Annotated in this window: 87 protein-coding genes, 5 tRNA genes, 1 other RNA gene and 2 pseudogenes; 77 read left to right on the top strand and 18 right to left on the bottom strand. The window is 47.1% G+C overall.

What is annotated here, in order from left to right:
• A partial coding sequence (locus ACESON_RS04045) for a transposase (RefSeq protein ID WP_373108611.1) occupies positions 1-237 on the bottom strand: 237 nt, incomplete at its 3' end.
• A 72-nt stretch (positions 238-309) separates the two neighbouring features.
• Positions 310-615 (bottom strand): annotated as a pseudogene (locus tag ACESON_RS04040) (helix-turn-helix domain-containing protein); the annotation flags it as partial.
• Between the two features lie 483 nt (positions 616-1,098).
• On the opposite strand from ACESON_RS04040, the gene ACESON_RS04035 reads away from it, so the two are divergent.
• The 11 genes from ACESON_RS04035 to ACESON_RS03985 all read left to right on the top strand — a co-directional run bounded on the left by ACESON_RS04035 (position 1,099) and on the right by ACESON_RS03985 (position 9,325).
• Complete coding sequence (locus ACESON_RS04035; RefSeq protein WP_349173715.1) at positions 1,099-1,287, top strand: hypothetical protein; 189 nt, start codon at positions 1,099-1,101, stop codon at positions 1,285-1,287.
• Positions 1,284-1,625, top strand: a complete 342-nt coding sequence (locus ACESON_RS04030; RefSeq protein WP_373108609.1) for a DeoR family transcriptional regulator — start codon at positions 1,284-1,286, stop codon at positions 1,623-1,625. The genes ACESON_RS04035 and ACESON_RS04030 overlap by 4 nt, the downstream gene beginning before the upstream one ends.
• Entirely contained in the window at positions 1,618-1,914 is a 297-nt protein-coding gene (locus tag ACESON_RS04025; protein WP_009296086.1) for a DUF3847 domain-containing protein, read from the top strand. The genes ACESON_RS04030 and ACESON_RS04025 overlap by 8 nt, the downstream gene beginning before the upstream one ends.
• Before the next feature lie 294 nt (positions 1,915-2,208).
• Positions 2,209-2,529, top strand: a complete 321-nt coding sequence (locus tag ACESON_RS04020; RefSeq protein ID WP_016289930.1) for a TfoX/Sxy family protein — start codon at positions 2,209-2,211, stop codon at positions 2,527-2,529.
• A 31-nt stretch (positions 2,530-2,560) separates the two neighbouring features.
• Positions 2,561-3,079: a signal peptidase II gene (locus ACESON_RS04015; RefSeq protein WP_016218015.1), complete on the top strand. Its 519-nt coding sequence runs from the start codon at positions 2,561-2,563 to the stop codon at positions 3,077-3,079.
• Positions 3,080-3,263: 184 nt separating this feature from the next.
• On the top strand, positions 3,264-4,844 hold the full coding sequence (gene mobQ / locus ACESON_RS04010; protein WP_373108607.1) for a MobQ family relaxase: 1,581 nt from the start codon (positions 3,264-3,266) through the stop codon (positions 4,842-4,844).
• Between the two features lie 64 nt (positions 4,845-4,908).
• The gene (locus tag ACESON_RS04005; RefSeq protein ID WP_373108606.1) at positions 4,909-5,553 is read left to right on the top strand and encodes a CHC2 zinc finger domain-containing protein; all 645 of its coding nucleotides are present in this window, start codon (positions 4,909-4,911) and stop codon (positions 5,551-5,553) included.
• Entirely contained in the window at positions 5,522-6,859 is a 1,338-nt protein-coding gene (locus ACESON_RS04000) for a VapE domain-containing protein (RefSeq protein WP_373108605.1), read from the top strand. Before ACESON_RS04005 ends, ACESON_RS04000 begins: the two co-directional genes overlap by 32 nt.
• Before the next feature lie 229 nt (positions 6,860-7,088).
• Entirely contained in the window at positions 7,089-7,322 is a 234-nt protein-coding gene (locus tag ACESON_RS03995; RefSeq protein ID WP_008703749.1) for an excisionase, read from the top strand.
• A gap of 111 nt (positions 7,323-7,433) precedes the next feature.
• A complete protein-coding gene (locus ACESON_RS03990; RefSeq protein WP_373108604.1) occupies positions 7,434-8,633 on the top strand; it encodes a tyrosine-type recombinase/integrase in 1,200 nt (399 codons plus the stop codon).
• Positions 8,634-8,818: 185 nt separating this feature from the next.
• Entirely contained in the window at positions 8,819-9,325 is a 507-nt protein-coding gene (locus ACESON_RS03985) for a low molecular weight protein-tyrosine-phosphatase (protein WP_373108602.1), read from the top strand.
• Between the two features lie 192 nt (positions 9,326-9,517).
• On the opposite strand, the gene ACESON_RS03980 is transcribed toward ACESON_RS03985, so the two are convergent.
• Positions 9,518-9,961: an Hsp20 family protein gene (locus ACESON_RS03980; RefSeq protein ID WP_177959889.1), complete on the bottom strand. Its 444-nt coding sequence runs from the start codon at positions 9,959-9,961 to the stop codon at positions 9,518-9,520.
• Positions 9,962-10,671: 710 nt separating this feature from the next.
• On the opposite strand from ACESON_RS03980, the gene ACESON_RS03975 reads away from it, so the two are divergent.
• From ACESON_RS03975 to ACESON_RS03955, 5 genes are all read left to right on the top strand, one after another.
• Positions 10,672-11,352, top strand: coding sequence for a YkgJ family cysteine cluster protein (locus ACESON_RS03975; RefSeq protein WP_373108601.1), 681 nt, complete (start codon positions 10,672-10,674; stop codon positions 11,350-11,352).
• A 10-nt stretch (positions 11,353-11,362) separates the two neighbouring features.
• Positions 11,363-12,238, top strand: a complete 876-nt coding sequence (locus ACESON_RS03970) for a patatin family protein (protein ID WP_373108622.1) — start codon at positions 11,363-11,365, stop codon at positions 12,236-12,238.
• A 267-nt stretch (positions 12,239-12,505) separates the two neighbouring features.
• On the top strand, positions 12,506-13,819 hold the full coding sequence (locus ACESON_RS03965) for a 4Fe-4S dicluster domain-containing protein (protein WP_373108600.1): 1,314 nt from the start codon (positions 12,506-12,508) through the stop codon (positions 13,817-13,819).
• A 23-nt stretch (positions 13,820-13,842) separates the two neighbouring features.
• On the top strand, positions 13,843-15,180 hold the full coding sequence (locus tag ACESON_RS03960; RefSeq protein WP_373108599.1) for an MATE family efflux transporter: 1,338 nt from the start codon (positions 13,843-13,845) through the stop codon (positions 15,178-15,180).
• A 137-nt stretch (positions 15,181-15,317) separates the two neighbouring features.
• Positions 15,318-17,609, top strand: coding sequence for a hydratase (locus ACESON_RS03955; protein ID WP_373108597.1), 2,292 nt, complete (start codon positions 15,318-15,320; stop codon positions 17,607-17,609).
• 130 nt (positions 17,610-17,739) lie between these two features.
• Here ACESON_RS03955 and ACESON_RS03950 read toward each other — a convergent pair.
• The 3 genes and pseudogenes from ACESON_RS03950 to ACESON_RS03940 form a co-directional block, all read right to left on the bottom strand.
• Positions 17,740-18,420, bottom strand: a pseudogene (locus ACESON_RS03950) (isocitrate/isopropylmalate family dehydrogenase); the annotation flags it as partial.
• A 72-nt stretch (positions 18,421-18,492) separates the two neighbouring features.
• Positions 18,493-19,836: an MATE family efflux transporter gene (locus tag ACESON_RS03945; RefSeq protein ID WP_373108596.1), complete on the bottom strand. Its 1,344-nt coding sequence runs from the start codon at positions 19,834-19,836 to the stop codon at positions 18,493-18,495.
• A gap of 37 nt (positions 19,837-19,873) precedes the next feature.
• Complete coding sequence (locus ACESON_RS03940) at positions 19,874-20,812, bottom strand: LysR family transcriptional regulator (protein WP_373108595.1); 939 nt, start codon at positions 20,810-20,812, stop codon at positions 19,874-19,876.
• Positions 20,813-21,028: 216 nt separating this feature from the next.
• On the opposite strand from ACESON_RS03940, the gene ACESON_RS03935 reads away from it, so the two are divergent.
• The 5 genes from ACESON_RS03935 to ACESON_RS03915 all read left to right on the top strand — a co-directional run bounded on the left by ACESON_RS03935 (position 21,029) and on the right by ACESON_RS03915 (position 25,547).
• Positions 21,029-21,775, top strand: coding sequence for an AzlC family ABC transporter permease (locus ACESON_RS03935; RefSeq protein ID WP_373108594.1), 747 nt, complete (start codon positions 21,029-21,031; stop codon positions 21,773-21,775).
• Positions 21,765-22,070 carry an AzlD domain-containing protein gene (locus ACESON_RS03930; RefSeq protein ID WP_373108593.1) on the top strand — a complete coding sequence of 102 codons (306 nt, stop codon included), beginning with the start codon at positions 21,765-21,767 and terminating at the stop codon, positions 22,068-22,070. The genes ACESON_RS03935 and ACESON_RS03930 overlap by 11 nt, the downstream gene beginning before the upstream one ends.
• Positions 22,071-22,095: 25 nt before the next feature.
• A complete protein-coding gene (locus ACESON_RS03925) occupies positions 22,096-23,016 on the top strand; it encodes an AEC family transporter (protein ID WP_373108592.1) in 921 nt (306 codons plus the stop codon).
• A 173-nt stretch (positions 23,017-23,189) separates the two neighbouring features.
• Complete coding sequence (locus ACESON_RS03920) at positions 23,190-23,615, top strand: DUF6465 family protein (RefSeq protein WP_177959281.1); 426 nt, start codon at positions 23,190-23,192, stop codon at positions 23,613-23,615.
• A 285-nt stretch (positions 23,616-23,900) separates the two neighbouring features.
• Positions 23,901-25,547: an RsmB/NOP family class I SAM-dependent RNA methyltransferase gene (locus ACESON_RS03915; RefSeq protein WP_373108591.1), complete on the top strand. Its 1,647-nt coding sequence runs from the start codon at positions 23,901-23,903 to the stop codon at positions 25,545-25,547.
• On the opposite strand, the gene ACESON_RS03910 is transcribed toward ACESON_RS03915, so the two are convergent.
• Together ACESON_RS03910 and ACESON_RS03905 are read right to left on the bottom strand one after the other, a co-directional pair.
• A complete protein-coding gene (locus ACESON_RS03910) occupies positions 25,507-26,460 on the bottom strand; it encodes an RluA family pseudouridine synthase (RefSeq protein ID WP_373108621.1) in 954 nt (317 codons plus the stop codon). The two genes, ACESON_RS03915 and ACESON_RS03910, sit on opposite strands and share 41 nt — an antisense overlap.
• 50 nt (positions 26,461-26,510) lie before the next feature.
• Positions 26,511-27,776, bottom strand: a complete 1,266-nt coding sequence (locus tag ACESON_RS03905) for a DNA polymerase IV (protein WP_373108590.1) — start codon at positions 27,774-27,776, stop codon at positions 26,511-26,513.
• A gap of 123 nt (positions 27,777-27,899) precedes the next feature.
• Here ACESON_RS03905 and ACESON_RS03900 point away from each other — a divergent pair, with 123 nt between their 5' ends.
• The 19 genes from ACESON_RS03900 to ACESON_RS03810 all read left to right on the top strand — a co-directional run bounded on the left by ACESON_RS03900 (position 27,900) and on the right by ACESON_RS03810 (position 47,630).
• Positions 27,900-29,186: a D-alanyl-D-alanine carboxypeptidase family protein gene (locus tag ACESON_RS03900; protein ID WP_373108589.1), complete on the top strand. Its 1,287-nt coding sequence runs from the start codon at positions 27,900-27,902 to the stop codon at positions 29,184-29,186.
• 163 nt (positions 29,187-29,349) lie between these two features.
• Positions 29,350-30,804, top strand: a complete 1,455-nt coding sequence (locus ACESON_RS03895; protein ID WP_177959278.1) for a carboxyl transferase domain-containing protein — start codon at positions 29,350-29,352, stop codon at positions 30,802-30,804.
• Between the two features lie 17 nt (positions 30,805-30,821).
• Positions 30,822-31,598 carry an OadG family transporter subunit gene (locus ACESON_RS03890; RefSeq protein WP_177959277.1) on the top strand — a complete coding sequence of 259 codons (777 nt, stop codon included), beginning with the start codon at positions 30,822-30,824 and terminating at the stop codon, positions 31,596-31,598.
• 21 nt (positions 31,599-31,619) lie between these two features.
• A complete protein-coding gene (locus tag ACESON_RS03885) occupies positions 31,620-32,009 on the top strand; it encodes a biotin/lipoyl-containing protein (protein WP_373108588.1) in 390 nt (129 codons plus the stop codon).
• A gap of 41 nt (positions 32,010-32,050) precedes the next feature.
• On the top strand, positions 32,051-33,199 hold the full coding sequence (locus ACESON_RS03880) for a sodium ion-translocating decarboxylase subunit beta (RefSeq protein ID WP_177959275.1): 1,149 nt from the start codon (positions 32,051-32,053) through the stop codon (positions 33,197-33,199).
• A gap of 28 nt (positions 33,200-33,227) precedes the next feature.
• Complete coding sequence (locus tag ACESON_RS03875; RefSeq protein WP_373108587.1) at positions 33,228-34,640, top strand: oxaloacetate decarboxylase subunit alpha; 1,413 nt, start codon at positions 33,228-33,230, stop codon at positions 34,638-34,640.
• A gap of 332 nt (positions 34,641-34,972) precedes the next feature.
• A complete protein-coding gene (locus tag ACESON_RS03870) occupies positions 34,973-37,186 on the top strand; it encodes a cadherin-like beta sandwich domain-containing protein (RefSeq protein ID WP_373108586.1) in 2,214 nt (737 codons plus the stop codon).
• 110 nt (positions 37,187-37,296) lie between these two features.
• Positions 37,297-38,916, top strand: a complete 1,620-nt coding sequence (locus tag ACESON_RS03865) for a cadherin-like beta sandwich domain-containing protein (protein WP_373108585.1) — start codon at positions 37,297-37,299, stop codon at positions 38,914-38,916.
• A gap of 147 nt (positions 38,917-39,063) precedes the next feature.
• Positions 39,064-39,849, top strand: coding sequence for an aspartate dehydrogenase domain-containing protein (locus tag ACESON_RS03860; protein WP_373108584.1), 786 nt, complete (start codon positions 39,064-39,066; stop codon positions 39,847-39,849).
• Positions 39,850-39,897: 48 nt separating this feature from the next.
• Complete coding sequence (locus ACESON_RS03855; RefSeq protein WP_373108583.1) at positions 39,898-40,791, top strand: NAD(P)-dependent oxidoreductase; 894 nt, start codon at positions 39,898-39,900, stop codon at positions 40,789-40,791.
• 714 nt (positions 40,792-41,505) lie between these two features.
• Positions 41,506-43,443, top strand: a complete 1,938-nt coding sequence (gene thrS / locus ACESON_RS03850; protein WP_373108620.1) for a threonine--tRNA ligase — start codon at positions 41,506-41,508, stop codon at positions 43,441-43,443.
• Between the two features lie 102 nt (positions 43,444-43,545).
• Positions 43,546-43,860 (top strand): DUF1540 domain-containing protein, encoded by a 315-nt coding sequence (locus ACESON_RS03845; RefSeq protein WP_373108582.1) that lies wholly within the window; start codon positions 43,546-43,548, stop codon positions 43,858-43,860.
• A gap of 296 nt (positions 43,861-44,156) precedes the next feature.
• A complete protein-coding gene (locus ACESON_RS03840) occupies positions 44,157-45,506 on the top strand; it encodes an MATE family efflux transporter (RefSeq protein ID WP_373108581.1) in 1,350 nt (449 codons plus the stop codon).
• Positions 45,507-46,073: 567 nt separating this feature from the next.
• The gene (gene infC, locus ACESON_RS03835) at positions 46,074-46,568 is read left to right on the top strand and encodes a translation initiation factor IF-3 (protein WP_373108580.1); all 495 of its coding nucleotides are present in this window, start codon (positions 46,074-46,076) and stop codon (positions 46,566-46,568) included.
• 27 nt (positions 46,569-46,595) lie between these two features.
• The gene (gene rpmI, locus ACESON_RS03830; RefSeq protein WP_118543375.1) at positions 46,596-46,793 is read left to right on the top strand and encodes a 50S ribosomal protein L35; all 198 of its coding nucleotides are present in this window, start codon (positions 46,596-46,598) and stop codon (positions 46,791-46,793) included.
• 33 nt (positions 46,794-46,826) lie between these two features.
• Positions 46,827-47,183: a 50S ribosomal protein L20 gene (rplT, locus tag ACESON_RS03825; protein ID WP_177993927.1), complete on the top strand. Its 357-nt coding sequence runs from the start codon at positions 46,827-46,829 to the stop codon at positions 47,181-47,183.
• Positions 47,184-47,378: 195 nt separating this feature from the next.
• A tRNA-Leu gene (locus ACESON_RS03820) sits at positions 47,379-47,462 on the top strand.
• 7 nt (positions 47,463-47,469) lie between these two features.
• A tRNA-Asn gene (locus ACESON_RS03815) sits at positions 47,470-47,542 on the top strand.
• Between the two features lie 4 nt (positions 47,543-47,546).
• Positions 47,547-47,630, top strand: a tRNA-Leu gene (locus ACESON_RS03810).
• A gap of 230 nt (positions 47,631-47,860) precedes the next feature.
• On the opposite strand, the gene ACESON_RS03805 is transcribed toward ACESON_RS03810, so the two are convergent.
• Positions 47,861-48,751, bottom strand: a complete 891-nt coding sequence (locus tag ACESON_RS03805) for a LysR family transcriptional regulator (RefSeq protein ID WP_373108579.1) — start codon at positions 48,749-48,751, stop codon at positions 47,861-47,863.
• A gap of 172 nt (positions 48,752-48,923) precedes the next feature.
• Here ACESON_RS03805 and ACESON_RS03800 point away from each other — a divergent pair, with 172 nt between their 5' ends.
• The 14 genes from ACESON_RS03800 (at position 48,924) to ACESON_RS03735 (ending at position 63,145) form a co-directional block, all read left to right on the top strand.
• The gene (locus ACESON_RS03800; protein ID WP_177960135.1) at positions 48,924-50,285 is read left to right on the top strand and encodes an MATE family efflux transporter; all 1,362 of its coding nucleotides are present in this window, start codon (positions 48,924-48,926) and stop codon (positions 50,283-50,285) included.
• Between the two features lie 84 nt (positions 50,286-50,369).
• A tRNA-Leu gene (locus ACESON_RS03795) sits at positions 50,370-50,453 on the top strand.
• Positions 50,454-50,788: 335 nt separating this feature from the next.
• A tRNA-Leu gene (locus tag ACESON_RS03790) sits at positions 50,789-50,872 on the top strand.
• Between the two features lie 87 nt (positions 50,873-50,959).
• Complete coding sequence (gene add, locus ACESON_RS03785) at positions 50,960-51,973, top strand: adenosine deaminase (RefSeq protein WP_373108578.1); 1,014 nt, start codon at positions 50,960-50,962, stop codon at positions 51,971-51,973.
• Positions 51,974-52,310: 337 nt separating this feature from the next.
• A complete protein-coding gene (locus ACESON_RS03780; RefSeq protein ID WP_177958247.1) occupies positions 52,311-53,054 on the top strand; it encodes an ATP-binding cassette domain-containing protein in 744 nt (247 codons plus the stop codon).
• Positions 53,051-53,971 carry a SufD family Fe-S cluster assembly protein gene (locus ACESON_RS03775; protein ID WP_373108577.1) on the top strand — a complete coding sequence of 307 codons (921 nt, stop codon included), beginning with the start codon at positions 53,051-53,053 and terminating at the stop codon, positions 53,969-53,971. Before ACESON_RS03780 ends, ACESON_RS03775 begins: the two co-directional genes overlap by 4 nt.
• Before the next feature lie 240 nt (positions 53,972-54,211).
• Complete coding sequence (locus tag ACESON_RS03770; protein WP_373108576.1) at positions 54,212-55,222, top strand: deoxyguanosinetriphosphate triphosphohydrolase; 1,011 nt, start codon at positions 54,212-54,214, stop codon at positions 55,220-55,222.
• Positions 55,223-55,240: 18 nt separating this feature from the next.
• On the top strand, positions 55,241-57,025 hold the full coding sequence (dnaG, locus tag ACESON_RS03765; RefSeq protein ID WP_373108575.1) for a DNA primase: 1,785 nt from the start codon (positions 55,241-55,243) through the stop codon (positions 57,023-57,025).
• Between the two features lie 31 nt (positions 57,026-57,056).
• Positions 57,057-58,175: an RNA polymerase sigma factor RpoD gene (gene rpoD, locus ACESON_RS03760; RefSeq protein ID WP_177959491.1), complete on the top strand. Its 1,119-nt coding sequence runs from the start codon at positions 57,057-57,059 to the stop codon at positions 58,173-58,175.
• A 17-nt stretch (positions 58,176-58,192) separates the two neighbouring features.
• Positions 58,193-58,903, top strand: coding sequence for a tRNA (adenine(22)-N(1))-methyltransferase TrmK (locus ACESON_RS03755; protein WP_177959490.1), 711 nt, complete (start codon positions 58,193-58,195; stop codon positions 58,901-58,903).
• A complete protein-coding gene (locus ACESON_RS03750; RefSeq protein WP_177959489.1) occupies positions 58,881-59,678 on the top strand; it encodes a Nif3-like dinuclear metal center hexameric protein in 798 nt (265 codons plus the stop codon). Before ACESON_RS03755 ends, ACESON_RS03750 begins: the two co-directional genes overlap by 23 nt.
• A 70-nt stretch (positions 59,679-59,748) precedes the next feature.
• Positions 59,749-61,404 (top strand): nucleoside kinase, encoded by a 1,656-nt coding sequence (locus ACESON_RS03745; RefSeq protein ID WP_177959488.1) that lies wholly within the window; start codon positions 59,749-59,751, stop codon positions 61,402-61,404.
• Positions 61,405-61,455: 51 nt separating this feature from the next.
• An RNA gene (rnpB, locus tag ACESON_RS03740) (RNase P RNA component class A) lies at positions 61,456-61,804 on the top strand.
• A 321-nt stretch (positions 61,805-62,125) separates the two neighbouring features.
• Positions 62,126-63,145 (top strand): hypothetical protein, encoded by a 1,020-nt coding sequence (locus ACESON_RS03735; RefSeq protein ID WP_373108574.1) that lies wholly within the window; start codon positions 62,126-62,128, stop codon positions 63,143-63,145.
• On the opposite strand, the gene ACESON_RS03730 is transcribed toward ACESON_RS03735, so the two are convergent.
• A complete protein-coding gene (locus ACESON_RS03730) occupies positions 63,142-65,139 on the bottom strand; it encodes an ABC-F family ATP-binding cassette domain-containing protein (protein WP_373108573.1) in 1,998 nt (665 codons plus the stop codon). The two genes, ACESON_RS03735 and ACESON_RS03730, sit on opposite strands and share 4 nt — an antisense overlap.
• A gap of 494 nt (positions 65,140-65,633) precedes the next feature.
• Here ACESON_RS03730 and ACESON_RS03725 point away from each other — a divergent pair, with 494 nt between their 5' ends.
• Positions 65,634-66,827, top strand: a complete 1,194-nt coding sequence (locus ACESON_RS03725) for a coenzyme F420-0:L-glutamate ligase (protein ID WP_177959024.1) — start codon at positions 65,634-65,636, stop codon at positions 66,825-66,827.
• A 392-nt stretch (positions 66,828-67,219) separates the two neighbouring features.
• Positions 67,220-68,509 carry an adenylosuccinate synthase gene (locus ACESON_RS03720; protein WP_373108572.1) on the top strand — a complete coding sequence of 430 codons (1,290 nt, stop codon included), beginning with the start codon at positions 67,220-67,222 and terminating at the stop codon, positions 68,507-68,509.
• Between the two features lie 79 nt (positions 68,510-68,588).
• Here ACESON_RS03720 and ACESON_RS03715 read toward each other — a convergent pair whose 3' ends face one another.
• A complete protein-coding gene (locus ACESON_RS03715; RefSeq protein ID WP_177958107.1) occupies positions 68,589-69,854 on the bottom strand; it encodes an SLC13 family permease in 1,266 nt (421 codons plus the stop codon).
• Between the two features lie 31 nt (positions 69,855-69,885).
• A complete protein-coding gene (locus ACESON_RS03710) occupies positions 69,886-70,854 on the bottom strand; it encodes a mannonate dehydratase (RefSeq protein WP_177958106.1) in 969 nt (322 codons plus the stop codon).
• Positions 70,855-71,008: 154 nt separating this feature from the next.
• Between ACESON_RS03710 and ACESON_RS03705 the strand changes: the two genes are divergently transcribed.
• On the top strand, positions 71,009-71,929 hold the full coding sequence (locus tag ACESON_RS03705) for a LysR family transcriptional regulator (RefSeq protein WP_177958105.1): 921 nt from the start codon (positions 71,009-71,011) through the stop codon (positions 71,927-71,929).
• Positions 71,930-72,028: 99 nt separating this feature from the next.
• Here ACESON_RS03705 and ACESON_RS03700 read toward each other — a convergent pair whose 3' ends face one another.
• Positions 72,029-73,069, bottom strand: coding sequence for a substrate-binding domain-containing protein (locus ACESON_RS03700; protein WP_177958104.1), 1,041 nt, complete (start codon positions 73,067-73,069; stop codon positions 72,029-72,031).
• Positions 73,070-73,224: 155 nt separating this feature from the next.
• On the bottom strand, positions 73,225-74,616 hold the full coding sequence (locus tag ACESON_RS03695) for an MATE family efflux transporter (RefSeq protein WP_373108571.1): 1,392 nt from the start codon (positions 74,614-74,616) through the stop codon (positions 73,225-73,227).
• 193 nt (positions 74,617-74,809) lie between these two features.
• Between ACESON_RS03695 and ACESON_RS03690 the strand changes: the two genes are divergently transcribed.
• Positions 74,810-75,775: an AraC family transcriptional regulator gene (locus tag ACESON_RS03690; RefSeq protein ID WP_373108570.1), complete on the top strand. Its 966-nt coding sequence runs from the start codon at positions 74,810-74,812 to the stop codon at positions 75,773-75,775.
• Here the strand turns inward: ACESON_RS03690 and ACESON_RS03685 are convergent.
• Complete coding sequence (locus ACESON_RS03685) at positions 75,768-76,865, bottom strand: ribonuclease H-like domain-containing protein (RefSeq protein WP_373108569.1); 1,098 nt, start codon at positions 76,863-76,865, stop codon at positions 75,768-75,770. The genes ACESON_RS03690 and ACESON_RS03685 overlap by 8 nt on opposite strands.
• Positions 76,866-77,048: 183 nt before the next feature.
• Here ACESON_RS03685 and ruvA point away from each other — a divergent pair, with 183 nt between their 5' ends.
• The 15 genes from ruvA (at position 77,049) to ACESON_RS03610 (ending at position 96,465) form a co-directional block, all read left to right on the top strand.
• Positions 77,049-77,666: a Holliday junction branch migration protein RuvA gene (gene ruvA / locus ACESON_RS03680; RefSeq protein ID WP_373108568.1), complete on the top strand. Its 618-nt coding sequence runs from the start codon at positions 77,049-77,051 to the stop codon at positions 77,664-77,666.
• Between the two features lie 34 nt (positions 77,667-77,700).
• Complete coding sequence (gene ruvB, locus ACESON_RS03675; protein WP_177993948.1) at positions 77,701-78,699, top strand: Holliday junction branch migration DNA helicase RuvB; 999 nt, start codon at positions 77,701-77,703, stop codon at positions 78,697-78,699.
• A gap of 163 nt (positions 78,700-78,862) precedes the next feature.
• Positions 78,863-79,276, top strand: coding sequence for a cell division protein ZapA (locus ACESON_RS03670; RefSeq protein ID WP_177960169.1), 414 nt, complete (start codon positions 78,863-78,865; stop codon positions 79,274-79,276).
• A gap of 133 nt (positions 79,277-79,409) precedes the next feature.
• A complete protein-coding gene (locus tag ACESON_RS03665; RefSeq protein ID WP_373108619.1) occupies positions 79,410-81,686 on the top strand; it encodes a DUF3656 domain-containing protein in 2,277 nt (758 codons plus the stop codon).
• A gap of 7 nt (positions 81,687-81,693) precedes the next feature.
• Positions 81,694-83,010 carry an FtsW/RodA/SpoVE family cell cycle protein gene (locus ACESON_RS03660; RefSeq protein ID WP_373108567.1) on the top strand — a complete coding sequence of 439 codons (1,317 nt, stop codon included), beginning with the start codon at positions 81,694-81,696 and terminating at the stop codon, positions 83,008-83,010.
• Positions 83,003-84,430, top strand: a complete 1,428-nt coding sequence (locus ACESON_RS03655; protein WP_373108566.1) for a peptidoglycan D,D-transpeptidase FtsI family protein — start codon at positions 83,003-83,005, stop codon at positions 84,428-84,430. The genes ACESON_RS03660 and ACESON_RS03655 overlap by 8 nt, the downstream gene beginning before the upstream one ends.
• Positions 84,431-84,535: 105 nt before the next feature.
• Positions 84,536-85,312 (top strand): FAD binding domain-containing protein, encoded by a 777-nt coding sequence (locus ACESON_RS03650; protein WP_177960174.1) that lies wholly within the window; start codon positions 84,536-84,538, stop codon positions 85,310-85,312.
• A gap of 13 nt (positions 85,313-85,325) precedes the next feature.
• Positions 85,326-85,790, top strand: coding sequence for a 2Fe-2S iron-sulfur cluster-binding protein (locus ACESON_RS03645; protein ID WP_177960183.1), 465 nt, complete (start codon positions 85,326-85,328; stop codon positions 85,788-85,790).
• Position 85,791: 1 nt separating this feature from the next.
• Positions 85,792-88,095 (top strand): xanthine dehydrogenase family protein molybdopterin-binding subunit, encoded by a 2,304-nt coding sequence (locus ACESON_RS03640; protein WP_373108565.1) that lies wholly within the window; start codon positions 85,792-85,794, stop codon positions 88,093-88,095.
• Between the two features lie 167 nt (positions 88,096-88,262).
• Entirely contained in the window at positions 88,263-88,715 is a 453-nt protein-coding gene (locus tag ACESON_RS03635; RefSeq protein WP_177960179.1) for an NUDIX domain-containing protein, read from the top strand.
• Positions 88,716-88,808: 93 nt separating this feature from the next.
• Positions 88,809-90,575 carry an ABC-ATPase domain-containing protein gene (locus tag ACESON_RS03630; protein ID WP_373108564.1) on the top strand — a complete coding sequence of 589 codons (1,767 nt, stop codon included), beginning with the start codon at positions 88,809-88,811 and terminating at the stop codon, positions 90,573-90,575.
• A gap of 84 nt (positions 90,576-90,659) precedes the next feature.
• Entirely contained in the window at positions 90,660-92,225 is a 1,566-nt protein-coding gene (locus ACESON_RS03625; RefSeq protein ID WP_373108563.1) for a carboxypeptidase M32, read from the top strand.
• Positions 92,226-92,266: 41 nt separating this feature from the next.
• Positions 92,267-94,006 carry a S8 family peptidase gene (locus ACESON_RS03620; protein ID WP_373108562.1) on the top strand — a complete coding sequence of 580 codons (1,740 nt, stop codon included), beginning with the start codon at positions 92,267-92,269 and terminating at the stop codon, positions 94,004-94,006.
• An 87-nt stretch (positions 94,007-94,093) separates the two neighbouring features.
• The gene (locus ACESON_RS03615) at positions 94,094-95,437 is read left to right on the top strand and encodes an MATE family efflux transporter (RefSeq protein WP_373108561.1); all 1,344 of its coding nucleotides are present in this window, start codon (positions 94,094-94,096) and stop codon (positions 95,435-95,437) included.
• Positions 95,434-96,465, top strand: a complete 1,032-nt coding sequence (locus ACESON_RS03610) for an NUDIX domain-containing protein (protein WP_373108560.1) — start codon at positions 95,434-95,436, stop codon at positions 96,463-96,465. Before ACESON_RS03615 ends, ACESON_RS03610 begins: the two co-directional genes overlap by 4 nt.
• Here the strand turns inward: ACESON_RS03610 and ACESON_RS03605 are convergent.
• Complete coding sequence (locus ACESON_RS03605) at positions 96,462-97,310, bottom strand: YihY/virulence factor BrkB family protein (protein WP_373108618.1); 849 nt, start codon at positions 97,308-97,310, stop codon at positions 96,462-96,464. The two genes, ACESON_RS03610 and ACESON_RS03605, sit on opposite strands and share 4 nt — an antisense overlap.
• A 294-nt stretch (positions 97,311-97,604) precedes the next feature.
• Here ACESON_RS03605 and ACESON_RS03600 point away from each other — a divergent pair, with 294 nt between their 5' ends.
• Positions 97,605-99,392 (top strand): ABC transporter ATP-binding protein, encoded by a 1,788-nt coding sequence (locus tag ACESON_RS03600; RefSeq protein WP_373108558.1) that lies wholly within the window; start codon positions 97,605-97,607, stop codon positions 99,390-99,392.
• Between the two features lies 1 nt (position 99,393).
• On the top strand, positions 99,394-101,148 hold the full coding sequence (locus ACESON_RS03595) for an ABC transporter transmembrane domain-containing protein (RefSeq protein WP_177960082.1): 1,755 nt from the start codon (positions 99,394-99,396) through the stop codon (positions 101,146-101,148).
• Positions 101,149-101,192: 44 nt separating this feature from the next.
• Here ACESON_RS03595 and ACESON_RS03590 read toward each other — a convergent pair whose 3' ends face one another.
• Entirely contained in the window at positions 101,193-101,630 is a 438-nt protein-coding gene (locus tag ACESON_RS03590) for a DUF6773 family protein (RefSeq protein WP_177960083.1), read from the bottom strand.
• A 2-nt stretch (positions 101,631-101,632) separates the two neighbouring features.
• On the bottom strand, positions 101,633-101,827 hold the full coding sequence (locus ACESON_RS03585) for a helix-turn-helix domain-containing protein (RefSeq protein ID WP_177960084.1): 195 nt from the start codon (positions 101,825-101,827) through the stop codon (positions 101,633-101,635).
• A gap of 224 nt (positions 101,828-102,051) precedes the next feature.
• Here ACESON_RS03585 and nrdG point away from each other — a divergent pair, with 224 nt between their 5' ends.
• Positions 102,052-102,579, top strand: coding sequence for an anaerobic ribonucleoside-triphosphate reductase activating protein (nrdG, locus tag ACESON_RS03580; protein ID WP_177960085.1), 528 nt, complete (start codon positions 102,052-102,054; stop codon positions 102,577-102,579).
• Between the two features lie 266 nt (positions 102,580-102,845).
• The coding region (locus ACESON_RS03575) for an FMN-binding protein (protein WP_373108554.1) at positions 102,846-103,471 on the top strand (626 nt) is incomplete at its 3' end.

Raw genomic sequence — 103,471 nt, 5'->3', positions numbered from 1 at the left:
CTGGGAATGGCCATTTCTGGAATTATCTGTTTCCTTGTTCCGATAATCATACTTGGAATATCCCAGTTCCTCATCCATTTCCTGCTCCAGGGCACCTTCCAAAATGATGGACATCATATCCCGCATAATGGAATTGACATCCGTTCCATCCTTGACCTTTACATTGTTCTCTTTCAGATAGTTGCCCATCATTTCCCGAAGGGCTGCTTTTTGTGGTGTATCCTTTTTCCTTGCCATAAAATAAACCTCCAAACTGGTAAGTCTATCTTACATCAATTTGAAGGTTTACACAAACTTTGGGATACTCCCCAGACGGTTGTTAATCCGACCGCTTTTCAGAAGTGCGACCATCTCATCATTCAAATGCAGCTCCGTCAATGGCGTGTTGATCTGCTCCCTGTGCTCTGTCCGGCACAGCAGATAATCAACGGAAACTCCATAGAAGTCTGCCAGCGTGATAAGGTTGCCATGATTGATTTCCTTATAATCCTCTTTTTCATAACTTCCAAGAGCTGATTTGGAAATACCCGTCAACTCTGATAATTCTTCCAGATTTAAGCCTTTGTCCTTGCGGAGTTCCCAAAGGCGTTCCTGTATGCTTGTCGCTCCTTTCATGGGCACACGCTCCTTTCCGGCGGTTGCATTGCTACCGCTTAACTGGATTATATCATACTTTCCGCAATCGTGGAAATTTCTGATTTTTACCCCTAATTCCTACTTTGTGGACATACGGCACAGGGTACAAAAATGTTCTATGATACAGGTAGTTCATCGATGGATTATTCCAATCGAATGACCAGCCTGTGTGGGATATGCTTCCCCGGCGATGTAGTGCCATGACTTTTGGCAGGGATGTGGAGGAACCCTGACCAAAACGAGCGTACCAACGGGAGCGATACGCCGCTGTGAGATTCAGGGGAGGAACGACACCGGGGAGAACTGGCGAACTGACACCGAAATGATACCGAAACACGACAATCTGATAGGGAGACAGTCTACCCTATCGCTGATACTTCGGGAGATTTTAAGCGGCTCTATGGCTGTAATTTTGCCGAAAATCGCCCCGAAACCATACACTAAAACGGGAGGAAACACAATATGCCGAGAATGAGTAAAAAGAGGAAGCATGAGCTTTCCTTTTACCTCAATGACCGGGGGCGTGTCACTTACAACGAATTGTGCCGGAAATGCCAGCATGGGTGCAAGCAGAGCTTCCGGGCGATTGTGGTTGACTGCCCCCGTTACTTATCCAAACGAGCAAAGAAAAAGGAGGAACACACAGAATGAATTTTGAATTTATGACGATAGACACACCATTGCCGCCCTGTATGCCCTTTCCCAGAGCGTTGACAGGATTTCCAGTCAGCAGCACCGCAAAGGTTATGTACTGCCGGATGTTGGACGCTATGCTCTCCAAAGGGCGGGAGGACGAGAACGGAATCCTGTTTGTCTGCTTCCCTGTCACAGCCATTGCCGCAGTCCTGTCCCGCAGCCCCATGACGGTCAAGCGTTCTTTGAATGAACTGGAAACCGCCGGACTTATCATGCGGGTGCGTCAGGGCGTGGGAGAACCGAATAGGATTTATGTGCTGATACCGGGAAAGGAGGACGCTGCTCTTGCCTGATACCTCAAAGCTGGAAAAGCTCAACCGGGAGCTGGAGAAAAGCGAAAAGAAACTGCGGAAAGCTATCAATGATGAAAAGGCATTGCAGCACCAGTTAAAGCAGCTTACCCGAAAGGAACGGACGCACCGGCTCTGTACCCGTGGCGGTATGCTGGAAAGTTTTCTGCAAGAGCCGGAACGCCTGACAGATGATGATGTCATGCTGTTGTTGAAACTCATTTTTCACAGACAGGACACGCAGGAATTATTGAAAAAAATGCTGGAACGGGAGAAGCCGGAAACCCCTTAGTTTACTAAGAGCGCAATTATACACCACCCAGAGGTTGGTGCATTACGTTCTCCGAAGGCTCCTCGCCGGAGGGCTGTGATTTTCCGCAGTCATGGTCTGCTCCAAATCATACAGGGGACGCTACGCTTCCCCTGCGCTGGCTGCCGCCAGCTACCCTTTTGTGGACTTGCCATCTGGGGACACCTTGCAATGCAAGCTGTTCCCAGCCGACAAGTTTCATAAAATATGCTATCTTTTCGATAAGCAATAAAGTATAATGAAGTCAGTAATAAATTTAGAAATTGAGGTAAAGTTATGGCATCCAGCAAAGAATATTTAGAATTTATTTTAGGTCAGTTATCTGGCTTGAATGAAATTACCTATCGAGCTATGATGGGCGAATTTGTCATTTATTATCGTGGTAAGATTGTAGGCGGTATCTATGATGATAGATTACTTGTTAAACCAGTAAAATCAGCAATAAGTTATATGCCAACGGTTTCGTATGAGTTACCTTACGAGGGAGCAAAAGAAATGTTGTTGGTAGATGAAGTTGATAATAAAGAGTTTTTGACAGGATTGTTTAATGCTATGTATGAGGAATTGCCTACCCCTAAATCGAAAAAGAAGAAATAATAAAATAATAATTTGAGAGGAAGTGTTACTGATGGAAAAGTTTAAGCCGTTTATTATACCTGTGGCATTATTGGTTTTAATTGACCAGACGGTTAAAATAGTAATTTCAAAAGTATTTATGAAATGCGAATTTGATATAATAGCCAAAGTTTTAAGATTTAATCCAGAACTAAATACTCGTTTATCTTATGCTGGAAATTTCTTCGAATTATTATCAAGTCCGTTTGTTACCATTTTATTGAATGTGTTTGTTTTGTTCCTCTTTTTTTCAGGATATATGCTATATCAGGCAAAAAGAGCACATATAAGTTTTTGGGTAAAAATAATAATGATTTGTGGCATATCGGGATGTTTATGTAGCTTGATTGATAAGCTGTTTTGGGGTGGAAGTTTAGATTTTTTGCAGATACCTACCCTTTTTATTTTTGATTTGAAAGACTGCTATCTTACAGTTGCAGAAGTTATATTTGTTGCTATTGGAATTTTGAATAGCAAAGAAATATCGGTTAAAGAGTATTTACATTTTTGTTGTAACAAATTTAGCTTGTAAACTTCTGGTTTATTATTTCTTATACATCGGGTCAACTTGCCCCGAACTTTTATAACTAAATACCCGCCGCCCACACAGCGGCACACCGAGCGGGAAATCTGAAAAGGTCTCCTGCTTTTTTCTGCCCCAAATGAGGTGGTAAAACGCCACCCCATCCACCAATTACCGAAAGGAGGGACACGAAATGCCCTGTCCACACAACGAAATCACGATTGTTCAGCGCAGCCAGCGGCAGTCTGCGGTTGCCGCCGCTGCTTACCAGAGTGGCGAAAAGCTGTTCTGTGAATACGACCAGCAAGTGAAGCACTACCAAGAAAAGCGTGGTATCGTCCACAATGAAATCCTGCTCCCGGCAAATGCCCCACAGGAATATGCAGACCGCAATACCTTATGGAACGCCGCCGAAGCGGTGGAGAAGCAATGGAACTCTCAGCTTGCAAGGCGGTGGGTGCTTACCATCCCCAGAGAAATACCGCCCGACCAGTACGCTGTCCTTGTCCGGGAGTTTTGCCAGAAGCAGTTTGTTTCCAAAGGCATGATTGCTGATTTTGCTATCCATGACCCCCATCCGCCGGGACATAATCCCCACGCCCATGTCCTGCTGACCATGCGGGCAATGGACGAACATGGGAAATGGCTTCCCAAGAGCCGCAAAGTTTATGACCTTGACGAAAACGGGGAACGGATCAAACTTCCGTCTGGCAGGTGGAAAAGCCACAAGGAGGATACGGTGGACTGGAACGACCAGAAGTATTGTGAAATCTGGCGGCATGAATGGGAGGTCATCCAGAACCGCTATCTGGAAGCCAATGACCGCCCGGAGCGTGTGGACTTGCGTTCCTATGCCAGACAGGGGCTTGATATTATCCCCACTGTCCATGAAGGGGCTACTGTCTGGCAGATGGAAAAGCGTGGTATCCAGACGAATATCGGCAACCTGAACCGGGAAATCAGAGCCGCCAACCGCCTGATGAAGTCCATCCGGCAACTTATCCAAAATCTCAAAGGCTGGATTACCGAGCTGGGGGAAAAACGGAAAGAACTGCTTGCACAAAAAGCGGCGGAGGAAGCGACACTTCTTCCAAATCTGCTGATGAAGTACATGGAGATACGAAAGGAAGAACGGAAGGACTGGACGAGGGCTGGACAGAACCGGGGGACTTCACAGGACTTAAAGGCAGTCAGCGAAGCCCTGTCCTATTTCCGGCAAAAGGGGCTTTCCACTGTGGAGGACTTAGAAGCCTTTCTGGAATCTTCCGGGAAATCAGCCGCAGATTACCGCAATCAGATGAAGCCAAAGGAAGCCCGCAGCAAAGTGATTGATGGGATTCTTGCCAGCCGGACAGACTGCAAGGAATGTAAGCCTGTCTATGAGAAGTACCAGAAGATATTTTTCAAGAAAACAAAGGAGAAATTCAAACAGGAACACCCGGAGGTTGCCCGATATGCGAAAGCCGCCGCCTATCTTGCCAAGCACCCGGACGATAAGGATAAAACGAAAAATGAGCTGCAACAGGAGCAGGAAACGCTTCTTAGCGAAATCGCAGAGCTGAAAGTACCGCTGACCGAGGTACAGGAGGATTTGAAGAAGCTGCGGGACATCCGCTACTGGGTACGGAAAGCCACACCCGGCACAGAGGAAAGCAAAGAGCCGCCCAAGAAGCAGCCCATCAAAGAAGTCTTGCAGGATAAGGCAGACGAGAAAAAAGCACAAAGAACTGCCCCGGAACAGACGAAACACAGACAACAGGATATGGAACTTTAACAGGCACTTGCCATTTTCAATCAGAGAATGTCAGGTGCTTTTTGGTTTTCAAGGAGGGATAGATTTGAATGTATTTGAAGCTGTGAAGCAGTCCGTCACAACAAGACAGGCTGCGGAGCATTATGGAATCCATGTAGGTCGGAACGGGATGGCTTGCTGCCCGTTTCATCACGATAAAACCCCAAGCATGAAGCTGGATCGGCGTTACCACTGCTTCGGCTGCGGTGCGGATGGGGATGTGATTGATTTTGCCGCCGCTCTGTATGGGCTGGGAAAGAAAGAAGCCGCCGTACAACTGGCACAGGACTTCGGGCTTTCCTATGAGGACTGGAAGCCGCCGGGAAAGGCAAAAAAGCCCAAGTCCCGGCAGAAATCCCCGGAGGAACAGTTTCAGGAAGCAAAGAACCGCTGCTTCCGTATTCTTGCCGATTATCTCCATCTGCTGATGGAATGGAGAACGGACTACGCCCCGCACTCCCCGGAGGAAGCCTTTCATCCCCGGTTTGTGGAAGCCTTACAGAAGCAAGACCAAGTGGAATATCTGCTGGATGTGCTGCTGTTCGGGGAAACAGAGGAAAAAGCGGCTTTGATTACGGACTACGGAAAGGATGTGATACAGCTTGAACAGCGAATGGCAGAGCTTGCAGCCGCAGACGCAGCAAGAACTAAAAAACACCATGAACGCCATGCAGCCGCCCCAGAGCGTTGAGGAAATCAAGGCGGGGCTGGAAACTACCGAGAAAGGCGGTGTCCGTCAGAGCATACGGAACTGCCTGACCGTATTCCAGCGTGACCCGCTGCTTTCCGGGGCTATCGCATACAACATCCTGACTGACCGCAAGGACATCATAAAGCCCATCGGTTTTCACAGGGAAAGCACCGCCCTGAACGATACGGACATGAAGTATCTGCTTCTCTATCTGGAAGAAACCTATGGGCTTACCAATGAGAAAAAGATTGATAACGCCATCGGGATTGTGGCAAATGAAAACAAGTACCATCCCATCCGGGACTATCTCAATACCCGTGTGTGGGACGGGACAGAACGAATCCGTTTCTGCCTGCGGCACTTTCTGGGGGCTGACGCAGACGATTACACCTATGAAGCGTTGAAGCTGTTCCTGCTGGGTGCAATCTCACGAGCCTTTCAGCCGGGGTGCAAGTTTGAAATCATGCTCTGTCTGGTCGGCGGTCAGGGGGCTGACAAGTCCACTTTCTTCCGTCTGTTGGCAATCCGGGACGAGTGGTTCTCCGATGATTTGCGGAAGCTGGACGATGACAATGTGTACCGCAAGCTGCAAGGTCACTGGATTATCGAAATGTCGGAAATGATGGCAACCGCCAACGCCAAGAGCATTGAGGAAATCAAGTCGTTTTTAAGCCGGCAGAAAGAGGTTTACAAGATACCCTATGAAACCCACCCGGCAGACCGCCCCCGTCAGTGCGTGTTTGGCGGCACTTCCAATGCCCTTGACTTCCTGCCCCTTGACCGTTCCGGCAACCGTCGCTTTATCCCGGTCATGGTGTACCCGGAGCAAGCCGAGGTTCACATTTTGGAGGACGAAGCTACTTCCAGAGCCTATATCGAGCAGATGTGGGCGGAAGCGATGGAGATTTACCGAAGCGGCAGGTTCAAGCTGGCTTTCAGCCCCGTCATGCAGCGGTATCTCAAAGAACACCAGCGGGATTTTATGCCGGAGGACACCAAAGCCGGAATGATACAGGCGTATCTTGATAAGTACACCGGGAGTATGGTCTGTTCCAAGCAGCTCTACAAGGAAGCCTTAAACCATGCCTTTGACGAACCGAAGCAATGGGAAATCCGGGAAATCAACGAGATTATGAACCAGTGCATTGACCGCTGGCGGTACTTCCCGAACCCAAGAATGTTTTCCGAATATGGCAGACAAAAGGGCTGGGAGCGTGAAAACCCGGCAACGGACTCCGGCAACCCGTCTGAAAAAACAATGGATGGTTTTGTGGAAGTCACAGAACAGATTGAGCTTCCATTCTGAAAATGACAGCCCGTTGCACGACCTGTTGCTATCCCGTTGCCGGGGAAAACCCCTTATTTCCGGGCTTTTCTCCCTTATAACAACCAAAACAACAGAAAAATAAAAGAAAAGTATAAATAGTAACCATCGCCAGATTGAGATTGTTTGCAAGGTCTTTTGAAGCCCGTTGCCGGACTTCGTTGCCGACACCCTCTGTCTGGCTATTTTCATGCATGGAGGATAACTGCCTATGGCGAATAATAAGCTGAATATTGAAGGAAAAAATTACTCGGATATTCCGGTGTGGCGTAGATATACGCTTACCATTGAGGAAGCAGCCAGATATTATCATATCGGCGAAGGAAAATTGAGAACGCTTATTGACACACATCCCAATGAGGATTTTTATGTGATGAACGGCAATCGTGCCCTCATTAAGCGTGAGAAATTTGAGAGGTATCTGGATCAGGCTACTGCTGTGTAAACAGAGCTGACAGATTTACCGATTTCATATGATATAACTATGCGGAGAGCTGGATTTGTGCTATGATAAGAGTGCAAGTCTGGCTCTCTTTTTTTGAAAGGAGAGTTCACGATGAGTGAGAAAAGGCGAGATAACCGTAATCGGATTTTGCGAGAGGGAGAGTACCAGCGTAAAGATGGGAGGTATCGGTTCCGCTATCTTGATGAGGACGGAAAAGAGAAAAATGTATACAGTTGGCGTTTGGACAAGAATGACCCAATGCCAAAGGGGAAGAAGCGGGAGCCTTCCCTGCGTGAGAAAGAAAAACAGATTGAAGCGGATTTGTTTGACCGTATCGTAACCAACGGTGGCAACTATACTGTTTTGGAACTGGTAGAAAAGTACATTTCATTGAAAACAGGAGTTCGTCACAATACGGTTGCCGGATATAAAACGGTCATCAATATGCTGAAAAAAGAGAGTTTTGGGAATCTGCGAATTGATAAGGTGCGTTTGTCAGATGCAAAGGCATGGTTAATTAAGCTCCAGCAGATTGATGGACGGGGATACAGTTCGATTCATTCTATCAGGGGAGTTCTCAGACCGGCATTTCAGATGGCAGTAGATGATGACCTGCTCCGTAAAAATCCATTTGAATTTGAACTTGCATCCGTCATTGTCAATGATTCTGTTACCAGAGAAGCGATTACCCGAAAGCAGCAGAGAGATTTACTGAAGTTTATTCAGGAAGATAAACATTTCAGCAGATACTATGATGCAATCTATATTCTTTTTCACACAGGGCTTCGTATCTCAGAGTTCTGTGGACTGACGGTTTCAGAAATTGAGTTTGGAGAAATGCGTATCAAGGTAGACCATCAGTTACAGCGTACTGCACAGATGCAGTATGTAATTGAAGAACCAAAAACTGACAAAGGCATCCGCTATGTGCCGATGACGGAAGCTGTCGCAGCGTGTTTTCGCAGAATCATTGCCAATCGCAAGACACCAAAAGTTGAACCGATGGTGGAAGGATATGCAGGATTTTTGTTTCTGGATAAAAACGATATGCCGATGGTTGCCCTTCACTGGGAAAAGTATCTGGAGCATATCATTCAGAAATACAACAGGATTTACCGTATCCAGATGCCGAAAGTTACCCCTCATGTATGCAGGCACACCTTTTGCTCTAATATGGCAAAATCCGGGATGAATCCGAAAACCTTGCAGTATATCATGGGTCACGCAGACATCAGTGTAACCTTGAACACTTACACCCATGTGAATTTTGATGATGCAAAGGAAGAAGTATATCGGATAGCGAATAGTTAAAAAAGCCCGTTGGTAAGGACGCTTGCTTTACCAACGGATTTACCAAGATTGCAGGGAAAAACATAAGAAAATACGAGAAGATTTGAGAAGATACCTTGAAAATAAAGGAAAACTCAAAAGTCGGAAAACCCTGAAATATCAAGCGTTTGAGAAGAAATACTGGACTTAAATGGAGATATAAAAAGATGATTAAAGTACTATTTATTTGCCATGGCAATATCTGCCGTTCTCCTCTTGCCCACCTGTACTTCCAGGATTTTGTGAAGAAGCAGGGGCTTGCGGATAAATTTTATGTGGATTCAGCAGCTACATCCTATGAAGAAATCGGCAATCCGGTTCATCCGGGTTCCAGAAGGAAGCTGGCAGAGGCCGGAATTTCCTGTGCCGGGAAGTATGCCCGTCATATGGAAAAACAAGATTATACAGAGTTTGATTATTTAATCGGGATGGATCGTGCCAATATTCGCAACATGACAAGGATTGCAGGCGGAGATCCTGATAGGAAAATTTATAAAATGATGGAGTTTTCAGAAAGTGGCTGGAAACAGGCGGCAGCGGGGATTCGAAATTCAGAACAGGCGCGGGATGTGGCAGACCCTTGGTATACGGGAAATTTTGATGAGACCTGGAATGATGTGGTAGAGGGATGTGCTGGATTTTTAGAGTTTTTGAAGGCGAGAGGAGAAGTGTAAGAGGGATTAGCGCAGAGTAGGAAAATTGAATGAGTTTTTTGCCATGCTGCAAAAGTGAAAGCCCCGGCGGGAAAGGAATAAAGGAAACTGTAATATCTTTCCTTTGTTCTTTTCTGCCGAGGCTTTTCGTGTACAGGCATTTTTTGCCGAAGGTTAGTTTTTTAGAAAATGGTATTATCCGCAACGAATGAATCAGCCGTCAATCTGAATATATTTCGGAACTTCTTCCACAGGCTTCGGTGCCTCTTTGGGGAATTGGAGTTTCAGGATGCCATTCTCAAAGGAAGCTTTGATATCCTCGTGTTTTAAATCCTCGCCGACATAAAAGCTTCTTTTGCAGGATCCGGTATAGCGTTCCTGACGGATTAGCTTGCCATTGGCATCTTTTTGTTCTTTGTTATCGTTGTGGGTAGCGCAGATAGTTAAATAACCATCTTTCAGCTCAGCCTGAATCTCTTCTTTCTTAAATCCTGGAAGTTCCATTTCCATAAGATAGTTGGTTCCGTCATCTTTGACATCTGTGCGCATCAAATCGCTGGTGGTGCGGGCTGCAGGAGCCGTAAAGAAAGAATCATTGAAAAAGTCATCAAATAAATCGTATCCGTAATTTTTTCTGGTTGATGGTGTAAATAACATAATTTTTTCCTCCTTTATTATGAGCGCCGCTTCGAACCGGTGTATCGGTGGAAGTTTTGTTTGATTTGTTTTATTTGTTATGTATGCAATATAACACAATTATTAGCACTCGTCAATATAGAGTGCTAATAATTCACGGATTTTTCACATTTTTATTAGAAATTTAGATTTTTATAAAACCAAAATGGGAAATATCTGTTATAATTTTTAGGATAACGAAGGGAATTTTTTGGAAGGCTTTTTAAGAATTAAAAACTAGGAGCAGTCGGTCTGATTGTTGTGAGGTGGGGAAATAAAAATCAGGTCGGAGTCAGACTGAGAACGAAGGGAAAAACAGATAAGGAGAAAATCAGATCGGGATAAAACCAGAAAGATACAAAAGCCACAAAAAATTAAGAATCAGAAAGGTGTGAAAGCTGATTTAAGGGAGAAGCCAGATCAAAAGCAAAACCAGAAAGATATGAAATCTGGCTCAGGACAAAGGATAAAAATATAAAAGCCAGAAAAAAGACAAGGGCCAGAGAGATGCAAAAGCTGGATAAGGGAAAAATGCTGGAAAGAATGGCAAAATTAGAAAGATGTAAAAGACGCAAAAGCCGGAAAAAGGGTAAGAACCAGAAAAACTGTGAAATCTGGCTCAGGACAAACCAAAATCAGATTCGATGAGATAAATGAGAATATTTGACAGAACAGGGAGTGAGACAGGAAATATGATAAGAAATGTAACTTTGGAAGAGATTTCTGACGGCAGGCTGTATGGTCTGAATGATATGGTTAAGGCAGGCTGTGATGACTGCCAGGGGTGCTTTGCCTGCTGCTGCGGTATGGGAAGCTCGATTGTGCTGGATCCGTATGATATGCACCGCCTGACACGTGGTCTGGGACAAACAGCAGCACAACTTCTGGTGGATAAGCTGGAGCTGAATGTGGTGGATGGAATTGTGCAGCCGAATATCAGGATGGGCGGAGAATATGATGGACGTTGCGGGTTTTTAAATGCAGGAGGACGGTGCAGCATTCATCCTTACCGCCCTGGAATTTGCCGTTTGTTTCCTCTGGGACGTTATTATGATGAGGATGGTTCCTTTCAGTATTTTTTGCAGACTCATGAGTGCCGGAAGGAAAAACGCACCAAGGTGAAGGTGCGTCGCTGGATCGATACTCCTGATGCAGCAAGATATGATGCATTTGTGAAGGACTGGCATGGATTTTTAAAGATTCTTCAGGGTAAACTGACGGATAAGAATGCGAAATCCATTAGTATGATGGTATTGCAGCAGTTTTATTTGACACCGTATGGGGAAGAGATGGAACCGGAGGATGGTTTTTATCCGGTATTTTATGAGCGCCTGAAGCAGGCGAAAAGTTTGGTGGAGGAAGGATGTGTGTAACATGGAGCATATAAAAACAGGACTCGTTCTGGAAGGCGGCGGAATGCGAGGCATTTATACAGCAGGTGTGCTGGATGTGTTTCTGGATCAGAATATGATGTTTGACGGTGTGATTGGCGTTTCTGCAGGTGCGATTCATGGCTGTTCCTTTGTTTCCAGGCAGAAGGGCCGCAGCATTCGTTATTACAAGAAGTATTGTCAGGATAAACGTTTTATGAGCTTTCGAAATTTGTTTCTGACTGGTGATATTGCCGGAGAACAGTTCTGCTATCACGATTTGCCTGAGAAGCTGGATCCGTATGATTATAAGACTTTCAATGAAAGTAAAACGGAGTTCTATGTGACCTGCAGCAATTTGGAGACAGGAAAGGCAGAGTATTTGCGCATTACGGATATGAAAAAGCAGATTGACTTCATGCGTGCCTCGGCATCTCTTCCTTATGTGTCAAGAATTGTAGAGAAGGATGGAATGAAGCTGTTAGATGGCGGATGCTGTGACAGTATTCCAGTAGAGGCATTTCGAAAAATGGGCTTTTTGAAGTCTGTGGTGGTTCTGACCCGTCACAAAGGATATGTGAAGGAACCGGAGCAGATGGCGATGGCAAAGGTGTATTATCACAAATACCCGGAGTTTGTGAGGGCTCTGGAAAACAGACATCTTGTGTATAATGAAACTGTTCGGGAGATTGAAAAGCTGGAAGCAGAGGGAGAGATTTTTGTGGTGCGCCCCAGCAGGGAACTGACTATTGGGCGGACAGAATCGGATCCGGCCAAGCTTCAGGAGGTTTATGATATTGGGCGGCGTGATGCTCTGTGCCGGATGAGAGATTTGAAGCTTTGGCTTGAAAAAAATGATTCTGCGCATATGGAGAAAAAATCGGAGTAGCAGAAGACAGCCCAGAGCGCCAAAATGAAAAACCAGAGCATCAGAGGCAGCGGTCCAGAGCGCTAAAAGAAAAAACCAGAACACGAGAAGCAGCAATTTAGTGTGCCAGAGGCAAACGTAAGAGTACCAGAAGCAAACCTCCAAATCACCAGAAATAGTAACCCAGAATACCAGAGGTGAAAAAGAAACTGTACAAAAGTAAAAAGCATCAAAAGAAAGACAAGCAGATTTTTTTGCGTAAGCAGATATCAGGAAGGAGAAACAGGGATGGGACATCTTACATCAAGAGATGCATATCGGAATTTAAGTGATCGGATTAACTGGTTCACGCAAGGGGCTCCGGAATCGGAGACGCTTTATAAGATTCTTCAGGTACTGTATACAGAAAAAGAAGCAAAGTGGGTGGCGCTTTTGCCGGTCCGCCCGTTTACTCTGAAGAAAGCGGCAAGAGTGTGGGGGACAACGGAGGCGAAAGCGGAGAAGCTTCTGGATCACCTTTGCAATAAGGCTCTTCTGGTTGATTCCTGGCATAATGGGAAGCGTAAATTTGTAATGCCGCCGCCTATGGCCGGTTTTATTGAATTTGCTCTGATGAGAACCCGAGGAGACATTGATCAGAAATATCTGGCAGAGCTGTATTACCAGTATATGAATGTGGAGGAGGACTTTATAAAGGATCTGTTTTATGCCACGGAAACGAAGCTGGGCCGGGTTTTTGTTCAGGAACCGGTGCTTCTGAATGACAAGGCAAACCATATTTTGGATTATGAGCGGGCAACGCATATTGTCAGAGAGGCAGAATATATCGGGCTGGGGCTTTGCTATTGCCGTCATAAAATGTTTCATGCCGGTCATCCCTGTGAGATTGACGCGCCCTGGGATGTGTGCCTGACCTTCGATAATGTGGCCCGGTCTCTGGCGGAGCATGGAGATTATGCCCGTTTGATTTCCAAGGAAGAAGCCCTGGATGCCCTGGAACGATCTTATGCCAGCAATCTGGTTCAGATTGGTGAAAATGTGCGGGAGCATCCTTCCTTTATCTGCAATTGCTGCGGATGCTGCTGTGAGGCTCTGCAGGCAGCCAGACATTTCAGCCCTATGCAGCCGGTTGCAACGACGGGATTTATTCCAGAATTTTCTGAGGAAAAATGTGTGGGCTGCGGAAAGTGCGCCAGGGTTTGTCCTGTGCTGGCTGTTTCTATGAAAGAAGGGGAGAATGGAAAGAAAAAGGCAGTTCTGGATCCGGACATCTGCCTGGGCTGCGGAGTCTGTGCCCGCAACTGCAGTGTGAAGGCAATCACGATGAAGCGGCGCATCCAACAGGTAATAACGCCGGTAAACAGCACGCATCGGTTTGTGCTTCAGGCGATTGAAAAGGGAACTCTGGCAAATCTGATTTTTGATAATCAGGCCTTTGCAAATCACAGAGCGCTGGCAGCAGCCTTAAGCGCGATTTTGGAGCTTTCTCCGGTAAAGCAGGCATTGGCCAGCAAGCAGCTGAAATCGGTATATCTGGATCGGCTGCTGTCCATGCAGGAGGAGAGAAAGCAGAAGAAGCGGGATGCGCAAAGAATTAAATAAAGAATAAGGCAGGAATACAAAGGATGGAACAGGAACATGATTTAACACAGGGGAGCCTGGTGAGAACTGTAGTGGTTTTTGCCATTCCGTTTCTGCTTGCAAATCTGATTCAGGCATTTTATGGAGCAGCAGATTTGATGGTGGTTGGCTGGTACTGCGGAAGGGATGCGGTGGCAGCTGTTTCTACGGGTACACAGGTGACACAGATTATTACCAGTATGATTACGGGCCTGACTCTCGGCAGTACGGTTCTGGTAGGAAATTATACTGGGCAGAAACGGCCGGAGGAGGTAAAGAAAATCATTGGAACCAGCTTTTGTCTCTTTGCCGGAGCAGGGGTGGTGTTTTCGGTTTTGCTGTTTTTGTTTTGTCCGTGGATCCTCACAGCGCTTCAAACGCCAGAAGAGGCTTATGAGCTGGCCGGACAGTATGTACAGGTCTGCGCCTGCGGAGTGGTTTTTATTTGCGGATACAATGCCATCAGCGCTGTGCTGCGGGGCTGTGGAGATTCAAAAAGTCCGCTTTTGTTTGTGGCAGTTGCAGGGTGCATGAATGTTGTGGGGGATATTGTCCTGGTAAAATATTTTCATATGGGTGTTCGGGGAACTGCTTTTGCTACTATTTTTTCTCAGGGCTTTAGCATGGTCTGCGCGGCTTTGTATCTGAATAAGCGGAATTTTATTTTTCAGTTTCGTTTGAAGAATTTTCGGATGGATCGGGGAAAGGCTGGAGAACTGATAAAAGTAGGAATACCGATTTCTTTTCAGGAATGCATGGTGCGCCTCTCCTTCCTCTATCTGACCTCAGTGACCAATGCGCTGGGAGTGGCAGCCTCTTCAGCAGTTGGAATTGCAGGAAAATACGATGTGTTTGCCATGCTTCCGGCTACATCGGCGGCCAGTGCTCTGGCTTCGATTGTGGCACAGAATTATGGAGCCAGGAAATATGATCGGATGAACCGGGCGCTGTGGATTGCTATTTTGGCGGCTGCGCCGTTTTCTCTGGCATTTTTCCTGTGGGCGCAGATTTCCACAGAAACCATGATTGGGGTCTTTTCAAAGGATACGTCGATTCTTGAAGCAGGAATTCCATTTTTCAGAACTTGCAGCTTTGATTATCTGGCTGTGCTGTTTGTTTTTTCTATGAATGGATATTTAAACGGACGGGGAAAAACAATTTTTACCATGATTAGCTGTTGCTTTGGAGCCCTGGCTCTTCGCATTCCTCTGCTGGTTCTGGCATGCCGTCTTATGCCGGACAGTTTGGGAATCATCGGTGCAGTAGCGCCGACGGTGTCTGCTGTGATGGCTGTTTATACCTGCATTTATGTACTGCGGTGCAGAAATGTGACCAGAGTGTGATCAATCGTTCAGATAATAAGACCTATAGTATTTTGCTATAGGTTTTATTATTAATATAGTATTTGACTAATAAATGAAAATGATGCATACTGAGGTCAGAACAAAGAGAACAGTTCCTGGAAAAAGGAGAGATAGAAATGGTAAAACTGTATGAAGGCGGCGCTTATCTGGTTCATGGAACTCATTTGGTTCCAGAGAAGGAGGCAGAAAAGGTTGCGGCTCTGACTGGAAAAAAGGCAGATAAAGAGGAAGCAAGAAAAGGGACAATGGCATACTCAATTCTGGAGGCTCATAACACTTCCGGAAATATGGAAAACCTGAAGGTAAAATTTGATGCAATGACATCCCATGATATTACCTTTGTGGGAATTATTCAGACGGCAAAGGCATCCGGCATGGAAAAGTTTCCCCTGCCCTATGTTTTGACCAACTGTCACAATTCTCTGTGCGCAGTTGGCGGAACCATCAATGAGGATGATCATGTATTTGGACTTTCTGCATGTAAGAAGTATGGCGGTATTTTTGTTCCTCCACATATTGCCGTTATTCATCAGTACATGCGTGAGATGATGGCCGGATGCGGAAAAATGATTCTTGGTTCCGACAGTCATACCCGTTACGGGGCTCTGGGAACAATGGCAATCGGGGAAGGAGGCGGCGAACTGGTAAAGCAGCTGCTTTGTGATACCTATGATATTAAATATCCAGGTGTGGTTGCTGTTTATCTGGAGGGAGCGCCAAATCCGGGCGTGGGACCTCAGGATATTGCGCTGGCTATTATTGGAGCTGTTTACAAATGTGGCTATGTGAAAAATAAGGTGATGGAATTTGTGGGACCAGGCGTTGCTTCTATGACCACGGATTTCAGAAACGGCGTGGATGTGATGACAACGGAAACCACCTGTCTGTCTTCTATCTGGAGAACGGATGAGGATACAAAGGCATTTCTTACCATGCATGGAAGAGGAGAGGATTACAGGGAACTGAATCCGGCGGATGTGGCATATTATGACGGTGTGGTGTATGTGGATTTAAGCACAGTGAAGCCTATGATCGCCATGCCCTTCCATCCCAGCAATACCTATGAGATTGAAGAACTGAATGCAAATCTGGGCGATATTTTGAGAAGCATTGAGAAAGAGGCGGCAAAGCTGACTGGAGATGCAGATCTTGATTTCAGCCTGACTGATAAAATAGAGAATGGCAGGCTGCGGGCAACGCAGGGAATTATTGCAGGCTGCGCAGGCGGAAACTATACAAATGTAATGGAGGCAGCCCATATTTTACAGGGAAAAAGCTGTGGGGCAGATGAGTTTACTCTTTCTGTATATCCCTCCTCTCAGCCAGTATATATTGATTTGGTGAGAAAGGGCGCGATTGCAGATTTGATGGCAGCAGGCACAGTCTTGAAGACAGCTTTCTGCGGCCCCTGCTTCGGTGCAGGAGATACGCCGGCCAACAATGGCTTTTCTATTCGCCATACCACCAGAAACTTCCCCAACAGAGAAGGTTCTAAGCCTGGTGCAGGACAGATGGCGGCAGTAGCCCTGATGGATGCCCGTTCGATTGCGGCAACGGCAGCTAACGGAGGGATTCTGACACCTGCAACAGCAGTTGTGGATGATTATCAGGTGCCGGAGTATCGTTTTGATGACAGCGTGTACCGTGCAAGAGTTTATCAGGGCTACCAGAAGGAGGATGAAAATGCCAGCCTGGTTTACGGCCCTAATATCAAGGACTGGCCGGAAATGAGTCCCCTGGCAGATAATATTTTACTGAAGGTCTGCTCAAAAATCATGGATCCGGTAACAACAACCGATGAACTGATTCCTTCTGGTGAGACCTCCTCCTACCGCTCCAATCCTCTGGGCCTGGCTGAATTTGCCCTGTCCAGAAGGGATCCGGAGTATGTGGGAAGAAGCAAGGAAGCAGACAGGATTGAAAAAGCCAGAAGAGCAGGTCAGTGTCCTTGTGAAGCAGAGCCTAAACTGCAGCAGGTATTTGATAAAATCCGCACCATTGCAGGCCAGGAAAATGTGAAGGCCAGTGAGACAGAGGTGGGCAGTATGATTTACGCAGTTCGTCCGGGAGACGGCTCTGCCCGGGAGCAGGCAGCCAGCTGTCAGCGTGTACTGGGCGGTCTTGCAAATATCTGCGAAGAATATGCAACGAAGCGTTATCGCTCCAATGTGATGAACTGGGGCATGATTCCTTTCCAGATGAAGGAAAAACCGGATGCCTTTGAAGTGGGCAGTTATATCTACGTGCCTGGTATTCGGGATGCTTTAAGCGGTGACGGAAAGAATATTACAGCTTATGTGATTGGTGAAGAGATAAAAGAGCTTCAACTTTATCTCTCCGATATGACACCGGAGGAAAAAGAAATTGTTAAAGCCGGATGTCTGATTAATTACAATAGAAACAGATAGGCTTCCCCAAATTCAGCCTTTCTGTTACTATAGATAAACTCCATATATTAGTTTTATCTGAAAAAAGACAGCCGAAAAATCTTTGCAGCGCTTATTTATGCTGACATAGATTTTCGGCTGTCTTGCTTGATTAAATTCCATATTTTTCCCATAGCTTTTTCTGAACAGTCTCAATAAACTGCAGACCCGTTACCACATGGGGCTCCGGCAGAGTTGTTACTTTTTTCAGATCCTTTGTCATAATTCCGCTTTCTACCGTTTGAATGGTAATTTTTTGCAGACAGGCGCCGAATTCCTGCAGGGGCTGGTTTCTGTCCAGCTCACCTCGTTTTTCCAAGGCATTTGCCCAGGCCATGATAATAGCCAGCGGGTTGGTGGAAGCTACGCCGCCTTCCAGATACTGGTAATAGTGGCGTCGAACAGTGCCATGAGCAGCTTCGTATTCATAGCAGCCGTCAGGAGAAACGAGAACTGACGTCATCATGGCGGCAGAGCCGTAGGCTGTTGCCAGCATATCGCTCATAACATCTCCGTCATAGTTTTGGCATGCCCATACATAGCCGCCAGGGCTTTTGACTGCCCGAGATACGGCATCGTCAATTAGACAATAGGAATAGCTAATGCCGGGAGCTTCGAATTTTTCCATAAACTCTTCCATAAAAATCTGCTTGAATATTTCCCGAAAATTTCGGTCATATACCTTGGAAATGGTATCCTTGGCGGAAAAAATAAGATCCTGCTTTTGTTCCAGGGCATAAGACATGCAGCAGCGGGCAAAGCTTCGGATGGATTGATCCAGGTTGTGGACTCCCAGATCAAAATACTCTTCTTTTAAATCAACAAAGGGCAGAATCAGCTTCTCCTTTGTTTCCGTCCTGAATCGTTATACCAGATTTTTCTTTTCCCAGTGGCCGGTGCGGTACCAGAGATAGGAAATGATGTAGTTCATTCCCCAGCCGAGCGGTACAGCATACCACACAAATTCAATTCCCCAGACAGGAGAGCAAAGCTGTGCGACAGCAACCCGGATGGAGAGATTGACAAGATTTGCAGCCATATAAACGCCCACATCTCCTGCACCCCGCAGAACGCCATCGGTTGAGGCCTTAAAGCCCAGAAAGCAGAAGAAAAAGCCGATAAAGCGAAGGTAACTGGCTCCGGTGGAATAGGCTAAAGGGGACGATTCCACATTAAGAAAGGCAGAGAGGATGGGACGGTAAAACAGCTGGGTGGCGATTAAAAGGATGGCACTGAAGGAAAGAATGATGAGGTACGAGGTCCGATACCCCTGACGGACTCGTTTCTTCTGGCCTGCACCCAGATTCTGGGCTGTAAAGGTGGAGACAGCGTTTCCAGTGGCTATCATTGGCACAATTGCCAGGGATTCCAGGCGCATACCGGCAGAGTATCCGGCCAGTGCGGAGGAGCCAAAACGGTTTACTGCAGACTGGGTCAGCAGGATACCGATGCTGACAATAGACTGCTGAACGATGGAGGGGATGGCAATTTTTGTTCCATTCGTCAGCATAGAGCAATCAAAGAGCGGGATTCTGCCTTCTGTATGAAAGGTGCCAAGAAAACGCAGCAGGATCAGGAAAGAAAGCAGAGAGGAAATTCCCTGGGCAAGGACAGTAGCAATTGCCACGCCTTCCACTCCCATTCCCAGTTTTAAAACCATAAACAGATCCAGAAATACATTTAATACAGAGGAAAAGATCAGAAGAGCCAGAGGAATAACAGATTTTCCCAGTGCATTAAAATTGGCGGAAAGCACATTGTACATAAACATAAAGGGCAGTCCGCAAAAATAGATCTGCAGATAAAGGACAGCATCGCTGAAAATATCTTCCGGTGTTTTTAACAGCCGCATGACAGTTGGATTAAACAGAAAACCAAAGCAGGCAAGGAGGGAACTGAGAACCAGAAAGGTAATCAAAAAGGTGGCAATGGAGGTTTTCATTTCCCGGAGTTTTCCTGCGCCCAGATACTGGCTGGTCAGCACGGAGGCACCGATTCCGCCACCAATAGCAATCATGATAAATACATTGGTAAAGGAATAGGAGGCTCCCACGGCTGCCAGGGCATTTTCTCCCACAAAACGTCCGACAATGATAGAGTCAGCCATATTATAGAATTGCTGAAACAAGTTTCCAATAATCATAGGAAGAGCAAAGACAATAAGAGCCCGTCCCGGGGTGTCTGTAAGCAGAGGCTGCTTTTTATTCATAAGTTTCAATCTCCTTTTAAAATTTGATGGAGAGGGCTTAAGCCTCAGCCGTGGGAAACTGTTCCTTCAGAATCCGGATGAACAGTTGATCTGCTTTGGACAGAAAGCCGTCGCCAAGGGTGGCAATGCACATATCCCATCCGGCCCCGTATGCCTGATCGATACAGAGACGTGCTGGCTGAAGCTGACCGGAATGAATTCGGGAATACTGTTCTGGTACAAGCATGACTCCCATTCCGCGGGCCGCAAGAAGCTGGGCAGTTTCAAAGCTTCTCAGAGTGAGAACAGTTTGGGGGCGGGAAATTCCTGCACGCAGAAGAACCTCATCTGTAATCTGACGAATGCGCTGAGTCTGGTGAAGCATCAGGAAAGGCTCTCTGGCGAGAAGCTTCAGATCCAGAACAGGATAGGGGTAGCCTTCCTGAAAAACGGCTTTTTGGAGCAGTGGATGATCCGGTGACAGAACGAGGATAAAAGGATCTCTGCTCAGAAGCTCATAGCGAAGCGCGGATAAAGAGCTCCTTTCCGGCGGCGCATGCATAACGGCAAAATCAAGTTTTCCTGCCAGAAGCTGCTGCTCCAGAGCAGCGGTGTTTTCTTCGTGGAGGGTAATCTCTACATGAGGGCAGATATTTTTGTAGGCAGGAAGAACCCGGGGAAGTACAAGGGTGCCCAGGTGGTTGGTAATGCCGATGTGGATATGTCCTGTTTTCAGATTATTGATATCGCTGATTTCCAGCTGAAAATCCTCATACATTTTTAAAACCTGGACAGCCATATGGTAATAGCGCTCACCGGCAAAGGTAAGGGTAAGTCCTGTTGTTGTTCTGTGAAACAAGGGCATACCAATACTCTCTTCAATTCGCTGAATAGACTGGCTTAAAGATGGCTGAGCCATAAATAATTTTTTTGCGGCTTTGGATATATTGTGCTCATCGGCCACTGTTTTTACATACAGTAAATCTTTCGTTGTCATGGGAATTCTCCTTCTTGGTGTAATTATAATACGAAATACGAAAAAAGTCATCTTCATACGAAACTGGACATTGACTTGTGGAGACACTCTGGGTATGATAATAAAAGTCTGCTGGATTTATTTGAGGGTTTATCCGCTGATTGGAAAAAAGCGATAACCTGAACGGTAAAAAAGCTGAGAGAATCCAGAACACGGGAAGAGGGAGGAATGAGGAAAATGAACAGCATGAAATCAGAAAAGAATGGGAAAATCTGGTTTCTGAAAGGAATGAAGCACGGAATTCCCATTGGCTTGGGGTATTTTGCAGTATCCTTTACCCTGGGAATTGCTTCAAAAAAGGCAGGGCTGTCTGCATTTCAGGCAGCAGTGATGTCAGCGGCTATGATGGCTTCAGCCGGTCAGTTTGCAGGAATTGGTATGATTGCGGCGGGAGCCGGTTATTTGGAAATGGCAGTAACAACTCTGGTGGTAAATATGCGGTATCTGCTAATGTCCAGTGCCCTTTCTCAGAAGGTGCGGCGGGATGTGCCCTTTTATCACAGATTTTTGATGGCTTATGAGGTGACGGATGAGATTTTCGGCATTGCCGTGTCGGTTCCTGAAAAGCTGCATCCTGCTTATATGTACGGAGCTGTAGCTGTAGCAGGACCGGGATGGGTATTGGGAACCTTTCTGGGAGCCGTTATTGGTATGATTCTTCCGGAAAGAGTCATGAGCGCCCTGAATGTAGCTCTTTATGGGATGTTCATGGCAGTTGTGATTCCGCCCTCCAGGAAAAACAGGGTAATTGCAGGAGTAGTAGCTGTTTCTATGATTTGTAGTACAATGTTTTCTATCATACCGGGAATTCGAGAAATATCGTCCGGCTTTCAGATGATTCTTTTAACAGTACTGCTGGCCGGAGGAGCAGCGGTGCTGTTTCCAGTAAAAGAGGAGAAGGAGGATACAGACTATGAGCGCTAATATTCCTGTAAGCATTCTTGTAATGTTTCTGACGATTTATGGGGTGCGGGTACTACCTCTTACTCTCTTGAAAAAAGAAATAAAAAATCCGTTTATCCGTTCTTTTTTATATTATGTGCCCTATGTTAGTCTGTCTGTCATGACTTTTCCAGCCATTTTATCAGCCACAGCTGATGTGCGGTCTGGTCTTGCAGGTTTTGCTGCAGCTGTGATTCTTGCGTGGGTGGATGGCAATCTGTTTCGAGTATCTCTTGGAGCCTGTGCTGCAGTTTATCTGGCAGAGCTATTTTTGTAAAATACCCAAAAGGAGGTAAAGAAGCGTGAGTGGAATTCTGGCTGTACTGACTAAGGCAGCTGCGTTTATCCTGATTATCGTTATGGGATATGTACTGAAGCGAAAGGGCTTTTTTCATCCGGATGATTTTTATCTGATTTCTAAAATTGTGATCCGGATTACCCTGCCCTGTGCAATTATTTCTAACTTCAGCAATATTACCATGGATCGTTCCCTGTTGTTTTTGTGTCTGCTGGGAATTATTTGCAATATTGTTATGGTAAGCATCGGATACGTAACGAATCTGCACCGGGACGGGGAGAGAAAGGCTTTTGATATGATTAACCTGTCCGGATACAATATTGGAAATTTTACTCTTCCCTTTGTCCAGAGTTTTCTGGGCCCGGTGGGGTTTGCAGCAACCAGTCTGTTTGATGCTGGAAATGCGGTCATGTGTACGGGGGTAACCTATACGTTGGCTTCGATGGTCAAGGGAACCGGTGAAAAAGCTTCGGTAAGAAATATTGTAAAGAGCTTGCTGTCCTCCCTGCCCTTTGATGCCTATGTGATTATGACAATGCTTGCCATGCTGGAGCTTTCTCTTCCGGATGTGATTGTTTCTTTCGCTGCTACGGTGGGAGCCTCCAATGCCTTTCTGGCCCTTTTGATGATTGGAATCGGATTTGAAATTCGTCTGGGACGTGACAAGCTTTTTTTGATTTTCCGTCTGATGGCTCTGCGGTACGGAGTTGCCCTTGCGTTTTCTTTGGCAGGATTTTATCTGCTGCCCTTTGAACTGGAGGTTCGTCAGGCTATGGCTATTGCAGCCTTTGGCCCGGTTTCCTCTGTGGCAACAGCCTTTACCGGAAGGCTGGGCGGAGATGTGGAAATGTCCAGTGCAGTCAACTCCATGTCGATTGTTTTGAGTATGGCGGCTATTACAGTAACTTTAATTCTGGTGCTGTAATGTCCGCTGTAAGCGGGCAAGAAGATACATGGCTGAACGATGGCGTAATATCTTGATATTCAAAGGATTTCATTGACAAAAAAGGAAAAGGAATATATAATGCACTCAGCACAGGGGGAAAAACTGTGCGGGAAATCAATAGGTTCCAGAGTCAAATGAGGAGGAAAAGAATTATGGCAGCAGTAAAGAAAGTAGCTGACAAAGCAGTAGAGGGAAATGCAGTTGCTGAGAAGGAAACTGAGAAGACAACAGTAGCTTCCAAGACAGTAAAGAAACCGGCAGAGAAGAAAGCAGCAGCGCCGAAAAAGACGACTGCAGCAAAGACTCCGGCAGCAGAAAAGACCCAGGCTGCAGAAAAAGCTCCGGCTGCAAAGAAAACTCCAGCAAAAAAAGCTGAGCCGAAGGCAACGGTTGTTATTGAGTATGGCGAGAATCAGATTGTTGCAAAGGAAGTACTGGATGCAGCAACCAAGGCATACAAGGCCAACCACAGAGGCGTTACCATCAAGACCATTGAAGTTTATATCCAACCTGAAAATAATGTGGCTTACTATGTCGTAAACGGAGAAGGTTCCGACGATTTCAAGGTTTCCCTGTAATCGAACGGATTTGATAAAAGTGTAATGACGAAAAAGGCTGTGCGTCTGCTGAGACAGATGCGCGGCTTTTTTTCTGCATGAAAAATACTCTTATAAAAGTTTTTCGCCTGCAGAGAGTTGATTCTGTTGCAGATAGGGTATTTACAGGAAATGACCGGACCGATATAATGAAAAAATGGAACCGTCCAGCCATGCATTTTCCTGCCTGCTTAAAGTGGATAAGAAGCGCCGGGCTGAAGGGTTACGAAAAAAGCAAGAAAAATAAGAGAAACCTGGGAGATAGTGATGGCTGGAAAGAAGAATCGGGACAGAACCGAGAAAACGGTATGCAGGGAAAATGGAAAAGCCATGGAGATGGTTATAGAGACAGAATTGGCACAGGAAGAAAAGCAGCAGATTCCTGGGAACGAGCCGGCCAATGCTGATAAAAAAAAGCAGGAGGAAAGAGAAGCAGAATTGCCGGAGGCTTTTTTGAAACGGATGAAGGAGCTTCTGGGAGAGGAGTTTCCGGCATTTCTTGAAAGTTATGAGGCAGAGCGGGTACAGGGGCTGAGGTGGAATCCCTTGAAGGGGGAACCATCCAGTCTGTCCCTTCGCTATGGAAAGCGGTTTGGTCTTTCTCCTGTGAGCTGGTGTGCGGAGGGGAATTACTATGACCAGAAAACCAGACCGGGAAAGCATGTTCTCCATGAAGCAGGAATTTATTATATTCAGGAGCCCAGCGCTATGGCAGTTACGGTGCTTCTGGATCCGCAGCCAGGAGAACGGATTTTGGATCTGTGCGCGGCGCCAGGGGGAAAGACCACCCACATTGCCGGACGTATGAGAAATCAAGGTCTTCTGGTGAGCAATGAGATTCATCCGGCACGGGCAAAAATTTTATCAAGAAATGTGGAGCGGATGGGAATTGGAAACTGTGTAGTCACCAATGAGGATTCGGGACGTCTGCGTCTTTACTTTCCAGAGTTTTTTGATCGAATTGTCGTGGATGCTCCCTGTTCCGGAGAGGGAATGTTCCGCAAGGATGAGTTGGCCCGCAGCCAGTGGAGTCCGGAAAATGTACTTCACTGTGCCAAACGCCAGCAGGAAATTTTGGACAATGCGGCTGCTATGTTAAAGCCTGGCGGACGTCTGGTTTATTCAACCTGTACCTTCGCCCCTGAGGAGGACGAACAGGCAGTTGAAAGATTTTTGCAGGAGCACAGAGATTTTTCTATAGAAAAGCCGGAATGTGCCGCTGCTTTGGAGGGGCTTTCTCACGGAAGGCCAGAATGGAGTCAGACAAATATGACTGGTCTGGCGGATACTTTCCGAATCTGGCCGCATAAATGTGAGGGAGAAGGTCATTATCTGGCCTGTCTGAAAAAGGCAGGGGCTAATTTCGGGGAAGCCTGTCAGGAGCTGACAGAGGCGGATAGTCGGAAAAAAGAAAAGAAGAAAGATCGTGGCAGTCAGAATGGAAAAAAGAAAGGTTCAGGGGAAAAAGCAAGAGAAAATCAGGCTTTACTGCAGGTGATGTTTCAGGAGCTGTTTACCCGGCAGGAGGCACAAACCTGGAGGGAATCCTGCAGTGCAGAACGGCTGGTTTCCTATGGGGATCAGATATATCTGCTTCCGGCGGGAATTCCAGATTTGTCAGGGCTTAGGGTTTTAAGACCAGGGCTTCATCTTGCCACAGGCAAGAAAAACAGGCTGGAACCCTCCCATGCTTTGGCTCTTTTCCTGGATCCAGACACAGTGAACCAAAGCGTAGAATTGGATGCGGAATCTGCAGAAATTCGGACTTATCTTTCTGGAGGTACCCTTTCTGCAGAGGGGATGGAGAATGGATGGGCTTTAGTCTGTGCAGACGGATGGCCTGCCGGATGGGCAAAGGCCTCTTCGGGAATTCTTAAAAATCACTACCCAAAGGGGCTTCGCCAGGATTTATAAAAGAATGTCTGGCTTCTCCCTCTGGAAGAAAGCACTGCATATCATCAGGAACCGCAGCCGTAAAGGCCAGCGGTTCTTTTGTTATGGGATGAGAAAATTCCAGTTTCCAGGAATGGAGACTTTGTCTCTGAATTAGGCTAAAGTCCGGGTAATAGAGAAAATCACCCAGAAGCGGAAAGCCAAGGTACTTCATGTGAACGCGGATCTGATGTGTACGGCCTGTTTCCAGATGAAGCTTTACCAGGGAGGTATTGGAGGACGGATTGCTGTAGAGAACCTGGTAGTGGGTGACTGCCTGCTCTCCATGGATAAAGTCCACACACCGCTCAATGGTGGAGCCGTTTACTCTGGAAATCGGTGCGTTGATTACGCCGGATTCCGGTTCCGGTTTTCCCTGAACAGCAGCCAGATAGGTGCGCCGGATTTCTCTTCTTTTCATCATATCAGAAAGAAGGCAGGCGCTGAGACTGTGCTTGGCCAGAATCAAAAGACCAGTAGTATCCCGATCCAGGCGGTTTACAACGCGGAAGGTAAATGGAAGTCCATTCTGGTTAAAATACCAGGCCGCGCTGTTGGCGAGGGAGTTGTCATGGTTTCCCTGGGACGGATGGATTGGCATTCCTGCCGGCTTATTCAGGATCATCAGGTGTTCATCCTCATAAACAATAGGAAATGGAAGACATACTGGTTCAATATGAGGAGAATTCTTTTCCGGCGGAAGGGTAACGGTGAGCACCTGTCCTGGAGTTAGGATATAGGGAGTGCAGACCCGATATCCATCAACGGTAAGACCATCCGGAAGCGCTTTTAAGTCAATGATCAGCCGCCGGGAATATCCTTGAGAGAGAAGCAGATCCTGTACGGTAATTCCTTCTTTCGGGAAGTCACTTTCCGTTTGTTTTTTCGAGTTCAGAAGAAACTCTGATTGGGATTTTGGGGATGCAGTGTAAGTAAATACCTGTCTCACGGCTGGTAAGGTTCTCCTTTCTGTTTCAGATGTTTTTTCTTGCTGACCGTATGATCCACGACCCGGTCCTTTTCCAGAAAGCTGGCACGCTTGATACTGTCTACACCGTATTTATCGCGTATAGAGTCTACGGCCTTTTCCAGAGCGTTCATCCGGCGGGATTGTTCTGTTTCAAACAGATTCATCTGATGAAAATCCGTTTCATCAATACGGCTGGTCCGAAGGCCAATCAGCCGGACTGGAGTAAAATCCCAGAATTCCTTCAGAAGCTGGCATGCCTTCTGGTAAATCATGGTAGTAGAATCCGTAGCATAGGGAAGCGTTGCCTGATGGGAATGGCTGTGGAATTGCCAGTCCTTTAGCTCTACACAGACGCAGCTGCAGCGCACATGGTTTTCTCTCAGTCTTGCCCCTACCGTTTCGCTCAGGGCCAGAAGCACCTGACAGGCAGTGGGATAATCAGAAATATCCTGGGGCAGAGTAATACTGTTGCCATAGCCTTTGTTCAGTGGTTCTCGTTCTTCTACGGGAGAGTCATCTATTCCGTTAGCATATCGGTGGATCAGGGAGCCGTATTTATCCCCCAGATGGGCTTTTAAAATCGAGCAGTCGCAGGAAGCAATATCTCCGATCGTATGAAGACCGATTTTTTCCATGCGCATGGCAGCTGAGCTTCCTACAAAAAACAGATTGCGCAGAGGAAGCGGCCACATTTTATCTGGTATTTCCGAGGAGAAAAGGGTGTGGGTTTTATCAGGCTTTTCAAAGTCAGAGGCCATTTTTGCCAGAAGCTTGTTGGGGGCAATGCCTACATTGACAGTAAAGCCAAGCTCCCTGTGTATCCGTTCCCGTATGCGATTGGCAGTCTCTGTAGGAGAGCCAAAAAGATGAATGGTTTCTGTCATATCGAGAAAGGCCTCGTCAATGCTGAATTTCTCAATGTCCGGGGTGTATTCCTCAAGAAGCTTTATCAGTTTTTCGGAGTATTCCAGGTAAAGGTCAAAGCGGGAAGGAACAATGGTCAGCTCTGGACATTTTTTCAGAGCTGACACCAGGGGCTCTGCTGTAGAAATTCCGTACTGTTTGGCAGGAACTGATTTTGCCAGGACAATTCCATGGCGGGATTTGGCGTCTCCGCCAACTGCAGAGGGAATGGTTCGCAGATCAATCGCATGGGGATCCTTTGATAAACGATAGACAGACTCCCAGCTAAGAAAGGCGGAATTTACATCAATATGAAAAATAAGTCGCTGTCGTTCCATGAACAGGCCTCCTTTCGGCGTTTGAACCCTGGGGAATATCCCGCAGTTTCTTTGTCTATCATACCAGAATAATTAAAAAATTACCAGAATAGGATCAGGTAATGATAGGTTCTGGGTGAGACCATGGGAAAACGAAGCCGTGCTTATGGCTTAATGATAGGAATTACGGCCGGATTTGCCGTGTGGGGAAGTGTTGCTGTGCAGCCCTGCGCCATGTCCGGGGAAAATACGGAAAGAGAGGGGATAAAATGGGAGCGGAGTATAGAAACAGTCCAGGGCCAGGGGAAAGAGAAGCTTCGTCTTCATGCAGTGAGTGCGGTTTTGATGGACGGAGTCAGCGGCCGTATTCTCTATGGAAAAGAGGAGCAGAGTTTTCGCCCTATGGCCAGCACTACAAAAATTATGACCTGCATTCTGGCTCTGGAAAATGGAAATCCTGAGGATATCTGCCGGTTTTCTTCAAAGGCAGCCGCTCAGCCAAAGGTTCATTTGGGGGCGCCGGCAGGTACGCAGTTTAGGCTTCAGGAGCTTTTGTATTCTCTGATGCTGGAGTCTCACAACGATTCTGCTGTGGCGATTGCAGAGCATATAGGCGGAAGTGTGGAGGGGTTTGCGTCTATGATGAATCAGAAGGCAAGAGATATTGGATGTAAAAACACCTGGTTTATTACACCGAATGGGTTGGATGCGGTCTGTGCAATGCCAGATGGAGGTGAGAAAAGCCACGGGACAACGGCAGCGGAGCTGGCAGCGATTCTCAGGTACTGTATTCGGGATTCTCCCAAAAAGGATGCGTTTCTGGAAATTACCAGAACATCCGGAAGAACCATTACAGACTGTTCTGGCCAATATTCTCGTTACTGCGGAAACCATAATGCGCTTCTGACTATGATGGAGGGGGCGTTGACCGGAAAAACAGGGTTTACGGGGGGAGCTGGATATTCTTATGTGGGAGCCTTGGAAAGTCAGGGAAGAACCTTTATTATAGCCCTTTTGGGAAGCGGATGGCCGCCCCATAAAGCTTACAAATGGGAAGATGCAAAAGCACTTTTGGAGTACGGAAAAGAGCATTACCATTACCGGGACGTATTTGAGCCGGAGGAGCCACGGACTGTGCTGGTAGAAGGGGGAAAAGAGCCAGAGCGCGTTCCTGTCAGCAGCCGTCTGAAGGAGGAACAGCGCCATTTAAAGCTTTTGGTGTCAGACTGGGATCAGGTGGAATGTGTCACAAGGCTTCCGGATATGCGAAAGGCTCCAGTCCGGTCCGGTGATGTGGCAGGATATCAGATATACCGGCTGAATGGAGAGGTGGTAGCGGTGTATCCTCTCTATATGGAAGCGTCAGTGGATGAATGGAAATTTTCTTCCTGTGTTCAAATGGTGTTAGAGTTTTTTGCCAAAAAACGATGAAAAAAATCAAAAGTTAAAAAAATAACTTGAAATTTAGTGCAGAACATTATACAATTAAAATCGGCAGAAATTGGATTTACTAAGCGACCAGACGAGACTTTCCTGCTGTTTTTGGCAGGATTTCGTCAAGTCGTGAAAATATTTCAAAATGGAGGATTGCAAAATGAGTAATTCAGCACAAACATCAGCAAGTAACAGAATTAATGCATTGCTTGATGAGAACAGTTTTGTTGAAGTCGGCGCTTATGTAACAGCAAGAAGCACAGACTTTAACATGACTGACAGGGAAACTCCCGCAGATGGTGTAGTAACCGGTTACGGTACCATTGAGGGATGCCTGGTGTATGTGTACAGCCAGGATGCGTCTGTACTGGGCGGTTCTATGGGTGAGATGCATGCAAAGAAGATTTCCAACATTTATTCCATGGCAGTGAAGATGGGAGCTCCGGTTATCGGACTGATTGACTGCGCCGGTTTAAGACTGCAGGAGGCAACCGATGCATTAAACGGCTTTGGCCAGATGTATTTAAGTCAGGCTATGGCTTCTGGCGTTGTTCCGCAGATTTCCGCAGTTTTTGGTACCTGCGGCGGCGGTATGGCAGTATCCTCTGCAATGGCAGATTTTGTGTTTATGGAGAGCAAAAAGGCAAAACTGTTTGTAAATTCTCCCAATGCAATTGATGGTAATCGAATTGAAAAATGTGACACCTCCTGTGCTGCTTTCCAGAGCGAAGAGGCAGGTCTGGCAGATTTTACCGGCAGTGAGGACGAGATCCTTTCTCAGATTCGTGAACTGGTTTCTATTCTGCCTGCAAACAATGAGGATGATATGTCCTACAGTGAGTGTGAGGATGATCTGAATCGTATTTGTTCTGATATTGAAAACTGTGTAGGTGCTACGGATTTGGCGCTTGCCCAGATTTCTGATGATAATTTCTTTATGGAAGTAAAGAAGGATTATGATCCGTCTATGGTTACTGGCTTTATCCGTTTGAACGGCATGACCGTAGGCTGTGTGGCAAATAGAACAGAGGTATACGGCGAAAATGGCGTGAAAGAAGGCGAGTATGACGCAGTTCTTTCTTATCGCGGCTGCGAGAAGGCAGAGAAGTTTGTTTCCTTCTGTGATGCTTTTAACATTCCGCTGCTGACTCTTGTAAATGTAAAGGGTTATAAGGCAAGCAAATGCACAGAGCGCCGGATTGCAAAGGCAGCAGGCCGTCTGACCTACGCATTTGCAGATGCAAGTGTTCCGAAGGTGACTGTAGTTGTAGGCGAAGCATACGGCAGCGCATATCTGACGATGAACAGCAAATCCATTGGCGCAGACCTGGTTTATGCATGGCCGAACGCTTCTATTGGAATGATGGATGCAGAGGCAGCTGCAAAGATTATGTATGCAGATGAGATTGCAAAGGCAGATGACAGCCTGGCTCTGATTGCAGAGAAGGCAGAAGCATACCGCCAGCTTCAGTCCAGTGCTGTGGCAGCTGCAAAGAGAGGTTATGTGGATGACATCATCGATGCGTGCGATACCAGAAAACGTGTGATTGCAGCCTTTGAGATGCTGTTTACCAAGAGAGAGGATCGTCCTGACAGAAAACATGGAACGGTTTAGAACGAGGTGACTGATATATGAAACAGTATATAAAGCGAGTATTGTTAGTGTTATGCATGACAGTCAGCCTCTTTTCCCTGTCCGCCTGCTCTGCCGGTACGGAAACCAAGGGGAAAGAGCTTGACCCCATGACAGCTATGGGCGTTTCTCAGAGTGCGGAAGGACTTCTGCAGAATATCGTAGCGCTTGACGAGGCTCAGGCACAGGAACTGGAAGCAACGCTTTTGGAAGACAAAGAGTACGGTCTTGCAGGCGGCGTTACCTCCTGGATGAGTGTAATGAAAGATACCGGCGCATTCGTAGGAGTGATTTCTTCCGACACTGTACTTTCCGAGGATGACGAATACGTCAGCACGGTTATGGCACAGTTTGAGAACCGCAACGCAGAATTCAAGATGTTTATGACTGAGGGTGATCAGGGACTGATGCCGACTTCTATCGCATTTACTCCAGAATATACTTTTGGAGAAAAGATGGAAAAGGCAGCAATGAATACCCTGCTGGGTATGGGAACTGTATTTATGGTTCTGATTTTTATCAGCCTGATTATTGCCGGAATGAAGTTTGTCAATATCTTCGAGGCAAAGATGAAGGCAAAACAGGAGGCAGCAGCACCGGCGGCTCCTGCACCGGTTGTGGAAGCGGTAGAGGCAGAAGAAGGGGAACTGGTTGACGATCTGGAACTGGTAGCAGTAATTACTGCAGCAATTGCAGCTGCTTCCAATTCTTCAACGGATGGCCTGGTAGTACGTTCCATCAAACGTGCGCCTGGCGCAAAATGGAAAAGAGCATAAGCATATTAGGAGGAATTTATCATGAAAAATTATACAATTACAGTTAATGGTAATGTTTATGAAGTAACCGTAGAGGAAGGCGTTTCCACCGGCGCAGCAGCAGCTCCCAAGGCAGCACCGAAAGCAGCTCCCAAGGCAGCACCGAAAGCAGCTCCTAAGGCAGCACCGAAGGCAGCAGCACCGGCTGGAGCAGCTGGCGCTGTAAAAGTAAATGCCCCCATGCCGGGCAAGATCCTTGCAGTAAAGGCAACTGTAGGACAGGCAGTGAAGAAGGGTGATGCAATCATGGTTCTGGAAGCCATGAAGATGGAGAATGATATCGTAGCTCCTCAGGACGGCACCGTTGCAAGTCTGAATGCAGCAGTTGGCGATTCCGTAGAAGCCGGCGCAGTTCTTGCTACATTAAACTAACAGCTTGCAATTAACGGCAAGTTCCTTATGGAGGGATTAAAATGGATTATATTGGAACAACATTGGTTAATCTTCTTCAGCAGACAGCCTTTTGCAATCTTACGTATGGCAATTTCCTGATGATCGGCGTAGCGCTGGTATTTTTGTACCTGGCTATCCGAAAGGGATTTGAGCCGCTGCTTTTGGTGCCGATTGCATTTGGTATGCTGCTGGTGAATATCTATCCGGATATTATGGCAAAACCGGAGGATATGTCCAACGGTGTCGGCGGACTGCTTCATTATTTCTTCCTTCTGGACGAGTGGAGTATTCTTCCGTCTCTGATTTTCATGGGTGTTGGCGCAATGACGGACTTTGGTCCACTGATTGCGAACCCCAAGAGCTTCCTTCTGGGAGCTGCTGCACAGTTCGGTATTTATGCAGCGTATTTTATGGCAATTGCATTTGGATTTAACGATAAGGCTGCAGCCGCTATTTCCATTATCGGCGGAGCAGACGGCCCGACCTCTATTTTCCTGGCAGGTAAGCTTGGACAGACTGAGTTTATGGGACCTATCGCAGTAGCTGCTTATTCTTACATGGCTCTGGTGCCCATTATCCAGCCGCCGATTATGAAGCTGCTTACTACAGAGCAGGAGCGTAAGATCCGTATGGATCAGCTTCGTCCTGTATCCAAACTGGAGAAGATCCTGTTCCCGATTATTGTTACCATTGTTGTATGTCTGATTCTGCCGACCACAGCTCCCCTTGTTGGTATGCTGATGCTGGGTAACCTGTTCCGTGAGAGCGGTGTTGTAAAGCAGCTGACAGAGACAGCAAGCAACGCACTGATGTACATCGTAGTTATCCTGCTGGGTACTTCTGTAGGCGCTTCCACCAGCGCAGAGGCATTCTTAAAGCCCACCACACTGCTGATCGTAGTTCTGGGTCTGATTGCATTTGCATTCGGTACAGCAGCCGGTGTAGTGTTCGGTAAGATTATGTGCAAGGTAACCGGCGGTAAGGTAAATCCGCTGATTGGTTCAGCCGGTGTATCTGCAGTGCCTATGGCAGCCCGTGTATCTCAGAAGGTGGGAGCGGAGGCAGATCCTACCAACTTCCTGCTGATGCATGCCATGGGACCCAACGTAGCCGGTGTTATCGGTACGGCAGTAGCAGCTGGTACCTTCATGGCGATCTTTGGAATTTAACGATAGAATATTCAGGAGGTAAATTAAAATGGCAGAGATTCAGAAAAAGCCGGTTAAGATTGTAGAGACTGTTCTGCGTGATGCGCATCAGTCTTTAATCGCAACCAGAATGAGTACGGAACAGATGCTTCCTATCATTGATAAGATGGATCAGGTTGGTTATTATGCAGTAGAGTGCTGGGGCGGCGCTACCTTTGATGCTTCCCTTCGTTTCCTGAAAGAGGATCCGTGGGAGAGATTGAGAAAGCTGAGAGCTGGCTTTAAGAACACCAAGCTGCAGATGCTGTTCCGTGGACAGAACATTCTGGGATACAACCATTATGCGGATGATGTGGTAGAGTACTTTGTACAGAAATCCGTAGCAAACGGTATTGATATTATTCGTATTTTTGACTGCTTAAACGATCTGCGCAACCTGCAGACCGCTGTAAAAGCAGCAAAGAAGGAGAAAGCTCACGCTCAGATCGCTCTGTGCTATACCCTGGGTGAGGCTTATACCCTGGATTACTGGAAAGATATTGCAAAGAGAATCGAGAACATGGGCGCAGATTCTATCTGTATCAAGGATATGGCTGGTCTGCTGACTCCTTATGCAGCGCAGGAACTGGTTGGCGCACTGAAAGAGTCTACAGAGCTTCCGATTGATCTGCATACCCACTATACTTCCGGTGTTGCTTCCATGACATACTTAAAGGCAGTGGAGAACGGCTGTGATATTATTGACACCGCAATGTCTCCTCTGGCATTGGGCACCAGCCAGCCAGCAACTGAGGTTATGGTTGAGACCTTCAAAGGAACTCCCTATGATACTGGTCTGTCTCAGGACAAACTGGCAGAGATTGCCGAGTACTTTGCACCGATTCGGGAGGAATCCTTAAAGAGCGGTCTGCTGAATCCGAAGGTACTGGGGGTTAATATTAAGACTCTGCGGTATCAGGTACCGGGCGGTATGCTCTCTAACCTGGTAAACCAGCTGAAGGAAGCTGGCAAGGAGGATAAGTTCCAGGAGGTTCTGGAGGAGATCCCGAGAGTAAGAAAAGACTTCGGTGAGCCGCCGTTAGTTACTCCGTCCTCTCAGATTGTAGGTACACAGGCTGTTATGAACGTAATTTCTGGTGAGCGCTACAAGCTGGTTCCCAAGGAGTCCAAGAAGATCATGATGGGCGAATTCGGTCAGACTGTAACACCGGTAAATAAAGAAGTGCAGAAGAAGATCATTGGAGACGAGACTCCGATTACCTGCCGTCCGGCAGATCTGATTCCGCCGCAGCTTCCGCAGTTTGAAAAAGAATGTGCACAGTGGAAGCAGCAGGAAGAGGATGTTCTGTCCTATGCTCTGTTCCCGAAGGTAGCAGAGGAATTCTTTAAGTACAGAGAGGCACAGCAGACCAAGGTAGATGCTGCTGTTGCAGATACTGCAAATAAGGCTTATCCTGTATAAGCTGTCTTGAAAATAATGGAATTATTCCGCGCGCCGGAGCTTCTGTCATTGATTTGGCAGAAGCTCCGGCGTGTTTGTGCATCTTCTGCCGTTTGCATGTGGCGGCTGTCTGCGATGGGGCATCATCTTGGCCGGCTTTGCCGGACAAGATGCATCGGAGGAATCGTTATACCATATTAAAAGTTTCTTACAAATTTCGCAGGATATCTGAACTTTGGTTTGATTTGGTTGACTATCCCAGTATTTGTCATTATAATAAGAAACATGTAAAATTCCGGATTTCTGCTCTTGGGCAGATGCGGAGCAGAATCTACCTTTTGAGGAGAATATACATGAAAAAACGATCATGGAAAAGAGGGCTGGCTGTAGCTATGGGAGTAATGCTGGGGGTTTCTCAGCCTGCTGGTACCGCTCTCAGAGCTTACCAGGCCTATGCCTATACAGAACGTTCGGCAAAGATCAGCGCGACTACGCTGAATGTCAGAAGCGGGCCAGGAACCTCCAATGCATCTGTAGCCAGGCTGAGTAAAAATGCAGCTGTTACAGTCATTGGTGAGACAACGGGGAGCGACGGAAAACTATGGTATCAGATCCGCTTTACAGGCGCAGGCGGTCAGACGACGACAGGATATGTGCTGGGAATCTATGTGAGCTTCCCCACGGCCTACAGTCACGATGGAGATTTTGAAGCCAGTCTGAATGCTCAGGGATTTCCAGAGTCCTACAAAAACAGTCTGAGACAGCTTCATGCAAAATATCCTCAGTGGAGATTTGAGGCACAGCAGACAGGTCTGGACTGGAACACAGTGATTCAGAATGAGTCGGTTCTGGGACGGAATCTGGTACATACCGGCAGTATTTCTTCCTATAAGTCACTGGCAGAGGGGGCTTACAACTGGGACAATGGAGTGTGGACCGGTTTTGATGGAAGCACGTGGGTAGCCGCTTCAGAGGATATTCTGCGTTTTTATATGGATCCGCGGAATTTCCTGGATGAGGCTTATATTTTTCAGTTTATGTCACAAAAATACGATCCGGCGGTTCACACAAGAGAAGGCCTGGAGTCTATGCTGAAGGGCAGTTTTATGGAAAACGGCCAGATTGGAGCAGGAAACTCCGGCAGCAGTTCCGCTGGCCCTGGAGGCAGCAGCTCTGGGGGAAGCAATACCGGCGGAAGTCCGGTAGTAGGTCCTGGTGTTTCCGGCGGCAGTTCTTCTGTACCGGGCGGACAGAGCGCAGTGATCGTAGGACCGGGAGCGGGGAACGGTTCTTCCGGAACCTCTTCCCAGCCGTCAGGCAATGCCGGTTCTCAGGCGCCATCAGGTACATCGGATTCAGAGGTGCGGTTTGAGGGACCTCACGCATCTGTCAGCAGGCATAATGCTGCTTTTGTAGCAGCCAATGTTATTACAGCGGGAGGCCCTGGCGGTTCTTCTGGGGGAAGTTCCTCTCCAGGTGCAGCTGCTCCCGGCGGAGTTACCGCTGGAGGAGGAAACAGCTCAGGCGCTACGGTCAGCTATGTAGATGCTATTATGAATGCTGCATCTGCATCTGGTGTGAATCCCTATGTGATTGCAGCTATGATTATTCAGGAACAGGGACGTGATGGCCGCGGAAATTCGATTTCCGGAAATTATGCAGGATATACGGGTGTGTACAATTATTTTAATGTAGGAGCCTATGCATCTGACGGAATGGGAGCAGTGGAGCGCGGACTCTGGTACGCCTCTCAGTCCGGAACCTACGGCCGGCCGTGGAATTCTCCGGAAAGCTCGATTATAGGCGGTGCCCAGTTTTACGGAACAAACTATGTCAATGCAGGACAGGATACCCTTTATCTGAAAAAGTATAATGTTCAGGGAAGCAATATGTACAAGCATCAGTATATGACCAATGTAGATGGTGCAGCATCTGAAGGGTCTATTTTTGCTGAAGGATTTTCGGAACAGCTGAAAAATACAGCATTGACCTTTAAGATTCCTGTGTACACCAATATGCCGGAGTCACCTTGTGTGAAGCCGACGGTAGACGGAAGTCCCAACAACAAGCTGAAGGGTCTGGGAGCAGAGGGCTTTATACTGACGCCTACTTTTGATAAGGATACCCTTTCTTACGATCTGATTGTAGATCACTCGGTATCCAGTGTGAATTTAAGTGCAGTAACCATTGATTCCAAGGCGGTTGTCAGCGGAGCGGGAACCATTCAGCTGCAGAGCGGAAATAATGAGATTTCTGTTGTTGTGCGTGCAGAGAATGGCACAGAGCGGACTTATACTATTCATGTAGTACGTCAAACCAACGGCCCAACCTATAATGCTGGACTGGGAAGCGGGGTTACCGTTACGCCAGGAAACGGCAGTACAGGCAGCTCGGTTCAGACTGGCGGTTCAGCCAGCGGCCCGGGAATTTCTAATTCAGGTCCTGGAATTTCAAACGGCGGTTCTGGCAGTATGGGCGGAAGCCAGCCTGGATTTTCTGCTCCGGGAAGCACAGCGGGCGCAGCACCGGGTGGACAGAGCGCAGTGATTGTTGCTCCGGGAAATTGACGGCGAATCAGCCCTCAGATGCCCCGTCCTGAACAGTTATAATAAAAACAGAAGCAGCCAGGGGACAGCAGAAAGTTCCGGCTGCTTCAGAAAAGAATACGGGAGGAAGTATGTACAACAAAATGAAACAGTTTTGTCTGCGGACGGCAGCCGTAATGATGCTGGTTTTTGCACTGTCATTCCAAAGCTTTGCAGCCAGTGCGAAAATTGCATTTTCGGATCCGTCAACTCAGGCAGGCAGTGAATTTGATGTAAGAATGAAGTTTACATCTACCAGTGGAGATACCCTGGGGAATACCGATGTGATGCTGGCTTATGATGCCACAGCCCTGGAATTTCTGGGAGGTTCAGACAATGCCAGTGGCGGTTCTGGAGCAATCCGTGTAACCAGCGGTATGGAAGGAAAAACGGAAATTGTAACAAATCTGAAATTCCGTGCATTAAAAGCTGGAACCACACAGATTACCGTATCCTCCTGGGAAGGCTACGATGCAGATGGACAGACTCTGACTATGGATAAGCAGGGCAGCTCCACCATTCAGATTGCAGCTGGTGAGCAGACCTATTCCAGTGATGCGGCTCTGCAGTCTCTGCAGATTTCACCAGGAACTCTGGAGCCGGCATTCAGCCCGGAGGTGGAAAATTACACAGCAACCGTTGGTCTGGATACAGAGAGACTGACAGTGGGAGCGATTGCAAACAGCGATAAGGCAGTGGTTTCTGTAGAAGGTGCAGAGGGTCTGCAGCCTGGAGAGAACACCGTGATCTGTCGGGTAACTGCAGAGGACGGCACTACCGTCAGAACCTATACGGTTGTTGTCAACAAGGCAGAGGGCGGAGAAAATATGGAAACCAACGCCGGCGACACAGAACAGACGGTAACACCGGCAGATGTTCTGGTACACTTAGAGGCAGGAAGAACACCGGCAAGTATTGGAATCACTGCAATTCCATATGATGCCAAGATTCCGGCCGGTATGGTAGAGCGTGATCTGATCATCGGTGAGGCTACGGTAAAGGGCTGGATTCCCAGTGTGGAAGGAAAAGAACAGGATCCGGATTACTGCATTTTCTATGGTATTGATGCAGATGGAGAAGCTGGCTTCTATCGTTATGATACAAAGAATAAGACCATTCAGAAGTATTTCGAATATGAAAACAGCGGAGAGATGGATCCGGAATACATTGAACTGGCAACCAGATACAATGAGCTGACAGATGATTACAGCACTATGCTGTACATTGCTATTGGCGCTTCGGCAGCGGCAGCAGTTCTTCTGCTCATCTTGATTGTGGTTCTTGTAAAGCGCTCCCGTTCCGGTCATGGCGGCATGGATCAGGAAAAGGAAACCCCGGATAGGTCTGGTTCTTCCAGAAACAGCCGTGGTTCTGAGAAACAGCTGTCTGACGAAGAACGGTATATGATGGGCGAAGAGGATCATGAGGAAGAGGATTTCCGGGCTTCTTCATCGGAAGCAGCAGCCTCCAGAGAGGAGGATAGATACCTTCCCGACGAAAGTGAACTGGAAATGGTAGATCTGGAGTTTGACGATCCCCTTGACGATGCTGTAGGCGATGTAGAAAAGGCGATATCCAGAAATCTGGCCCGCGAAGCAGCAGAAGAAGAAAGCTCTTCTGTAAAAGCCTACAAACAGCCAATGCATCCTTCTGAAATGGAAGAACAGGAAAATGAAGATGATTTTGAGGAATTTGATTTAGACAAGGATTGATAAGGGCGATGTCAGGCTCCCGAAAAAGGGAGTCTGGCATTTCCTATTTCCAAAATAAGTAACGATTCGGGATATCTAGTCCGTTAGAAAGAAATAATCGACAGATCCTGAACGATTACGAAAAAAATAAGAATTGGGGGAACAACAATGAACAAAAAAAGACTGGGTATTTTGGGAAGCGGATATTTATCCGGTATTGTAGTGGATGCCTGGAAGCAGGGGCTTCTGGAAGACTACGAAATCGTAGGTGTTATGGGAAGAACTCCTGAGACAGTTTCTGAAATGGCAAAAAAAGCCGGATGTGTGGCTTGTCTCACTCTGGACGAGCTTCTGGCTCAGAAGCCGGACTATATTGCAGAGGCGGCTTCCGTACAGATGGTAAAGGATTCGGCAGAAAAGATTCTCTCTTCTGGAAGCAGTATGATTGTGCTTTCCATTGGGGCTTTTGCTGATCAGGAATTTTATGAGAAAGCCCAGAAGACTGCAAAGGAAAACGGCACAAGAATCTATATTGCATCCGGAGCAGTCGGCGGTTTTGATGTACTGCGCACAGTATCCCTGATGGGACAGGCTACGGCAGGAATTGAGACCAGAAAGGGGCCGGCTTCTCTGAAAAATACACCGCTGTTTGAGGAACATCTGATGACAGACACAGAGGAGACCCATGTATTTTCTGGAAATGCCCGGGAAGCAATCGGACTTCTGCCCACGAAGGTCAATGTAGCGGTAGCTTCTTCTCTGGCTACAGTAGGCCCTGAGAACACCAGTGTTAATATTACCAGTGTACCTGGCTTTGTGGGTGATGATCATAAGATTACGGCAGAAATTGATGGTGTAAAGGCTGTGGTAGATATTTATTCCAGTACCAGTGCCATTGCTGGATGGAGCGTAGTTGCAGTTCTGAGAAATATCGTCTCTCCGGTTGTATTTTAGGAATAGCAGCTGAAGAAGAGCGTAAGAAAAGCGGGTAAGGAGGAAAATATGTTTCAAAAGCTGGTAGCAATCGAACCGGTCAGCCTGGTGGAAGAGGCTGAGAAAAAACTGTATGATTATGCAAAGGAGGTTGTCCTGTTTACAGATATTCCAGGTGATGACGAAGAGATTATCCGTCGTATTGGTGATGCAGATGCAGTGCTGGTAAGTTATACCTCCAGAATTAACAGCTATGTGATGGAGCGCTGTCCCAATATCAAATATGTAGGAATGTGCTGCAGTCTGTACTCTGAGGAAAGTGCCAATGTAGATATTGCTTATGCGAGAGCACATGGAATTCAGGTTCTGGGAATTCGCGACTACGGAGATCGCGGTGTTGTAGAGTTTGTGCTTTGTGAACTGGTTCGTCTGCTGCATGGATACGATCGTCCCATGTGGAAGGAACTGCCGGAGGAAATTACCGGATTGAAGGTAGGAATTGTAGGAATCGGCGTTTCTGGTGGAATGATCGCAGATGCCATGCAGTTTATGGGAGCAGAGGTATCTTATTACTCCCGGACCCGCAAGCCGGAGAGAGAGAATCAGGGAATGACCTACCGTCCACTGAACGAGCTTCTGGAATATTGCGATGTGGTTTTCACTTGTCTGAACAAGAATGTAATTCTTCTTGGAGAAGAGCAGTTTGCAGCCCTGGGCAGCCATAAAATTCTTTTCAATACCTCCATTGGACCTTCCCACGAGATTGAGTCTCTGAAGAAGTGGCTGGAGAAGGGAGAGAATTATTTTATCTGCGATACAGCAGGCGCTTTGGGAGATCCATCAGGGGAGCTTTTATCATCGCCTCAGGTTATCTGCCCCAATGCATCAGCAGGCCGCACCCGTCAGGCATTTATTCTTTTGAGTGAAAAGGTACTGGCAAATCTGGAGACGGCTGTAGGCTGAATCTAAGAAATAGGCAGAGTTGATGGTCATTCTGCATCGTTTAAGATGGATATGGAGTGAGCGGTGAAAGGAAATTCTGCAAAATTAAGTGCTTGACATATTTTCGGAGCGTGTTATAATCAAAATCAAGTATGAAGTTATTTCCATAATCAACGCGCAGATGAGACCAGTAACCTGAAAAAAGCGCACAGAGAGGGATGCAGATGGTGGAAGCATCCTGCAGAGATTTCAGGAGAAGACCAGCTCGGAGCGGTCCTTAATCGGATCCGGTGATTCCGTTATCGTCAGAATGAGAGGCTGAATTGCTTTTTCAGTAAAGCTGCAGACAGATTTGCAGTTAGAAAATGAGATTCAGCAAGCAGGGTGGAACCGCGAAGCATGAATAGAATGATCGTCCCTTGCCAGATGTCAAAAAACGTCTGGCAGGGGATTTTTTTATTTCATAGGAAATTGCATCCTATGAAATAAAAACGCTCCGCGAGGATCGCCATGCGTCGGAAGAGAATTTTGTCGCAGAAGCGACCCGCCGCAGGCGGAGAAGCTCGCGAGCGAGCTTCTTTTTCATTTCATAGGAAAGAGTGTCCTATGACAAAGATGCTTCGTGTTGGATGTGCACTGCGCGCCAGAGGAAAAAGGCTGTTGATGCAGACTCACTTTGGAGTAGGAATCTGTTATGGAAAATTCATCACATCAAAGGAAAAAAGGAGCAAAGCCATGAGGATTACATTAAAAGACGGAAGTGTAAAAGAGTATGCACAGCCAATGTCAGTGCTGGATGTGGCAAAGGATTTAAGCGAAGGTCTGGCACGGGTGGCATGTGCCGGTGAAGTAGATGGAGAGGCAGTAGATCTGCGTACCGTTCTGGAAGAGGATTGTTCTCTTAATATTCTGACTGCAAAGGACGAGAAGGGTCTGGCTGCTCTGCGTCATTCTGCCAGCCACGTAATGGCACAGGCAATTAAGCGCCTGTATCCCAGCGCCAAGCTGGCAATCGGTCCCTCTATTGCAGATGGATTTTATTATGATATGGATTTTGAGAATCCGATTACAGCAGAGGATCTGGAAAAGATCGAAGCGGAGATGAAGAAGATTGTAAAGGAAGCTCTTCCGATTGAGCGCTTTACTCTGCCCAGAGAGGAAGCCATTGCTTTCATGAAGGAAAAAGAGGAGCCGTACAAGGTGGAGCTGATTGAGGATCTTCCGGAAGGCGAGGAAATCAGCTTCTATAAGCAGGGTGAGTTTACAGATCTGTGTGCAGGCCCGCACCTGATGAGCACCAAGGATATTGGCAAGGCATACAAGCTGATGAGCATTGCAGGCGCTTACTGGAGAGGCGATGAGCACAACAAAATGCTGACTCGTATTTATGCGACTGCATTTGCAAAGAAAGAAGAGCTGGAAGCTTACATTACTATGATGGAAGAAGCAAAGAAGCGTGATCACCGGAAGCTGGGCAAAGAGCTGGGACTGTTTATGATGCACGAAGCTGGTCCGGGATTCCCCTTCTTCCTGCCAAAGGGAATGGTGCTGAAGAATACTCTTTTGGATTACTGGAGAGAAATTCATAAAAAAGCCGGTTATGTAGAGATTTCCACTCCGGTTATTTTAAACAGAAGCCTGTGGGAGACCTCTGGTCACTGGGATCACTATAAGGACAACATGTATACCACGGTTATTGATGAGCAGGATTATGCGGTAAAACCCATGAACTGCCCGGGCGGTGTTCTGGTATATGCCTCCGAGCCTCGTTCCTATCGCGATCTGCCTCTTCGTCTGGGCGAGCTGGGTCTGGTTCATCGTCATGAAAAATCTGGCCAGCTTCACGGTCTGATGCGTGTGCGCTGCTTTACACAGGATGATGCCCACATTTTTATGACTCCGGAACAGATTAAGGAGGAAATTAAGGGTGTTGCACAGCTGATTGACAGCGTATACAGCCTGTTTGGCTTCCAGTATCATGTAGAACTGTCTACCAGACCGGAAGATAGCATGGGAAGTGATGAAGACTGGGAGATGGCTACCGATGGTCTGCGCAGTGCCCTGGACGAGATGGGCCTGGATTATGTAGTCAATGAAGGCGACGGTGCATTCTATGGCCCAAAGATTGACTTCCATCTTGTTGATGCGATCGGAAGAACCTGGCAGTGCGGTACCATTCAGTTAGATTTCCAGCTGCCTCAGCGGTTTGAGCTGGAGTACATTGGTGCAGATGGCGAAAAACACAGACCGATTATGATTCACCGTGTGGCATTTGGTTCCATTGAGCGGTTTATCGGTATTCTGATTGAGCACTTTGCAGGTGCATTCCCCACCTGGCTGGCTCCGGTACAGGTTAAGGTTCTGCCGATTTCTGATAAATACCTGGACTACGCAGGCAAGGTAAAGGCTGCCCTGGATGAGGCAGGAATCCGTGCAGAGCTGGATGTTCGCTCTGAAAAAATTGGCTACAAGATTCGCGAGGCCCAGAAGAACAAGATTCCGTATATGCTGGTTGTAGGACAGAAAGAAGAGGAAGAGGGCGTAGTGGCAGTCCGCAGCCGCTTCAAAGGCGATGAAGGCCAGAGATCTCTGGATGCATTTATTGAAGGTTTGAAAAAAGAAATTGCTTCCAGAGAGGCTCGTGCTGTAGAAGTAAAGCAGGAGCAGAAATAATCAGATTTCCAGAAATAAAATAGAATAGAATGAAAAGATAAATGCATACTATCCCTGATAGACAAAGCTATCGATGATTAATCAAGGAGGTATGCATTTATTATGACCAAATTAGCATGTACCGTAACCAACTGTCTTCACAACTGTGACAGCCGCTGCTGCAAGCAGACCATTATAGTGGATGGGCAGGATGCCTGCCAGTGCAGTGAAACCTGCTGCGGAAGCTTCGATGAAAACAGAGACGGAGCATTCCAGAATGTATTCAAAACTCCGGAAAACCGTCTGGAGGTTGACTGTGAGGCAGTGAAATGTATTTACAATGAAAATCATCACTGTATGGCAAAGAATATTGACATTAGTGGTGACGGAGCAAGCAGATCTGAGCATACACAGTGTGCAACCTTTCAGATGAAATAAAGCAAAAAGATACAGCAGAGCATGGGTCCCCCGGCGCTGCTGTATCTTTCTGTTACGGTAAAATATATAGTTGTGAAAAAAACCACGAAGAGATCCAGATGGTAAAAGAAAATTTTGCAGCAGAAATGGCCTTCCTCGGACAGAGAAACACACATGCGCTCTTCTTTCTTTGCTGTGGAGGAGATGGGCAAGATGGAAATGCGGCATCTGTTTGACAATTAGTTTCTCTGTGATAAAATAGAAAAAGAAGAGTGCAGAGCACAGAGAGATTTTACGGAAGGAATGGACACAGAACGATGATACAGAAGAAAAATCCGGCCAATTTAACAGAAGGTTCTATTGTGCGAGGACTTTTGGGCTTTGCAGTTCCCCTGTTTCTGGGGCAGCTGCTGCAGCAGCTTTACAATATGGCAGATGCGTGGGTCGTGGGAAATTTTGCAGAGAATGAAGCTTTTGCGGCAGTCAGCATGGCGTCTCACATTAGTTTTTTAATTATTGGTTTTTTTAATGGCATAGCGATTGGCGGAGGAGTCGTGATTTCCCGTTATTTCGGGGCGAAAAATGAGAAAGAAACAGAGCGGGCTATTCATACAAATTTCCTGTTCGGAATAGGGGCTTCTGTTCTTTCGACAATTGTAGGCGTGCTTCTGGTGCCACGTCTGCTGGTATGGATGCATACGCCAGAAAGTGTTATGCCTCATGCGCTTGTTTATTTCCGAATTTATTTTGGCGGTGTTTCTACTATAATTATGTATAATATCTGCATGGCAATTATGCGGGCGCTGGGAGACAGTCTTCATCCTCTGTATTATTTAATTGTGTCTTCCTGTATGAATGTAGCTCTGGATTTGCTTTTTGTGGCAGGCTTTCATTGGGGCGTTGGCGGAGCAGCAGTGGCAACAGTGCTTTCTCAGGGGCTGAGCGCGGTGCTTTGCATTGTCCGTATGTGTAAAATTAAGGATTATACCGGACTGGATTTCAGAAAGCTGAAGATCTATCGTGATGTGCTTAGTCAGGTGATTCATCAGGGGCTTCCCTCCGGACTTCAAAACTCAGTAATCAGTATTGGGAATCTGGTAGTACAGGCCAATATTAACAGTTTTGGAGCATATGCCATATCGGGACATGGGGCTTACAGCAAAATTGAGGGACTTGTATTTCTGCCGATTATGAGTATGTCTATGGCTCTTCCTACTTTTATCAGTCAGAACCTGGGAGCAGGAGAATATAGACGGGCGAAAAAAGGCGCTTTTTTTGGAATAATGTCTGGTATGGTTATGGCGGAACTGGTAGGGCTGGTTCTTTATGCCGGCTGTGGGCAGGCCCTTCAGCTTTTTGTAGATACGCCGGAGGCAATTCGATTTGGCATGATTCATGGGCATACAGTAGCTCTGTTTTTCTTTCTTCTGGCCTTCTCGCACTGCGCGGCAGGTGTGATGCGGGGGTGTGGAAAAGCAATGATTCCGATGGCTGTCATGCTTGCAAGCTGGTGTGGGATCCGTATTGTTTATGTAACAGCAGCCTTGAAGGTAGTAAATGAATTTCAGATGATTTCCTGGGCTTATCCTTTGACCTGGACCATCAGCTCAGGGGCGTTTCTTTATTATATGAAGAAAATTGACTGGACCAGAGGCTTTGAATCCTGACTTATCTAATTGTTTTGGCGCAATGAATCCGGCATGGGAGCTTTGACAGGAATTCGTGCCGGATCTTTTATGTCATAGGAAAGTGCGTCCTATGACATAAAAACGCTCCGCGAGGATCGCCATGCGTCGGAAGAGAATTTTGTCGCAGAAGCGACCCGCCGCAGGCGGAGAAGCTCGCGAGCGAGCTTCTTTTTTGTTCTGGGAAGGTTTTTTTATGGTAAAAATATCCTGCATGGTCTTACTGTGCGTTTAAGAAAATGAACGCTGATGCAGGCGGGCTTTTTGCGCGAGTCCGGAGGGCATTCTTTTTTTGAAAAACTCTTGACATTTATAAAGAACCATAGTATAGTAATAAAAGTTGTGAGAACAACGCACAAGAAAGTAGGTATCCACCTCACCTCGGCACGATGCAGTGACCCTGGTTCATATTAAGAAACACGGATAGCGGCGGCGACGCCTGCGTGATTACTTAGAGGGTGGATAGAGTTGTATTCTATCTACTTTTTTTATGCAGGGAAACAAGCATGCAGAATTTTATGATGGAGGTGTACGACAATTAGCGAGTTAATGATTAACGAACAGATCAGAGACAAGGAAGTTCGACTGATTGGAGAGGACGGAGAGCAGCTGGGCATCATGTCCGCAAAGGAGGCTTACCGCATGGCTCAGGAGGCTGAGCTGGATCTGGTAAAGATTGCACCAACAGCGAAACCGCCGGTATGCAAGATTATCGACTACGGTAAATACCGTTATGAACTGGCTAGAAAAGAAAAGGAAGCCAAGAAGAAGCAGAAGGTAATCGAAGTGAAGGAAGTGCGGTTATCCCCGAACATCGACACCAATGATTTAAACACCAAGATGGGAGCGGCACGGAAGTTCCTGGAAAAGGGAGACAAAGTAAAGGTTACCCTGCGTTTCAGAGGACGTGAAATGGCACATATGTCCAAGTCCAAGTACATTCTGGATGATTTTGCAGAGAATTTAAAGGATATCGCAGTCATCGACAAGCCTTCCAAAGTAGAAGGAAGAAGCATGGTCATGTTTTTAACTGCTAAAAAGTAAAAGCGAACGATTAAGGAGGAAACAATAATGCCTAAATTAAAAACAAGCAGAGCAGCTGCAAAACGTTTCAAAAAGACCGGTACTGGTAAACTGGTAAGAAATAAAGCATACAAGTCTCACATCTTAACTAAGAAGTCTACCAAGAGAAAGAGAAATCTTAGAAAAGATATCGTTACTGACAGCACCAATGCAAAAGTAATGAAGAAGATTTTACCGTATCTGTAATAGACTGATTCGTTTAAGAAGGAGGAAAAACCGATGGCAAGAATTAAAGGCGGCATGAACGCAAAGAAGAAACATAACAGAGTGCTGAAGATGGCAAAAGGCTACAGAGGCGCACGTTCCAAACAGTACAGAATCGCAAAGCAGTCCGTAATGAGAGCTCTGACCAGCTCCTATGCTGGACGTAAAGAGAGAAAGAGACAGTTCCGTCAGCTGTGGATCGCTCGTATTAACGCAGCAGCAAGAATCAATGGTCTGTCCTACTCTAAGTTTATGTACGGTCTGAAGCTGGCTGGTGTTGAGATGAACCGTAAGGTCCTGTCCGACATGGCTATCAACGATGCTGAAGGCTTTGCAAAGCTGGCTGAGCTGGCTAAGTCCAAACTGGCTTAATTCAGGTTTTGGTTGATTTTACGTCTTTTCTCCGTCGGACAGCTTGCTGTCAATACGGGGAAAAAGACGTATTTATTTAGAAAACAGGAGGATTTTTGCCTTTTCTGGGAACAATGCAAATTGTTTAAAAAAAACAGGAAAAATCGAAAAAACCTCTTGCATTATTTGGAAAGATATGCTATACTTAAGAAGTTGGCGGGAGTGCTGGAATTGGCAGACAGGCTAGACTAAGGATCTAGTGGCAGTTATGTCGTGTGGGTTCAAGTCCCATCTCCCGCATACATATTCCTCGATAGCTCAGTCGGTAGAGCACGCGGCTGTTAACCGCGCTGTCGTAGGTTCAAGTCCTACTCGGGGAGCTATGCAGAAGTGGCGGAATTGGCAGACGCGCACGGTTCAGGTCCGTGTGGTAGCAATACCTTGTGGGTTCAACTCCCATCTTCTGCATCACAGAGAGTTCGGTAAATGCCGGACTCTTTTTTTGTTTCATAGGAAATTACGTCCTATGACATAAAAACGCTCCGCGAGGATCACCATGGGTTGGAAGAGAGTTGGGCTGATGAGACGACCCGCCGCAGGCGGAGAAGCTCGCTCGCTAGGATGCGCGCCAGAGGAAAAAGGCTGCTGACGCAGCCGTGCTTCGGCATGAGAATGTGCCGCCGCGCATATTTTCCTGTTTATGGAAGCTCCCGGTATTTTATAATGAGGTGTTCCAGTTCCCTGGCAGCAATGCTCAGCGGATGGCCTTTCCGTTTCAGCATACATATTTTTCTTTCCGGAAGAGGTTTTTCCAGGGTAAGAAGATGAATGTGTTCTGCTCCTTTCAGGAAAGGCTCAGGGACAAAGCCAATGCCAAGATCGTATGCTGCCATGGGAACAATCTGGTCGGCGGCAGCAACTTCAACGCTGGGAGAGAAGGGAACTCCAGCGTCGGCAAACAGCTCGCTGTACAGACGATAGGACATGGTGGTTTTTTCCAGAGAGATCACCGGATAGTGAGCCAAATCCTGCAAAGAAAGTGTTCTGCCGCACAGAAAGGCGAAGGCATCTCCGCAGATGGCTGCATCACGGAAGGTTTTGATAATTGTTTCCTTCAGGCCTGAAATACTGGGCATGGGCGTGCTGACAAGAGAAAGATCTGCCAGCCCGTTTTTCAGAGCGCAAATTGCGTCGGGAGTGGAATCTGTTACCACCTGAATATGAACGCCGGGATATTGCTGCCGGTAGTTCCGCAAAATAGGAAGAAGAAAGCAGTGAAGAGCAGATTCACTGGCGCTGACCGTGACAATGCCGCTTTGAAGAGAACGATCCAGGGCGATTTCTTTTTCTGCCGCTTCCAGGTGTTCAAAGGCCACAGACACGTGGGCAAAGAGCTTTTCTCCCTCTGGCGTCAGCTCTGCTCTCCGATTGGAGCGGGAAAAAAGCGTGCATCCCAGAGTATGCTCCAGATTTTTGATGGTTCGTGTAATGTTAGGCTGGTTGCCGCCCAGGGCAAGGGCAGCTTTGGTAAAGCTCTGAAGCTTTGCCACATAATAAAAGGTTCTGTAATAATCGTAGCTGATCTGCATAAATCCTCCCTGAAAAAAGATAAACTTTGACAATATAATGAAGACAGGAACTATTATATCAAATTGATATGAATACAATATCAAATTAACATTTGAAATATAATGGTTTGTATTATAAGATAAAACCATTGCTTCGTCAACGAAGATAAGAAAATGGAAGGAGTTTTGTTGTATGAATAAAGATCTGACTGTGGGAAAAGCGGATCAGGTATTGTGGAGATTCTGTCTTCCGCTGTTTGGCAGTATTGTTTTTCAGCAGCTTTACAATATCGCTGACAGTCTGGTGGCTGGAAAGCTGGTGGGAGAAAATGCATTGGCTGCTGTGGGAAACAGCTATGAAATTACGCTGATTTTGATTGCCTTTTCTTTTGGATGCAATATGGGATGCTCAGTCTTGGTTTCCCAGCTTTTCGGAGCAAAAAGATATGGTGAACTAAAGAGCGCCGTTTCTACCGCCTGTATCTTTAGCGGGATTCTGTGTCTGGGACTGATGGCGTTTACGATTTTTGGCGGTGAGATGCTGCTGCATTTAATCAAAACACCAGAAGACATTTTTGCAGATTCTACGATATACCTGGATATTTATGTATATGGACTGCCGTTTGTCTTTTTCTATAATATTGCAACCGGTATATTTTCAGGGCTGGGAGATTCCAGAACGCCGTTTTTGTTTCTGGCAGCTTCCTCAGTATCCAACATTTTCATGGATATTGTATTTGTCCTCTGGTTCCTTCATATGGGGATTTCCGGAGTGGCAGGAGTGGCCTGGGCAACCTTTCTTTGTCAGGGGGTCAGCTGTATCCTGGCAATGACAGTGGTATTTCGGCGTCTGTCAAAAATTGGAAACGGTATCAAGGCGCCGCTGTTTGATCGAAGCCTGCTGAAGAAATTTCTGATTATTGCAGTTCCCAGTATTTGCCAGCAGAGCTTTATCTCTGTGGGAAATATTGTGATTCAGGGTGTGATCAACGGATTTGGAACAGCGGTTATTGCTGGCTACGCGGCAGCTGTAAAGCTGAACAATCTGGTGATTACGGCGTTTACAACCCTGGCCAATGGTATTTCCAATTATACGGCTCAGAATATGGGAGCCGGAAAGTATACGCGGGTAAAGGAAGGAATGCGGGCAGGGGTAAAGATTGTGTGGATTTTGTCTCTTCCTCTGTTTCTTCTGTATTTTTTTGCAGGAGAATATGCAATCCGTTTCTTTATGAATGAGCCTACAGCAGAAGCTGTCCACACCGGTGTTACATATCTTCGGATTCTATCTCCGTTCTATTTTGTAATTTCCGTTAAACTGGTGCTGGATGGAATTCTGAGAGGGGCTTCTATGATGAAAGCCTTTATGGTAGCAACATTTACAGATCTTCTGCTGAGAGTTGTGCTGGCTGCAGTTCTTTCCAGGACAGCGTTGGGTTCTGCGGGAATCTGGTGCGCATGGCCGGTAGGCTGGTGTGCAGCTACTGCCATATCGGGAATGTTTTATCGAAAAGGCGTGTGGCATCAGGAAGATGAGAAAATCAGAAAAAAATAAAAAAGGGATTGACAAAAGAAGACAGTTCCGCTATAATAGCCATTGTTGACCGGTTGAGTTGAAAAACTCACAGGACAATGGTTCGCAGAAGTGGCGGAATTGGCAGACGCGCACGGTTCAGGTCCGTGTGGTAGCAATACCTTGTGGGTTCGACTCCCATCTTCTGCATGAAAGGAGCTCAGTATTTACTGGGCTCTTATTTTTGATGTAATAGGAAAGTGCGTCCTATGACATCAAAATGCTCCGCGGGGATCGCCGTGGGGTGGAAGAGAATATTTTGTCGCAGAAGCGACCTGCCGCAGGCGGAGAAGCTCGCGAGCGTTCTTCTTTCTTGTTTTAGCAGAAGTGGTTCTGCCGGTTCTGTATCTAAATGATGATTTTGTTTATATTTTTTGATTAAAATATATTTTTAAAAAATTTGAATAAACTGTTGACAAATCCTGAATGATTCGATATAATATGGTTGTTGGTTCGGTGAGAAAAACTTATCGGGCAAACGGTTCGCAGAAGTGGCGGAATTGGCAGACGCGCACGGTTCAGGTCCGTGTGGTAGCAATACCTTGTGGGTTCGACTCCCATCTTCTGCATCACAGGAGCTCAGCGTTTGCTGGGCTCTTCTTTCGTTTCTGGAAAATTTGGAGAATATGATCCGGCTATGGAAAAGGAGGAGGGCTATGATCGATTTGCATTTGCATCTGGATGGCTCGCTGAATGCGGAGCAGGTAAGAATCTTGGCGAAAATGTCGAAAACGGAGCTTCCGGTGCGGGATTTGCCGGGCCTAGAGAAGCTGCTGACAGTTTCTCCAGGCTGTACCAGTCTGGCAGAATACCTGGAAAAATTTGAACTTCCCTTGTCTGTTCTGCAGACGGAGGAGACGATTTCGGAGGCTGTTGCCATGTTGACGGAGACTCTTGCCGAGGAGGGTCTGTGCTACGGAGAAATTCGTTTTGCCCCCCAGCTGCATATGCAAAGAGGGCTGACCCAGAGACAGATCGTGGAATCTGCGGCTGAGGGACTTCAGAGAGGCAGCAGAAAAACACAGATGCCGGCTCAGCTGATTTTGTGCTGTATGCGGGGGGAGGATAATGACCGGGAAAACCGGGATACAGTTCAGGCTGCTGCAGAGTATCTGGGAAAAGGGATCTGTGGTCTGGATCTGGCTGGAAATGAAGGGGCTTATCCTACTTCTGGATATAAAGCTCTTTTTGCTATGGCATCAGAGGCAAACATTCCCTTTGTGATTCATGCAGGAGAGGCAGCGGGAGCAGAGAGTGTGAAATGGGCTGTGGAGTTTGGCGCAAGACGGATCGGCCATGGGCTGAGAGCGCTGGAATGTGAGCGGACGACAGCATTGCTTCGTGACAGGAAAATTCCTCTGGAGCTGTGCTATACCAGCAATCTTCAGACGAAAGCAGCTAATTCTCCGGAGACCTACCCGCTTCGCCGTTTTATGGAGAAGGGAGTCCGGGTGACGGTGAATACAGATAATATGACTGTGTCAGGAACGACTTTAAAACAGGAGTATCGCCTGCTTGGAATCCAGCAGGGGCTTGACCGGGGAATCCTGAAGGGACTGGCTCTTTCAGCAGCGGAGGCAGCTTTTTTACCTGAAGAAGAAAAAGAGAAGCTGAAAGCTGTGATTGAGAGGGAATTTTACAGCTGGCTCGAGGATAAATGGGAAAAATAATGGCAGATTTCTTGTATTTTCCACAATTCATTCTCAAAAAGGCTTGTTAAAATATAGCAAAATAGTATATAATAGCAACTGCGGGCCAAGATCTGGAAGGGTTTTGGAAATTGAGGAAATGTAACTGTTCAGGACGGGGCATCTTCTTGTCCGGTAAAGCCGAACAAGAAGCATCGGAGATTCCTCCGATGTGAGAACTGGAAGAAAGACCCGCTTACAAACAAGCTTGATACGGATTTTTCTTCCAGTTCTCCCGCTGTTCTGAATAGTTACGAGAAAATAAAGAAAACTGCGGCCAGAGAAACCAGACTGCAGAAATAAGATATTGGAGGACGTCATGCTGACATTAGAGAATGTTTCTTTTGAGGTACAGGCGGAGAAGGGCCAGAAAGAAATTATCAGAAACATGAATCTGACGATCGATGATCGGAAGTTTGTTGTTATTACAGGCCCCAACGGAGGCGGAAAGTCTACCCTGGCCAAGCTGATTGCAGGTATTGAGAAGCCGACTGCGGGGAAGATTTATTTTAACGGAACAGATATTACGGAGATGTCCATTACCGAGCGGGCTAACATGGGAATCAGCTTTGCATTTCAGCAGCCTGTCCGGTTTAAAGGGATTCAGGTGCTGGATTTGATTCGTCTGGCAGCAAAGAAAAATCTGTCTGCAGCAGATGCCTGTCAGTATTTGTCTGAGGTAGGCTTATGTGCCAGGGATTATATCAATCGTGAGGTAAACGGCAGCCTTTCCGGCGGTGAGCTGAAGCGAATTGAGATTGCTACGGTTCTGGCAAGAGGTACAAAAATGTCCGTATTTGATGAGCCGGAAGCAGGAATCGATCTGTGGAGTTTCCAGAATCTGATTCAGGTGTTTGAGCGGATGCGGGAGAAAACAGATGGTTCTATTTTGATTATTTCCCATCAGGAGCGAATTCTCAATATTGCAGATGAGATTGTGGTGATTGCTGATGGTTCTATTACCAGTCAGGGGCCGAAGGACGAGATTCTTCCGAAGCTTCTTGGAACGGCTTCCGCAGTGGATGCCTGTGAAAGATTTTACCAGGGAGGAATGCAGAAATGATAGATCAGATTCAGAAGAGGATCCTGGAAGAGGTTGCTGACTTGCACACAGTTCCAGAGGGGGCTTACAACATCCGCGCCAACGGCGCGTCGGCAGGACGCAATACAACGGCAAATATTGACATTGTTTCCAAGACAGATGTAAGCGGAATTGATATCCGCATTAAGCCGGGCACCAAGCATGAAAGCGTTCATATCCCTGTCGTATTGAGCGAGAGTGGTATTAAGGAAACGGTTTACAATGATTTTTATATTGGAGAGGACAGCGATATTGTGATTGTGGCAGGCTGCGGCATTCACAACTGCGGCAATCAGGATTCTGAGCATGACGGTATCCATCGGTTTTATGTAGGGAAAAATGCCAAGGTCAAATATGTAGAAAAGCATTACGGCGAGGGAGATGGAAACGGAAAGAGGATCTTAAACCCTGGCACAGAGGTTTACATGGAAGAAGGCAGCTCCATGGAGATGGAGATGGTTCAGATCAAAGGTGTGGATTCCACGATCCGTACTACTGTTGCAGAGCTGGCAGCAGGAGCCAGATTGGTGGTTCGGGAACGTCTTCTGACTCATGGAAGCCAGCAGGCAGTCAGTGATTATGTGGTTCGTTTAAATGGCGCTGATGCAAGTGCAGATGTGGTTTCCCGGTCTGTGGCAAAGGATGATTCCTATCAGAAGTTTGATTCTCAGATTGTGGGAAATGCAAAATGCAGCGGCCATACAGAGTGTGATGCTATTATTATGGGAAATGCAAAAATTGTTGCAGTTCCCCAGCTGGAAGCAAACAATATTGATGCAGCTCTGATTCATGAGGCGGCGATTGGAAAGATTGCCGGTGAGCAGATTATCAAGCTGATGACTTTGGGACTGACAGAGGAAGAGGCAGAAGCACAGATTGTAAACGGATTTTTAAAGTAAGACAGATACAAATGAGGGAGGATCAAGAGAGATCTTCCCTTTCTTCATTTCTTCGAGGCAATTTGTCTTTAGTTTTCAAAAAGCGCGAAAAACAGTGTTAAAAATTCAGAATTTATGATATACTATTACATAACTGTGGATAATTTGCATTGTATATTTTGCGCTGCAGGAAAGCAGATTCTGTGTCAGAGCAGATTTCTTATTTGTTTGAAAGAGCAGACGGAGAAAGGGAGTGGTAGGATGAACATCAGAGAAACTCGGGAAGCGTGGGAAGAAACATACCTGAGCCCTTATGCTGCTCTGTCCGGCCGAACACAGGGCAGAGACCGCAAAGAGGAACCCTGTGACATCCGGACGGAATATCAGCGGGATCGGGATCGGATTCTTCACTGTAAGGCTTTTCGGCGGCTGAAGCACAAAACCCAGGTATTTTTGGCTCCGGAGGGAGATCACTACCGAACCCGTCTGACGCACACGCTTGAAGTAGCTCAGATTGCCAGAACGATCTCCCGTTCTCTTCGTTTAAATGAGGATTTGACAGAGGCGATTGCCCTGGGTCATGATCTGGGCCATACGCCCTTTGGACATTCCGGAGAGCAGATTTTGAATGAGCTTTGTCCTTATGGGTTTGCTCACTACCAGCAGAGCGTGCGAGTGGTAGAGGTTCTGGAAAAGGATGGAAAGGGTCTGAACCTGACGAAGGAGGTTCGGGATGGGATTTTGAATCACAGAACCAGCGGCCACCCCTCTACTCTGGAGGGCGGCGTTGTGCGCTTGTCTGACAAGATTGCGTACATAAATCATGATATCGACGATGCCATTCGGGCGAGGATTTTTACAGAGGAAGAGATTCCATCTGAATACACGAAGGTTTTAGGACATAGTGTTCGGGAACGTCTGAATACCATGATTCACGATATTATTTATCAGAGCATGGATCAGCCGAAGATTTTGATGTCTCCCGGTATGGAAGAGGCTATGCAGGGGCTTCGTTCATGGCTGTTTCAGCATGTATATAAGAACGAAGTTCCCAAAGCGGAGGAGGGACGGGCACAGCAGCTGATAGTATCTCTTTACCGATATTATATGGAGCATGTTATCGAACTGCCGGAGGAGTATCTGCTGATGATGGTGCAGCAAAACGAATCAAAGGAACGAGTGGTCTGCGACTATATTGCGGGTATGAGCGACAGCTATGCCATTGACCGGTTTGAGCAGCTGTTTGTGCCAAAGGCGTGGAAGGTGTACTAGGAAAGAGGAGGAAGCAAGATGTATTATCCGGAAGAAATTGTGGAAGAGGTGCGTTCCAGAAATGACATTGTTGATGTGATTTCCGGATATGTAAAGCTTCAGAAGAAGGGAAGCAATTATTTTGGTCTCTGTCCGTTCCATAACGAAAAATCTCCGTCTTTTTCCGTATCCCCTCAGAAGCAGATGTATTACTGTTTTGGCTGCGGAGCCGGAGGCAATGTGATTACCTTTTTGATGGAATATGAAAGCTATACGTTTCCTGAGGCCTTAAAGATTCTGGCGGACAGGGCGGGAGTCAAGCTTCCCGAGGTGGAGTATTCCAAAGAGGAGCGGATAAAAGCGGACAGGCGTTCTATCCTTTTGGAAATCAACAAGCTGGCGGCTAATTATTTTTATTATCAGCTTCATCAGCCCCAGGGGAAAATGGGGTATGAGTATTTTCGAAATCGCCAGCTGTCTGACGATACCATCAGAAGATTTGGGCTGGGTTTTGCAAATAAAACCAGCAGTGATCTCTATCAGTATCTTCGGGCAAAGGGATATGGGGACGATATTTTAAAGGATACTGGTCTGGTTGCAGTCGAAGAGAGAGGAACTCATGACAAGTTCTGGAATCGGGTCATGTTCCCTATTATGGATGTAAATAACCGGGTGATTGGCTTTGGAGGCCGGGTAATGGGAGATGGCACACCCAAGTATCTGAATTCGCCGGAGACCCTGATTTTTGATAAAAGCAGGAATCTGTATGGATTGAATTATGCCAGAACCAGCAGAGAAAAATACATTCTGGCCTGTGAGGGATATATGGATGTAATCGCCATGCACCAGGCCGGTTTTACCAATGCAGTGGCGTCCCTGGGTACTGCGTTTACTTCCCAGCAGGCGGCTTTGCTGAAGCGTTATACGGATACAGTGATTCTGACCTATGACAGCGACGGGGCAGGTGTCCGGGCGGCTCTGAGAGCCATTCCGATTTTAAAGGAAGTGGGAATTTCCACCCGTGTGCTCAGCCTGAAGCCATATAAGGATCCAGATGAATTTATTAAAAATATGGGGGCAGATGCGTTCCGGGAAAGAATCCAGGCGGCTCAGAACAGCTTTCTGTTTGAAATTGATGTACTGAAGCGGGATTTTCAGCTGGAGGACCCGGAGGAGAAAACCAGGTTTCACAATGCAGTAGCCAGAAAGCTTCTGGAATTTTCTGAGGCGCTGGAGCGGGACAACTATATCCGGGCAGTAGCCCAGGCTCAGTTTATCCCCTATGAGGATTTAAAGCGACTGGTGAACCATATGGGAATGCAGGAGGGAATACAGCCGGCCCGGACGTCTAAGACTTCCGGAGATGGCTATGGCAGAGATACGGACAGCAGGAAGAAAAAGGAAAAGGATGATGGAATCCGCCGTTCCCAGAGGCTTTTGCTGACCTGGCTGATTGAACGGCCAGAGCTGTTTGAGAAAATCAAGGGCATTGTGGATGCGGAGGATTTTAAGGAGCCGCTTTATCATCAGGTGGCGCAGATGGTGTTTGAGGACCATGAAAAGGGGAATTTAAATCCAGCGGCTATTTTGAGTCATTTTATTAACGATGAAGAACAATACAAAGAGGCAGCAGCGCTTTTTAATGCCAGTCTTCAGGAGTCTCTAAACAATGAGGAGCAGAAAAAGGCATTTCTGGAAACTGTTTTAAAGGTGAAGAAAAACAGTCTGGATGAGGCAAGCCGGAGAGCAACAGACATCGGACAGCTTCAGCAGATTATCCGGGAACAGGCGGCATTAAAAACCCTGAAAATAACCATTGACTGAGAACATGCATGGAAAGGGCAGGCGGATGGATATGGAACAACAGGTACAGATGACCTTTGAGGAAAAGCTTCAGAAGCTGGCAGAGCTGGCGAAAATCAAAAAAAATGTGCTGGAAAACAGGGAGATCCTGGATTTTTTCCGAGGAGAAATTCTGGATCCGGAAAAGCTGGATCGGATCTATGATTTTCTGGACAGTCAGCATGTGGATGTACTGCGTCTGGATGAGGAGGAGATAGAGCCGGATCTGTTTCTGGAAGAGGAGATGGAGGAGGAAGAGGAGGTTACCGCTGATCCAATGGATTTATCCGTGCCGGATGGAATTTCTCTTGCTGATCCTATCCGTATGTATTTGAAAGAAATCGGGAAAATCCCTCTGCTGTCAACAGAGGAGGAAATTGAACTGGCAAAGCGGATGGAGAAGGGTGATGAGGAGGCTAGAAAAAAGCTGGCAGAAGCCAATCTCCGGCTGGTGGTCAGCATTGCCAAGCGGTATGCAGGGAGAGGGATGCAGTTCCTTGATTTGATTCAGGAGGGAAACCTGGGGCTGATTAAGGCTGTGGAAAAATTTGATTACCGGAAGGGCTACAAATTCAGCACCTATGCAACCTGGTGGATCCGGCAGGCTATTACCAGAGCAATTGCAGACCAGGCCAGAACCATTCGGATTCCGGTTCATATGGTAGAAACGATCAACCGTTTGATCCGAACTTCCCGACAGATGGTTCAGGAGCTGGGACGGGAGCCAACGCCGGAGGAGCTGGCAAAAAAGCTGGACATGCCGGTAGAACGGGTGCGGGAAATTAAAAAGATTTCCCAGGATCCTGTTTCCTTGGAAACGCCCATTGGAGAAGAGGAGGACAGTCATCTGGGGGATTTTATCCAGGATGATAATGTAATGGTTCCTGCGGACCAGGCGACATTTACGCTGCTTCATGAACAGCTGATGGAAAGCCTGGAGACATTGACGGAGCGGGAGCAGCAGGTGCTGCGTCTCCGATTTGGCCTGGATGACGGACGGCCCAGAACTCTGGAGGAGGTGGGACGGGTATTTCACGTCACCAGAGAGAGAATTCGCCAGATTGAGGCAAAGGCCCTCAGAAAACTCCGGCATCCCAGCCGGAGCAAAAAATTAAAAGATTATCTTGATTAAAGGAGCTACAGCGGCAGATGAGATTGTCAAAGCGACTGGAGACGATTGTAAAGCAGGCCGCCCTTGTATGCGGGGGAGAAGCGGCTGCAGATGTAGGAACCGATCACGGGTTTGTTCCGATCCGCCTGATTGAAGAGGGGGCGGCTGACCGGGTGATTGCCATGGATGTGCGAAAGGGGCCTCTGGAGAGGGCAAAGGAGCATGTAATACAGTTTGGTATGGAAGCACAGATTGAAACCCGTTTAAGCGACGGGCTGGAAAAGCTGATGCCGGGAGAGGCCAAAACGGTGATTATTGCGGGGATGGGCGGAGAACTGATGCTTCGGATTCTCCGGGAAGGAAGCCATGTGAGAAAGGAAATCCGCCACTGGATTTTGTCTCCCCAGTCGGAGCTGTCTTTGTTCCGGCATGGTCTGGAGGAGCTGGGCCTTACGATTATCCGTGAGGAGATGGTTGAGGAGGACGGCAAATACTATACGATCCTCACAGCAGAGCCGGGACAGATGCATTATGAAAAGGAAGCAGATTACCGATACGGAGCCCTTCTGATTGAGGCGAAATCTCCGGTTCTGGCAGAGCTTTTGGAGCGGGAGCTGATTCAGTACCGCCAGATTTTGGAGCATTTGGAAAGGCAGGAGAAGGAAGGCGCGCGGCTTCGGGCAGCACAGATTCAGGAAGAAATCAGACAGGTGGAGGAAGCAAGGAATGCAATGCAGACAGTGGATTGAAGAATTAAATAAGCTGGCGCCGGAGGCCTATGCCTGCGAATGGGACAATCCTGGTTTTCAGGCAGGGCGCAGTGAAAAGGAGATTCGCAGGGTTTTGGTTGCCCTGGATGCTACGGATCAGGTTGTGGAACAGGCGGTTTCGGAGCAGGTGGATCTTCTGGTAACTCATCACCCGTTGATCTTTAAGCCGTTAAAGAGAGTCAATGATCAGAATTTTATCAGCAATAGGATCGTAAAATTGATCCAGGCGGATATCTGTTATTTTGCTATGCATACGAATTTTGACGCAGCTCCGGGATGTATGGCAGATCTAGCAGCAGAACGTCTGGGAATGAATCCTGAGGCTCCTCTGGAAATAACGGGAGAGGCAGAGGGAAAGCCCATTGGAATTGGAAAGCTGGGAACTCTTTCGGAGCCGCTGGGGTTAGAGGCCCTGACAGAGCGCGTAAAGCAGGCCTTTTCCCTTCCCTTTGCGGCAGTCTACGGCAGCAGGCAGGTGACAGAGCCTGTCAGCAGAATTGCAGTATCGCCGGGGGCAGGAGGCAGCATGATCGAGGCCGCTTTGTCAGCAGGAGCCCAGGTTCTGGTAACTGGTGATATTGGCCATCACGCAGGCATTGATGCAGTCGCCAGAGGGATGGCTGTTATTGATGCAGGCCATTATGGACTGGAACATATATTTATTCCTTTTGTGGCAGATTATATCCGTCGTCAGTCCGGAGGAAGCGTTCAGGTACTTACGGCAGAGCCGGATTTCCCGGTTCAGATTTATTAAAAGAAGGAATCAAGACGGAAAATGACAGAATGTGCGCAAATGCATGAAAAACGAACAGGAGGACTCAAATATGGTTCATGTGACAATCGGGGGAATTACGAGAGAGTATGAGGAAGGCACACAGCTGAAAACAGCTGCAGAGGAATTCCAGGGACAGTATGAAAATAATATTCTTCTGGCAACGGTCAATGGAAAGCTGCAGGAGCTGCATAAGGCGGTTCCCGACGATGCAGAGATTGGATTTTTGACAGCCGCTGATAAGCCTGGTATGCTGACCTACCGCAGAAGCGCTCTGCTGATGCTGTTAAAGGCATTTTATGATGTAGCAGGAAGAGACAGGGTACGGAAGCTGTCTGTGGAGTTTACTGTGGGAAATGGACTTTACATTGATACAGAGGGAGATTTTGAGCTGAATGAGGAACTGCTTTCTCAGGTAAAGGCGCGGATGCAGGAGTACTGTGAAGCCAGGATTCCCATTAAGAAGCGCAGCGTCAATACAGACGAGGCTATTGAGCTGTTTCATCGCCATAAAATGTACGATAAGGAGCGATTGTTTTATTACCGGCGGGTATCCCGGGTCAATATTTACAGCATCGGCGGTTTTGAGGATTATTATTATGGCTATATGGTTCCGGATACGGGATACATCCGGTATTTTGATTTGAAGCTGTATCAGGGGGGCATTATGCTGATGCTTCCGGATTCCTCTGATCCGAAAACAGTGCAGGAATTTGAACCTAAGGATAAGCTGTTCCAGGTTATGAAGGAGGCAGATGTCTGGGGGAGAAAGCTGCAGGTTCCCAATGTAGGCGCCTTAAATCAGTGTATTAGCTCCGGCGGTATGAATGAACTGATTCTGGTGCAGGAAGCGCTGATGGAAAAGAAGATAGGAGATATTGCCGAGATGATTGCTTCCAGGCCGGACAAAAAATTTGTTATGATTGCAGGCCCCTCCTCTTCGGGAAAAACTACATTTTCCCATCGCCTGTCCATTCAGTTGAGAGCCAAGGGACTGACGCCCCATCCCATAGCAGTAGATAATTATTTTGTAAACCGTGTAGACAGTCCCAGAGATGAAAATGGCAACTACAATTATGAGGCTCTGGAATGTCTGGATATTAAGCTGTTTAACGAGAATATGTCTGATCTTCTGGCAGGGAAACGGGTTCAGCTGCCTGTGTACAATTTTATTTCCGGTGAGAGGGAATACCGGGGCGATTATCTGCAGCTGGGACCGGAGGATATTCTGGTGATTGAGGGCATCCATTGTCTCAATGAGAAGCTGTCCTACAGCCTTCCCAGAGAAAATAAATTCAAGATTTACATCAGCGCTTTGACACAGCTGAATATTGATGAGCATAACAGGATTCCTACAACAGACGGGCGCTTGATTCGCCGCATGGTGCGGGATGCAAGAACACGGGGGGCTTCCGCGCAGGATACGATTCGGATGTGGCCTTCTGTGCGCAGAGGAGAGAAGGAAAATATTTTTCCTTATCAGGAGGATGCAGACGTCATGTTTAACTCTGCTCTTGTTTATGAGCTTTCTGTTCTGAAGCAGTATGCAGAGCCGATACTGTTTTCTGTTCCACGGGACAGTGAAGAGTATGTGGAGGCAAAACGTCTGTTGAAATTCCTGGATTATTTCCTTGGAGTCAGCAGCGAGGACATTCCCAGAAATTCCATTGTGCGGGAGTTTATTGGAGGAAGCTGCTTTAATGTGTGACGGGGAAATTCGTAAGTTGACACACCGGCAGAAGAATGGTATAGTAAATACCGAGTAAGACAGATGGTCGCTGCCGCAGAGCCGAAAGGCTGCGGGAGAGGAAAGTCCGGGCTTCACAGGGCAGGGTGCCAGATAACGTCTGGCGGAGGCGACTCCAGGGACAGTGCAACAGAAATATACCGCCGGTCCTTGACCGGTAAGGGTGGAAGGGCAGTGTAAGAGACTACCGCCCGGCTGGTAACAGGCGGGGCATATGTAAACCCCATTCGAAGCAAGACCGAACAGAAAGCATAAGGCGGCCCGTCTGCTTTCGGGTAGGTCGCTTGAGCCAGGTGGTGACATCTGGCCTAGATAGATGACCATCCAACGACATAACCCGGCTTATCGTCTTGCTCCTTTACAGAAGAGAAAGCCCTTCGCCTGAACGCGGAGGGCTGTTTTCATTATGTCATAGGAAAGTGCGTCCTATGACATAAAAACGCTCCGCGAGGATCGCCATGGGTTGGAAGAGAATTGGGCTGATGAAGCGACCCGCCGCAGGCGGAGAAGCTCGCGAGCGAGCTTCTTTCTTATACAGGAAGTTTTGTTCTTTGAAATGAAAGCGCACCGCAGAGATGAGTACTGCGTGAGAGGAAGAAGGATGCTGATGCAGCCGCACTCCGGCGCGGGAATGTGCCCTGCGAAGGAAGAAAGACTGCGCAGCAGAGAGGAAAATTCAGCAATGAATAAAATAGAAAAGACAAAGGGTGTTCTGGCAGCGGCAGCTCTGGCTGTTTTCTCTCTGGCAGGAGGAAGTCAGGCTCTTGCTATGGATGCTCCAGGAAGCGGAGATCCCCGCTGGGAGTACAGGGCAGATCACCACTGGTATTATCAGAGAGAGGATGGCTCTGTTCATACAGGCTGGCTTTCCTTTGAGGATGAATGGTACTGGTTTGATTCAGAGGGAAGAATGACAGAGGGCGGATTTCATGGAATTGATGGAAAGCGGTATTATTTTTTCAGCAATGGACACATGGCATGGAATCAGTATCTGGATTTGTCCTATTTGAATGAAGATGGGCAACCGGATGAGACTCATGATATTCGGATTGCAGGCGCTGGAACGCCTGACGGAGAGGCGAGGGATCTTCTGACGGATTATCTGTATCAGATTCCCCGTTCCTGGCTGGCACGGTTTGCAAAGGAGGACTGGCAGTTTCTGTTTTATCCGAATAAAAAGTTTTTTGAGGCACCAAATACCAGTCAGGGAATTTATTATGTGTATCACAGCACAGATACCTATTACAAAAAAGTAAAGTTTACCAGGCCGGAAGCAGTGCTCCAGGCTTTTGGAGAGTATGTGGGCTTTGCATCAGGGTGCTATCGGAAAGACAGTCAGTGGATGCAGGCGCTTTGGAAAGAGGCAAAACAGCTGCAGCCCCTTCTTCAGATTCCGGATATTTATTCCGGAGAGGCGCAGGTTTATTTTGGCAGCCTGTTTGCGGCTTATGTGGACGAAGAAACGCGGGATGAGGTGTTAAAGCGTTCTCCTGAAGCCGGGAGGATTCTCGATGAGATTTTAGTTTCTGCCGAAACGGAGGAAGCCGGAAAACGGATGGGAGAACGGCTGGAGAAAAGGCGGAAGGAGGATCTGGAACGGCTCTGGTGGGAAAATACAGAAAAGGGATATGGTCCTGGAGTTTCTGGAAAGCAGAGGCAGGGGAAGGGATCCTCAAATACAGCAGAAGAGCTGGCGGATTAATCTGCCAGCTCTTCCCATTTTTCATAAAGCTCTTCCAGGCTGCTCTGAATGGATTCTTTTTCCTGATTCAGTTCCATTAACCGGGAAACATCTGTGTATATTTCTTCCTGGCTGAGAAGCTGATCAATTTCTCCATCTCTTGTTTCCAGGCGAAGAATTTCCTCTTCGGTTTTTTTCAGGTCATTCTGACGTTTGCGGATACGGGCCTGCTCCTCCTTCTGTGCTTTCCAGTCCATCTTATTTTCAGACTGAAGCGATGCAGAGGAAGCAGCTGCATATTTTGCGGCAGCGCTGCTGTCTGAGGTAGAACTTCCTCTTCCGGCAGCAGCTACAGCACCGGAAAAGCCAGAGCTTCCGCTGACAGACGGATCCGTGTAAAGCTGATTCATCAGTTCCCGTTTTTCCAGATAATAATCATAGTTCCCAATATAATTTAAGAAGGTCTGTCCCGTCAGCTCCAGGATTCTTGTTGCGGTCTGGTTGATAAAGTATCGGTCATGGGACACATAAAGGACGGTTCCGGTGTAGTGACGGAGCGCATCCTCCAGGATCTCCTTGGAGGTAATGTCCAGATGGTTGGTCGGCTCGTCGAGAATCAGGAAATTAGCTTCGGAAAGCATCAGCTTTGCAAGAGAAACCCGTCCCCGCTCTCCGCCGCTCAAATCAGAGATCCGTTTAAATACATCATCTCCAGTGAAAAGGAAGGCGGCCAGAATATTGCGGACCTGAGTGTTGGTCAGATTGGGGTAAGCATCGGAAACCTCCTCAAATACCGTTTTTTCCATATGAAGCACATGGTGTTCCTGATCATAATAGCCGATATGAACCTTGGAGCCAAGGGTAATAGTTCCGCTGTCGGATGGAACCATGGCGTTGATCATTTTTAAAAGGGTGGTTTTTCCCGTTCCGTTGTTGCCGATGACAGCAACTCTTTCTCCACGTTTGATATCAATATCCACCTGGGAAAACAGCTTCTGGGAACCAAAGGACTTTGCCAGATCCCGGATGGTCAGCACGTCATTGCCGCTGACAATATTTGGCTCCAGGGAAATGTGCATTTCATCGTTGACCTCAGCCGGCTTATCCAGAACCTGAATTTTGGAAAGCATTTTTTCACGGCTTTCTGCCCGTTTGATGGATTTTTCCCGGTTAAAGGATTTTAATTTGGCAATTACCTCTTCCTGATGGCGGATTTCCTGCTGCTGGTTTAAGTAGGCCTTCATCTGAGCAGCACGGATCATGGCCTTTTTTTCGCTGTAGGCAGTGTAATTGCCCTGGTACACACTGCAATGACCCTGTTCCAGCTCCACGATTTTGGTGACAACCCGGTTTAAGAAATACCGGTCATGAGCGACAATGACAACAGCGCCGTTATAGTTTAACAGATAGTTTTCCAGCCAGGAGATGGATTCCATATCCAGATGGTTGGTTGGCTCGTCCAAAAGAATCACATCTGGTTTGGACAGAAGAAGCTTTCCAAGGGAAACCCGTGTTTTCTGTCCTCCGGAAAGAGTGGAGACTTCTTTGGAAAATTCCTCTTCCGTAAAGCCCAGGCCTTTTAATACGCCGGTCAGCTCGCTTTTCCAGGCATAGCCGTTTTCCAGCTCAAAGGTATGGTTTAAACGGCTGTAGGAGGAAAGCAGCTGCTCCAGCTCCTCGCCGGAGGCATGCTGCATACTTAACTCCAGACTTCGAATCTGCTGTTCCATTTCAATAATGGGGCGTTTTACTTCTTTTAATTCTTCATAAATGGTTTTGGCGCTGTCCAGATCCTGGTGCTGGGCCAGATAGCCCAGGGTTTTTCCCTTGGAAAGAACTACCTCTCCTGTATCGGCGTTCAGCTCACCTACGATGATTTTCAGCAGGGTGGATTTGCCGGCTCCATTAATGCCTACAATGGCGGCTTTTTCCTGATCTTCTATATGAAAGGATACCTCGGAAAGAATCTGATCCGTACCAAAGGCCTTGCTGATATGGCTGCAGGATAAAATCATAAATATAAAACTCCATTTCTGTAAAATATCGTAACTATTCAGGACGAAAACTGGCAGAAAAATCAGTGTCAAGTTTGTTGTAAGAGGATTTTTTTCCAGTTTTCACATCGGAGGAATCTCCGATGCTTCTCGTCCGGCTTTGCCGGATAAGAAGATGGCCCGTCCTGAACAGTTACAAATTATCAATAATCTTAGTAAAAATCACTGATTTCAGTAAAATCCTTCTATCAGTATAATATAGGGATCCGTTTATTTCAAGTAAGTCTTACCTGTAGTTTTTCCTTTTCTCAGGGAAACGACATAAGAACTGCCTTATTTTTATGCAGTTTTTTGTTGCCGATTTGCCTGTCATACGTTATAATAGATACGTTAAGCATCAATATGAGTGATTGCGTACCTGTTCCGGACTGCCTGCAGGCACAAAAGACACTGCGGTTTTGTTTACCGGCAGAAGCTGCGGAATAATTACAGAATCAGGAAATGAGGAGATTCAAATGAGCGAAAGAAAAGTTGGAACAATATCAAGAGGCATCCGCTGCCCAATTATCCGTGAAGGAGATAATCTGGCTGACATCGTGGTAACCAGTGTGCTGGAAGCGGCTGAAAGTGAAGAATTTGCATTAAGAGACCGGGATGTTATTGCAGTAACCGAGTCTGTTGTGGCGAGAGCACAGGGAAACTATGCCAGTGTCCAGGCAATCGCGGAGGATGTAAGGGCAAAGCTTGGCGGAGAAACTGTTGGTGTGATTTTCCCGATTCTGTCAAGAAACCGTTTTGCAATCTGTTTAAAGGGAATTGCCATGGGCGCAAAAAAAGTTGTGCTGATGTTAAGCTATCCCAGTGATGAGGTAGGCAACGAACTGGTATCTCTGGATAAGCTGGATGAAGCAGGCATCAATCCCTACAGCGATGTGCTGTCTCTGGAGCAGTACAGAAGCCTGTTTGGTGAGAACCGCCATCCCTTCACCGGCGTAGACTATGTGGACTACTACAGTCAGATTGTCAGAGAGGCCGGCGCTGAGGTTGAAGTGGTATTTGCCAACAATCCCAGAGCAATTTTAGACTATACAAAGAATGTTCTGACCTGCGATATTCATACCCGCGCAAGAACCAAGAGAATTCTTCTGGCAGCAGGCGCAGAGAGGGTATGCGGTCTGGATGATATTATGAACGCTCCGGTTGACGGAAGCGGATGCAATGAGAGATATGGTCTTCTGGGATCTAACAAGTCCACAGAGGATACGATTAAGCTCTTCCCGAGAGAGTGCCGTGATTTTGTTCTGGATATTCAGAGCCAGATTCTGGATAAAACCGGAAAGCATGTAGAGGTTATGGTATACGGTGACGGTGCATTTAAGGATCCGGTAGGAAAGATCTGGGAGCTGGCAGATCCGGTGGTTTCTCCGGCTTATACGGACGGTCTGGAGGGAACTCCCAATGAGCTGAAGTTAAAATATCTGGCTGACAATGATTTTAAGGATCTGTCCGGTCAGGCATTGAAGGATGCTATCTCCAAACGGATTCAGGAGAAGGAAGACAATTTGGTAGGAAACATGGCTTCTCAGGGTACAACTCCGCGTCGCCTGACCGATTTAATCGGTTCTCTCTGCGATTTGACCAGCGGTTCCGGAGACAAGGGAACTCCCATTATTCTGGTACAGGGATACTTTGATAATTTTACAAATTAATCCTGGAAGATGCCGATAAAAACTGTGTTATACAGACAAAATTTTTTTGAAATCGGTTCTGGATTTTATACAGATCAGGTATTGTGTTTTTTGTAGAAAAAGTGATAAAATAAGCGTGCAGCAGAGGAAGAAAGAGCTTCCAGGGCTGCACGTTTTTTGTGTCATAGGAAAGGTTATCCTGTTATAATCAGGAAATAAAATTTCTTTTTAATTCATAGCAACAGTTCAGCTATGTGAAGATTCAGACAGAAAAAAGCGCTGAAAGCTTGTTTTTATAAGATTTGTCCTGTCTGAATCTTTATAGGGAGCACGCCCGATGCTTCTTGTCTGCTGTAAGCGGGCAAGAAGATGCATGGCTGAACGGTTGCAATTCATAGCGAAGGAGACGGATTATGTCTAAAGCAGATGTGGTATTAGGTTGTTTTTATGGAGATGAAGGAAAGGGAAAGGTCATTGACTACCTGGCAGCAGACGCGGATATTGCCGTGCGGGCTACAGGCGGAGACAATGCCGGTCATACAATTAAGACAAACGGAGTAAAATATGCAATGCATCTGATTCCTTCCGGAATTCTGTCCGGTCACACGGTTGGAGTAATTGGAAACGGTGTTGTTCTGAATCCTGAGGTTCTTCTGAAGGAAATTGACAATCTGGTTTCCCACGGATATGAGATAAAGAATCATTTAAAAATCAGCGAGAAAGCACACATTATTCTGCCTTATCACAGTATGCTGGATCTGGCCTTAGAGAAGGCCAGGAAGAATCTGAAAATCGGAACCACAGGAAAGGGAATCGGACCTGCATACTGCGATAAGTATGAGCGCAGCGGACTTCGGGCTGAGGATCTGTACAGCGACGATTTCCGTGAAAAACTGACAGCTCTGGTAGAGCATAAAAAAGCTCTGGTGGAGTTTTACGATCCGGAGAATGAGGACGCAAAAAAACTGCTGGATCCGGAGAAGATTTATGAGCAGTATACAGCTTATGCAGAGAAGCTAAAGCCCTATGTCTGCGATACAGTTACCTATCTTCATAAAGCAATGGAGGAAAATAAAAAAATTGTAGTGGAAGGCGCCCAGGCGACTCTCCTCGATATTGATTTTGGCTCCTATCCCTATGTAACCTCCTCCAATCCAACGATTGGCGGAATTATTACTGGAACCGGTATGAGTTCTGCAGATATGGGAAATGTTTACGGTGTGATCAAGGCGTATTCCAGCCGTGTGGGAGCCGGTCCTTTTGTGACAGAGCTTCTGGATGAAACAGGAGATCGCATCCGGGAACTGGGCCATGAGTACGGAACGACGACGGGACGTCCAAGACGATGCGGCTGGCTGGATCTGGTAACCTTAAAATATGCAAAGCGCGTCAATGGACTGACAGCTTTGGCAGTCAATCATCTGGATACCATTGGCCAGTTTGACCGGATTAAAGTCTGCGTTGCTTACGACTGTGATGGCAAAGTGACAGAGGATTTTTCCACCAACCTGAAGTTTTTAAACAGTGCAAAGCCGGTTTATCGGGAATTTGACGGGAATTTCGGAGAGATTTCAGACTGCAAGACCTTTGAGGAGCTGCCGGAAAATGCAAAGGCCTATATCCGTTTTATTGAAGAGTACATTGGCATTCCGGTAAAATTCATTGGAACAGGGGCAGAGCGGGAAGCCATGATTGTTCGCTGAGGCTTTCCGGAAAGAAGAGAGACAGCCGGGAGATTCCCCCAAAAAGGGGAAGCTCCCGGCTGTTTCTTGTAGTTCCTCTTTATACCATTGGAAAAAACAGATTTGCCATGAAGCAGGTTGCAATGCCGTAAAGGAGCCAGAGAGGAAGAAAAACTTTTAAAATATCTTTAATCTTGTATTGCCCGGCTCCGAAAGCAATGGCAATGGAAGGAGATCCGGTTGGTGTCAGCATGGCAGCGGTACATCCGGCGAAAATTGCCATGGTAAAGGGGCGAGGATCCAGTCCCTGAGAAAGTGCGGTAACAATGGCAAGGGGAACGAATACCTGTTGGGTTGCAGTATTGCTCATAAACTGTGTCAGAATTGCTCCGGCAAAGTAGAAGGCAAAGAGCATCAACATTGGAGATGGGTTTCCTCCCAGAAGTCCCATAATAAAATCTGATACAACAGCGCCCGCACCTGTTTTTTGCATGGCAGTTCCCATGGGAATAACACCGGCCAGCATAAAGATTGTGTCCAGATTAATAAAATTCTTAATATCATTTAAGTTAAGAATATTCAGATAACACAGCAGAATAACTGCAGCAACAGGAAGGACATACATGCCAAAGGGAAGGTATTTCTGGAAGAGAATTCCCAGGAAATTCAGGAAGAAAATCACATAGACAATATTTTCCTGCACAGGTGTCAGGGATTCCTTCTGAGAATTTCCAGAGTGAATGGTGCTGGTGACAATTTTGTTTCCTGGAAGACCTTTCCATCCGATTAGAAGGATATAGGCGAAAGCCAGGAGAGAAGGAACAAGGATCACCTTGGTATAATCAAGAGCTTCAATCATAACTGGTGAACCGTTTGCTTCCAAAAGGCCATTGATCATGACAAAGTATGCGCCGGGAAGAAGTCCCTGGCAACAGTGTGCAAGAACAGCTCCGGGAAACAAAAGATGGGAGGGCTGAACCCTGCTGCTGTCATCGAAGGCGGCCATAAAAGGAAGAAACATACTGATTAGAGCAGTAGGCATGCTGAACTGGATTAATATCAGACAGGAAAGCATGTAAACGAAAACGATCAGCTGACTTTTTCCGGAATGACTCATAAGAAGAGTTTTCATTTTTGGAACAAGACTTGTTTTGCTGAGTGCGCCGCTTAACAGAAACATGCCGGCAATCATAACAACATTTTTGTCGCTGAAGCTGGCATAGGTTTCGCTGAATGTAAGGACACCGGTGAGACATAAAACAGTGGAAGCAGTCATGGCAACCAAGCCAAGCTTGAATTTGCCGCATAAAAAGCCGATAATCATGAGAAGAAGCACGGCCAGAGTAATGATTAAATGAATATTCATACGATTTCCTCCTAGTCAGGTATGAGAAGCATTATTTGGCAGACAATTCTTTTTCAGCGCTGTGAAGCATACCCTTCATGTAACCCATAAAATAGGCTGCAGATGTATCAGATATGGTTTTTCCGTCCTGGTTAAAGAACGGATGGTCAATGTTAAGGTATCCGTTGTATCCGCATTGGATCAACTGTTTCATGATAGCATACATATCTGCATATCCGTCTTCTAGAAGCGTTTCCTCAAAATAGGGCATAACTGAACTGACATTGCGGAAATGAACAATGGAAATTTTGTCTTCCTGGCAGAAGGTTTTAATATCATCCATGAGATTACCAAAGTTTTCGCTTTCAAGCCAGCATCCGATACACATCTTCATAGTAAGATAAGGACTGTTTTCCACCATGGCAAACGCTCGTTTGTAGCAGTCTGTATTCCAGATTAAGCTATGAACACCTCCAAGGGAAGGAACAGGAGGATCATTAGGATGAAGAGCGAGTTTGACACCGGCTTCTTCGCATACAGGAAGTGCACGATCCATGAAATATTTAAAATTGTTCCAGATTTCTTCCTCACCGTATTCTCTGTCATTGGAAATCGGACGGGACAAAATTTCATCCATGTCACAGATAAAGGATTGTTCTCCTCGATTGTGGATTCCGGATCCGATTCTTGTACGGAAAATACCATTTGGCTGCCAAGCAAGATAATTGACAGGAATTCCGGCTTTTCCAAGAGCTCTGGTAAATTCATTGTAGCGTTCGATCCACAGATCCCGGGTTGGTTTTCCGAGATGGATGTCGGGACATTTCTGAAGATTGGGACAGCCTGCATCAGAAATAGTCAAATGGCAGCGTGCTGCTTTTTCTTTAAATTTCATAATACCATCATAAGTGGCATCTTCCATAAGAAAGTTGACTGCCAGATATTCGATTCCCATTCCGCGTATAGACTGCATCTGTTCTTCTGTCATTTTACTGGAACAGTTTGCCTGTACTTTTATCATTGTCTATGTATCCTTTCTTTGTTGATTCCCCGGGGTGATTTTGTAATTTTAATTATAAATGTTATTGAAAAAAAGTATACTTTAGTTTATATATAATGGTATAGCGAAAAACTATAGAAAGATATGGATAAAGAGTACACGACAGGAGAGAACTATGGATTTGCATCATCTGGAATACATTGTAGAAATCGCAAAAGAGGAAAATATATCAAAAGCAGCGGAACGATTGCATATTTCACAACCTACATTGAGTATTTATCTGACTAAGCTGGAAAAAACGATGGGGATATCTCTTTTTCGGAGAAAAAATAATGTTTTAAATATTACAAAAGAAGGGAAAAAATATGTAGACGCATGCAGTAGAATCCTGCAGATAAGAGATCAGCTGTATGCAGAACTGTATCAGCACAATCAGGAAACTCTGAATATTGGAGTTTTGTCAAGCAGTGCACCTGTATTTAATCATATTCTGCAGGAATTTAAAATGCTGTACCCTCAGGTAGCACTGCGCCCTGTGGTGCAAAAGTCTCAGGAAATTTATGAAGCACTTTTATCGGGAAGTATAGAATTGGGGTTTGTGACATCATATATGGATGATCCGAAGCTTTCCTTTCCCAATGTGGAGATAAAGACTTTAAGGGAATATGAATTGATGCTGGTTATATCAAAAAGCAATCCTTGTTATCAGAAAATGGACTTAAGTCAGGGAGTTCTTCTGGAACAGGATTATGCTCTTTTGGAGTCACTTAAACTGACAATTTCTGATATTCCCATGATTCGAAAACGGGTTTTGGAAGAGATTCTTCCGGCTTTGAAGATGAGTTCGAAAAAACATATTGCTTGTATGGATAATCTGGAATTTCTTACAACAACGCTGTATCTGGAAAATTATTATTGTTTTACACCATATAGTCGAGTACCTGATGATATTGCATTAATTCCGTTAAATTTTCATCCTATGGTAAAGAAAATCATGATATATGAGACTGGAAAACATTTTTCGGATACAGAACGTAATTTTATCAGGATGGTGGAAGAGGCCTTTCAGGAATACCCGTATTATTACAGTCTGTGAAAATTAAATCCGGAGTATGTGAAAGTCTGAACCGCCCCCAGTGTTAGAAGTTTGGCGAGGTTCATTTTTCCCATACTCTGGATTATTAAATAACCAATTTTAAACTGCCCTGCTGGGAAGGGGCGCGCAGGAATCGCGGAGGACCAGCCGGTGAGGAACCAGCACCTTTGATACCATATCCATAGGGGAATCCGAGTAAAGCTTCAGCTGACGGACAGCCTCTGCGCCCAGCTGCCAGGGATTGATATCAATGGCAGTCAGCTGCGGTACATGGTGAAGGGCAATGGAAGAATCGTTAAAGGTAATCAGGGAAAGCTGCTCCGGAATCCTGATATGCCACTCAATCAGACGGCATTCCAGCTCGCGAATCAGCATATCATCACTGACAAGAAGGGCGGTTGGCGCCGACTGGCCGGTAAAAACAGACCTCATCCTTGCAAGGCCCTCTTCCCGGGACAGGTCTTCCATGTGAAAGGTATATTCCGGAAGGAAGGGAAGCTGATGCTGCATCAGGGACTGTACGTACCCCGCATAGCGATCCTGGTTAAAAAGAAAGGATGTATCCCCATTTAAAAAGGCAATCCGGGAATGGCCCAGTTCAATGAGATAATCCACAGCCTCTCTTGCTGCAAGCAGATTGTCGCTGTCAACATAAATGGTTTCGTTGGGGTAGGCGGAAACCTTTCCAATCAGTACATAGGGAATTCCGGCAGAATGAAAATAATCAATCAGGATATCCTGATTTTTGGAATACAGAAAAAGAAAGGAATCGGCCCGTCCGCTCTCAATCAGGAGCTTGGCATTTTCCAGAAGCTCTTCCTCGGTTTCTCCCATAACCATGGAAACGGTCCAGCGGTACTCCCGGCAGAGACTGGCAATGCCGCAGCTGGATTTCAGATAAAAGGTGTTTTCTGAAAGATCACTGCGTTTTAAAGGCGGAAATACAATGGCAGTTGATTTGACAGCAGAAGAAGTCTGCTGCGGATCCGGGTAGTTTGATGTATATCCAAGGGCAGACATGGCGCTGCGCACTTTTCGTTTTGTTTCTTCACTGATTGACGGCTGATTCTGGCAGGTTCTGGTTACTGTGGAAGGTGAGACGCCGGCCAGCTTTGCCACATCTTTGATAGTTGCACTCATGATAAGACCTCCTTGAGGGTTTCTTTTCTTAATTATATCGAAAAAAAAGGACAAGTCAAGCAACAGAATGCAAATGAATGCAATACAGTAAAAAATACTATGCAAATAATACGCAAAAGCGGCTGAGAGAATTCTCTCAGCCGTTTGTGATTTTGTCAGAAAAAGGTAATCTGATATTCTTTACAGATTTTCCGGATTTCCCAGATACAAATAAGAGATGCGGCAGCTCCGGTTAAAATGTTGCTGATACCCATGACAATTCCCACGCTGATGCTTCCCAGGTCTGTGAAGTTCTGAAGAAACCACAGAACCGGTATGCGGAAGAGAAAGACGCGGCAGAAATTAATGACCAGGGTCAGCCGTGTTTTTCCGAAGCCGTACAGCAGAGATAGAACAGCGGCATTGATACCGAGAGGAACAGCACCCAGAGCCTCGTACCGGTAGATGGAGGCAATCATCTGAAGAAATTCCTCGTCAGAGCCTGCAAACAGCCAGCTGATCTGACGGATAAAGACCAGGGACAGAGTCATAAAGAAAACTCCGATGGCTGCGTCAATCACCAGAACGCACTGGAAGGCCTTCAAAGCCCGTTTTGGTTCTCCGGCACCCAGGTTCTGGCTGATAATGGCAGAGCCCCCTTCCTGGAATCCATTTTGAGGCATGGTGGTGAAGCCGCCGATGTTGTTGGAAATTCCAAGTGCACCTACGGTCAGGGGAGTGTAAATGGTACTCATGGAGTTTACAATCACCTTTCCAAAGGAAAATGCCACCTTCTCAACAATAACCGGAATGGACAGGGCAATCATAGGTCTGGTTACCTCTGGTTTTAAAGAGATGGCAGCCAGAGAAAAACCGAAGGCATTGTCCTTCTGGTTCAGGTTTTTGCAGGCGGCCGCCAGAAGGAAGGTCTGGGAGATAATGGTTGCAACGGAGATCATATTGATTCCGCAGTTGAGAACATAAACAAAGAGGGCCGTCAGCGCCAGCTTCAGTCCGATCACTACCATATTCAGATTCAGAATTCGTTTGGAGTTTCCTCTGGCCCGTTCAATGGCAATGTAAACATTGTTAAAGAAGCTGATAACCATTCCGAACAGCTCCAGAATAAAGTACTGGGTTCCTCCTGCAATAAATTCCTCCGGCGTTTTTGCAAGACGAAGAAACTGGGGAGTAAAGGGAACCAGAACCACCAGAAGGGTCAGTCCCAGAATCGCACACATGGCAAACAGAGTGCTGACCCGTTTTTTGACCAGCTGAAAATCTCCGGATCCATAGGCCTCGCTGATTTTGATGCTGGCGCCGACAGCAAGACCGCCTCCCAGGGCAGAAAGCATCAAATTGATCTGGGAGAGGTAGGCAACAGTGGATACGGCAGTGGCGCTGATATGAGCGGCCATCATGGAATCAAATATTTTAAACAGCTGGGTAAGGCTCTGGTACAGAGCCAGTGGAAAGCCAACATAGAGAACGACTCTCCACATATTGTCGTGCAGGGAAAAATCCCGGAATTGTTTGTCCTTGTCTGAAAGCTGCGCTTGATTTTTCATGTCTGTTTCCTCATTTCTCATAGGATAATTTCGAATCTTATCCTATAACAAAAAAAGGATATTTTTTACAGAATAAACGTCTTATATGAAAAAAACTACAGATTATTTGTCTGGATTGCAGAATTGTGATACAATAAAGGAAGAAGAGGAATAAAGACGCTGCAGAGAGAGGTGCTGCTGGGAAAGAGACAGTGTGGCAGAAAAAAAAGGGCGGCAGAAGCAGTGCCGCCTTTTCAGAAAAAAGGAGTTGGAGCGAATGGATACAGAAGAAAAAGGAATTTGTCAGGGATGTTTTGACGTTCAGCAGGATGAGGAGCTGCAGGATAAGCCTTCGGGAGTATTTGCCAGCAGAAAACGGCGTCCAGTAGATTTTTCCATGACAGCGGATCACAGCCACGGCTATTATGAGCTGTTTTATCTGGCAACAGGGAGATGCCGGATCTTTTTAAACCATACCATATATCATTTGGAGCCGGGGGATCTGATCCTGATTGAGCCCCAGGCGCTTCACCGGACCATCTACGGCCTTACCAGGGAAAATGAACGGATTGCAGTGGGATTTGCACCTGAACATATGAAGCAGCTGGAAATACAGTGGGGAAAGGACTGGTCGGGGCGCCTGAGGGGAAAGCCCTGTATTTCTGTAGAACCGGGGCGGCGCAGATATGTGGAAAATCTGCTGGAAAAAATTCTCTCAGAACAGAAAAACAGAGATGTGTTTTCTGATGTGCTGATTCGCAATTATCTGTTGGAGCTTCTGGCCTTTTGCGGACGGTACCGGCTGGAGCATCAAAGCCCCAGAATTCAGGATGTGGCAGAGTCGGCAGCTCAGGAGGCTGAAATTCAGGAGGCGGCCTCTTATATTTATCACCATTTTAGGGAACCGCTTACCCTGGAGCTGGTGGCAGGACGAGTTCACATGAGTCCAGCTTATTTTTCCAGGCGATTTAAAAAGCTGACAGGCTTTGGATATAAGGAATATTTGAATTATGTCCGTTTGAAGGAGGCGTCCCGGATGCTTTTGGAAACAGAGCTGTCAGTGGCTGACATTGCTCAGCTGTGCGGATTTTCTGATGGAAATTATTTTGGAGATTTGTTTAAAAAAGAAAAAGGGATTTCTCCCAGAGTATACAGGAAAAATCCCCAGAGGTTTATTTGACGCTCAGATAACAAAAAAGCTGTTTTAAATAAGCAGAGAGACTGTCCGGATTCTGAAGACAGACATCAATCAGGGCAGCATAGGAGCATTTGTCCCTTCGCTCTTTTTTCAGGGCTGGTTCCCATACGGGAGTAAACTGAGGAAGGAAAACGCCCTGCTCTCTGGTGTAGCAGTTTTTTGCAGTGGCTTTGACACAGGCACTCTGGTTGTACCTGACTGCCTCTGCCTTAGGAACCGCCTGATCCTCCTCAGGCAGGTAATAATAATTCTGATAGTTGGAATAAAAATTCTTCAGCTCTCCTTCAAACAGCGTAACCTCCAGGGTCAGCTGGTTCTGAGAAACAAAGCAGGATACCGGCTCAAGGCAGCAGGAAAAGGGAACGGGAACCGCGCAGGGACTCTGGCAAATCAGCTCCAGAAGATGGCGTTTGTTTCCGTCATTGCAGACTTCTGTAAGAATCTGCTGGCTTTTCAGAAACATGTTACCTTCGAAAAAGTCTGGGTAATGGAGGATGGGAAGGATGGACGGCATACCCTTTAGATCATCTTCGTTGTGAAGGATCAGCAGATCATACAGCTCATCGTCATGGTTCTTCAAATAGGTACGGTATACATCAATAAGCTGGCCTCCGGAGTACTGATCTGTCCGTGAAATGCCAAGAAATGCTTCGATGGCTTTCTGCTTCATGCTTTCCAGTCCCAGCAGTTTTCGGTATGGTCTGATTTTTTTGTAAATATCAATGCTTGTAACAGCAGAAAAATCATAATCCTTTTTCAGATGGCGGCACCGTTTTAACAGATAGGGAATGTCAAATCCGTCTCCGTTAAAGTGAATCAGGATTTTATAATTTTTCAGAAAAGAAAAGAAGCTGTCAAGCAGCTCCGGTTCTGCAGCAGCCGTATCTGCAAACCACTGAATCAGATTCCAGCAGCCGTCCTGAAAATAGGTGCAGCCAATGAGATATAGATTGGATGAATCACCGGAAAATCCGGTGGTTTCAATATCAAAAAACAGAAGCTCAGAAAGAGGGCCAATCCGATCAAGGGGGTAAGTATCAGGCAAATCCAGTTTTTTCGTTATTGTAATCATAGTCTTCCTCCTTGTTCGATTATAGAGGGAGGGAAAAAGAAAGTCAATGAAAAAACACCAGGCAGGAATCCCTGTGAGAAGGAGAAAATAAAAAGAAATCGAATGTCTGTTCGGTGGCATATTGCAATCAGGAGTTTCTTATGGTATGATGTCCGTAAAGTGAACAGCAGGAGGAATTTATCAGTGTTTTCATATATAAAAGGACCCTTGGTGGAAGTATGGGAGGGTGGAATCGTTGTGGAAGCAGGCGGAATTGGATGGAATATTCTTGTTCCTCTGTCCGTGCTTGACCGTTTGCCCAGAATCGGAGAGGAGCTCAAGATCTATACTTCTTTTCAGGTGAGAGAGGATGCCATGACTCTGTATGGCTTTTTCAACAGCCAGGATCGGAAGATGTTTAACCAGCTTCTGGGAGTCAATGGGATTGGCCCAAAGGCAGCTCTGGGTATTCTGTCTGCGCTGCAGCCAGATGATTTGCGAATGGCGATTCTCTCAGAGGATGCAAAAGCCATTGCCAGAGCTCCGGGCATTGGCCCTAAGACAGCCAAGCGGGTGATTCTGGATTTAAAGGATCGGATCCGGATGGAGGATGTGCTGCCTTCTGCTTTTGGAGCCGAAATGGAACCGGCAGAGACGGCTGGATCCGGAATGGAGGGAACCGGCAGAGAGGCTATAGAGGCGCTGGTGGCATTGGGATATTCCCTGACGGAAGCATCCAGGGCTGTACGGAAAATCGAGATCACAGAGGATATGACAGTAGAGGCAGTTTTAAAGGCATCTCTGAAGTATCTGGCAATCTGAGTGCGGGACAAATACAACAAGTGTGGAGAGTAAGATGGAGCGGAGAATCATAACAACAGAGATTACCGAAGAAGACAAATATATAGAACCCAGTCTCCGTCCGCAGCTGCTGGACGAATATATCGGGCAGGAAAGGATCAAAAGCAATCTGAAGGTGTATATGCAGGCTGCAAAGGCCAGAGGAGAGTCTCTGGATCATGTGCTGTTTTATGGTCCGCCGGGACTGGGGAAAACCACCCTGTCCGGAATTATTGCCAATGAGATGGGCGTTCATATGAAGGTGACATCGGGACCGGCTATTGAAAAGCCGGGGGAGATGGCGGCGATTCTCAATAATCTGCAGGAGGGAGATGTTCTCTTTGTAGATGAGATTCACAGGCTGAACCGTCAGGTGGAAGAGGTGCTTTATCCGGCGATGGAGGATTTCGCTATTGATATTATGCTGGGCAAGGAGTCCTCAGCCCGTTCGATCCGTCTGGATCTGCCCCATTTTACCTTGGTAGGAGCTACAACCAGAGCGGGACTTCTCACAGCGCCTTTGCGGGATCGGTTTGGGGTGATTCAGAAAATGGAGTTTTACCGGCCGGAGGAACTGCAGATTATTGTAGAGCGGTCAGCCGGTGTTCTTGGTGTGGAGATAGAGCCGGAGGGTGCAGCGGAAATTGCACGGCGCTCCAGAGGAACCCCTCGTCTTGCCAACCGTCTGCTGAAACGTGTTCGGGATTTCGCCCAGGTGAAATATGACGGGGTCATTACGAAGCAGGTGGCTGATTTCGCCCTGGATATCCTGGATGTGGATAAGCTGGGCCTGGATAACAATGACAGAAATATTCTGATGATGATGATTGAAAAGTTTGGCGGGGGTCCGGTAGGTCTGGATACTCTGGCAGCGGCCCTGGGAGAGGATGCGGGAACTCTGGAGGATGTGTATGAGCCGTATCTTTTGATGAACGGATTTTTGAACCGGACGCCAAGAGGACGGGTGGCGACAGAGAGTGCATACCGCCATCTGGGAATTCCCTTTGGAGAGTGACGAAAAACAGGCTGTGGAGTTTTGAAAATTCATTAGAAAAGTTGCTTGTTGATTCTATGAGGATATGGTACACTGTTACTGTATGCCTGTATTCCGGAAGGAAAACGGGCCACAGAAGCGATGACAGGTGGAATAAGGAACAAAAGAATCGGGAGCCGAGAATATGAGTCAGAAAAATTATGCGGAAGTTTTGATAGATGGTGTGGTATATACGCTGGGCGGCACAGAAGATGAGGCCTATCTACGGAGAGTTGCAGCATATTTAAATGAAAAAATAGGCACAATTAAGAAGCAGAGAGGTTTTTCCAGGCAGAATGCGGATTATCAGAACCTGATGATTCATCTGAATATTGCAGATGATTATTTTAAGGAGCAGGAGCGGGCAGATATGCTCAGCGGCCAGAAGGCGCTGCTGGAAAAAGAGGCCTACAGCCTGAAGCATGAATTGATTACCATGCAGATGCGGATGGAGGCTATGGAGAAGGAAATGCAGGAGGAGAAAGCAAGGGCAGAGGAACTGGTGCGAAAAGCGTCGGAAACAGCTTCTGACGCAGATAGTAACAGACACAGAAAATAAAACAGCAGGTGAAAGCTTCAGGGGGTGCTCTTTTTTCATAAGGGTCATCCTCTGCTTTATGTTATAACTGTTCAGGAGGAATCGTGTGAAATTACCAGTAGAAATCCTGGCTCCGGCCGGGTCCGTGGAAAGCATGAAGGCAGCGGTAAATGCCGGGGCTGATGCAGTATATATGGGAGGAAGCCGGTTTGGAGCCCGGGCGTATGCGGAGAATCCAGAGGGAGATCAGTTTTTAGAGGCTCTTGATTATGCCCACCTTCATGGCTGCAGCCTGTATATGACGGTCAATACATTAGTAAAGGAAGAGGAGCTGGGACAGCTGTATGATTTTCTTATGCCCTGCTATGAACGGGGGCTGGATGCAGTGATTGTTCAGGATATGGGGGTTTTTTCGTTTATCCGAAAACATTTTCCGGACCTTCCAATTCATGCCAGCACTCAGATGACGGTTACAGGATGGCGAAGCGCCGCTATGTTGAAGGAGCTGGGAGCCAGCCGGGTGGTAACGGCAAGAGAGCTTTCTCTGGCAGAGATTGCTCAGATCAGGGATCATGTGGATATTGAGATTGAGAGCTTTGTTCACGGCGCTCTCTGTTACTGCTATTCCGGCCAGTGTCTGTTAAGCAGCCTGATTGGCGGACGAAGCGGAAACAGGGGACGATGCGCCCAGCCCTGCAGGCTTCCCTATGATGCGCCGGGACAGGCCCTGTCCTTTAGGACAGGCTCAGAGCGGGGAACAGGAAGGAAGAATAGAGAGAACGGCGGAGAAAAGACTGGGGGAAAGAACAGAGAAAAGAGGCAGCAGGAGAAGGATAACCGCTATCTGATGAGCTTAAAGGATCTGTGTACGCTGGATATTCTTCCTGATATTATTGAGGCAGGTGTCTATTCCCTGAAGATTGAAGGGAGAATGAAAAGTCCCCGGTATACGGCTGGTGTGGTCAGTGTGTACCGCAAGTATGTAGATCAGTATTTGGCCAGGGGACGGGAGGGCTATCGGATATCCGATGAGGATCGGAAAATGCTTCTGGATCTTTTCGATCGGGGCGGACAGACGGAAGGATACTACCGGCAGCACAATGGCAGGGATATGATTGCACTGAAGGAAAAGCCGGCGTTCCGACAGGGCAATCAGCAGCTATTTGATCGTCTGGATGCGGAATATGTTCACAGTGGAAAGCAGGAGCCGATTCGGGGCCATGTAACAGCCAGAGAAGGGCAGCCAGTGACTTTGTATTTGGAAAAAGCTCCTGTGTCTGTGACGGTTTCCGGAGAGGTGGTTCAAACAGCTCAGAATCAGCCGATGACAGAAGAAAAGCTGTTAAAACAGATTCAGAAAACGGGAGGCTCGCCCTTTTACTTTGAAGAGCTGACCGGTCAGGCAGAGGGCTCCTGCTTCCTTCCGGTACAGGCATTAAATGGACTTCGCAGAGCCGGATTGGAGCAGCTGGAGGAGGCAATCCTTTCTCCCTACCGGAGAAAGGCAGAGTCGGAGGGTGAAAACGAAGAAGGAGTCACTGAACGGCCAGTTTCTGCGGCAGCAAAGGAAGAACAGGAGCGAAGCTTTGTAAAGTCAGGAAAAAGTCCAGAATTTTTGGTATCTCTGGAATCGCCAGAGGGACTGTCTGTAGCAGCAGCGCACCCGGAGGTGGACGGTATTTATCTGGACAGCACAGGCTTTGGACCGGAGTTGTGGAAACAGGCAGTAGAGCAATGCCACCAAGCAGGCAAGTTTTGCGGACTGATTTTCCCTCAGATTTTCCGTCAGGAGGCAGAAGAATTTTTTATGGCTGCTGCAAAGGAATTGAGAGAGGCCGGTTTTGATGTTCTGGTAATCCGTTCTATGGAGGAGCCCCGCTTTTTAAGAGAGCTGGGACTGGGGCAGATTCCTCTTGTGTTTGATTCCAATCTATATGCCATGAATCATCAGGCGGCAGCGCAGATGATCCATATGGGCGCAGGAAGGCTGACCTTCCCTCTGGAGCTAAACAGCAGAGAGCTGGAACAGCTGAAGGAGGCATCAGAGGGCATTGGCTGGGAGATGACCATTTATGGTCACTATCCGGCTATGGTTTCTGCCCAGTGCGTGGTGCGTACTACAAAGGGGTGTACGAAAAAGCCAGAGCTGCTTTTGATTCGTGACAGAGTAGGAAAAGAGCTTCCAGTGAAAAATCACTGTCAGTTCTGCTACAATACCATTTACAATCCCAGTCCATTGAGTCTTCTGGGACAGGAAGATGCAGTGCTCAGGCTGCAGCCGGAGGGATTGAGGCTGGTATTTACTACGGAGACTCCGGCTCAGATTCAGGAGGTTATGGATGCGTTTGCGGATCACTTCCGGTATGGAAAGGATACGCCATCGCCAATAAAGGATTTCACAAGAGGCCATTTCAGACGAGGCGTGGAATAGGAGATTTATGGTTAATGTAATAATTGAGGTGTCAAAATATCTTCTGATTATTTTGATGGCGCTTTACACCTACTGGAATTTCCGGTATTTTCGATATCAGGAGGTCTGGCAGCAGAACCGGGTATGCGCAAAGCAGAATGCTGTGATGTTTCTGATGCATTTGCTGGCTTATGCTGTTTTGTATCTGAAGTCTGAGGATGAGAGAGTGGTTCTGTTTTACCTGGCTCAGATGGTATTTTTTGCTGCCTATATGGGACTTTCCCGGTATTTTTACCGTAATCTGTCCAGGATCCTGATGAACAATATGTGCATTCTTCTGATGATCGGGCTGATGATTCTGACCAGGCTTTCCTTTGATAAGGCAGTCAGACAGTTTTTGATTGTGGCTGTGGCGGCTCTGATTACCTGGATCATTCCCTTTGTGATGGATCGGGCCTGGCAGCTGGCAGAGATTCCCTGGTTTTACGGAATCGGCGGTCTGGCAGTTCTGGCCCTGGTGTGGGTTGTGGGAAATAACAGCTTTGGGGCCCAGCTGTCCATTACTGTTGCAGGGATTTCTTTTCAGCCATCGGAATTTGTAAAAATTACCTTTGTATTTTTTGCAGCCGCTATGTTTTACAGGTCTGTGGATTTTAGAACTGTGGCTGCAGTGACAGCGGTGGCAGCCGGTCATGTGCTGGTTTTGGTTCTGTCAAAGGATCTGGGAAGCGCTCTGATTTTTTTCCTGACCTACCTGACCATGCTGTTTGTGGCAACAGGGAAATGGCTTTATCTGGGAGCCGGGCTGGGCTGTGGCTGCGGGGCGTCTGTTCTGGCCTATTATCTCTTTGCCCATGTGAGAACCCGGGTGGCAGCCTGGCGGGATCCCTGGGCGGATATTGACAACCGGGGATATCAGATTACGCAGTCTCTGTTTGCTATAGGAACAGGAGGCTGGTTCGGAATGGGGCTTTATCAGGGGATGCCCTACAAAATTCCTGTGGTGGAAAAGGATTTTGTATTTGCGGCAGTATCAGAGGAGCTGGGCGGCATTTTTGCTATCTGCATTCTGCTCATTTGTCTGGGCTGCTTTCTTCAGTTTATGATGATTGCAGGAAGAATGCAGGCTCTGTTTTATAAGCTGATTGCCTTTGGATTGGGAATGGTTTATGGAATCCAGGTTTTCCTGACTGTGGGAGGTGTGACAAAATTCATTCCCTCTACAGGCGTGACCCTTCCCTTTGTCAGCTACGGAGGAAGCTCTATCCTCAGCACCTTTATGGTGTTTGGAGTGCTTCAGGGACTGTACATTCTGAAAAAGAATGATGAGGAGGACTATGAATAAACAGACGCCTAATCCCGGGGAGAATAAACATATTCTGCTGATTACCTATGCGGTGGTGGGAATGTTTGTATGCCTGATGGGATATTTTGGTTATTTTCTGCAGGTGCAGAGCGAGACAGTAATTAATAATTCTTATAATGCCCGCCTGGACAGCTTTTCGGATCGGATTATCCGGGGAAAGATTTTAAGCAATGACGGAAGAGTGCTGGCAGAAACTGCAGTACAGGAGGACGGTTCAGAGGTGAGAACCTATCCCTATCAGGATTTGTTTGCCCATGCAGTGGGATATTCAGATCATGGAAAGGCGGGACTGGAGGCTCTGGCTAATTTTTATCTTCTGTCCTCTCATATGAATCTGGCAGAGCAGACGCTGAATCAGCTGGCAGATCGAAAGAATCTGGGAGATAATGTAATTACAACCCTGGATGTGGATCTGCAGCAGGCAGCACAGGCAGCTCTGGGAGATCGAAAAGGGGCTGTCGTGGCTCTGGAACCGGATACAGGGAAAATCCTCGCCATGGTTTCCAGACCGGGATTTGATCCGAACACCCTGGGACAGGAATGGGAAACGCTGATTTCCGGCGACAATACCCAGGCCCAGCTGTTAAACCGGGTATCTCAGGGGGTATATCCGCCAGGCTCTACTTTCAAAATTGTGACGGCTCTGGAATATATACGGGAGCATCCCAATACCTGGCAGGAATTTTCCTTTGACTGTGACGGTTCCTATGAGCATGGGGATTACACGATTTCCTGTTATCATGGCAACGCCCACGGCCATCAGAATTTGCCTCAGGCCTTTGCAAATTCCTGCAATGGAGCCTTTGCCAGCCTTGGACTGGAGCTGAATCTGGAGCAGATGCAGAATCTGGCGGAGTGTCTTTTGTTTAATGGACAACTGCCCGTATCCATTGCCTACAGCAAAAGCTCCTATGCCATGGGAACAGGGGCTTCAGACTGGGAACGGCTTCAGACTGCCATCGGGCAGGGAAATACCCAGATGACTCCTCTTCACAATGCGCTTCTTACGGCATCCATTGCCAATGGAGGTGTGCTGATGAAGCCCTATCTGATTGACCGGGTGGAAACATCAGAGGGAGAAGAAGTGAAAAAGTTTCTTCCTGCTACGTATGGAGAACTGATGAGTGCATCGGAGGCAGATGCTTTGTCTGGAATGATGCGCCAGGTGGTAACAGAAGGAACGGGTTCCGCTGTCCGTACAGACGCTTATGCAGTGGCAGGAAAAACAGGCTCTGCAGAGTTTGAAAAGGGAAAGGAAAGCCATGCCTGGTTTACAGGCTTTGCCCCGGCAGAGGATCCGAAGCTGGTAGTGACTGTTCTTGTAGAGGAGGGCGGATCCGGAGGACGGGAGGCTGCGCCGATCGCAAGAGCCTTATTTGATTTGTATTTTTCAAAATAGCTGCAATTGTTTCACGGGAAGCAAGCTTGACATGGATTTTTCTGCCAGTGCTCCCGTTGTCCTGAATAGTTACAAAAAATAATGAAAAAAGAAAGGGGATATCCTGTGTTTCGAGCAAACGAATATGTAAAGGCAGAAAGCCTGGAGGAAGCCTATCAGCTGAACCAGAAAAAGAGCAATGTGCTTCTGGGCGGTATGATGTGGCTGAAAATGGGAAGTAATTACAAGTCAGCAGCCATTGACCTATCTGGTCTGGGACTTGACTACATTGAAGAAGATGAAGAGGAATTCCGCATTGGCTGTATGTGCAGCCTGAGAAGTCTGGAGCTTCATGAGGGGCTGAACCGGTATTTTGGCGGAATTTTCCGGGAGTGTACCAAAGGTATCGTAGGTGTGCAGTTTCGAAATGGGGCTACGGTAGGCGGAAGCGTGTTCGGGAGATATGGTTTTTCCGACATTCTTACCTGCATGATGATGCTGGATGTCCAGGTGGAGCTTTACCAGAGAGGAAGAATTTCTTTGGAGGAATTTGCAAAGCTGCCTTACGATCGTGATATTCTGGTTCAGGTGATTCTGAAAAAGGATGGAAGAAGAGCGGCTTATGCCTCTTCCCGCCGTTCTAAAACGGATTTTCCTATCATTGCCTGCGGCGTGGCAAAAAAAGGAGACAGCTGGTATGTATCTGTAGGCGCAAGACCTGCAAGGGCTGCCCTGTGTGTGCTCCCTGCTGGGAATGCAGCAGTGAAAGATCTGGCAGAGAAGGCCGCTGAGGCATTTTCTTACGGGGACAATATGAGAGCTGGAGGAGAATACAGAAAACATCTGGCGCAGGTTTCTATCCGGCGTCTGATGGATCAGATATCCAGGGAGGAAGAAAAATAAAATGCGGAGTAATATGGAAATACAGTTTATTTTAAATGGAAAGATGCAGACAGCAGTGATTGCGGCGGACACCCTGCTTTTGGATCTGCTGAGAAGTCTGGGATGCTACAGTGTGAAACGGGGCTGCGAAACCTCTAACTGCGGTCTTTGCACCGTATGGATGAATCAGAAGCCGGTTCTTTCCTGTTCTGTTCTGGCTGCAAGGGCAGACGGCTGTGAAATTACAACTCTGGAGGGCCTTCAGAAGGAGGCGGAAGAAATTGGGCGTTTCCTTGCAGAGGAGGGAGCGGATCAGTGCGGCTTTTGCAGCCCGGGATTGATTATGAATCTGCTGGCAATGGAACGGGAGCTGGTAAGTCCTGATATGGATGAGGTTCGGGAATATCTTTCCGGAAACCTTTGCCGGTGTACCGGTTACGAAGGACAGATGCGGGCAATTGAAAAATATCTGAACCGGAATAAGGAGGGCAGAAGCTGAGATGGAGAAAAAGAAAACCTATGTAGGCCAGTCAGTTGTAAAGCGGGACGCTATGGCTTTGATGACAGGAAAGCCAGTGTATACCGATGACATCGCTCCGAAGGATTGTCTTATTGTCAAGGTTTTGAGAAGCCCCCATGCCCATGCATGGATTGAAGAGATTGATAAGACGCGGGCGTTGTCTGTTCCGGGAATTGAGACTATTTTAACCTGGGAGGATTCTCCCCAGAAGCGGTTTACTATGGCTGGACAGACTTATCCGGAGCCCAGTCCTTACGATCGCCTGATTCTGGATCGAAGAATGCGTTTTGTGGGAGATGTGGCTGCTATTGTGGCAGGAACCTCAGAAGAGGCTGTGGATCGGGCGCTGAAGGCAATTAAGGTGAACTATCAGGTTCTGGAGCCGGTTCTGGATATGCGGACAGCCAAGGACAACCCGGTTCTGGTGCATCCAGAGGAGAACTGGGAAAGTCTGTGCCCTGTAGGGGCTGACAATCAGCGCAATCTCTGCGCATCAGGAGATGACATTCACGGAGATGTAGAGGGGATTCTGGCTTCCTGCGCTCATGTGATTTCAAAGACTTATCATGTCAAGCCGAACCAGCAGGCCATGATGGAAACCTTCCGCACCTTTACATCTATGGATGCCTATGGACGGTTGAACGTAACCTCCTCTACTCAGGTGCCCTTCCATGTGCGGCGGATAGTGGCTCATGCCTTGGATATTCCCAAGTCCCGGATCCGGGTGATAAAGCCCCGAATCGGCGGCGGCTTTGGGGCCAAGCAGACGGTGGTTTCAGAGGTATACCCGGCTCTGGTGACCTGGGTGACAGGCAAACCGGCTAAGATGGTTTTCAGCCGGTATGAATCTCAGATCGCCTCTTCTCCCCGCCATGAGATGGAAGTAACAGTTCGCCTGGGAGCTGATGAAAATGGTGTATTTCAGGCGATCGATTTATATACCCTGTCAAATACAGGCGCTTATGGAGAACACGGTCCGACAACAGTAGGTCTGTCAGGCCATAAATCAATTCCCCTTTATTCTACTCCAAAAGCCTTTCGCTTCCACTACGATGTGGTTTATACCAATACGATGTCTGCAGGGGCATACCGGGGCTATGGAGCGACTCAGGGAATCTTTGCCCTAGAATCGGCAGTCAATGAGCTGGCAGCGGAATTACATATGGATCCGGTTGCTCTTCGGGAAAAAAATATGGTTCATGAAGGGGATGTGATGCCTGCCTATTACGGTGAGACGGCCAACAGCTGTACTCTGGATCGGTGTATGAAGCGAGCCAAAGAGCTGATGAAATGGGATGAAAAATATCCCTGTCGTGTAATGGACAACGGAAAAGTCCGTTCTGTCGGAGTGGCCATGGCCATGCAGGGCTCTTCCATTTCCAACTGTGATGTGGCTGGAATTACCTTAAAGCTGAATGATGATGGCTTTTACAGCATGATGATTGGAGCGGCCGATATGGGAACCGGCTGTGATACGACTTTGGCACAGATTGCAGCAGATTGTCTGGAATGCGATTTGGATAATATTGTGGTTCACGGTGTGGACACGGATGTTTCTCCCTATGATTCTGGCTCTTATGCCTCCAGTACAGCATACCTGACCGGTATGGCAGCGGTAAAAGCCTGCGAGGCCATGAGGGAAAAGATTATGGAAAAGGGTGCGGAGTATCTGGAACGGTCTGTAGATGAAGTGGACTTTGACGGCAGCCAGGTATTTAGCAGAGACGGCAGCAGTGCCATTCGTTTAAAAGATATTGGAAACAGAGTGATGTGCAACAATGGAAAGGCCCTTGAGGTGACAACGTCTCATTCTTCTCCGGTTTCTCCGCCGCCCTTTATGGTAGGTATGGCAGAAATTGAGATGGACATGGAAACCTATGAATACGAGTTGATTGATTTTGTGGCAGTGGTTGACTGCGGAACTCCGATTAATCCCAATCTGGTGCGTGTTCAGACGGAAGGCGGACTGGGACAGGGCATCGGCATGGCGATGTTTGAGGATGTGACCCGCTCTCAGAAGGGCCGTGTATTTGAAAATTCCTTTATGCAGTATAAGCTGCCGACCCGTATGGATGTGGGACACCTTCAGGTGGAATTTGAAAGCAGTTACGAGCCGACAGGTCCTTTTGGCGTTAAGTCCATTGGAGAGGTGGTAATCAATACGCCTTCTCCGGCGATTGCAGGGGCTGTGGCTAATGCATCCGGCGTATGGATTCGGGAGCTTCCTATTACGGCAGAGAAGATTTTTACAGAAATGAAGGAAAAAAAGAAAGCAGTTAATTAAAAAAATAAAACAGAGGATTCGGAAACTGGGAAGAAACAGAATAAGTTATAGACAACTCAGGGAAACTTCATCTTGCATCTTCTATCAAATGGAGTTATACTAAAAACAGTCTGTGCGACACACCACCGTGGTGCTGATCCAGCACTGCGCGACCAGGAGGGATTGCAATGATAGAAGCAACGAGCTGTGGAGGTGTGGTTATATTTCGCGGCAAGATTCTGGTTCTCTACAAGAATTACAAGAACAAGTATGAGGGCTGGGTTCTGCCAAAGGGAACTGTAGAAGCAGGAGAAGAGTACAAGGAGACGGCTCTTCGGGAAGTAAAAGAAGAAACCGGCGTCAGTGCTTCCATTATCAAGTATATCGGGAAGAGCTCCTATTCCTTTAATACACCGCAGGATATGGTGGAAAAGGATGTTCACTGGTATTTGATGATGGCTGACAGCTATTACAGTAAACCACAACGGGAAGAGCATTTTGTAGATTCCGGCTATTACAAGTTTTATGAGGCTTACCATCTGCTGAAGTTTTCCAACGAAAAGCAGATTCTGGAAAAGGCTTATAATGAATACCTGGATTTGAAGAAGGCGAACCTCTGGGGCAACAAAAAATATTTCTAGATTTTACATGAGACAATGGGGAACGGTCTGAGAATTTCAGGCCGTTTTTCTAATGTCTTTATTATTTTGTGTATAAAAAGAGGAGGATTATTGATGAAATCATCGAACGAACTGCGCACACTGCTGCGCTCCATTGACCGGAAAAGCTATCCGGCTTATAAAGCTTTGTCAGGGGCTTATCAGTTTGGCGCTTATGTGCTTGTAATTGATCATGTACAGGGGGATCCCTTTGCCTCCCCTTCCAGTGTTCATATAGAGGTGTCTCTGAAACAGGCAGGATTTCCGGAGGCCTATTATCAGGAGGCCTGCAGCCGTATTGCGCTGGAGGATTTCCTTACCAGAAGGTTTGGAAGTCAGGTGGAAGCCTACAATTTTAAAGCTGGAGGTTCTGGAAAAAGCGGGCTGTTGTCTACCGCCAGATGTGGGCAGGAGGTTTTGGAGAGAAGCGCCTGTCAGATTGGCGCAGGAAAGATTACTGCCAGATTTCATATTGGATTTCCGGCATTCGGAAGAACTATAGATGCAGGCGGACTGGAAAAAATACTTTTTGAGTATCTTCCTGCATGTGTGGAAAACAGTTTTTTTTACAGGAAGCTGGATAAGAAAAAGACAGAGGAGGCAGTATATCTGGCGGAGGATCAGAAAGCAGTGCGCGATTACTTAAAGAAGGAGGGGCTGGTGGCTTTTGTAGCGAATGGTGCCATTCTTCCAAGAAAAAGCGGAGTTTCTGATCTTCCCATGAGAGACTGCGTTCCCTTTGTTTCCCCGTCTTCTATGGAGAAAACCATTACCCTTCCCCACAGGGGGCAGATGAGCGGAATGGCAGTTCCAAAGGGAATCACTCTGATTGTAGGAGGCGGTTATCATGGAAAATCTACGCTTCTGTCGGCGCTTCAGATGGGAGTTTATAACCACATTGCAGGAGACGGCCGGGAATTTGTGATTACGGAGGAGACAGCAGTGAAGCTGCGGGCAGAGGAGGGACGGGCAATCCGGAATGCTGATATTTCCCTTTTTATTAATGATCTGCCCAATAAAAAGAATACCTCTTCTTTTTCTACGGAGGATGCCAGCGGAAGTACCTCGCAGGCCGCCGGTGTCGTGGAGGGGATAGAAGCAGGAACGAAGCTCTTTCTCATTGACGAGGATACCTCTGCAACAAATTTTATGGTGCGGGATGATTTTATGCAGGAAGTGATCCAGAGAGAAAAAGAACCCATTACCCCGTTTCTGGAACGGGCCGGGGATTTGTATGAAAAGGCCGGGATTTCTACGATTCTGGTAGCTGGAAGCTCTGGAGCCTTTTTCTATATTGCTCATAAAATTCTACAGATGGACAGTTACCGTCCAGTGGATATTACGGAACGGGTAAAAATGCTGTGTCGGGAATACAAAGCTCCGCGGATTCAGGCGCCGGGATTTTTTCTTCCGGAATTTCAGACGCCTTTGGTTTTTCATAATACAGAAAAAAATAACCGGGACAGAGGATTTTCCCAAAGAGGTAATGCAAGGGGCGGAAAGTATGGCCGCGGAGGCCAGGAAAACGGCTCTGTACGAGAGCGAAAGAAAATAAAGACCTTGGGAAAGGATATGTTTTCGATTGATCGGGAAACGGTGGATCTCCGATATGCAGAACAGCTGGCAGACGGGGAGCAGACAGCGGCCCTTGCCTATCTGCTGCGATTTGCCTTAGAGCAGGGCACGGAGGGCAAAAAAACAATGCGTCAAACCGTAGAGCTTTTGTGGAAAACGCTGGAAACCAGGGGATGGGAGCCATTTTGCAGCTCTTATGTACCCTGCGGTCTTGCAAAGCCGAGGAAACAGGAGATTTTTGCCTGCTTAAACCGCTATCGGGGATAAAAAAGAAGGATTCCGGTAAAATAAAACAGAATCAACAGAAAAGAAGGAGAAATCGAGGCAGAGCATATGAGTGGGGAAAACAGAATGAAGAAAGATCAGAAAGAAAAAGGAAGAGCTTCTGGCAGTGCATGGGATCGCCTGGTACCATATCTGGAAAAAGCTATGGCATATCAGACAGCGCTGACACTGTTTGAGTGGGATAATGAAACGTTGGCTCCGGAACAGGCTGGAGCCTATACGGCCCGGGTACAGGGAATTTTAGCTGCTTCCTATCAGGAGGTAATGACAGCGCCGGAATTAAAGGAGCTGCTTTTGGAATGTGATCAGGAATTAGGGAATAAGGAAAAACTGGAAAAGCAGGCTATCCTTCGAGAAATCAGAGAAGAGGCAGAGCAGCTGGAGTGTATTCCGCCGAAGGAGTATCGCGCCTACCAGGAGCTGGTGGCAGAGTCTGCCAGGATTTGGGCCAGAGCCAGAGAAGAGAAGGATTTCCAGGCATTTGCGCCTACTCTGAAAAAAATCATATTTTGGCAGAAAACCTTTGCCGGATATCGGGCGAAGGCGGGGCAGAAGCTATATGATGTAATGCTGGATTCCTATGAAAAAGGCTTTGGAATGAAAGAACTGGACGAGTTTTTCGGACTGCTGAAGAAGGAGCTGGTTCCATTGCTTCATCAGGTTATGGAAAGTCCGATACGGATCTCCGATGAATTTCTGACGGGGGATTATCCTGAGGACCGGCAGAGAGAGCTGGCAGAATACCTGGCAGAGTATGTAGGCTTTGACTTTAGAAAAGGCGTTCTGTCAGAAAGTGCCCATCCCTTTACGACCAGCCTTCACAATCATGATGTGAGGATTACCACCCACTACAAAAACAGCCTGGACAGCTCGCTGTTTTCTGTTATTCATGAGTCTGGACATGCCATTTATGAAATGGGAATCGGGGATCAGCTGACCCAGACTCCGGCAGGTCAGGGGGCATCTATGGGGATGCATGAATCTCAGTCGAGGTTTTTTGAAAATATCCTGGGACGCAGCGAGTCCTTTTGGGTTCCTGTTTACGGAAAAGTAAAGGAATTGTTTGGAGAGCAGCTAAAGGGGATTGGGCGGGAGCAGTTTGTCCGGGCCATCAACCGGGTTCATCCGGGACTAATCCGGACAGAGGCCGATGAACTGACTTACAGTCTTCATGTGCTGGTGCGGTATGAACTGGAAAAGGCTCTGATTGAGGAAGATCTTCCAGTAGAACAGCTTCCCCGGCTGTGGGCAGACAAATATGAAGAATATTTGGGGATTCGGCCGGAAAATGACGGAGAAGGAGTTCTTCAGGATATTCACTGGGCGCAGGGGTCCTTTGGATATTTTCCTTCCTATGCTCTGGGAAGTGCTTTTGGAGCGCAGATGCTTGCTTCCATGAAAAAGAAGATGAATATAAACCAGATGCTGGAGGAAGGGAATCTTGGGGAAATTCGAGAGTATTTAAAACTCCATGTACATCGGTTTGGAAAGGTGAAAACCAGCCGCCAGATTCTGCTGGATATGACAGGAGAGGATTTCCGGCCGCAGTATTATGTGGATTATCTGAAAGAAAAATACGGAAGACTGTACCAGCTGTCTTTAGATGGAACAAAGAACGGATTCAGGGAATAGACTGAATTACAACAGGAAGCTGGAAGGCGGAATCAGGCGTTATGGAAGACCAGAAGCTGGAAAATCTTTTGAACCTTGCCCTGTCTGTGCCAGAGGATATGCGGGCCCGATCACAGGAACTGGAAATCGGCTATCATAAGGAGGATCAAACCTGGGAGCTGATTGTAAAATATTCCGGAAGTCTGGAGCCTTTGCGGGAGATGGGGATTCTGACTGAGGAAATGCATAATGAGTATGCTGTTTTAACAGTACCGGAAGGCATGATTGAGACGGTCAGCCGTCTGCCGCAGATAGAATATGTGGAAAAGCCAAAACGTCTGTTTTTTTCTATGAATCAGGCAAAGGGAGCTGCCTGCATTAATGCAGTACAGGAGGCTCCTTGGCGTCTGACCGGGCGGGGAGTGCTTGTGGCGGTTCTGGATTCCGGAATTGATTATTATCACGAGGCATTCCGGGATGGTTCGGGAAAAACAAGACTTGCTGCCTTGTGGGATCAGAATCTGAACCAGGTATTTTCCAGAGAGGAGATTGATCAGGCGATTCAGGAGGGAAGCAGGGAAAAGGCGCGGCGTCTGGTTCCCTCTTTTGATGCCAGCGGCCACGGAACGGCTGTGGCAGGAATTGCAGCCGGAAGCGGACTGGGAGATCCGGGCCGGGCGTATCGGGGAGTCGCAAATGAAAGCGAGCTTTTGATTGTTAAGTTGGAAAATCCGAAAAATGAGGGCTTTCCCAGAACAACGGAATTGATGCGGGCTGTAAATTTTGCTGTGACCCAGGCAGTAGACAGAAAAATGCCTCTGGTGATTAATATCAGCTTTGGAAATACATATGGTTCCCATGAGGGAAACAGTCTTCTGGAAACTTATCTGGATGATATCAGCAATTACGGAAAAACTGCGATTATTGTAGGAAGTGGAAATGAGGGAGCATCAGCAGGTCATACCTCCGGTATATTTTTGCCAGATCCGGGAAGAAAGACGAGGCTTCGGATGGATTCCAGACAGAATGCAGAGCTTTCCGTAGCGCCTTATGAATCAGGCGTGAATATTCAGCTGTGGAAAAACTATTGGGATGAAATGGAAATCAGCCTGCTGACTCCTTCCGGGGAGGAAATCGGTCCTCTTTTACAGCAGCTTGGGCCTTCCAGGTTCCGCTATAGGAACATGGAAGTTTTGGTGTATTACGGAGAACCCAGCCCCTACAGCCAGGCTCAGGAAATCTATTTTGATTTTGTTCCAGATGCCGGAACTTATGTGGAAAGTGGGATTTGGACATTTCGCCTGACTCCCGGAAGAATTATTACGGGGGAGTATGATTTCTGGCTCCCTTCTTCAGGAATTTTAAATCCATCTACCCGTTTTCTGCGGCCGACTCCAGACACAACTCTGACTATTCCCTCTGCTGCAGCCAGCGTTATCACAGTGGGCGCCTATGACAGTGCTTCCAATTCCTATGCAGACTTTTCAGGACGAGGATTTACCAGAAGAACCAACCAGGTGAAGCCTGATATTGCTGCCCCGGGAGTGGGGATTATGACTGCGGCGGCGGGAGGAGGATATGAGCCGGTTACAGGAACCTCCTTTGCGGCTCCATTTGTATCTGGGAGCGCTGCCCTTATGATGCAGTGGGGAATTGTTGACGGGAGAGATCCCTTTCTCTATGGGGAAAAGATTAAGGCCTATCTGCGCCAGGGAGCCAGAAAGCTGCCGGGAATGGGGGAGTATCCCAATCCACAGGTGGGATATGGGGCGCTGTGTGTGAGAGACAGTCTGCCTCAGTAAAAATAAAATTCTTTGCCGGCATTGCTCTTTTCCTCTTTTTTCGATAAAATAAGATTTGCAGAATTACAAAAAAGGAATACACAACAAATGAAACAGGATCTTACTCAGGGGTCGATTACCAGAACGCTTCTCTGGTTCGCCTTACCTATGACTGTGGGAAATCTCCTGCAGCAGCTTTATAATATTGCAGATACACTGATTATCGGACAGTTTGTAGGAGCTAATGCCCTGGCGGCAGTAGGCTCCTCCTACACACTGATGACCTTTCTTACTTCGATCTTGCTTGGACTTTCCATGGGAAGCGGCGTGGCGGTGTCTATTGCCTTTGGGCAGAAGGATTGGGACAGACTGAAACGGGGAGTTTTTCTTTCATTTTCCGGTATTGGACTGGCAGCAGTGGCTTTAAGCAGTCTGGCTTTTTTGGGAATTGATGAAATCATGAGGCTTTTGCAGGTTCCAGAAGAGATCTACGAGCTAATGCGCAGATATCTGCTGGTAATTTTTACAGGAATCGGAGGTACATTTTTATATAATTATCTTGCCTGCCTTCTGCGGGCTATCGGAAATTCGGTGACACCTCTGATTTTTCTTGGAATATCTGCGGTGCTGAATGTGGTGCTGGATCTGCTGTTTGTTCTGTCGGCAGGCTGGGGTGTCGCAGGAGCAGCTTTTGCGACAGTGATTGCTCAGTGGCTGTCTGGAATCGGTCTTCTTTTGTATACAGTCAGGAAAGCGCCGGAGCTTCTTCCAGGACGCTGCCATATGAAATGGAATAGAGAAGAGGCGACGGGGATTTTCCGGCTGTCGATGATTACCAGTGTCCAGCAGTCCATTATGAATTTTGGAATTCTGATGGTGCAGGGGCGGGTCAACAGCTTTGGCCCGGCAGTTATGGCAGCTTTTGCGGCAGCTGTCAAGATCGATTCTTTTGCCTATATGCCGGTTCAGGATTTCGGCAATGCCTTTTCTACGTTTATTGCACAGAATTATGGAGCGGGAAAGGAAAAGCGCATTCGTCAGGGGATTCTCAGTGCAGTCAAGACTTCTATGGTCTTTGGTGCGGCAGTTAGTGTGGTTATCTGGATTTTTGCAGAACCGCTGATGCGGATTTTTGTAAATGGACAGGAGCGGGAAATTCTGGCTATTGGAGTGCAGTATCTGCGGATTGAAGGCGCCTTTTACTGTCTGATTGGATTGCTGTTTTTGCTGTATGGATTTTTCCGGGCGATTGAGAAGCCGGGGATGTCTGTGGTACTGACGGTTATTTCGCTGGGACTTCGGGTTGTGCTGGCCTACAGCCTTTCTGCGATTCCGTCTCTGGGGGTAAAAGGAATCTGGGTATCCATTCCCGTTGGATGGCTGATTGCAGATGTGGCGGGAGTAATTCCCATGGTACGCTTTTATCGAAAAATGGAGGTAGAGGAAGGATGACAGCTTTCAGTACATTATGTTATATTGAGCGGGACGGAAGTTATCTGATGCTTCACCGCACAGTGAAGAAAAATGATGTGAATAAGGATAAATGGATTGGAGTTGGAGGTCACTTTGAGGCAGAAGAAAGTCCTGAGGAATGTCTGCTTAGAGAGGTATATGAAGAGACAGGATACCATTTGACTGCCTGGAAATTTCGGGGACTTGTCACATTTGTTTCAGGAGATGGAGTCACAGAGTATATGTCATTGTTTACGGCAGATGAATTTACCGGAGAGCCGGTTGCATGTGACGAAGGAGAGCTGGAATGGGTTGATAAGCAGGAGGTCTTAAAGCTGAATATCTGGGAGGGGGATAAGATTTTCTTCCGTCTTCTGGAGGAGCAGCAGGAGTTTTTCTCTCTCAAACTGGTTTATGACGGAACCGATCGTCTGGTAGAAGCTGCGCTGAATGGAAGGCCTTTGGAGCTGTTTGATATCCGCGATGAAAATGGACAGCCGACAGGGATTGTCAGGGAAAGGGGCGTAGCCCACCGGGATGGCAGCCGTCATGGAACGGTTCATATCTGGATTGTGCGGGAGAATGAAAAGAGCGGGTTTGATCTTCTTTTGCAGAAGCGGAGCGCAAATAAGGATTCTCATCCGGGCTGTTACGATATTTCTTCAGCAGGTCATGTGGCGGCAGGAGATGATTATCTGCCCTCAGCTGTGCGGGAACTTTCGGAGGAGCTGGGGGTTTTGGCAGAGCCGGAGGAATTGGAATTTCTTGGCTTCCATGAGGAATACAGGGAAAATATCTTTTACGGAAAGCCCTTTAGAAACCGGGAAATCAGCGCTGTTTATGTATACAGAAAATCAGTGAAGGCAGAAGAACTTTCGCTTCAGCGGGAAGAGGTAGAGTCTGTGTGCTGGATGGATTTTTTAGAGTGTCTGGAGGCTGTAAAAGCTGGAACCATACCAACTTGTCTGCATGAGGAGGAACTCAGACAGCTGGGGCAGTATCTGGAAATTGACCTGGATCAGGGCTAATCGCGCTGATCCAGGTCTCTGGGATTTAAGAATCCCTGTTCCTCCAGATAGCAGTTGATTTCTGCGCCGATAAAAAGAATGCAGATGCAGAAATACAGCCACAGCATCAGAAGTACAATCGCAGTCAGACTTCCATACATATAGGAAAAATTGCTGAAATTTGTAAAATAAAGAGAAAACAAATAGGAATACAGCAGCCATCCAATGGCTGTGAAGACGGCCCCGGGAATCTGATTCCAGGGGTTTTGTTTTTTCTTTGGAAGGATCGTGTAAAGTCCCACGAAGGTGAACAAAAACAGCACTGCTGCTAACAGGCTGCGGAAGCTGATGAGATGTCTGGTAATGGTTTTCAGCAGAGGAAACATTCGGATAAAGGTGTTTTGAATCGCGTTGCCGAAGACAAGAAGAACCAGGGAAACAATACATACCACCATGAAAATTAACGTATAAAAAGAGCAGACTAAACGTCGGAGAATGTAGTTGCGCTTTTCTAAGGTGCCATAAATCCGATTCATTCCCCGCTCCATGCTCATCATTCCCCGTGCAGCAGACCAGAGGGCCGTAAGTGCGGTTACAGACAGAATGGTTGCCGGAGATTTTACATAGAGATCATCTACAATGCCCATAACCAGAGCGTCCAGCATATCTGGCATAAGCCGAATCAAAATAGCCAGCAGATCCGATTTGCTGACCGCAGGAATAAACTGGATCAGACTCAGGAGAAGCATAATAAACGGAAAGAAAGAGAGGACAATAAAAAAGGATGCCTGAGCCGCATAAACGGTAATTTCATCCTCTACGTACTTGTTCCATATTTTTCTACAGTTTTTGATAAATGCAATCATCATCGCTCCTGACTGCACCGGAAAAGTCTGTTCCGGAATGCAAACGCTTCTTTAAATTTATAAATAGTATCCTATCATGAGAGGAGAAAAATAGCAAGGAAACCTTGCGGCTGTTTCTTCAAAATGTTATAATCTGACATAGCAGTTCGGGACGCCGAATTTTTCAGTCAGGATGGAAGGCAGGGCGTTCGGAATATGGTAACGGGCAGGCGTTTCTGACCTCTTACAGCGATTGGGAATGGCTGAGCTGTTACGGAATATTGGCTGATGATATGCAAAATACGGAGGCGGAAAATGAAGGGATTGCTGAAATATTTAAAGGATTATAAGGTGGAAAGCGTACTGGGACCGCTGTTTAAGATGCTGGAAGCCAGCTTTGAGCTGTTTGTTCCCCTGGTAGTAGCCAGTATGATTGATATAGGAATCAGGAATCAGGATACGGGGTATATTTTGAAAATGGCCGGAGTTCTGGTGCTTTTGGCTGCCATCGGACTTGCCTGCTCCCTGACGGCTCAGTTTTTTGCAGCAAAGGCGGCGGTAGGATTTTCTACTGCGCTGAGAAATGCGCTGTTTGCCCATATTAACAGCCTTTCTTATCATGAACAGGATAAAATAGGAACGGCGACTCTGATTACAAGAATGACCAGCGATGTTAATCAGGTACAGTCAGGACTGAATCTGACCCTGCGTCTTCTGCTTCGCTCCCCCTTTATTGTATTTGGCGCCATGGTGATGGCATTTACGGTAGATACAAAGGCGGCTATGGTCTTTACCGTGGCGATTCCTGCATTGAGTGTGGTAGTATTTGGCATTATGGCAGTCAGTATGCCCCTGTATAAAAAGGTGCAGAGGCAGCTGGATCAGGTGACGCGGTCTGCCAGGGAGAATTTGACCGGTGTGCGGGTTATCCGGGCCTTCAGCCGTCAGAAAAACGAGATGGAGCATTTTGAAGCGTCCAATGATCAGCTGGTAAAGGTTCAGGTGTTTGTAGGAAAAATTTCTGCGCTGATGAATCCGGTTACTTATGTGATCATCAATCTGGCAATTGTAGCAGTAGTCTGGATTTCCGGAAAGCAGGTTGATGCTGGAAGAATTACCCAGGGAGAAACGGTTGCTCTGGTTAATTACATGTCTCAGATTCTGGTGGAACTGATTAAAATGGCAAATCTGATTGTGTCAATTTCCAAGGCGCTGGCATGTGCCAACCGAATCAGCCGTGTATTTGAGGAAAAAACTTCTATTGAAGATCCGGTTTCCTTTGCTCATAAGGAAGATGTCGGTGCCAGCTCTGAAACAGGCAGCGGTCTTCAGAAAAATACCTCCGAGATTGGGGAGAAGAGGAGTAAGATCTGTTTTTCTCATGTAAGCTTCGCCTATAATGGTTCGAAGGAGGATTCTCTGACAGATATCAGCTTCCAGGCAGAGAAAGGACAGACGATTGGAATTATCGGCGGAACCGGTTCAGGAAAGACTACCCTGGTAAATCTGATTCCCAGATTTTACGATGTCCGGGAGGGAAGCATTCTGTTAGATGGAAGAGATGTCCGCACCTGGCCGCTTCGCGAGCTGAGAGAAAAGTTTGGTGTGGTTCCTCAGAAGGCAGTCCTGTTTAAGGGCAGTCTGCGGGAAAATATGAAATGGGGAAAAGCAGATGCCTCTGACGAAGAAATTTATCAGGCGCTTGCCATAGCTCAGGCCCGGGATTTTGTGGAGGCCAAGGGAAAGGGGCTGAAGCTTTTTATAGAGCAGGGAGGAAAGAATCTTTCCGGCGGCCAGCGGCAGCGGCTGACAATCGCCAGGGCTTTGGTGCGCAAGCCGGAGATTCTGATTATGGATGACAGTGCTTCTGCTCTTGATTTTGCTACTGATGCAAGACTGAGAAAGGCCATTCGGGAAGAAACCAGGGACATGACGGTATTTCTCGTATCCCAGAGAGTAGCTACTGTACGCGGAGCAGATCAGATTATCGTTCTGGACGATGGAAAAATAGCGGGGATGGGAACTCACAGACAGCTTCTGGATGGCTGTCAGATTTACCGGGAAATCTGTCAATCTCAGCTTTCTGAGAAGGAGGTGCAGTAGAATGCCAAAATTACAGTTTGCAAAGCATAAATCAACCATTCGACGGATTCTTAATTATATTGGCGTTTATAAATGGCTGGTTCTTTTGTCCGTGATTCTGGCGGCAGTCACTGTGGCTCTGACTCTGTATGCGCCGATCCTGGTAGGAGAGGGCGTAGACTTAATCCTGGGACCGGGCAATGTGGATTTTCAGGGACTGCTGGCTGTTCTGAAAAAAATTGCGGTTGTTGTAGCTCTGACGGCGCTGACTCAGTGGCTGATGAATCATATGAACAACCAGATTACCTACCATGTGGTTCAGGATATCCGGGTCAAGGCTTTTCAGCATATTCAGGAGCTTCCTTTAAAATACCTGGACAGCCATCCTTATGGCGATATTATCAGCCGTCTGATTGCGGATATTGATCAGTTTTCAGAAGGACTTTTAATGGGCTTTACCCAGCTATTTACCGGGGTGCTGACGATTATCGGAACTCTGGGCTTTATGCTGGCAGTCAATCCAGTGATTACTGCGGTTGTAGTTCTGGTTACTCCGTTGTCTTTGTTTGTTGCGGCCTTTATTGCCAGGAAAACCTTTTCCATGTTTCAGCTTCAGTCCCAGACAAGAGGAGAATTGACTACTCTGGTAGACGAAATGATTGGCAATGAAAAGGTGGTTCAGGCCTTTGGATATGAGAAGGAGGCGCAGGCACGGTTTGAGGAAATCAACGAACGTCTCCGGGGCTACAGCCTGCGGGCGATTTTCTTTTCTTCTATTACCAATCCGGCTACCCGCTTTGTAAACAGCATGGTATACGCCAGTGTGGGAGCCGCAGGAGCCTTTGCGGCAATCCGTGGATTTTTGTCAGTTGGCCAGCTTTCTATTTTCCTCAGCTATGCCAATCAGTATACCAAGCCGTTTAATGAGATTTCCGGTGTGGTAACAGAGCTGCAGAATGCTCTGGCCTGTGCGGCCCGGGTATTTGCTCTGATGGACGAGCCGCCCTTTGAACCGGAGGACGAAGATGCGGTGGAATTAAAACAGGCAGACGGAAGCGTAGCTTTGGAAAATGTCAGCTTTTCTTATCAGCCGGAGGTTCCACTGATTGAGGACTTGAATCTGGATGTAAAGCCGGGGCAGAGAATTGCCCTGGTGGGGCCTACGGGGTGTGGAAAAACTACGATTATCAATCTTCTGATGCGTTTTTATGATGTGCAGAAGGGGGCAATCCGGGTATCCGGGACAGATATCCGTCACATGACCAGAGAAAGCCTGAGGGAAAGTTATGGAATGGTGCTGCAGGAAACCTGGCTGAAATCGGGAACAATCCGGGAAAACATTGCCTATGGAAGACCAGATGCCTCGGAGGAGGAGATTATCCAGGCGGCAAAGGATGCCCATGCTCACAGCTTTATCAGAAGAATGCCTCAGGGCTATGATACTGTTCTGTCAGAGGATGGGGGGAATCTTTCCCAGGGACAGAGACAGCTTTTGTGTATTGCCCGCGTGATGCTCTGCAATCCGGCGATGCTGATTCTGGACGAGGCTACTTCTTCTATTGATACCCGTACAGAAATCCGGATTCAGAAGGCATTTGCAGCTATGATGGAAGGAAGAACCAGTTTCATTGTGGCACACCGTCTTTCTACCATTCAGGAAGCGGATGTTATCCTGGTTATGAAGGATGGGCATATTATAGAGCAGGGAACCCATGAGTCGCTGCTGGCGAGACATGGGTTCTATGCAGAGCTTTACAATAGTCAATTTGAAGGATAAAGAAAAAGAAAGACAGGCAGAAAAAACGGATACTTCGTATTGTGTTAATCATCATACCGGGAGTCCAGTTTTTTCTGCCGTTTTTCTTCCATTTTTCTGTAGGCTGACTGAGCCAGAAGAAAGGATACAAGAAAAGAAACGGCAAATCCAGCCAGAGAAAGAAAATCGGTCTCTGCATTTTGAGAGTGCCGGACAGCGGCAAATACAAAAAGACCGGTCAGGAGGCCGACAGCAAGACCAGTACGGCGGCGAAGCCGGGAAGTCTCCTGAAAAAGCGGCGCCTGGGTGACACCAAGCATTCTGGTGCGGACAGCCATATAAACTGGCGATCCGATCAAAATGAGAAACTCCAACAAGCAGTCTTTCATTGATTGATGAAAAAGTATGAATTTGCTCAACATGGAAATACAGCAGACAGATAAGGTAATAACAAATAATTCTGCATAAATTCTTCGATAGGTTTCTTTGATTCGTTCATCCATGGCTATTCCTCCCAAAAAAGTTCGTCCAGTGTTTTGCCCAGAGCTCTGCAGATTGCAAGGCAAAGCTTCAGGGATGGATTATAGTCTCCGGCTTCAATCATACCAATAGTCTGCCGAGTGACTCCGGTTGCAGCAGCCAGATCTCCCTGGGACATATCCAGGGCGGCTCTGGCTGCTTTCATCTTCAGATTTTTCATGGAAAATGTAGGGTCCCTCCATTTCTTTTGACAGCAGATCGAGAAAAGGATCGGCTAAGGTATCTTTGTTATGCTTTTATTATAAATTATAAATTGCAAAATGTCAAATATATATTACATTTTGCAAGAAAGAAAATACATTGCTTGCATAGAATTTCTGGTGCTGTTATAATAAAACCAGCAGTAAAACGATATTTGACAGAACAGAGAAAGGAATTGTTTCTATGAATTATGCAACGATAAAGCCCGTAGATATTGCCAATGGACCGGGAGTGAGAGTGTCTTTGTTTGTCAGCGGCTGTACCCACCGGTGCAAAGGCTGTTTTAATGAGGAGGCCTGGGATTTTCAGTTTGGAAAGCCTTTTACAGAAGAAGTTCAGAAGCAGCTGCTGTCCAGCCTGGATCACGATTATATTGAAGGACTGACACTGCTGGGAGGAGAGCCGATGGAGCCCTCCAATCAGGAAAGCCTTCTGCCTTTTATCAAGGCAGTTCGGGAGCATTTGCCTGGGAAAACGATCTGGTGCTTTACTGGCTATGATTTTGAGAAGGACATTCTGGGAAAGATGATGAAAACATCAGCAGTTACCAGAGAACTGATTCCGCTGTTTGATGTGATGGTGGATGGAAAATTTGTGGCGGAGAAAAAGAATCTGAGTCTGAAATTCCGCGGTTCAGAAAATCAGAGAGTGCTGAATGTGAAGAAGTCCCTGGAAGAGGGACGGGGTGTCTGGATGGAGGAATTCCGTTAGGGACCAGGTACTGGTTCAGCCTGCACTTTTTGCCTGCTGTAAGCAGGCAAGAAAATGTATAAATGAGTTATTAGGAATCCAGCGATTCCTGTTTGCTAAAAGATTGACAAATACATAAGATAATGATACGCTGATAGAGATGTCTTAACGAAAACGTAACGTAACGATTCAGGATGGAAGGAAATTTGGTGGAAAAAGCCGAACAAGAAGATGCTCACGTCCTGAACAGTTATAAAGTAACAATAAAAATACAGGGAGGAACATCAATGAACAAAGGAAATATTATTGGATTGGGCGTAATGGCGGCAGCGGCGGCAGCAGTAGTAGCTGTGTCTGGTCCGGCATATGAGGCAATTCAAAGCAGCAGACTGAAGGCGGCGGCCGACGGCGCAGAGATTACAGTGGTAAACGGAGAAGCAGAGGGCTTTGGCGGTCCGGTTCAGGCTGAGGTGACTGTAGCTGGTGATAAAATTATTGCTCTGAGTTTGACGGGAGAGGGAGAGACTCCGGAAATCGGCGGAGCGGCTATGTCTTCTTTGACAGAGGCGATTACTGCAGCCCAGACCCTGGAGGGAGTGGATGCAGTATCTGGAGCAACGATTACCTCAGAAGCAGTATTTTCTGCTGTAAAATCAGCGATGGGGATAGAGACTGTGGAAGCAGAGACTGAGCCGGCTCAGGAAGAGACAGAAACGGAGAAAGCTGAAGAAGCAGAAGAAACCAAAGCAGAAGAAACCAAGGCAGCTGCTGTGGAGGGCGCCTTAACAGGAACAGCCAAGGGCTTTGGAGGAGAGATTCAGGCTCAGGTGGTTGTTGATGAAAGTGGAGTGATTACAGATCTGCTTCTGACGGGAGAGGAAGAGACTCCGGAAATTGGTGGAACCGCTATGGA

The sequence above is a fragment of the Lachnoclostridium sp. Marseille-P6806 genome, from assembly GCF_964238185.1.
Lineage (GTDB): Bacteria > Bacillota > Clostridia > Lachnospirales > Lachnospiraceae > Brotaphodocola.
This window is presented reverse-complemented; position numbering and strand designations above follow the sequence as displayed.

What these genes read in the sequence shown, in the direction of transcription:
- ACESON_RS03685 (WP_373108569.1), bottom strand. Translation starts at nt 76,865, where the DNA reads ATGATTACAATAACGAAAAAACTGGATTTGCCTGATACTTACCCCCTT.
- ACESON_RS03845 (WP_373108582.1), top strand. Translation starts at nt 43,546, where the DNA reads ATGACCAAATTAGCATGTACCGTAACCAACTGTCTTCACAACTGTGAC.
- ACESON_RS03885 (WP_373108588.1), top strand. Translation starts at nt 31,620, where the DNA reads ATGAAAAATTATACAATTACAGTTAATGGTAATGTTTATGAAGTAACC.
- ACESON_RS03725 (WP_177959024.1), top strand. Translation starts at nt 65,634, where the DNA reads ATGAGCGAAAGAAAAGTTGGAACAATATCAAGAGGCATCCGCTGCCCA.
- rpoD (WP_177959491.1), top strand. Translation starts at nt 57,057, where the DNA reads ATGGAACAACAGGTACAGATGACCTTTGAGGAAAAGCTTCAGAAGCTG.
- ACESON_RS03840 (WP_373108581.1), top strand. Translation starts at nt 44,157, where the DNA reads ATGATACAGAAGAAAAATCCGGCCAATTTAACAGAAGGTTCTATTGTG.
- ACESON_RS03895 (WP_177959278.1), top strand. Translation starts at nt 29,350, where the DNA reads ATGAGTAATTCAGCACAAACATCAGCAAGTAACAGAATTAATGCATTG.
- ACESON_RS03750 (WP_177959489.1), top strand. Translation starts at nt 58,881, where the DNA reads ATGCAATGCAGACAGTGGATTGAAGAATTAAATAAGCTGGCGCCGGAG.
- ACESON_RS03655 (WP_373108566.1), top strand. Translation starts at nt 83,003, where the DNA reads ATGAATAAACAGACGCCTAATCCCGGGGAGAATAAACATATTCTGCTG.
- ACESON_RS03610 (WP_373108560.1), top strand. Translation starts at nt 95,434, where the DNA reads ATGACAGCTTTCAGTACATTATGTTATATTGAGCGGGACGGAAGTTAT.
- ACESON_RS03625 (WP_373108563.1), top strand. Translation starts at nt 90,660, where the DNA reads ATGAAGAAAGATCAGAAAGAAAAAGGAAGAGCTTCTGGCAGTGCATGG.
- mobQ (WP_373108607.1), top strand. Translation starts at nt 3,264, where the DNA reads ATGCCCTGTCCACACAACGAAATCACGATTGTTCAGCGCAGCCAGCGG.
- ACESON_RS04015 (WP_016218015.1), top strand. Translation starts at nt 2,561, where the DNA reads ATGGAAAAGTTTAAGCCGTTTATTATACCTGTGGCATTATTGGTTTTA.
- ACESON_RS03730 (WP_373108573.1), bottom strand. Translation starts at nt 65,139, where the DNA reads ATGATTTTATCCTGCAGCCATATCAGCAAGGCCTTTGGTACGGATCAG.
- ACESON_RS03745 (WP_177959488.1), top strand. Translation starts at nt 59,749, where the DNA reads ATGGTTCATGTGACAATCGGGGGAATTACGAGAGAGTATGAGGAAGGC.
- ACESON_RS03735 (WP_373108574.1), top strand. Translation starts at nt 62,126, where the DNA reads ATGAATAAAATAGAAAAGACAAAGGGTGTTCTGGCAGCGGCAGCTCTG.
- ACESON_RS03720 (WP_373108572.1), top strand. Translation starts at nt 67,220, where the DNA reads ATGTCTAAAGCAGATGTGGTATTAGGTTGTTTTTATGGAGATGAAGGA.
- ACESON_RS03965 (WP_373108600.1), top strand. Translation starts at nt 12,506, where the DNA reads ATGGGACATCTTACATCAAGAGATGCATATCGGAATTTAAGTGATCGG.
- ACESON_RS03755 (WP_177959490.1), top strand. Translation starts at nt 58,193, where the DNA reads ATGAGATTGTCAAAGCGACTGGAGACGATTGTAAAGCAGGCCGCCCTT.
- ACESON_RS03985 (WP_373108602.1), top strand. Translation starts at nt 8,819, where the DNA reads ATGATTAAAGTACTATTTATTTGCCATGGCAATATCTGCCGTTCTCCT.
- ACESON_RS03955 (WP_373108597.1), top strand. Translation starts at nt 15,318, where the DNA reads ATGGTAAAACTGTATGAAGGCGGCGCTTATCTGGTTCATGGAACTCAT.
- ACESON_RS03595 (WP_177960082.1), top strand. Translation starts at nt 99,394, where the DNA reads ATGCCAAAATTACAGTTTGCAAAGCATAAATCAACCATTCGACGGATT.
- ACESON_RS03660 (WP_373108567.1), top strand. Translation starts at nt 81,694, where the DNA reads ATGGTTAATGTAATAATTGAGGTGTCAAAATATCTTCTGATTATTTTG.
- ACESON_RS03605 (WP_373108618.1), bottom strand. Translation starts at nt 97,310, where the DNA reads ATGATTGCATTTATCAAAAACTGTAGAAAAATATGGAACAAGTACGTA.
- ACESON_RS03645 (WP_177960183.1), top strand. Translation starts at nt 85,326, where the DNA reads ATGGAAATACAGTTTATTTTAAATGGAAAGATGCAGACAGCAGTGATT.
- rpmI (WP_118543375.1), top strand. Translation starts at nt 46,596, where the DNA reads ATGCCTAAATTAAAAACAAGCAGAGCAGCTGCAAAACGTTTCAAAAAG.
- ACESON_RS03915 (WP_373108591.1), top strand. Translation starts at nt 23,901, where the DNA reads ATGGCTGGAAAGAAGAATCGGGACAGAACCGAGAAAACGGTATGCAGG.
- ACESON_RS03880 (WP_177959275.1), top strand. Translation starts at nt 32,051, where the DNA reads ATGGATTATATTGGAACAACATTGGTTAATCTTCTTCAGCAGACAGCC.
- dnaG (WP_373108575.1), top strand. Translation starts at nt 55,241, where the DNA reads ATGTATTATCCGGAAGAAATTGTGGAAGAGGTGCGTTCCAGAAATGAC.
- ACESON_RS03615 (WP_373108561.1), top strand. Translation starts at nt 94,094, where the DNA reads ATGAAACAGGATCTTACTCAGGGGTCGATTACCAGAACGCTTCTCTGG.
- ACESON_RS04000 (WP_373108605.1), top strand. Translation starts at nt 5,522, where the DNA reads ATGAACGCCATGCAGCCGCCCCAGAGCGTTGAGGAAATCAAGGCGGGG.
- ruvB (WP_177993948.1), top strand. Translation starts at nt 77,701, where the DNA reads ATGGAGCGGAGAATCATAACAACAGAGATTACCGAAGAAGACAAATAT.
- ACESON_RS03710 (WP_177958106.1), bottom strand. Translation starts at nt 70,854, where the DNA reads ATGATAAAAGTACAGGCAAACTGTTCCAGTAAAATGACAGAAGAACAG.
- ACESON_RS03695 (WP_373108571.1), bottom strand. Translation starts at nt 74,616, where the DNA reads ATGAAAAATCAAGCGCAGCTTTCAGACAAGGACAAACAATTCCGGGAT.
- rplT (WP_177993927.1), top strand. Translation starts at nt 46,827, where the DNA reads ATGGCAAGAATTAAAGGCGGCATGAACGCAAAGAAGAAACATAACAGA.
- ACESON_RS03770 (WP_373108576.1), top strand. Translation starts at nt 54,212, where the DNA reads ATGAACATCAGAGAAACTCGGGAAGCGTGGGAAGAAACATACCTGAGC.
- ACESON_RS03700 (WP_177958104.1), bottom strand. Translation starts at nt 73,069, where the DNA reads ATGAGTGCAACTATCAAAGATGTGGCAAAGCTGGCCGGCGTCTCACCT.
- infC (WP_373108580.1), top strand. Translation starts at nt 46,074, where the DNA reads ATGATTAACGAACAGATCAGAGACAAGGAAGTTCGACTGATTGGAGAG.
- ACESON_RS03940 (WP_373108595.1), bottom strand. Translation starts at nt 20,812, where the DNA reads ATGACAACGAAAGATTTACTGTATGTAAAAACAGTGGCCGATGAGCAC.
- ACESON_RS03860 (WP_373108584.1), top strand. Translation starts at nt 39,064, where the DNA reads ATGAACAAAAAAAGACTGGGTATTTTGGGAAGCGGATATTTATCCGGT.
- ACESON_RS03800 (WP_177960135.1), top strand. Translation starts at nt 48,924, where the DNA reads ATGAATAAAGATCTGACTGTGGGAAAAGCGGATCAGGTATTGTGGAGA.
- ACESON_RS03905 (WP_373108590.1), bottom strand. Translation starts at nt 27,776, where the DNA reads ATGGAACGACAGCGACTTATTTTTCATATTGATGTAAATTCCGCCTTT.
- ACESON_RS03585 (WP_177960084.1), bottom strand. Translation starts at nt 101,827, where the DNA reads ATGAAAAATCTGAAGATGAAAGCAGCCAGAGCCGCCCTGGATATGTCC.
- ACESON_RS03620 (WP_373108562.1), top strand. Translation starts at nt 92,267, where the DNA reads ATGGAAGACCAGAAGCTGGAAAATCTTTTGAACCTTGCCCTGTCTGTG.
- ACESON_RS03670 (WP_177960169.1), top strand. Translation starts at nt 78,863, where the DNA reads ATGAGTCAGAAAAATTATGCGGAAGTTTTGATAGATGGTGTGGTATAT.
- ACESON_RS03715 (WP_177958107.1), bottom strand. Translation starts at nt 69,854, where the DNA reads ATGAATATTCATTTAATCATTACTCTGGCCGTGCTTCTTCTCATGATT.
- ACESON_RS03870 (WP_373108586.1), top strand. Translation starts at nt 34,973, where the DNA reads ATGAAAAAACGATCATGGAAAAGAGGGCTGGCTGTAGCTATGGGAGTA.
- ACESON_RS03705 (WP_177958105.1), top strand. Translation starts at nt 71,009, where the DNA reads ATGGATTTGCATCATCTGGAATACATTGTAGAAATCGCAAAAGAGGAA.
- ACESON_RS03865 (WP_373108585.1), top strand. Translation starts at nt 37,297, where the DNA reads ATGTACAACAAAATGAAACAGTTTTGTCTGCGGACGGCAGCCGTAATG.
- ACESON_RS04020 (WP_016289930.1), top strand. Translation starts at nt 2,209, where the DNA reads ATGGCATCCAGCAAAGAATATTTAGAATTTATTTTAGGTCAGTTATCT.
- ACESON_RS04035 (WP_349173715.1), top strand. Translation starts at nt 1,099, where the DNA reads ATGCCGAGAATGAGTAAAAAGAGGAAGCATGAGCTTTCCTTTTACCTC.
- ACESON_RS03980 (WP_177959889.1), bottom strand. Translation starts at nt 9,961, where the DNA reads ATGTTATTTACACCATCAACCAGAAAAAATTACGGATACGATTTATTT.
- ACESON_RS03975 (WP_373108601.1), top strand. Translation starts at nt 10,672, where the DNA reads ATGATAAGAAATGTAACTTTGGAAGAGATTTCTGACGGCAGGCTGTAT.
- ACESON_RS03900 (WP_373108589.1), top strand. Translation starts at nt 27,900, where the DNA reads ATGGGAAAACGAAGCCGTGCTTATGGCTTAATGATAGGAATTACGGCC.
- ACESON_RS03935 (WP_373108594.1), top strand. Translation starts at nt 21,029, where the DNA reads ATGAACAGCATGAAATCAGAAAAGAATGGGAAAATCTGGTTTCTGAAA.
- ACESON_RS03930 (WP_373108593.1), top strand. Translation starts at nt 21,765, where the DNA reads ATGAGCGCTAATATTCCTGTAAGCATTCTTGTAATGTTTCTGACGATT.
- ACESON_RS03920 (WP_177959281.1), top strand. Translation starts at nt 23,190, where the DNA reads ATGGCAGCAGTAAAGAAAGTAGCTGACAAAGCAGTAGAGGGAAATGCA.
- thrS (WP_373108620.1), top strand. Translation starts at nt 41,506, where the DNA reads ATGAGGATTACATTAAAAGACGGAAGTGTAAAAGAGTATGCACAGCCA.
- ACESON_RS03640 (WP_373108565.1), top strand. Translation starts at nt 85,792, where the DNA reads ATGGAGAAAAAGAAAACCTATGTAGGCCAGTCAGTTGTAAAGCGGGAC.
- ACESON_RS03960 (WP_373108599.1), top strand. Translation starts at nt 13,843, where the DNA reads ATGGAACAGGAACATGATTTAACACAGGGGAGCCTGGTGAGAACTGTA.
- ACESON_RS03945 (WP_373108596.1), bottom strand. Translation starts at nt 19,836, where the DNA reads ATGAATAAAAAGCAGCCTCTGCTTACAGACACCCCGGGACGGGCTCTT.
- add (WP_373108578.1), top strand. Translation starts at nt 50,960, where the DNA reads ATGATCGATTTGCATTTGCATCTGGATGGCTCGCTGAATGCGGAGCAG.
- ACESON_RS03665 (WP_373108619.1), top strand. Translation starts at nt 79,410, where the DNA reads ATGAAGGCAGCGGTAAATGCCGGGGCTGATGCAGTATATATGGGAGGA.
- ACESON_RS03630 (WP_373108564.1), top strand. Translation starts at nt 88,809, where the DNA reads ATGAAATCATCGAACGAACTGCGCACACTGCTGCGCTCCATTGACCGG.
- ACESON_RS03890 (WP_177959277.1), top strand. Translation starts at nt 30,822, where the DNA reads ATGAAACAGTATATAAAGCGAGTATTGTTAGTGTTATGCATGACAGTC.
- ACESON_RS03990 (WP_373108604.1), top strand. Translation starts at nt 7,434, where the DNA reads ATGAGTGAGAAAAGGCGAGATAACCGTAATCGGATTTTGCGAGAGGGA.
- ACESON_RS03855 (WP_373108583.1), top strand. Translation starts at nt 39,898, where the DNA reads ATGTTTCAAAAGCTGGTAGCAATCGAACCGGTCAGCCTGGTGGAAGAG.
- ACESON_RS03775 (WP_373108577.1), top strand. Translation starts at nt 53,051, where the DNA reads ATGATAGATCAGATTCAGAAGAGGATCCTGGAAGAGGTTGCTGACTTG.
- ACESON_RS03590 (WP_177960083.1), bottom strand. Translation starts at nt 101,630, where the DNA reads ATGGATGAACGAATCAAAGAAACCTATCGAAGAATTTATGCAGAATTA.
- ACESON_RS03635 (WP_177960179.1), top strand. Translation starts at nt 88,263, where the DNA reads ATGATAGAAGCAACGAGCTGTGGAGGTGTGGTTATATTTCGCGGCAAG.
- ACESON_RS03780 (WP_177958247.1), top strand. Translation starts at nt 52,311, where the DNA reads ATGCTGACATTAGAGAATGTTTCTTTTGAGGTACAGGCGGAGAAGGGC.
- ACESON_RS03995 (WP_008703749.1), top strand. Translation starts at nt 7,089, where the DNA reads ATGGCGAATAATAAGCTGAATATTGAAGGAAAAAATTACTCGGATATT.
- ACESON_RS03875 (WP_373108587.1), top strand. Translation starts at nt 33,228, where the DNA reads ATGGCAGAGATTCAGAAAAAGCCGGTTAAGATTGTAGAGACTGTTCTG.
- ACESON_RS03805 (WP_373108579.1), bottom strand. Translation starts at nt 48,751, where the DNA reads ATGCAGATCAGCTACGATTATTACAGAACCTTTTATTATGTGGCAAAG.
- nrdG (WP_177960085.1), top strand. Translation starts at nt 102,052, where the DNA reads ATGAATTATGCAACGATAAAGCCCGTAGATATTGCCAATGGACCGGGA.
- ACESON_RS04030 (WP_373108609.1), top strand. Translation starts at nt 1,284, where the DNA reads ATGAATTTTGAATTTATGACGATAGACACACCATTGCCGCCCTGTATG.
- ACESON_RS03600 (WP_373108558.1), top strand. Translation starts at nt 97,605, where the DNA reads ATGAAGGGATTGCTGAAATATTTAAAGGATTATAAGGTGGAAAGCGTA.